This window comes from Citromicrobium bathyomarinum (assembly GCF_038594485.1).
Lineage (GTDB): Bacteria > Pseudomonadota > Alphaproteobacteria > Sphingomonadales > Sphingomonadaceae > Alteriqipengyuania > Alteriqipengyuania bathyomarina_A.
Genome location: NZ_JBCFZG010000004.1, coordinates 387,727 through 498,585, shown reverse-complemented (window position 1 = coordinate 498,585; position 110,859 = coordinate 387,727). Strand labels below are relative to the sequence as shown.

Below are 110,859 nucleotides of genomic sequence, written 5' to 3'. Positions count from 1 at the left end.
AATATCTCGCTCGATGTCATGCGGCCCTTGCAGGCTTTCGACACCGGCGGGCGGGCGCGTGCCTTCGCTGCGGTGGTTCAAACCCTGGCACTGGCGAAAGAGAATGGCGTGGATGCGGACGCTGCCATGCGGCTGGTCGATTGGAGCGGCACCGGAGATTAGGCTGGTCAGCCTGTGGGTTTCGGCATTGGTTCCCCACAAATGGCCCGGTTAGTCGGTGAGTGCGTAAACCCCGACACGGCACGGCCCCTCTATTCCTTGGGGGCGCGGTGCAGGACCGGCACAGCGGAAACGCTGGGGCCGGTCCAACTAATCGAACTATTGGCGGATGTGCCTATTAGTTTCAGCTACCAGCGCTTAGAAAGTCGTTCACGAAACTCGGTTGATGGACAACTTGGCGACATAGGGCATAGGTTCGCAGAATTTCTTCGCGATTGCTCCCGTCAATAATTGGAATTCCGGCTGTCGACCCCCGACCTTTCGAGTATTCGGTGCCGGTCAGAATGGATACAGTTAGATAATAGGCCACCGCATCCGGGCTTAGCTGACTTGCGTTGCTACTTGCATCACTCATTGACCTAGACTCCTCTCGGTTTCATAATCTGACGCGAGACGACCCGGCGCGCCAACGCCGAGCCGCCTCTGACCACAACACGCTTTCTAGGAGCGCATCATGGCTACTGCATACCTACGGGCGGAATCCGTCCCCGTCATCCTACCTCACAATTTGTCCGCAGCCGCAGCCGTCCTGGCGCACGCCGATCCCGACGCCATAGGCAAGGCGGTCGAGGCGCTGGTCCTGTTGCTCGACGCGATGAGCGGCGACCCTGACCTTGAGGCAACCGACGCCGAAGACGACTTTGTGAAACGCGAGCCGCAACCTTGGCACGGCCCCGGCTGCACAATCTCTGATCCCGACGAGGGGGTCGACGATGGCCGTGAGCTTGAAGACGAGCGCGAGCCTGACGAGACCGACGCACCAATCCCGATACCGGGAGGCGGCAGCGGCGATTGCTGATCCAATGTCCCCGGCGCGCTAACGCCGGGGCTTTGTGGACAAATTGCAATTAGAGCTTGCGCCTATCTGCAAAAGATGCAATTAGGCTGGCATGAAGTCGGCAGAATTCAACCGGGTCATGGCAGAGTCGCTGGGTCTCCCGCTCAAGACCGTGACCACATACACGCGCTTTCTCAAGGAAGCTGGGTTGCTGACGACCGGCGCGCGAGGCGTGAATGCGCCTGACATGACGCCGATGGACGCGGCCCGCACTCTGATTGCCGTGCTCGCTTCCGATGGCCCGAGCCAAGCTGTCGAGCGTGTGCGCCGGTTCGGTCCTATGCCCTTCGATCCCAACTTTGATATTGTTTGGCCCCACTACGCCAACATCGGGCAAGCGCGCTACAGTGCCACCTATGAGGGGGAGACCTTCGAGGAAGCGTTAGCGTTTCTGTTCTCCCGCTATCAGGTGCTCGGCATCGACGGCGCATCCTCTTTCTTCCTGCGCAATGTTGTAAGCGTCAGGATCGAGCCTTTCGATATTCTAGGCGAGCTGGTCCAGTGGGGCATGGAAGACGGACGACCGGTGCGGGAGGAAGTCGCCCCGTTCAAAGGCGACCCCTACGATAGTCAATTCCCGAAGATCACCGGCCATATCCGCACAACGCGAATGGTGACTGGCGACATTTTTTCGCTGGTTGGGATCATGCTCGCGGCGTCTGATGAAGAGGCGAGCGAAGGCTGATGTCCGGTCGACGCGCCCTTATCTCGAAAGACGACCTAGACCGGATGGCATGTGCTGTCGCGGCCCACGGCGTTGTCATGAAAGGGCGTGTCGATCCTGAAGGCGGCTTTTCGTTTACGCTCTGCCCGCGCTCGTACACCAGCACGGGCGGCGTCGATGATATTGATGCAGCGATTGCGAGGGGTGACGGGTTTTGAAGAGCGGATACAAATACGTCTCCGGCACCCGCATCAAGGGCAAGACCTATTGGCGCTTTCGCCGCAAAGGCTACCCAATGCACTATTTCAAAGCCCCGCTCGGCTCTAAAGACTTCGAGCGCGAGTATGCCGAATGTCTGGCGGCTGAGGCACCATCAATCGGTGCGGAACGCATCCGCCCTGGCAGTGTCTCGGATGTCATCGCGCGCTATTACAGCGACCTCGCCTTCAAAGATCTGCGGCCAGCTACTCAAAGTGTCTATCGCGGTGTGCTTGAGCGCTTCCGCACGGCCTATGGCGATGTTGCGATGTCGCGCTTCGATGCGGGACGTATTCAGGCGATCATGAACCAGATGCAGCACAAGCCGCACGCAGCGGCCCGCCTGCGCAAGCTACTGCACCAGCTATTCATCGTGGCAAGACGAGAGCGCATCGTCCCCGGCACATTCGATCCGGTGAAAGACACGCGCCCGCCGAAACCGGACGACAGCGAAGGCTATCATCGGTGGACCGAGGCTGAGTTGGCGCAATTCGAGGCTATTCATCCTCTTGGAACAAAGCCCCGGCTCGCGTTCGCGCTGCTACTCTACGGCGCTCAGCGAAGCCAAGACGTAAGGTATCTGACCCATAGGGCAATCAGTGGTGGTCGCATCCGCCTGAAACAGTCAAAGACTTCGACGGCGGTCGATGTCCCTGTGGTGGACACACTTCGTATTGCGCTCGATGCCGGACCGCTTGGTAAGACTCTATTGCTCGAAAACCGCGACGGCACGGCTTTTACCGCGAAGGGGTTTTACAATCTGGTGAAGCGCGCCTGCATCAAGGCCGACTTGCCTCATTGCTCTGCCCACGGGTTGCGTAAATCGGCGGCGGCTCGGCTGCGGGTCGCGGGTTGCAGCGATCAAGAGGGCATGGCGATCACCGGCCACAAGTCGATTGCGATGTATCGGAAATACGCTGGGGATGCTGGCGATGCGGCTCTTGCCGATAGCGCGATGGCCAAAGCTTACGGCGCGGAAATGTCTAACCCGCTCGAAAAGTTAGACACGACACCATCACAACCCAAGGAAAAGTAGGCATGACGGACCAAAGCTGGATGCCCCGTGAGGATTCGAACCTCAATTGACGGAGTCAGAGTCCGTAGTCTTACCATTAGACGACGGGGCAACAGCTGGTCCGCGTGAATCTCGACCGGCGAGACGCGGAGGGCTTCGCGAAGCGGCGCATCTAGAAAGGTGTGGCCGCAGCGTCAAGCGTCGAAAAGGAGCGCGGCCTTGCTCCGCCGCGCCGCTGCCGTTAGCATGGGTGCCAGGTCCCCGAGGGAACTCTCCCCCCGGGCGGTATGGAATTGGTAATTATGGCGGACTTCGCGCCGCCGGACGACAACAACAGGGCTTGCGAACCGGAGGGCACGACGTCCGGCAAGGTAGCAGACAAGCGCTATCACTCTCCGAAGCCCATGGAGCCGAATCGACGCCCCCGCAAAGCGGATGGCCCGCGGCGCAGCAACGTCTTCGACAAGCGTTCGAACGTGCGCGGACCTGCGCGCCACGGCAAGCACGCGCGACAGGCCTATGCCGCGCTCGACCTGGGCACGAATAACTGCCGCCTGCTGATCGCGCGGCCATCGGGACAGGATTTCACCGTCATCGACGCGTTCAGCCGAGTGGTGCGGCTAGGCGAAGGGCTCGCGCTGTCGGGCCGCCTGTCGGACGAGGCGATGGACCGCGCGCTGGGGGCGCTGCACGTCTGCGCCGAAAAGCTGCGCCGCCGCAACGTCTTCCTCGCCCGGTCGGTTGCGACGGAGGCCTGCCGCAGGGCCACCAATGGTGCCGCGTTCATCGATCGCGTGCGCGAGGAAACGGGGATCGTGCTCGATATCATCTCCGCGCAGGAAGAGGCGCGGCTGGCGGTGTTGGGCTGCCACGTCCTGCTCGAACAGGGCGAAGGGCCCGCGCTGATCTTCGACATCGGCGGCGGTTCGACCGAGCTGATCCTGGTCGGCCCCGGCGATGGGGCGATCCCGCGCATCCTCGACTGGCAAAGCGTGCCGTGGGGCGTCGTCTCGCTGACCGACACGGTGATCGGCAAGGCGCCGCCCGCGCAAGACAGCGCAGGCCGGCTGGCGCTCTATGCCGAAATGCGCCGCACGGTGGACGAAAGTTTCGCCCCTTTCGCCGAGCGGATTCGCGACGCGTCGCGCGAAGACGATATCCGCCTGCTCGGCACCAGCGGGACCGTCACCACACTCGCCAGCCTGCACCTGGAGCTGCCCCATTACGACCGGCGGGCGGTCGACGGGCTGATCGTGCCTGCGGCGGCGATGCGCGATATCTCCACGCGCCTGTCCGCCCTCAGCCAGGACGAGCGGGGCGAGCTGCCCTGCATCGGGCCCGACCGGGCGGAACTTGTGGTGGCAGGCTGCGCGATCCTCGAATCGATCCTCGACCTGTGGCCCGCCGACCGGTTGGGGGTGGCCGATCGCGGGATTCGCGAAGGCATCCTTCGCAGCCTGATGGCCGCCGATTTCGCGGGCGCCAAGGGCCCCAATCCGGAAAGCAGAAACTGACATGAGCCGTTCGAGACGCGATCCGGACAAACGGGTGAAGACCGCGCGCGGGCGCACCGCATCCTCCAACCGGTGGCTGGAGCGGCAGCTGAACGATCCCTACGTGCGCGAGGCGAAGGCGGCAGGCTATCGCAGCCGCGCCGCGTTCAAGCTGATCGAGCTGGACGAGAAGTTCGGCATCCTGCGGGGCGCGAATCGGATCGTCGATCTGGGTATCGCGCCGGGCGGCTGGTCGCAGATCGCGCAGAAGAAACGCCCGCAGGCGACCATCGTGGGGATCGACCTGCTGCCGACCGAACCGCTGGAAGGCGTCACGATCCTGGAAATGGATTTCATGGCGGACGAGGCGCCCGACACGATCATGGGCCATCTGGGCGGCGCGCCCGACCTCGTGATGTCGGACATGGCGGCCAACACCGTGGGCCACAAGCAGACCGATCACCTGCGCACGATGGGGCTGGTGGAGACCGCTGCCGATTTCGCGATTCAGACGCTGGCGCCCGGCGGGCAATTCCTCGCCAAGGTGCTGGCGGGGGGAACCGACGTCGAGTTGCTCAACCTGCTCAAGCGCAATTTCAAGACGGTCAAGCACGCCAAACCACCGGCGAGCCGCAAGGGCTCGTCCGAATGGTACGTCGTCGCGCAAGGGTTTAAAGGCCGCGAAGGCTGAGGGACCGCTCGGCGCGGCCCCCGATCACATCGCTTATTCGCCGTTATTGGTGGCCGGGGCGTTTTCGGCCACCGGCTGGTCGTCGGCCATCGCGCCTGCCGATTCGGCTTCGCCCGCTTCGGCACCTTCGACCGCGCCGGGGCCTTCGCCCGGATTGTCGGCATCCTCGGCCGCAGTCTCGTCACCACCTTCGGCGACCGGTGCGGGGAGCGGCGGACCGCCACCGTTTTCCATCAGGTACAGGATCACGTTGGCGCGATCTTCCGCACTCGAAAGACCGGCGAAGCTCATCTTCGTGCCGTTGGCGAAAGCGCGCGGGCTCGTGAGCCAGGCGTCGAGATTTTCGTAGGTCCAGTCGCCGCCATGGCCGCTCAGCGCGGCGCTGTAGGCGAATCCCGGCTCGTGCTTGCCGATCGGCTTGCCGATCACGCCATACAGGTTCGGCCCGATCCCGTCGGCACCGCCCTGCGCGATGGTGTGGCAGCTGGAGCACTTGGCGAAGATCGCCTCGCCAGCCGATGCGCTGCCCGCGGCGAGCAGGTTGGCAAGCGGCGGGCCGCTGGCTTCTGCGCCACCGGCTTCTTCGCCTTCGATGAAGAAACCGGGCTTGGCCCCCTCGGGAAGTTCCGAATCGTCCGCGTGGAAGATCATCGAGCTGACGCTCATCGCCCCGAGAGCGATAACGCCCGAAAACAAAATCCACCCGAAAGCGGTGTTACGATCGTCTTTCATCGAAATATGCCTGGCAAAGTGAGCGTGGAATGTGGCGCGCGATCTAGCCAGCATCCCGGTTATGCGCAAGTGCCACGCCCGTTATCGGAAATGCGGTGTGCAAATGCACAACGGCTTGCCGCGCGCATGGCCCCATGCCAAGCCTTGCTCTTGTGACGACAGGGGCAGCGACGAACGGGGGGGCAACGGACGCTTGGCGCGCGGTGCGCAGCGATTCCGACCTGCAGTTCGCACCGATTGCGCCGCCCGATCCGCCGCCACCGCCCGAATGGCTGCGCGTGGTGGGCGAAATTCTCAATTCCATTTTCGGCCCGGTCGCCCACGCCATCGCCGCCGCTTGGCCGGTGCTGCAATGGGTGCTGGTGGCGATCGGCGTCGCGCTGCTGATCATGCTGATCGTCCGGATTGTGGGTCTCGATGTGTTCAAGCCACGCGAACAGGCCGAAGAAACCGAGGTCGACCTCGCGCCCGATCGCGCCGAAGCGCAGGCCTTGCTGAGCGATGCCGATGCGCTCGCCGCGCAGGGGCGTTACGGCGAGGCGGTGCGGCTGCTGCTGGCGCGCAGCATCGGCCAGATTTCCAGCCGCCGGCCCGATCTGGTCCACCCTTCGAGCACGGCGCGCGAACTCGGACGGCTCGACGCCCTTCCCGAAAAGGCGCGGCGCGCGTTCATCGCCATCGCGCGCAGCGTCGAGCGCGCGCTGTTCGCGCTGGAGGACCTGACCGAGAGCGACTGGCACGAAGCGCGTTCGGCCTACGCCGATTTCGCGCTGGAGCGCGGCTGACATGGCGGGCACGGCCAACTCGGGCGCGTTCAGCAAGCGCGGCACCTTCGTGCTGGTGCTGTTCGCCATTCTTGCCTTCGTCACCTTCCTCTACCTGGTCGGTCAGGGCGGGCTTGCGGGCAATACCAATGACGGGCGCGCGCACGCCGCCAGCACCGGACTGAACGGCTTTGCCGGGCTCACCCGCCTGCTGGAGGCCGATGGCTACCCTGTCATCCGTTCGCGGGACACCGCCGCGCTCGACGATCCCGGGCTGCTGGTGCTGACCCCTCCGGCGGAAATGGACCCCGAAGAGCTGACCGAGATTGTCGACCGGCGGCGCACGATCGGCCCGACGATGATCGTCGCGCCTAAATGGCTTGCCCTGCCCGCCAGCCAGCGCGGCGCGAAACCCGGCTGGGTGCATCTGCTTGGTGCGCCCGAGGAATGGTCCGCAACCATCGACGGCAAGGAACTGACCTTCACGCGAACCACTCTCGACGGTCGCACGGCAAGGTGGGCCGGGCTGGGCGCGAAAGGAACCTTGCCGAGCGATCAGGCGATCCTGACAGTGAGCAGCGACACGGCGAAGGATTTTGTCGCGCCGCTGGTCGTCGACGGCAAGGATCGCCCGCTGGTCGCCTACCTCGCCGACGACGGCAGCTATCTCGATGGCGACCTCTATCTCGATCCCGTGCGTACGGATGGGCAGGCGGTGTTCGGGGTCATGCTGGTGGCCGAGCCGGACCTGCTGAACAACTGGGGCCTTGCGGACGAAACGCGCGCGATGCTGGCGCTCGACCTGGTGCGGATTGCGCGGCAGGGGACCGAGGATCCGGTGCGGTTCGACCTGACGCTCAATGGGCTGGGTGCGGCGCGCAACCTGCTGACGCTGGCATTCGAGCCGCCGTTCCTCGCCGCGACCCTGACGCTGCTGATCGCGCTCGCCATCGCGCTGTGGCGTGGCTTTGCCCGTTTCGGCCCGGCCTTGCGCCCCGCCCCCGCGATTGCGCCGGGCAAGAGCCAGCTGATCGCCAACGGCGCGCAGGTGATCGCGCGCAGCCGCCGGTTGCGATTGCTGCGCGATCCCTACGAGGCGCTGATGCGCGCCCGGATCGCGCGCAAGCTGGGCCTGAAGGACAGCGATAGCGACGCGATCGAAGCTGCGCTGGCAGCGCGCGATGCGCCCAGCCTCTTACATCGACTCCAGACCCTGCGCGCGGCGCGGCAACGCGGCGACCTGCTGCGCGCCGCCCGTTCGCTCCGCGATCTCGAAAGGACGCTATGACTACCGAACTCGAAACGCTCCGCACGCTGGCAGCCGACGTGAAGGCAGAGGTCGGCAAGGCCATCGTCGGGCAGGACACGGTGATCGATCACCTGCTGGTCGCGCTGATCGCGCAGGGGCACGTGCTGATGGAAGGCCCGCCGGGTACGGCGAAGACCTTCCTCGCTCAGTGCTTCGCGCGCGCCACGGGGCTCGATTACGGGCGCATCCAGTTCACGCCCGACCTGCTGCCGGGCGACATCCTGGGGTCCAACCTGTTCAACTTCCAGACCAGCCAGTTCACGCTGACGCGCGGTGCGATCTTCACCGAACTGCTGCTGGCGGACGAAATCAACCGGACCCCGCCAAAGACGCAGGCCGCGCTGCTCGAAGCAATGCAGGAACGCCGCGTGACGCTCGACGGGGAAACGCACGTCCTGCCCGACCGCTTCATGGTCATCGCGACGCAGAACCCGATCGAAAGCCAGGGCGTCTACCCGCTGCCCGAGGCGCAGCTCGACCGGTTCCTGTTCAAGCTGATCGCCGCATATCCCAGCGAGGAAGAGGAAGCGCGCATCGTCGCCCGCTTCGGGGTCGAGCAGGGGCCCGCGCGGCCCGAGAATTTCGGGATCGAGGCAGTGACCGGCCGCGATGCCCTGCAGGCCGGCATCGACGCGGTGAAGGCGGTCACGCTGGCGCCCGAGAATGTCGATTACGTGGTCCGGCTGGTGCGCGCGACGCGCAGCCACTCCGACCTTGCGACCGGAGCCTCCCCGCGCGCTGCGGTGCTGCTGGGCAATGCCGCCCGCGTGCGCGCCGCGCTCGACGGGCGCGACTACGTGGTGCCGGACGATATCAAGGCATTGGCCACCGCCGTGCTGCGCCACCGCCTGATCCTGTCCGCCGCTGCGGAGATCGAGGGGCGCGAAGTCGAAACCATCGTCGGCGAACTGATCGAAAGCACCGAGGCGCCGCGGTGAATCTGGACCACCAGATCCTCCCCGCTTTGCCGCAGGCCAAATGGGGAGGGGGACCGCGACACCGCAGGTGTCGTGGTGGAGGGGCCGTGCGTGCATGCTCCCCTCCGACCCGAGGCCTGACGGCATCGGCCCACCTCCCCATTTGTGCTCCGCAAAAACGGGGAGGAATTCGGGTTTGACCGCCCTGCTCCCCACCATCCGCACCGCGCGGATCGTCGCGCTTGCCGCGCCGCTCGCGCTGGTGATCGCGCTGGTCGCACCCGGCGCGTGGCTGGTGGTGCCGGTCGCGGCGGCCGTGCTGCTGGTGCTCACGCTGATCGACGCGGCGCGCGCGGGCCATCTCGCCGAATGGAAGATCGATCACGACGCCGATGTCGAGATCGGCCAGCCGACCCCGCTGCGCGTCTCCGCCGACCTGACCGGCACTGCGGGATCGGTGCGTGCCGCCGTCTCGCTCGACCCGCGCATCGCGCGCGGCGGGCGGGCGGACATAGCCCTCGCCAAGGCGCAGGGGGTCTGGCGCGGCGAGACCGATCTCGTCGCCAGCCGCCGCGGCACTGCCGAGGTGGGCGCGCTGTGGCTGGCATGGGACGGGCCATGGGGGCTCGGCAGTCGGCAGAAGCGGGTCGAGCTGAGCCGCGAAATCCGCGTCTGGCCCGACCTCTCACCGATCCGCTCGCGCCCCCTGCAGGCGCTGCTGCGCGATGCCGAGCTGGGCCTCATCACCCGCAGGCGGCGCGGCGAAGGCACCCAGTTCGAAGCGCTCACCGAATACCAGCCCGGGATGGACCGGCGGCGGATCGACTGGAATGCGAGCGCGCGCCACGCCGCGCTCTACGCGCGCGAGAACGAGACCGAGCGCAACAACCAGATCGTCTTCGCGTTCGATTGCGGACAAGCGATGTGCGAGCCGATCGACGGGCTCCCGCGGCTCGACCGGTCGGTCAGCGCGGGGCTGACGGCAGCCTACGTCGCGCTCCGGGGTGGCGATCGGGTGATGATGTTCGGCTTTGCCCGGCGCCCCGTACTCGCCAGCCCCTTCATCGCCGAGACGCGGGCCTTTGCCCGGCTGCAACGCGCCGCTGCGGGGCTCGACTACCATACGGGCGAGGAAGCGAATTACACGCTGGCGCTCGCCACCCTGTCCGCACGGCTGAAGCGCCGGTCGCTGGTGGTGCTGTTCTCCGATTTCAGCGACACCACCGCCGCCGAACTGATGATCGAGAGCCTCGGCCGACTGACGCAGCGCCACGCGGTGGTGTTCGTCACGCTGGAGGATCGCGAGCTGGCGGGCTTCACCTCCGCCGAACCCGAAACCGTCGACGCGGTCGCCCGCGCGGTCACCGCCGATTCGCTCGCGCGGCAACGCCAGCTGGTGCTTACCCGTCTGCGCCGGATGGGCGTCGAGGTGATCGAGGCGCCGCACGACAAGCTCGGCTTCGCGGTGATCGACCGCTACCTCGCCCTGCGCGCGCAGGAGGCGATTGCCGGATGAAAGCGCCCACAATCCGCAACCCCTTTGCGGCGAAACCGCTGCCCGAACAGCCCGATATCGAGGCTGCGGCGCTCAGGTCCGACCGCTTCCGGATCGAGCGCGAGGGCGACTGGCGGCGGCTGGAACAGATCGTCCGCCGTCTCGAACGCGGGGCCTTCGGGCGATTGTCGGACGAGGATATCGCCGACTTGCCCGTGCTCTACCGGCAGGCGGCATCGAGCCTCGCGGTGGCGCGCGAGACCTCGCTCGACGCGGCGACGCTGCGCTTCCTCGAAGATCTCGTGCAGCGCGCCTGGTATCAGGTCTATGGTCCCAGGAGCGGCATGTTCCGCTGGCTCGCGCGTTTCCTGCGCGGCGGGTGGAGCCGCGCGGTGCGCGCGATCTGGCTCGATATCGTGATCGCCTTCGCAGCCATGGCCGCAGGGATCGCGGCGGGCTGGCTGCTCGTCGCGCGCAATGTCGACTGGTATTACGCGCTCGTCCCCGGCGCGATGGCCAGCGGCCGGGTGCCCGGGGCAAGCCGTGCCGAGCTCGCCCAGACGCTGGCGATAGAGAGCAGTTCGAACGGGCTTTCGGGCTTCGCCGCCTACCTGTTCTACAACAACGCGACCGTGTGCATCCTCGTGTTCGCGCTGGGCTTTGCCTTCGGCGTACCGACGGTGCTGATGCTGATCTACAACATGGCGATGCTGGGCGCGATGGCGTGGCTGTTCAACTCGGTCGGCCTGCTGCCCGAATTCATGGCGTGGCTGTGCGTCCACGGCACGACCGAGTTCACCGCGATCCTGCTGTCGGGCGCGGCGGGCGTGCACGTGGGGCGCAACATGGCCTTCCCCGGCGCTTCGAGCATCCTCGGCGCAACCGCGCAGGCCGGGCGACGCGCGGCGCTGGTGATGCTCGGCTGCGTCATCATGCTGGTCTTCGCCGCCGTGCTCGAAGCCTTCCCGCGCCAGCTCGCCGGGTTCGAGGCGCGGCTGATCATCGGCGTGTTCATGGGCCTCGTCTGGCTTTCGCTATTCGTCCTGGTCGGGCGCAAATCGCCAGACGGAGACACGGCATGAACGCGGCCGCGGGTGCCTATAATGCCAGGCGCAAGCGCCAGCTCGTCACACCGGAGGGCGTCCCGCTCGACATAGTGCTAGCTACGCGCGGGGCGCGGCTGATGGCGCTGGTGCTCGATTACACGATCATCTTCTTCAGCATGCTCCTCGTGCTCATCGCGCTGCTGGTCACCGGCATCAATCTGGATGCGATCGAGGCCAACGGCGTCGGCGAATTCCTGTTCGTGCTGTTCATCGTGCTGATGTTCCTGCTCTTCAACGGCTATTTCATCGCGTTCGAGATGGGGCCGCGCGGGGCCACGCTGGGCAAACGGATGGTCGGCATCCGTGTCGCCGCGCGCCCGCAGGGCCAGTCGGGCGAGCGGCTGACTGCCGAGGCGATCATCGCGCGCAACCTGCTGCGCCAGATCGAGATTTTCCTGCCGCTGACATTCTTCCAGAGCATCGGCGAAGGTGGCTCTGCATGGATCGCCGGATCGCTGTGGTTCGCCGTGTTCATGCTGTTTCCCTTCTTCAACAAGGATGCGCTGCGCGCGGGCGACGTGATCGCGGGCACCTGGGTGGTCGAGGCCCCGCGCCGCAAGCTGGCCCAGGCGCTGTCGCTGGGCCAGGCGCAGGCGGTGAGCGCCGAACCTGCCTATCGTTTCGGCGACGAGGAGCTGTCGGTCTACGGCGAGTACGAGCTGCAATCGCTCGAACGCGTGCTGCGCGACGGCGACGACAAGACGCTGGAGGCAGTGCATCAGGCGATCGTGCGCAAGATCGGCTGGCAGGCCGGATCGGGCGACGAGCGCGAGTTCCTCGAATCGTTCTACACCGCGCTGCGCGCGCGGCTGGAAGGCGGCATGCGGTTCGGCCAGCGCAAGGCGGACAAGTTCTCCGAGGTCGACCGGTCGGGTACGCGCCTGCGCTGATCGGGCGCGCCGATTGCACGCATTGTCAGCGGCAGGTATAGTCTTTCGCCGGAGAGACTTATGCGACACGCCCCCGCCATCGGCGATTACATCACCCGCGACGAAGTGGCCGCGCTCAGCGCGAAGTCGGATGCGCGCGCCGCCGCGACCGTGCTGTTCCAGGCCGGGCTGGCAGTCGCGGCTTTCACTGTCGCGATTCTCTGGCCCAACCCGCTGACGATCCTCGCCGCGATCATCGTTCTGGGCGGGCGCATCCAGGCCTTCGGGATCATCACCCACGATTGCGCGCACGGCGCATTCTTCCGCACGCCGAAGCTCAACGTCTTCGTCGGCAAGTGGGTCAGCGGAGCGATCGCGCACGTCCCGCTCGATCTCTATCGCCGCTATCACCTCGACCATCACAAGTTCGCAGGCACGCCCGACGACCCCGACAAGTGGATGGTCAAATCCTACCCGGTCACGCGCGCATCGCTGAAGCGCAAGCTGATCCGCGACATTACCGGGCAGACCGGGTTTCGCGATCTTGTGGGCGAGGTAAAGCGCTTCAAGTGGGCCGAGACCGGGCCGTCGGTGCTGTTCCACGCGCTGCTGTTCGCCGCGCTGCTGATCGCGGGCGCGCCGTGGGCGTACCTGATGTGGTGGGCGGCGCGGATCTTCGTCTATCCGCTGACCATGCGGCTGCGGCAGATTTCGGAGCATGGCGTCGCGAAGGACCGCGATGCGATGGATGCGCGGATCAACACCGGCACCACGATCCCGCGCTGGTGGGAGGCGCTGCTGCTTTCCCCCTGCAACGTCAATTATCACCTCGAACATCACATCTTCGCAGGGATGCCGCCCTACCGGCTGGCGAAGCTGCACGCGCTGCTTAAAGAGCGCGGATACTACCGCGATCACGACTGCATCGCCTACGGCTTCGGCGACGTCCTGCGTAGGGCGACCAGGGCCGCCTGAAATTCCCCCCTCCCCATGGGGAGGGGTTGGGGGTGGGGGTTCTCCGCTTGCGGCTTACGCACCACCCCCTCCCAACCTCCCCCTTCAAAGGGGGAGGAGCGGGTTGCGCTTCACACCAGCGGTCATTTTCCTACTTCGGGTGATCGCGCTAGCGTGGCGACGGCTCTTTCCCATCGTTGCCTGCTTGCTGCGCACGCGGCACAGCGCATAAAAAATGAGCGAAAAATCGCAAAAGCGTCACCCTGACCGCATCAAGCATTTGAGATGTATAGCTTTTCGCAGGGTGACACATGGGTGACACGTGTCACCCTCGTCAACCGATGCACCACGCACGCGCCGGCACTTCCCCTGCGCGCGCCCCGGCGCTACCTGCCCGGCCATGATCCTGCGCCCTGCCACGCTCGAAGACGGCCCTGCGCTCGCCACCCTGGGGCGCGAAAGTTTCCGTGCCGCCTTCGAACATCTCTACCGCCCCCAAGACCTGGAGGCGTTCCTGACGCAGACCTATGCGCCCGACGCGGTGACCTCAGAAATCGCCGACGACCATCACATCCACTGCCTCGCAGAGGCCGATGACGGGGGCAGGCTGCTCGGCTTCGTGAAGATGCGCGTGCCCAGCCCCTATGGCGAACATTCGGACGCCGCCAATCCCATCGCGCTTGGCCAGCTTTACACCCAGCCCGACCTGACCGGACAGGGCATCGGCGCGGCGTTAATGGACTGGGCGATCGGCGAAGCGGTTGCGCGCGGCCACGATGCCATCCAGCTGTCGGTGTGGAGCGAGAATTTCGGCGCCCAGCGGTTCTACCGGCGGCGCGGCTTCGCCAAGATCGCGGACATCGACTTCTGGGTCGGCCAGCACCGCGACGACGAGTTCCTGTTCGAAAGACGGCTTTAGGCCGCTCCCCAAAGCCGTCGGTCGAGTACGGCCTTGCCATCGGCCAGCCGCTGGCGCACCCCATCGCCCAATATCTCAAGGGGGATGCCTTCGATGAAAACCTTCGCCGCCGCCATTGCGCTCGTCGCCCTCATGCCCGCCGCGCCTGCTTTCGCGCAAGACGAGCCGACGCAGGATGCCGCCGCTGCCGCCGAACCGGCATGGGTCGAGACGAGCAATGCCTACACGCAGAAGCTGATCGATTTCGAGGCGCAGTTCTATCCAGAAGGCGCCTCTTCCTCCGGGTACGAGCAATACGACGGCCTGACCTTCGACTTCTCGCTCGACGCGGACGAACGCTATATCGCCGGTGCGCAGGCGCTCAGGGCAGAGTTCGCCGCCGCCATGGCGATGGAGCCCGATCCGCGCGTGAAGCAGGACCTCGCGATCCTGATCGACAGCCTCGATCGCAGCATCGAATCGAGCAAGCTGAGCGACACGTACATGCTCGAATGGCACGAGCTGCCGCAGTCCATCTTCTACTCCGTCGGCGAAATGCTGTCGGACCAGACTGCCGAGAACCGCCGCGCCTCCGCTCTGCAGCTCCTGCGCAAATATACCGGGATCGAGGAAGGGTACGAACCCTATACCGAACAGGCGAAGGCCCATTTCGAGGCCAGCAAGGGTGAGGGCAAGATCGGGCCGTACGATGTCGAAGTGCGCGAATCGATCGACAAGATCCCGACCTTCATCGCCGGTATCCGCGACCTGTTCGAAAAGTACGAGATCGACGGGGCGGAGGAATCGCTCGACGCGATGGAGGCGCAGTTTACCGATTACGGCGAATGGACCCGCGAGACTGTGTTGCCCGAAGCGCGCGACACGGCCCGCCTGCCCGAGGAACTCTACGCGCTCAGCCTGCGCAATGTCGGGATCGACATGGACCCGCGCGAGGCGATGAGCCAGGCGCGCCGCGGCTTCTACGAGATTCGCGCGCAGATGGAGGCGCTCGCGCCGCAGATCGCCGAGAAGAACGGCTGGCCCGAAACCGACATGGCCGGGGTGATGAAGCGCCTGAAAGCGCAGACGATCGCCAACGACCGGATCGAGGAATTCTATCGCGGCATCAATCGCCAGCTGGAGGATATGGCGCGCACGAACGACATCGTCAGCATTCCCGATACCGAATTGCAGATGCGTGTCGCGAGCGAGGCGGAAAGCGCCGCGCAGCCCGCGCCGCACATGCGCCCGCCCCGCCTGATCGGGAACACCGGCGAACAGGGCACCTTCGTGCTCACCGTGGGCAATCCCACGGCAGGCGAAGGCGATGCCTACGACGATTTCAACTTCCCCGCCGCCGCCTGGACGCTCAGCGCGCACGAAGCCCGGCCGGGTCACGAACTGCAGTTCGCCGCGCTGGTCGAAAACGGCGTGTCGCTCGCCCGGATGCTCTACGCCTTCAACAGCGTGAACGTGGAAGGCTGGGCGCTGTATGCCGAGGCGGAAATGATGCCGCACGAGCCCATCGAAGGCCAGTTCATCGCCCAGCAGTTCCGCCTGCTGCGCGCGGCCCGCGCCTTCCTCGACCCCGCGCTCAACCTCGGCCTGATGACCCGCGACGAGGCGGAATACGTCCTGCGCGACGAAGCGCTGTTCTCGCCTGGCATGACCAAGCAGGAGCTCGACCGCTACGAATACCGAATGCCGGGGCAGGCCGGCTCGTACTACTACGGCTACCGCAAGCTGATCGACCTGCGCGTCGAGACCGAACTGGCGCTGGGCGCGGATTTCGACGAGAAGGAATTCAATGATTTCCTGCTCGCCCAGGGGATTATCCCGCTCGAACTGATCGCCAAGGCGGTGCGCGAGGAATTCATCCCCGCGCACAAGCGGGCGTCTTGAAGCTGAGGGGCGATCTTCAGAGCCATTCCAGCCGCTTGAAGATCGCCATCAGCCCAACGATGATCGCCAGGCATAGGCCGGCCACCCACCAGAACGCGTGGCCGTCGTTCACGCCGGGCATGCCGCCGACATTGATGCCGAGCAGCCCGGTCAGGAAGCCGAGCGGCAGGAAGATGCCTGCGACGATGGTGAGCATGTAGGTCGCGCGTTCATTGCTGGCGAGCGCGCGGGTGCGCAGTTCGTCCATCAGCACCACCGCGCTTTCCTTGCTCACGTCGATATCGTCGAGATAGCGGCGCAGCCGGTCGATCGTCTCGGCGATCTCGCGCCGGTCGTGTTCCTCGAACCACGGCGGCGCGTCGCGGCTGATCGCTTCCAGCGCGACATGCTGCGGGCCCATGTGCCGTTTGAGGCCAAGGCAATTGCGCCGGATGGTCGCGATCTTGGTGAGCATCGCCTCCGGATCGTCGTCCATGTCCATGTCGTCGAGCAGGTCGATATGCTCGTTCATGTCGACGATCGACTGGCTCATGCGCGCCACCATCGCCTCGGTCAGCGCGGTCACGATCGCGCCTGCATCGCCCGGTCCCGTACCGCAGTCGATCTGCGCGAGGATCTGCCGGGGGGTCTGCAGGGGATGGCGGCGCAGCGTGATCACGCGCACGCCGTCGCTCCACACCTGCATCGAGACCATGTCTTCGGGCTCGGCACCCGGATTGAAGTTGATGCCCCGCAATGTGGCGACCAGCGCGTTGTCTTCGCGAAAAGCGCGCGGACGCGTCTGGTCGCTGGTGAGCAGCTCCGCCGTCGGTTCGGGAATGCCGACATGGCTTTGCAACCATTCGTAGACGCCCGGCTGGTTGCGGCACAGGTGCATCCACAGCACCTGCCCGCCCGGCCCCGGCTGCCACTGCTGGATGTCGGCCCAGTCTACCGCTCGCCCGCCGCCTGCCCCGTCGAGTACGCGGGCAAACAGCAGCGGTGTGTCGCCCTGGGTGTCGTTCAGAATCGTCATCCGCCCGTTCATGCCCCAGACGCACGCGATTTCCTACTGCGCCATGCCGTGTTAAAGCCTACACCATGCCACGGGTCGCAAAATCGCAGCATCGCCATCATATGAAGGCCATGACCGCCCCTGCGCAATGCGCCCCGATTTCCTCCCCTGAACACTGTGTCAGGTGTGTCAGCAGTCCGGCAACAGAGACCCGATGATGAATGCAATTCGCCCCTGGCGCACGATCGAGCGCCGCCAGTCCCGCCAGATCATGGTCGGCAACGTGCCCGTTGGCGGCGATGCGCCCATCACTGTGCAGACCATGACCAACACGCCGACCGAAGATGTCGGCGCCACGCTCGACCAGATTCGCCGGTGCGAGGATGCGGGCGCGGATATCATCCGCGTGTCCTGCCCCACCGAAGAGGCGACCCGGCATTTCGACAAGATCACCCGCGCCGCCAACGTACCGATCGTCGCGGACATCCACTTCCACTACAAACGCGCGCTCGAGGCCGCCGACAAGGGCGCGGCCTGCCTGCGGATCAACCCCGGCAATATCGGATCGAGCGAGCGTGTGGCCGAGGTCGTCCGTGCGGCGAAGGCCAATGGCTGTGCGATCCGCATCGGTGTGAACGCGGGCAGCCTCGAAAAGGACCTGCTGGAAAAATACGGCGAGCCCTGCCCCGAGGCGCTGATCGAAAGCGCACTCGACCATATCAAGCTGCTGCAGGATCACGATTTCCACGAATACAAGGTGGCGGTTAAAGCCTCCGACGTGTTCCTCGCGGTGGCAGCCTATCACGGGCTCGCCGAAGCGGTGGACTGTCCGCTGCACCTCGGGATTACCGAGGCGGGCGGGCTCATTGGCGGCACGGTGAAGTCCTCGATCGGCCTCGGTAGCCTGCTGTGGGCAGGGATCGGCGACACGATCCGCGTCTCTCTGTCTGCCGAACCCGAACAGGAAGTGCGCGTCGGGTATGAAATCCTCAAATCGCTTGGCCTGCGCACGCGCGGAGTGCGCGTGGTTTCGTGCCCCAGCTGCTCGCGGCAGGGTTTCGATGTGATCCGCACGGTCGAAGCGCTGGAAAAGCGGCTTGAGCACATCAAGACCCCGATGAGCCTCTCGGTCCTCGGCTGCGTGGTCAACGGGCCGGGCGAAGCGCGCGAAACCGACATCGGCATTACCGGCGGCGGCAAGGGCAAGCACATGGTGTACCTCAGCGGCGTGACCGATCACCATGTCGAAGACGAGTCGATGCTAGACCACATCGTGCGGCTGGTGGAAGAAAAGGCCGCGAAGATCGAAGCAGGCGAAGCCGTGGCCTTCGATCCGCACGCAGCACCGGCGGTGGAAGCGGCGGAGTGATCCGGCTCGCCGCACTGGCCTTGGTGCTCGCGGCGCCCGCGCTTGCCAGCAATGCGCCCGAGGATGTCGCTACCGTGCATCCGGAGGCGCAGCCTTACGACCAGAGCGTCAGCTACGAGCTGTACGCCCAGGAACTCGACCGGACGATCGCACAGCTGGAGCCCGGACGCCGGGTGCTCGCAGTGTTCGGGGCGAACTGGTGCCACGACAGCCGGGCGCTTGCAGGCTGGCTCGCCAGTGAGGATTTCGAGCCGCTTCTGAACGCGCATTTCGAAGTGGTGTTCATCGATGTCGGCAGCCCGCAAACCCATGAGGGGCGCAATCTCGACCTTGCAGCCCGCTACGGGGTGAGCGACATCGACGGTACTCCCAATCTGCTGGTGATCGACAGCGATGGCGCGCTGGTAAATACGCCCGAAAGCGCCAAGGGCTGGCGCAACGCCGCCAGCCGCAGCGAAGAGTCGATCTACGCCATCCTTCAAAGCTATGCCGGCGAGGCGGGCGCCTCGGACGCGCCTGCCACAGACGCGGCAGGGTAATTTCCCAAGACCTTGTTCGAAGTTCTTCTCCTCGCCCTTGCGCTCGCCATGGATGCCTTTGCGGTGGCACTCACCCAGGGCGCGCGCTTCCGCCCCGCGATGGCTGGCGGCGCGGCCATCGCGCTGACCTTCGGGGTCTTCCAGGGTGTCATGCCGCTGATCGGCTGGGGCATCGGCGCGCTCGCGATGACCTATGTCGCCGCGATCGACCACTGGATCGCCTTCGGCCTGCTGACCTTCCTCGGCGTGAGGATGCTGCGCGGCGATGTGGGCGAAGAGGAGGCGGCGCGCGCGCTGACCGGGCGGGCGCTGCTGGTCGCCGGGGTGGCGACGAGCATCGATGCACTCGCTGCAGGGGTCACACTGCCCACGCTCGCGGTCGATCCGCTGTGGGCGGCGCTGGCGATCGGCGTCGTGACGCTGCTGCTGAGCGCATTCGGCGTCGCGCTGGGCCGGGTTGCGGGCGACCGCTCCGGCGCGTGGGCCGAACGCGCCGGGGGCGTGATCCTGATCGCGCTGGGGTGCAAGATCGTGATCGAACACATGGGCTGGGCGTGATGCTCCACGTCGTCCATCATGTCGATTACATGGCCCCCGCACCGACCCGCGGAAGCTTCCGTTTCGACAAGTACATGCTGGTGATGGTCGCGCTGCGCGAAAGCGGCATCGCGATGACCGAGCATGCGCCCGATCCCATGCCGCGGACCTGGCTGGAGGCGGTTCACTGCCCGGACTATGTCGAGCAGGTCTTCGCTGCACAGGTCTCGCGCGAAAAGGAACGGCGCATCGGCTTCCCCGTGACCCCGCATATCGCGCAGCGCGTGGCGCACACCAACGGCGGCACCTGGCTCGCCGCGCAGCTCGCCTTCCGGCACGGCTACGCCGCCAACAGCGCGGCGGGCAGCCACCACGCGCTGTACGATACGGGCGCGGGCTATTGCGTGTTCAACGACCTTGCCGTGTGCGCCAATCGCCTGATCGGCGAAAGGAAAGCGCAGCGCGTGCTGATCGTCGATTGCGACGTGCACCAGGGCGACGGCACCGCCGCGCTGACCGCCGGGCGCGAAGACATTTTCACGCTTTCGATCCATGCCGAGAAGAACTTCCCCGTGCGCAAGGCGCGCTCCACGCTCGACATCGCCCTGCCCGACGGGACCGGCGACGACGAGTATCTCGCCACGCTTGAGGCACACCTGCCGCGCGTTCTGGATGCGTTCGGGCCGGATATCGTGCTCTACCAGGCAGGCGTCGATCCGCACGAGAACGACAGGCTTGGCCGCCTCGCGCTGACCGACGAAGGATTGCAGCGCCGCGATTCGTATGTCGTGCGCGAAGCTCGAGGGCGCGGCCTGCCCATCGCCAGCGCGCTGGGCGGCGGTTACGGCACCGATCCGCGCGTCGTGGCAGAGCGGCACGCGCGCTCGATGATCGCGATGGCGCGGGAGAACATGCGCCATCGGGGGTCGAGCGGCACGAACTGTCGCATCCTGGAACCTCCCCAGCGACAGTCACCCGATTCGGCTTCAAGCATTCATTAAGCTCGGTTATAGCACTATTCGAACATGAAGCGTCGCGAACTCCTCAAGACTGGCCTCGGCACAGGCATTGCACTTGGTGCCGGCATGAGCCTGCCTTCGCGCGTCTTCGCACAGCCGATGGCAGGCTCGCCGCGGGACCGCCAACTGTTCGAAATCGCCAAGCGCGAACTGGACAAGGCGGGCGATGTCATCTGGCGCAAGGACATCGTGGGAATCGCCGATTTCGGGCTGCATTCGGCCCATCGCCGGTTCCACTTCGTCAATCTCGACCGGCAGGAAGTGAAGAGCTTTCATGTCGCGCATGGGACCGGCTCCGATCCGGAACACGATGGCTGGCTGAACACCTTCTCCAACATGGAAGGTTCGAATTCGACCAGCCGCGGTGCCTATGTGACGTGGGAGTGGTACACCGGGAAATTCGGCACTTCAGTGCGGCTTGGCGGGCTAGACCCGACCAATAATCACGCTCTCGAACGCTATATCGTCATGCACCGCGCGAGCTATGCCGAGCCCGAGCATATCGAGCGCTGGGGGCGGCTGGGCCGCTCGAACGGCTGCTTCGCAATGGGAGAAGAGCAGTTCAAGATGGCGCTGCTGAACCTCTCGGGCGGGCGCCTGCTCTACGCCGAGGCGCTGGGCCTGAAGGACGACGGTTCGCAAGCCTACCCGCCGACCGCAATCGTAGGCGAGCCGGAAAACGGCTACCACATCCTGCGCGAGCCCCGCCCCGACGCCACCCTCAGCCAGGTCGGCCAGGGCGTATTCTAAAACCGCGCGAGCAGGCGCTGCCCTCAGGTTCGGCCAGATCTGAATGAAGCGCGGGGGCGGCGGACCACCCCCGCACCGTAATCACACCACGTCGCGCGGATCGTCGACGATCTCGATGATCTCTTCATCGGTCACGCGGCTGCGGTTGGCCTTGCGCGGCGCCTGAAATGCGGCGAGCACGGGCTCGTCGCGCTCGTAGATGTCGTTGAAGGTCGCCAACTTGCCGTCGATGTTCGTCGCCATCGTGAAATAGGTGATGTAGGCGGGCATCTTCTTGTTGAAGGCGACCCGCGTGTATTCGCCGCTCGACAGCATCTCGACGCCTTCATCGGCGGTCAGACCCGCCTGAAGAATCGCCAGCGTGAGGGCCAGTTCGGTCGCTCGCTCGGTCCGCACGCAGCCGTGGCTGAGCGCGCGGTTGGCCTGGCTGAACAGGTTGCGCGAAGGCGTATCGTGGAAGAAGATCGCGTGCCGGTTGGGCATATCCAGCTTCATCCGCCCCAGCGAGTTGCCCGGCCCGGGCCCCTGCACCACGGTGATGTAGCCATTGGCACCCTTGGTCGCCTTGTAGCCCCTCGCCGCAGCCCAGGACGGGTTCGCGAGGACGCGCGCGCCCAGCCCTTCGCCCTTCACGATCGACTGCGGAACGGTCCAAGTCGGGTTGAGGATCACGCCCTCCACGCTTTCGGCAAGCTGCGGGGTTGCGGTGCGGCCCGGCGCGCCGACGATCGTGCGATAGGTGCGCATGATCTTGTCGTTCACGGTCAGGCGCAGCTGGTATTCGGGCACGTTGGTGATCAGGTACTGGCCGCCAAGATCGCGCGGCAGCCAGCGCCAGCGATCCATGTTGGCCTGGATCAGTTTGTAGCGCTTGCTACCCGGCTGTGCCTTGGCGAGTTCGGTGCGCAGCGCCTCGTAATCCGGATGGAGCGGGGCGACGCTCTGCAGCGCGCCCGCAATATCGCCATCGGTCAGCGCCTGCTTGAGCACCGCGCCGCTGCGATAACGGTCCGCATCGGGGTCCATCACGAACCACTGCTTGCGCGCATCCATCGGCGTGCGCCCGTCACGCATGTCTTCCACCAGCCACACGAAGCGGCGGCTGGCTTCCTCGTTCAACTGCGCACCAGGCCCGGCGGCGATCGCGGCGCGCAGGCCGGGCAGATCGTAGTCGGCGGGCATCAGGCCTTCGGAGCCGATACCTTCGATAACCGCTGCCAGCGTCCTGGCATTCGCGAGGGACCATTGCTGCACAACCGGATCGAATTTCTGGACGACCGGCTGGCTGGTCATATCGACCGGCACCGCGCTGGACGTCACCGCATCATCATCACCGGTCTGATCGGTCTCCTGCGGGTCGGGCAGCAGGTTGGTGGGCATTTCCTGGGCATCCAGACCGGCAGGCAGGGCCAACCCGGTACTGGCGAGGAGAAGCAGCGAAAGAGCAGACTTATTCATATCGATCGTTAGACCCTATTGTCGATCACGTCGCAGATATTGCGACCCACCATGGCGTGCAGAACACTCGCCAAATTATGCCAAATCATCAAGCATCAAGGCTTTATCCAACCTGAATTTGCACGCCATATGCGGCAGAAGAGTGACGCATCGTGGCAGTGTGCGCTAACGCGGTGGCCAAGATGCGCGAAAACCACGCCAATCGGGCGCTTATCGCCCCGTTTCTCGCGGCGCTCGCAGGTGTGGCGATGCTGTCGTTGATGGATGCCTTCATGAAGGGCGCCTCGCTGGCGGTGGGGGCATATTCAGCGGCCTGGCTGCGGGCAGCACTGGCTACGGCGATCGCCCTGCCGCTGTGGCTCGCCCGCCGCCCGGCTTGGCCCGACCGGGAAACCTTGAAGCTGCACCTGCTACGCGGCGTGTGTTCCGCGTTCATGGGGCTGACATTCTTCTTCGCACTGACCAAGCTGCCGATAGCGGAAACCATCGCAATTTCCTTCGTCGCGCCGCTGATCGCGCTCTATTTCGCAGCGATGATGTTAGGCGAGAAAATTACTCGACGCGCGGTCGTCGCCTCGCTCGTCAGCTTTGTCGGCACGCTGGTGATCGTTGGCGCCCGCTTGGGACAAGGCCCGATGGAGGGAGAGGCTGCGATCGGCTTCGCCTCGATCCTCGTTTCGACGATCCTCTATGCGCTCAACTTCATCATCATCCGCCGGCAATCGCAGCGCGCCGGGCCGCTCGAGGTTGCGGCGTTTCACGGCGCTGTTTCGGCCATCGTTTTGGGTCTCGCCGCGCCTTGGTTCCTTGTTGCTCCGCCAACGCAGGTGCAGCCCGGTCTGCTCGCCGCGGCGGCACTGACGGTCGGCGGCGCGATCGCCATCGCATGGGCCTATGCCCGGGCCGAAGCGCAGGCGCTGCTGCCCGTCGAATACTCGGGCTTTTGCTGGGCTGCCTTGTTCGGATGGCTGTTTTTCGGCGAGGGGGTGAGCGCGGGAACTCTTGGCGGCGTCGCGATGATCGTGATCGGCACGTGGATTGCCGCAACACGTGGCCGCGCCCCCGCCCGCGCAGCCGGAGGTGCGGAGACATCCGCACCCTGAAATCCGGCTCCCCTCGCCCTACGAAAGCTTGATTTTCGCGCCGCCAGAGGCCAAGCGCGCGGCACATACAGGCGGCTCGCCCGTTGGACTCTTCACAGAGGTCCGGTGACAGGCCTCCACCAGCAGCAACAGAGAAAGGACCGCCCCCGCTATGACCCAGGTCGGCAAGGACACCCTCGGCACACGCAGCACCCTCACCGTCGAAGGCAAGGATTACGCCTATTATTCGCTGACCAAGGCGGCGGAGCAATTGGGCGATGTCTCGCGGCTCCCGTTCAGCCTCAAGGTGCTGCTCGAAAACATGCTGCGGTTCGAGGATGGCGGCCACACGGTCTCGGTCGACAACGCGAAGGAAATTGCGGACCGGGTCAACAACCCCGTCACCGGCGGTGAGATCCAGTACCGCCCTGCGCGCGTGCTGTTGCAAGACTTCACCGGCGTGCCCTGTGTGGTCGACCTCGCTGCGATGCGCGATGCGATCAAGGCGCTGGGCGGCGATACGCAGAAGATCAACCCGCAGGTCCCCGTGAACCTCGTCATCGACCACTCGGTGATGGTCGACGAGTTCGGCCATCCCAAGGCGATGGAAGCGAACATGGAGCTTGAATACGCCCGCAATGCGGAGCGTTACGACTTCCTCAAGTGGGGCTCCAAGAGCTTCGAGAACTTCTCCGCAGTGCCCCCGGGCACCGGCATCTGCCACCAGGTCAACCTCGAATATATCGCGCGCTGCACCTGGGCGAGCGAAGGGCCCGACGGCCAGATGGTCGCCTATCCCGACACATGCGTCGGCACCGACAGCCACACCACCATGGTCAATGGCCTTGGCGTGCTCGGCTGGGGTGTCGGCGGGATCGAGGCCGAAGCCGCGATGCTCGGCCAGCCGATCTCGATGCTGATCCCCGAAGTCGTCGGCTTCAAGTTCACCGGCAAGCTCGCCGAAGGCGTCACCGCGACCGACCTCGTGCTGACCGCCACGCAGATGCTGCGCGCGCACGGCGTGGTCGGCAAGTTCGTGGAATATTACGGCCCGGGCCTTGAATCGCTGACGCTGGCTGACCGCGCCACGCTGTCCAACATGGCGCCCGAATATGGCGCGACCTGCGGCTTCTTCGGCATCGACGACAAGACGCTCGAATACCTGCGCCTCACCGGCCGGGACGAGCATGAAGTCGCGCTCGCCGAAGCATACGCCAAGGAACAGGGCCTGTGGGTCCACCCGGACGTGGAGCCGGTTTTCTCCAGCACGATCGAGCTCGACCTGTCGAAGGTCGTGCCCAGCCTTGCAGGCCCGAAGCGCCCGCAGGACAAGGTCGCGCTTCCCGAAGTGGACGAGCTGTTCAACCGCGATCTCAAGGACATCTACGGCAAGTCTGAACCGCATCGCGTCGATGTCGAGAACACGCACCACGATGTCGGCGACGGCGACGTGGTCATTGCCGCGATCACCAGCTGCACCAACACTTCCAACCCCGATGTGCTGATCGCCGCCGGTCTGGTCGCCAAGAAGGCGCGCGAAAAGGGCCTGAAGCCCAAGCCGTGGGTTAAGACGTCGCTCGCCCCCGGATCGCAGGTCGTGACCGATTATCTCGAAAAATCGGGCCTTCAGGACGATCTGGATGCGATGGGCTTCGATCTGGTCGGCTACGGCTGCACAACCTGTATCGGCAACTCCGGACCGCTCGCCCCCGCGATCAGCAAGGCGATCAATTCGAACGACATCGTCGCCGCGTCGGTCCTGTCGGGTAACCGCAACTTCGAAGGCCGCGTCTCGCCCGACGTACGCGCCAATTTCCTCGCCTCGCCGCCGCTCGTGGTCGCCTACGCGATCAAGGGTACGGTAACGCAGGACATTATCGACACTCCGCTGGGCGAAGATCAGCACGGCAAGCCGGTGATGCTGGCAGACATCTGGCCGACGAACCAGGAGGTCGCCGATCTGCGCGCAGCGAACGTCAACCGCGAGATGTTCGTCGAGCGTTATGCCAACGTCTACGAAGGCGACGAACACTGGCGCGCGATCACCGTGGAACCGAGCGATACCTATCGCTGGAACCCGAGCAGCACGTACGTCGCCAGCCCGCCGTTCTTCGACGGGATGGAGATGACCCCGGCCCCGGTCGCGGACATCAACAACGCCAAGCCGCTGGCCATTCTGGGCGACTCGGTTACCACCGACCACATCAGCCCGGCCGGTTCGATCAAGGAAGACAGCCCCGCTGGCGAATACCTGAAGAGCCACCAGGTCGCGAAGGCGGACTTCAACTCCTACGGCAGCCGCCGCGGCAACCACGACGTGATGATGCGCGGCACTTTCGCCAATATCCGGATCAAGAACGAAATGGTTCCGGGTGTCGAGGGTGGCTACACCACCTACAAAGGCGAACAGATGGCGATCTACGACGCAGCGATGCGTCACAAGGAAGATGGCACGCCGCTGGTCGTGATCGCGGGCAAGGAATACGGCACCGGCTCCAGCCGCGACTGGGCTGCCAAGGGCACCATCCTGCTCGGCGTGCGCGCCGTGATCGTCGAGAGCTACGAGCGCATCCACCGCTCCAACCTCGTCGGGATGGGCGTGCTGCCGCTGCAGTTCAAGGATGGCGACACGCGTGAGACGCTGGGCCTTGCGGCCACCGACAGCTTCACCATTCGCGGTCTCGCGGATCTGAAGCCTGCGCAGGATGTGACGGTCGACGTGACCCGCGAAGACGGCAGCACCTTCAGTTTCACCGCCAAGTGCCGCATCGATACCGAGAACGAGCTGGACTACTACCGCAACGGCGGCATCCTCCAGTACGTGATCCGCAAGCTCGCCAGCTAACAGGCGGCGCGCACAGCAATCCTATCAAGGGCTCGGCCAGCTATGGCCGGGCCCTTTTTCGTGGGCCGAATCGAAAGGGCGGAAGCCGCTCCTGGCAAGCAGCCCCCGCCCAAGCTACAGCGCAGTGCTGCGCTGACTTGTCCGGTTGATATCGACGCGCGACGTCGATCAGTCTTCGTTCTTGGAGGACCACTTGCGGCGGGTGATGACCGCCAGCGCGGCCGCCCCGAACAGCAGGCCGATCGGCGGTGCCGGCACAGGATGGCCGCTGCTGCCGCCGTGATGGCCCGAACCGCCGGTGCTCGACCAGCCGTTGCTCCCGCCACGACTGGAGCCGCCCCAGCTGGAACCCCCATGGCTGGAACCGCCCCAACTCGATCCGCCTCTGCTCGACGAACCCTTGCTCGAGGAATTGCCCGAGCTGGTGCTGACATCGCCCGACGTCGACGAGCTGCTGCTCACGTCGCCCGAGGTGGAGGAGCTGGAGCTGACATCGCCCGAAGTGGACGAACTGCTCGAAACGTCGCCCGAGGTGGACGAGCTGCTGCTGACATCCCCCGAAGTCGAAGAGCTGCTCGACACGTCGCCCGAGGACGAACTCGAAACATCGCCCGACGACGAGCTGGAAACATTACCCGAGCTGCTGCTCGACACGTTGCCAGAAGAACTCGAACTGGTCGAACTCGACGGATTGCCCGAGGTGGAGGACGACGTCGAAGACGACGTGCTGACGCCGCCTGTAGAAGTGCTCACCCCGCCTGTGGAGGTGCTGACTCCGCCGGTCGAGGTCGAAACACCGCCGGTAGAGGTCGACACACCGCCGGTGGTCGAGGAACTGCTGCTGGTCGAAGTGACACCGCCGGTGGAGGTCGATGTCGACCCGCCCGAAGTCGAGGTGGATCCACCCGAAGTGGAGGTAGACGTCGACGCGCCGACATCGATATCGATATCGATCCCGCCCGAGCTTGAAATATCGCCGGTCGAGCCGACGCCGCTGGTCGTGGTGGTGCTGATCGCAACCGTACCGCTGCTGCCGCCGCCGCCGAAGAAACCACCGAAGAAGCCGCCGCCGAAACCGCCGCCGCTGCTCCCGCCGATCACCGTGGTGCCGCCGCCCTGGCCGCCGCCACCGCCCGAGAAGCCGCCGCCGTAACCGACGCGCGTGGTCGTCGGCGCGACCGCGACGACCGTGCGCGAGGCGCCGTCACCGAACTGTGCGCAGGCTTCCGCCGCAGCCACCAGATCGGCATCGTCGCGTGCGACGCGGGCAGTCCGGCTGCGCGCGTCGTAAATGACCTGCTCGCCCGCGCCCACACCGGTGCCGCCGATATAGCCGTCCCTCGCAAGGCTTTCGGGCACGCATTCGACCGTACGCTTCACCACGCGCCGCTTGCGCAGCGTGGTGCGCGGCACCTGCCGTTCGACCACCCGGTCTTCCTTGACGTAGCGCATCGCGGGCTGCGGTGCGTCCTTGACCGACTTGTAGTCGGACGCAGCGACCTGTTCTTCGGCCACGTGGAGCGCGCCGCCTGCAAGCAGTGCGGTGCCCGCCGCGGTGGCGGAGAGTTTGGCGAGGGCTATCTTCATCGACATAGGCCGGGCTCATTTACTGTTGCGGCGCTTTACAAACCGTTTCCACCGGCGGCTCCGATGGATCGGGCAAAGTGCGCCTATGTGCCTTAGGCCTTGTTTGGGGCAGGGTTCGCAACGCGATTAACCATGAAAAAGCATTGGCTTGCGAAGATTCTGCGTGCCGGGGGCGGCACCCGCGCCAACCTGTCCCACGCTGGCACCCCGCCGTGGGAAGTGGTTACGCGAAACTCAGCCCTGGCTTCCGAAGAGGTCGTTCGACGAATCGCGCGGCCCCTCCAGCCCCAGGTGCTGCCACCCGCCCGCATTGAGGCAGCGCCCGCGCGCGGTGCGCGCCACCAGCCCCAGCTGGATCAGGAACGGTTCGACCACATCCTCCAGCGTATCGCGTGGCTCCGCGAGCCCCGCCGCCAGCGTCTCGATCCCCACCGGGCCGCCACCATAGGTCTCCGCGATCATGGTGAGGTAGCGGCGATCCATCGCGTCGAGCCCCAGCGAATCGACCTCCAGCCGCGTCAGCGCGTCGTCCGCCACCTTCGCCGAGATGGTCGGGGCATCGGCCACACTGGCGAAGTCGCGCACACGGCGGAGCAGGCGACCTGCGACACGCGGTGTCCCGCGAGAGCGGCGAGCGATCTCGCGCGCGCCATCGGGCTCGATTGCAAGGCCGAGCTTGTTCGCGCCGCGCGTCACGACCCGCTCCAGCTCCTCGTGCGTGTAGAAGTTGAGCCGCACCGGAATGCCGAAGCGATCGCGCAAGGGTGTGGTCAGCAGGCCCTGCCGCGTGGTCGCGCCGATCAGCGTGAAGGGCGGCAGGTCGATCCGCACGCTGCGCGCCGAGGGCCCCTCCCCGATCATGATGTCGAGCGCGCGGTCCTCCATCGCGGGGTAGAGCACTTCCTCGACCACCGGATTGAGGCGGTGGATCTCGTCGATGAACAGCACGTCGTGCGGTTCGAGATTGGTCAGCAGCGCGGCCAGATCGCCCGCCTTGGCGATCACCGGCCCGCTGGTGGAGCGGAACCCCGCCCCCAGCTCGCGCGCGACGATCTGCGCCAGCGTGGTCTTGCCCAGCCCCGGCGGCCCGAAGAACAGCGTATGATCCATCGCCTCGCCGCGGCGTTTGGCGGCGGCGATGAACACGCCAAGGTTCTCGCGCGCAGCCTCCTGCCCGATGAACTCGCCGAGCGTCTTGGGCCGCAGCGCCGCGTCGGGATCGTCCGGCAGGCGTTCGGGGGTGTGGAGGGGGACGGGGTTGGTCATAATACTAGGTTGTCACCCTGAACTTGTTTCAGGGTGACGGAATGAGGATGGCCTAATTGGCAGAATGATCTCATCGTTTTTGCCACTCTCGGACCATCTGGAGAATATGGTCGCGGGTTAGCGGCGCAAGCTCAAGCCCTATCGGATCGCCCGGATCGACCCAAGCGGCTTCGGCAATCTCAGCACCGATCGAGATCGGGCCGCATTGCGCAACCGCGAAAACCTCCGCTCGGACGAGCGTGTCGGGCTCGTTCGCAGCAGGCGCTTCGGCTGCCCCGAGATGGCGCAAAGCGCTGGGCGACACATTCAGGCAGAGCTCCTCCTCCAGTTCACGGCGCAGAGCGGTTTCGGGGCGCTCACTAGCTTCGATCTTGCCACCAGGCTGCATGAAGGCGCGCGTGCCCGCCTTGCGCAGCAACAACACACGACCCGCCTCGTCTCGGATGATCGCCACCGCGATCCGCAGGATGGTCTGCGCCTCGCCCATCACCCCGCCGCCTTCTTGAGCGCGACGCGGATCAACTCGCCCTCGCTTGCGCCCTCGCCCAGTTCGCCCACCGCCTCGGCCACCGCCTTGGCGGCGATCGCGGGCTTGAAGCCCAGGTTCTCCAGCGCGGAGACCGCATCGGCGCTCGCCCCGTCCTTGGGAGCAGCCACCGCTACCCCGCCCGGGGCCACGGGCAGCGCGCCTGCCTTGTCCTGCAATTCGTTGACGATCCGGCTCGCCAGTTTGGGCCCCACGCCGTTCGCCCGCGCCACCATCGCCGCGTCGCCATTCGCACACGCCGCCTGCACCTCGCCCGCCGACAGCACGGAGAGGATCGCCAGCGCGACCTTGCTGCCCACGCCCTGCACGCTGGTGAGCAGGCGGAACCAGTCGCGCTCCGCCGCTTCGGCGAAGCCGAGCAGGCGCATGTCGTTCTCGCTCACCTGCAAATCGGTGAACACGCGCGCCTGCCCGCCTTCCGATCCCAGCGCGTCCAGTGTGCGGGTCGAGCAATGAACGAGATAACCGACGCCGCCCACGTCGATCACTGCCCAGTCGGGGCCGGTCGCGTCGAGCGTGCCTGTCAGCTTTGCAATCATGGTTTATTCTTGCCCGAGTCGAAGGCGCAATGCCAGCGCAGTGCGCAGGTTTTGCAGATCCGGGTCCGGTTTGGGCTGGGGCCTGACACACCTGACACAGTGTTCAGGCGTTGAATTCCACTCGATCAGTGAGTGAGCATTTATCGAGTGATTCGATTGAACCGCCAGAGCCGGGTGCCGACGATGGGAAAGAGCGGCCCGCATGTTACCGGGCCTGCGTGGAGTAGGAAAATTCACGCGCCGTGCTGAGACGTGGACAGCACACGGCTGTTGAGGCAACGCTTTACGCCATGAGCTGGAACACATTCGGGCGGGTCTTCCGCTTCACCACCTGGGGGGAAAGCCACGGGCCGGCGATCGGCGCGGTGGTCGACGGGTGCCCGCCGGGCATCGCGCTGACCGAAGACGACATTCAGCCGTGGCTCGACAGGCGAAAGCCGGGGCAGAGCAAGTTCACCACCCAGCGGCGCGAGCCCGATCAGGTGCGGATTCTCTCGGGCGTGTTCGAAGGCCAGGACGGAAAACAGCGCACCACGGGCACGCCGATTTCGCTGATGATCAAGAATGTCGATCAGCGCTCGAAAGACTATTCCAACGTCGCGCAGGCCTATCGCCCCGGCCACGCCGACTACACTTACGACGCCAAGTACGGGTTCCGCGACTTTCGCGGCGGCGGGCGGTCGAGCGCGCGCGAAACCGCGATGCGCGTGGCGGCAGGCGCGGTGGCGCGGCTGGTCGTGCCGCAGGTGAGCATCCTTGCCTACGTGGCGGAGATCGGTGGCGACCGGATCGACCCGGCCAAATTCGACGCCGGTCAGATCGGCCAAAACCCCTTCTGGTGCCCCGACGCAGACGCGGCGCAGCGCTGGGAAAAGCTGGTCGACGACGCGCGCAAGGCAGGCTCCTCGCTCGGCGCGGTGGTCGAATGTGTGGCGCGCGGAGTGCCAGCAGGCTGGGGCGCCCCGCTCTACGCCAAGCTCGACAGCGAGCTGGCGGCGGCGATGATGAGCATCAATGCGGTCAAGGGCGTGGAGATCGGCGACGGCTTCGACGCCGCGCGCCTCTCGGGCGAAGCGAACGCCGACCCGATGCGGCCTTCATCGGGCGGCGACGCGCCCGAGTTCGCCGCGAACCACGCGGGCGGGATCGCGGGCGGGATCGCCACCGGCCAGCCGGTCACCTGCCGCGTGGCGTTCAAGCCGACCAGCTCGATCCTCACCCCGGTCGACACGATCACCCGCGATGGCCAGGCGACCCAGATCAGCACTAGGGGCCGCCACGACCCCTGCGTCGGCATCCGCGGCGTGCCCGTGGTCGAGGCGATGATGGCCTGCGTGCTGGCGGATCAGGCGCTGCTGCACCGGGCGCAGTGCGGAACGTAATCGTCTGCGGGCGCGCTTGCCCGACCTGATAGCAGTTTGGCCCACAACTCCTGCAACCCGCCGCTACGGGCTTCCGAACTCCCTACGCAAGAATAAGCCGGTTGGGATTGCGGAGGGGGATGCAAATGAGACGTTTCGGAACACGCATCGTGCGACTGACTGGCCTCCTATCGGCCGCTTGCGCGCTGGCCCTGTCCGCGCAATCTGCAGGCGCTGCAGAGCCGGGGGATGGCTTCCAGGTCGAACGATACGAGGTCGCACTTCGGCCGGACCTTGCCACCACGGCGATCTCCGGCTCGCAGGCGATCGAGCTGGTCGCGACCGATCCCGATCTTCGCCAGATTGTCTTCTCGCCCAATGCGCTGGAGATCGGCGATGCGACGCTCGGTGGATCTCCGATCCCGGTCGTCTCCAACGAAAGCGGCATCGCCTTCACGCTGCCTCGGCCATTGGCTGTCGGTGAGGCGGTCCGGCTGGAGTTCACGATGCGCGGCTTTCCCGCGCGCGGCGTCACCGCCGTTCCGAATGGAATATATACCGGCTATTTCGGGTGTGACTGGATGGTGTGTCTCCAGAACTCGCCCGGCGACAAGGCGGACCTGCAGCTCGACCTGTTCCTGCCGGATGGCGCGACTTCGCTTGGCGTGGGCAAGCAGGTCGAGACCGTGGAGCTGCCCGGCGACCTGACGCTGCATCGCTGGGGGAGCGATTGGCCGACATCCCCCTATCTGTTCGGCTTCGCTGCGGGGCAGTTCCCGCAGCTGGACGTCGAGACGCCGCAAGGGACGCTGTCCTACCTGAACGCAACGGGCGACCCTGCCGAGCTCGCCGATCTGTTTGCGCAGACGCCGGAAATGGTCGCATTCTTCTCCTCGCGCGCGGGGCTCGACCTGCCCGCCGGGGCCTATGCTCAGCTGCTCGTCCCGGGTCGGGCCGCGCAGGAAACGATGAGCTTTTCGCTCATCGGTCTCGGCGAACTGGAGCGCGAGCGCGAGGATCCGTCATCCGCCTGGATCATCGCGCATGAGCTGGCGCATCAGTGGTGGGGCAATCTCGTCACGACGCAGACATGGCGCGATTTCTGGCTCAACGAAGGCTTCGCCACGTACATGGTTGCTGCATGGGAACAGCATCGCTTCGGCGAGGCGGCGTACCAGCAGGAACTTGATGTCTTTCGCAAGCGGCGCAAACAGTTGCAGGAGCTGGGCTGGGACAAGCCGCTGACATGGGATGGCGCCTATCCCTCGCTCGGCCATCGGCGCGCGGTGCAATACAGCAAGGGCGCGCTGTTTCTCGCACAGCTGCGCGAGGACATCGGCGATGCGGCGTTCTGGGAAGGCGTGCGCGCCTATACGCGGGCGCACGCCGGCGGAACCGTGACGAGCCGCGATCTTCAATCGGCGATGGAGCAGGTGAGCGGACGCGATCTCGAGCCATTGTTCGCCGAATGGGTCTATGGCTTCGCCGAAGATGAGAGCGATTGAAGCTCCGCCACGACCCTTGCCTTGGCATTCGCAGCGTGCCGGTCGTGGAGGCGATGATAGTCCGCGTGCTGGCGGATCAGGCGCTGCTGCAGCGGACGCGGTGCGGGTAGTGCTTATTGCTCAGTGGACGCTTACGATTGTACGGATTCTCAGACCTCAGTCGTCGCAAGCTACACAAAGCGGAAACTCGGAAAGTAGCTCACTCGCCGGAGCTGGCGCTCCGCAATGAGCGCAAGTAACGCGCGCGTCTCGGCTATCGAGATTAGGATCCCTTCCGAGATTACGATCCCTTCGTCTCGCTGCGTGCCATTCTCGCTTCTCTTTTTCTGTGAATGCCATTGGAATCTCCGACTGAGAACAGTCTTGGAGGCGAATTCCTAATGGCCGCTTTCCGCCCCTGATATTGGGACGGAACAGCCAGCTTTTGAGGAGGCGCCCATGCGCAGGTTGACTATGAAACGCCTGTCTCCTGCCTTCAAAAAAGGTTCCATGAGTTTCATCGATAATTCCGATTGCGGCCATCGTCACAAATCGCTTTTGTGCGTTGCAGCAGGCCCTATCTAGGCGGCGAGTTTCAACCCCTAGAGGAGACATTCATGGGTATCATCGGAAGCCAGATCAAACCGTTCAAAGCCACCGCATTCCAGGCCGGCAAGGACTTCTTCGAAGTCACCGACGAGGACGTGAAGGGCAAGTGGGCGATCTTCTTCTTCTACCCGGCGGACTTCACGTTCGTGTGCCCCACTGAGCTGGAAAACCTCGGCGAGCAGTACGACATGCTCCAGAAGATGGGCGTGGAAGTCTATGCCGTCAGCACCGACACGCATTTCAGCCACAAGGCATGGCACGACACCTCCGACAAGATCGGCAAGCTGAAGTTCCCGTTCCTCGGCGACCAGCTGCACACGCTGAGCAAGAACTTCGACGTGCTGCGTGAGGAAATGGGCCTTGCCGACCGTGCGACCTTCGTGGTCGATCCTGACGGTGTGATCCAGATCATGGAACAGACCTGCGAAGGCGTGGGCCGCAATGCCAACGAACTCGCCCGCAAGATCAAGGCGGCGCAGTACGTGCGCGAGAACCCCGGTCAGGTCTGCCCGGCGGCGTGGGAAGAAGGCAGCGAAACGCTCGCTCCCTCGCTCGACCTCGTCGGCAAGATCTAAGCGATAACGATCCTCCCCGCACCGGGGAGGTGGCAGCCGCATAGCGGCTGACGGAGGGGCAGGCGGCCGGGCACCGTGCCGGACGCGGCCCCTCCACCATCCTGCGGATGGTCCCCTTCCCCGTAGCGGGGAGGAATTTTCAAAAAGGATTTTCCCATGCTCGATGCCCAGATGACCGATCAGCTGAAGCAGTACCTCCAGAACCTGCGCGAGCCGGTGGAGCTTGTCGCATCGCTGGGTGACGACGAGACATCGGCCAAGACCCGCGAGCTGCTCGAAGAGATCGCCGCGCTGCACGACCTCGTCAGCGTCGATTTCGACGGCGACCATGAGCGCAAGCCCAGCTTCATCATCCGCCGCGGCAACGACGCGCAGAAGTGGGTCCGCTTTGCCGGGCTGCCGATGGGCCACGAGTTCACCTCGCTGGTGCTCGCGCTGCTGTGGGCGGGCGGTCATCCGCCCAAGGTCGATGCCGATGTGCTCGAGGATATCCGCCGGATCGAGACCGATCTGGAGTTCGAGATGTTTTTCTCGCTCTCGTGCCACAACTGCCCCGACGTGGTGCAGGCGCTCACGCTGATGGCGCTCGAGAACAGCCGCATCACCGCCACGCTGATCGAAGGCGGCGCGTACAAGGACGAGGTGGAGCGCCGTGACATCATGGCCGTGCCCGCGACCTTCCTGAATGGCGATAGCTTCTACAACGGCAAGATCGAACTGCCGCAGATTCTCGAACGACTCGATACCGGCGCGGGCGCGAAGGCTGCGGCCAAGCTGAACGAGCGCGAGCCCTACGAAGTGCTGGTGATCGGCGGCGGGCCTGCCGGGGTCGCGACCTCGGTCTACACCGCGCGCAAGGGCTTCCGCACCGGCATCGCCGCCGAACGATTCGGCGGGCAGCTGCAGGACACGCTCGGGATCGAGAACCTGCCCGGCACCGCCTATACCGAAGGCCCCAAGCTTTCCGCCGACCTCGACGAACAGGTCAAAGAAAACGCGATCGACAAGATCGACCTGGTGCAGGCCGAAGAGCTGATCCCGGCCAAGAGCGAAGGCGGCATGCACAAGGTCCGCTTCGCCAATGGCGGCGAGCTGACCGCGCGGGCGATCGTGCTCGCCACCGGTGCGCGCTGGCGCAATCTGGGTGTCCCGGGCGAGCAGGACTATCGCAACAAGGGCGTGGCCTATTGTCCGCACTGCGACGGGCCGCTGTTCAAGGGCAAGCGGATCGCGGTGATCGGCGGTGGCAACTCGGGCGTCGAAGCCGCGATCGACCTCGCCAAGATCGTCGATCACGTCACGCTGATCGAATTCGACACACAGCTGCGCGCCGACGCGGTGCTGGTGAAGAAGCTCGAAAGCCTCGACAATGTCGAGATCGTCACCAACGGCCAGACGACCGAGATCACCGGCGACGGTGCCCGCGTGAACGGCCTGATCGTGAAGGACCGCGACAGCGGCGAGGACCGGACCATCGAACTCGCGGGCGTGTTCGTGCAGATCGGCCTTGTCCCCAATACCGAATGGCTCAAGGATTCCGGCCTCGAACTCTCGAAGCACGGCGAGATCGTGACCGACGGGCGCGGAGCGACCAACCTCCCCGGCATCTTCGCCGCAGGCGATGCGACGACCGTGCCGTACAAGCAGATCGTGGTCGCGATGGGCCAGGGCGCGAAGGCGGGCCTGACCGCCTTCGACTACCTCATCCGCACCGAACCTGCGGACGAGATCGCGCAGGCGGCGTAAGTCACTCCCCCAACAGCATCTGCTTGTAGGATTCTTCCGGCAGATGTATTTTCGAATCCGTCTCGCTTCGGCGTGGACGGGTTCGTTTAGGGGGAACAATCGAAATGACGTTCAAGCAGTGCGCGCTCGCGGGCGCGCTGGTGGCACTCGCCGTGCCCGCATCGGCTCATGCCGAAAGCAAGTCGCTGCAACTGGCCAAGGTCGTGCTCGACACGGAAACCGCACCGATCGAGGCGCGCGTGAAAGGCGGGACGCTGTGTGTCTTCCCGAGCAACATCGAACTGCCGAAGGAAAAGAAGACTCAGGATTTCGAGCGGTACGACCGGCTGGTTTCCGAAAAGCTCGGTAAGAGCGAAGTCGCAGTCGTCTCGGATTCGGGCGACCTCTTCGCCGCGGAATCGGACGACAAGGGCGACATCCTGCTTGGCGCGGTGATGGCGCCGACCGCGATCAACATCTGCTCGTCAGTAAAGGGCTTCAAGGGCACGATCGACGTGAAGGTCGAATGGCAGTTCTACGACCGCGCGAGCTCCAAGGTTGTCGAAACCGTCGTGACCGAAGGTTCGGGCACGCTGGCGAAGTTCTCTGCCGGCGGCTTCGAGGAAATGTGGGATGCGGCCTTCCTCGACGCGCTCGGCAAGGTCCAGGCGGCTGGTGTGATCGACAGGGTTCTGGATGCCGGGCCGGTGGAGCCGGTGCAGGCGAGCGAAGACCCTGCCGAAGGAACCGGCGAAGATGCCGCACCGACGGTAGAGACTGGAGCGACGGTCGACACCGCGATCGGCTGAGCCCGTCACACTGCACACGCACACGCGCCGCCATTCGCAAGCCGGATGGCGGCGCTTTGCATTTGGAGCTTGCGCGATTCGCACCATCGCCCAGGTTGATAAGTCAAAGCCAATTAATCGATTGGACCAATCACCAAGTCAGGCGCATTCTCCTTCCATCACGCGACACGAGTCGCATGCGAGAAGGAGTGGATGATGGACGCGAAGACTGGTTCGATCGGGGGCGGTTGCCCCGTACACGGCGATGGCGGCGTGCGCGCCCTGCTGGGGCGCACCAACAAGGACTGGTGGCCCGATGCACTCGACCTCCACATCCTGACGCAAGGCGGGCAGTCGCCCGATCCGATGGGCGAGGACTTCGATTATTGCGAGGCCTTCAACGCGCTCGACTACGCCGCCCTCAAGGCAGACCTGCACGCGCTGATGACCGACAGCCAGCCCTGGTGGCCCGCGGATTACGGCCACTACGGCCCGTTCTTCATCCGCATGGCGTGGCACGCCGCGGGCACCTATCGCACCGGAGACGGTCGCGGCGGCGCGTCGAGCGGCCAGCAGCGGTTCGCCCCGCTCAATTCCTGGCCCGACAATGGCAATCTCGACAAGGCGCGCCGCCTGCTGTGGCCGATCAAGCAGAAATACGGGAAGCACATCAGCTGGGCCGACCTGTTCGTGCTGACCGGCAACGTCGCGATCGAGAGCATGGGCGGGCCCGTGTTCGGCTTCGGCGGCGGCCGCAAGGACGTCTACGAGCCGGAAAACGACATCTACTGGGGCTCCGAAGAAGAGTGGGTCGACCAGGGCGTCGAAACGCGCATTATTCCCGATGAGGGCAAGGCGCTCGAAAACCCGCTCGCCGCGATCCAGATGGGCCTGATCTACGTCAATCCCGAAGGCCCCGGTGGCAATCCCGATCCGCTGCAGTCGGCACGCGACATGAAGGAAACCTTCGCGCGCATGGCGATGAACGACGAAGAGACCGTCGCGCTGACCGCCGGCGGCCACGCGTTCGGCAAATGCCACGGCGCGGTGCCCGCCGACCAGCTGAGCGGTTCGCCCGAAAGCGAGGCGCTGCAGCTGATGGGCTTCGGCTGGGCGACCGATGCCGACCAGATCGAGAAGGGCCATATCACCACCTCCGGCCTCGAAGGGGCATGGACCCCCAACCCGACGCAGTGGGGCGGCGACTATTTTCGCCTGCTGTTCAAATACGACTACGAGCTGGTGAAGAGCCCGGCGGGCGCGCAGCAGTGGCAGCCGGTCGACCCGGACCCCGAAGACATGGCGCCAGACGCGCGCGATCCTTCGAAGAAGGTGCCGACCATGATGACCACCGCCGACATGGCGCTGAAGATGGACCCGGACTATCGCAAGATTTCCGAACGCTTCCGCGACGATCAGGCCGCACTGGACGATGCCTTCGCCCGCGCGTGGTTCAAGCTGACCCACCGCGATATGGGCCCCAAGGCGCGCTACCTCGGCCCCGACGTCCCTGCCGAAGATCTGATCTGGCAGGACCCGGTGCCTGCGGGCCGCGAAGTCTCCGATACCGCCGTCACTCTGTTCAAGGACAAGGTGCTGCGCAGCGGGCTCTCAGTCAGCGAACTGGTCAAGGCGGCGTGGGCCTCGGCCAGCACCTACCGCAAGAGCGACCACCGGGGTGGCGCGAACGGCGCGCACATCCGGCTGGAGCCGATGCGCAGCTGGGCGGTCAACGACCCCGAGGAACTCGGGAAGGTCTTGGCCACGCTCGATGAGCTGCGCGACGACATCTCGATGGCCGATGCGATCGTGCTTGCCGGCGCGGCGGCGGTCGAGAAGGCGGCGAAGGATGCCGGGTTCGACATCGCGGTTCCGGTCACCACCGGGCGCGGCGATGCCAGCGAAGAGCATGTCGACGCGGAAAGCTTCGAACCGCTCGAACCCTTCGCCGATGGCTTCCGCAACTACCTCAAGACCAAGGCGAGCGTGAAGACCGAGGACATGCTGATCGACCGGGCGAGCCTGCTCGGCCTCTCGATCCCCGAGATGACGGTGCTGGTCGGCGGGATGCGCGCGCTGGGTGCGGTGAGCACACATGCCAAGCACGGCAACGCCATCGGTGTGCTGACGACCCGTCCCGGCCAGCTGACCAACGACTTCTTCGTCAACCTGCTCGACATGGGCACGAAGTGGGCGACGGTCGACGAGAGCGGCGACGAGGAATTTGTCGGCACCGACCGTGCCTCGGGCGAGGAGAAGTGGCACGCGACGCGCACCGATCTGGTCTTCGGCTCCAACTCGCAGCTGCGCTCGGTCGCGGAGGTCTATGCCGAGAACGGCAACGAAGCGAAGTTCGTGCGCGATTTCGTGGCCGCGTGGACCAGGGTGATGGACGCCGACCGGTTCGACCTGCGCTACGCCCAATATCACTGATGGCGTACCACTGATCGGAGCGCCACCGAAACGAAGCGGGCCGCGACTTCCCATCGCGGCCCGCTTTTCATTTGCCTGAGCGATGGCTCAGGTGGTTGTGTCGGGCAGCGCGTAGGCGACCACCGCGTCGCTGACCTTGGTCTTCATGAAGTGGTGGCCGCCCGCCATCACGACCACGTACTGACGCCCGCCTTCCTCGTAGGTCATCACGTTCGCCTGACCGCCACCGGGGAGCGCTGCGGTCCACAGCGTCCTGCCGGTCTTGAGGTCGATCGCGTGGATCAGGTCGTCGGTGGTCGCGGCAACGAAGATCAGCCCGCCTGCCGTCACCACCGCACCGCCATTATTGGGCGTGCCGATGGTCACCGGCAGGTGCGAGGCGATGCCGAAGGGGCCGTTCTTGCGCGCAGTGCCGAAGGGGCGGTCCCAGATGGTCTTGCCCGTGGTCAGGTCGATCGCGGTGATCCCGCCATAGGGCGGCTGCTTGCACAGCAGGCCGGTGAACGGCACGCGCCACCCCGCGTTGACGTCGATCGCATAGGGCACGCCCGCCTGCGGATCGCCTGCGCCTTCGGCCTTGCCGCCGCCGGTATTGCCCTGCGGCCCGCGTGGCTCCCAACCCTTTTTGTCGGCCACCGCACGCGGCACCAGCTGCACGTAGTTGGGCATGTCGTTGTAGTTCGCCACGATCACGCCGCGCGCCGGATCGACCGCAACCGATCCCCAGTCGGACCCGCCGTTATAGCCCGGATATTCGATCGAGTGGTTTTCGCTCGGCGGAGTATAGTACCCCGCATAGTCGGCTTCCTTGAACTGGATGCGGCAGATCATCTGGTCGATCGGCGACATGCCCCACATGTCCGCTTCGGTCAGGTTGGGTTTCTTGAGCGTGGCGAAGGCCGAGTAAGGCTGCGTCGGGCTGCGCTGCTCAGGCTCTGCCCCCATGACCGGGGCACGCTTTTCGACCACGGGATGGAGCGGCTTGCCCGTCCTGCGGTCGAGCACGTAGATCTCGCCCTGCTTGGACGCGAGTACCAGCGCGGGCGTGCCGTCGGGCAGGTTCACCAGCGTCGGCTGGCTGCCGAGGTCGTAGTCCCACACGTCCTTATGCACCGTCTGGAACGTCCAGGCGGGCTTGCCGCTCGCCACGTCGATCGCGACGAGGGCGGATGAATACTTGTTCTCCTGCGCGCTGCGGTCGCTGCTCCAGTAGTCGCTCGAACTGTTGCCGAGCGGCAGGTAGACCATATTCAGCTCGTCATCGCCTGCCGCGCTGGTCCACATATTGGGCGTGCCGCGGGTGAACTCCTCGCCCTCCGCAGGCCAGCCGGTCTCGCCCGGACGGCCCATGTCCCACGCCCACTTGCGTTCGCCGGTGGTCGCGTCGAACGCCATGATCGCGCCCGAGGGGGCATCGTTGCGCTGCCCGTCCATCACCTGTCGGCCGACCACGATGGTGCCGTTCACGATGGTCGGCGCGACGGTCATCGCCGCCATGCCGGGATAGACATTGCCGAGGCCGACAGTGGTATCGACTTCGCCATTGGTGCCGAAATCGGGGCACGGTTTGCCGGTTTCGGCATCGACTTCGATCAGCCGCGCGTCGAGCGTCGCTTCCAGAATGCGCAGGCCGGTGCATTCCTCCAGCGCGGTGGCGGGCCCGGTGATCGGCAGCGACGCCTCGCGCGACGGAGACGGGCGCGAGGCATTGTCGTCGAGCGCAGTGCTACCCTTCGTCGGATCATAGGCGGTCACTCCGCGGCAGCTGGCGGAATAGGGAATCGCGTCGGTGCTGACGCCCGGATCGTAGCGCCACAGAACCTTGCCGTTGTTCGCGTCGAGCGCGAGCATCTGGTTCATCGCCGTGCACATGTAGAGCCGGTTGCCGATCTTGAGCGGGGTGGTCTCGGCGGCGTATTTCCCCTCGCCTGCGCCCTGCGGCATATCGCCGGTATGCGCGGTCCACGCGACTTTCAGCTTGCCGACGTTATCGGGCGTGATCTGGGCGAGCGTAGAATAACGCTGCGCCCCGTTGGTGCCACCCCAGGCGAGCCAGTCGGCATTGACCGATTGCCCGGCGATGGAACCGCCATGGTTGGGCAAATCCGATTGCACCCAGCCAGGTGCTGTGAGCGCGGTCAGCCAGAAGGCAGCGCCGGTAAAGACGAGCGTGCCCACCGCGCCGAGAATCGCAGGCTTCCATGCCGTGCGGCGAATGAGGAAGGGCGTAATCAGGCAGACGAGGACGAGCAGGATTGCCGGGCCGACCAGTCGCGGCACCAGCCCCCAGACATTGCTGCTTTCCCAGAAGGCCCACACCGCCGTGAGCGCGAAGATGATGGCGTAGAGCACGGCTCCGACCCATTGGCGCAGGAAGATAAGGACGCCCGAGGCGACAAGGCCGATGCCAGCGAGAACGTAGTAGGGAGAGCCGCCGTCGATCACGAGCCACAGCCCGCCAATCGCGAGCACGAGGCCCAATGCAAACAGGAGCGCTCCGATAAAACGCGCAGGCCATGCCGTCCGGACCGAGTTGGCGTCGCCGGAATCTTCGAGCATTTGCTGACCTTTCGTCTACGTCCCCACTGGACTCAATCGGCAGTCAGGGTGCCGGTTCCCACTACGGTCGTGGCTTTTCAAAGAGGCTCCGCCGCAGGCATCTGAAATCTTGTTGTTTTGGCGGGCGCGCAGTGGAACGAAGCGGCCCTGCGACCCGTTCGTGTTTTCGATCTCCAAAGAGGATGAAGACCATGGCGAAGACCGTTCCCCCCACCACCACCGATGCCGGTATCCGCGTCCAGAGCGACGAGCATTCGCTGACGATCAGCCCCGACGGCCCGATCGTGCTCAACGATCACTACCTGATCGAACAGATGGCCAACTTCAATCGCGAGCGTATCCCCGAACGTCAGCCGCATGCCAAGGGTTCGGGCGCATTCGGAACGTGGAAGACGACGGCGGACGTCTCGAAATACACCAAGGCCAAGATCTTCCAGCCAGGGGCCGAGTGCGAGGTCGCGATGCGCTTCTCCACAGTGGCGGGCGAGCGTGGAAGCCCCGATACCTGGCGCGATCCGCGTGGCTTTTCGGTCAAGTTCTACACCGAGGATGGCAATTTCGATATGGTCGGCAACAACACGCCGATCTTCTTCATCCGCGATCCGCTGAAGTTCCAGCACTTCATCCGCAGCCAGAAGCGCCGCGCGGACAACGGCCTGCGCGATCACGACATGATGTGGGATTTCTGGACGCTCAGCCCCGAAAGCGCGCACCAGGTCACCTACCTGATGGGCGACCGCGGCGTGCCGAAAAACTGGCGCGAGATGAACGGCTATTCCAGCCACACCTACATGCTGATCAACGAGGATGGCGAGAAGTTCTGGGTCAAGTTCCACTTCCACACCAATGTCGGTGACGAAAGCGGCAACGCCCACCTGACGCAGGACGAAGCGGTGAAGAAGGCGGGCGAGGACAGCGATTACCACCGCCGCGACCTGTTCGACGCGATTGCCGAGGGCAATTTCCCGAGCTGGACGCTCAAATGGCAGATCATGCCGTTCGAGGATGCCAAGACTTATCGCATCAACCCGTTCGACCTGACCAAGACCTGGCCGCACGCGGATTATCCGCTGATCGAGGTCGGCACGCTGACGCTCAACGAGAACCCGGTCGACTGGGACACGCAGATCGAACAGCTCGCGTTCGAGCCGAACAATATGGTGCCCGGCATCGGGCTGAGCCCCGACAAGATGCTGCTGGCACGCGGCTTTTCCTATTCGGATGCGCACCGCGCGCGCCTCGGCGTCAATTACAAGCAGATCCCGGTCAACGCGCCCAAGAATGCCGATGTGCATTCCTACAGCCGCGCCGGGCACATGCGCACGCAGAACGCGGTCGATCCGGTCTACGCGCCCAATTCCTACGGCGGCCCCGCCGCGCAGCCGCAGGTTGGCGGCGAAGCGACCTGGCACGCCGATGGCGACATGGTGCGGCAGGCATACACGTTGCGCGAGGATGACGACGACTGGAGCCAGCCGCGTGCGCTGGTGAACGATGTGATGGACGATGCCCAGCGCGATCGCTTCGTCTCCAACGTCGCCGGCCATCTGGCAGACGGTGTCAGCGAGAAGGTCCTCGTACGTGCGTTCGAGTACTGGAAGAACGTCGATGAGAAGATCGGCCAGCGGATCGAGGACAAGGTCCGCGAAATGATCGGCGGCAAGTCCACCGCGCCCGGCATGGCTAGCGCTGAATCGATCAAGCAGCGTCAGGGCGCAGAATAGCCCTGACCTTCACTGTCGGTGGGCGAACCCCAAATCGCCCATCGACATGGCTCGCAATATTGCTAATGCGACCCCTTCGCAAAAAGGAAGACATATCATGCGCACACTGAAGTTCCTCGTCCCCGTCGCCGCCTCGGCACTGGCGCTCGCCGCCTGTTCGGAAGCGCCCGACGCCACCACCGATGAAACCGCTGCGACCGATACCGCGACCCCCGACGCCGACGCCGTCGAATCTCCCGACGCCGCATCCAACGTCCTCAACGCCAACGATGCGACCGAAGAAGAGCTGGCGAATGTCGACGGTGTCTCGCCCGAACTCGCTGCCGCGATCGTAGCCGGTCAGCCCTATGCCAGCGTCACCGATCTCGACGCCAAGCTGAAGGAAACGCTGAGCGAGGATGAAGCCAAGGCCGTGCTCGTCAACGTGTTCGTGCCCATCAACCTCAACTCCGCCAGCGAAGAGGAAATCCGCCTCGTCCCCGGCATGACCGACAAGATGGTCCACGAGTTCGAGGAATACCGCCCCTACGCCGACATGGGCGTGTTCGATCGCGAGATCGGCAAGTATGTCGACGAACAGGAAGTCGCGCGCTTCCGCCAGTACGTCACGCTTTGACGCTGGCGCTGGCTGTGCGTTTCTGACGCCATTGCAGCCAGACCCTGACGATCTCGATCGCCGCCAGTATCGCGATGTTGATAATGGCGGTGGTCGGATCGAAGGCGGACAGCGCCCAGTGCACGAACACCAGCACTGCGGCGGGATAGACCAGTCGGTGCAGCGTCTTCCATGAACGCTTGAGCATCCGCATCGACACATCGTTGGACGTGATCGCCAGCGGCAGGAACAACGCCAGCGCGACCCATCCGGCGAGGACGTAGGGCGTCGAAGCCTCGTCCCAGATGATCGCGGGATCGCCCTTGCGCCAGAGATAGATGATCGTGTGCCCGGCGGCATAGGCGAAGCTCGCCACGCCAAGATCGCGCCGCTTGCGCATCAGATATTGCGCGACAGGATTGCGGCGAAACGCCAGCCGTATCGGCGTCACCGCCAGCGTCGCCATCAGCAGCCACGCCGCCCAGTCGCCGCTATCGCCAATGATATGGCCGTAGCCGTAGAGATCGGGCGTAAACCACCAGCGGCACAGCATCCACGCCCCAGGCAGAGCGAGGATCAGCCACAGGAACGGTCGTGAGCGTAGGATGGCCATCAGCGGCTCCGTTTCAAAACGATATAGAGCGCGCCGTCCCCCCCGTGTCGCCGGTGCGCATTCCGCACGGCGGCAATCGCTCCGCCGTGTTCGCTTGCGGCGAGCCAATCGAGGATTTTTGCGCGGATGGCCCCGCGACGCTCGCCCCGGTCGGCCGCTTCGCCGCTACGCGGCTTGCCCGTGACGACCAGCACGCTGCGCGCATCCATCCCTCGGGCCTGTGCCATACCGTCCATCAAGCGGTTATAGGCGGCGTCCAGGCCGTGGCCGTGCAGGTCCAGCGTCAGTTCGGGCGCGATCTCGCCTGCCTTCAGCCTGCGATCCCAATGCGAGTCCAATCCTCCCCCCCCTCGAGGGGGAGGTCGGGTGGGGGCGTTCGGCGCCTGCTTCGGTGGTCGTGCACCCACCCCCTGCCCTTCCCTCAAGGGAGGGGAGGACGTGGGGCGAGATTGGGACGGTGCGGGAGCGCGTTTGGTCGGTTTCGCTGCGGCCGCGGCCTTCTGGTGCAGAGGTTTCACGCTGGCGGCCAGCGCCGCCCACGCGGCAGCCTCCTCCTCCGACAATCCGCGCGGCGCTTGTCTCATCGCCGGGTCAGGCGGGCGACCGTTCCCTTGGGCAGCAGGATCAGCGCGTGGCCGCGCGCGCTCATGCCCCCGGCAACTTCGCGCGAATCGCCCCCATTGCCCCAGAAAGTGTCGAAACGGTTGGCGCCCTTGATCGCGCCCCCGGTATCCTGCGCCACCCACAGGCCATCGGCGATGTCGCGGTCCATATTCAGCACCACCGGTGCCCCATAGGGCACGAAACGCGGATCGACTGCCACGCTGTTCCCGCGTGTCACCGGCACGCCGAGCGAACCGAGCGGCCCGCTGGTGGTCAGTTCGCGGAAGAACACCCAGCTTTCGTTCTCGCGCATCAGCGCGCGGCCTTCCACCGGGTTCTCCCGAATGTACTGCATGATGCCCTGCATCGATCCTGCGTACTGGCCGGGCCCGTCGCCCAGCAGGCCGCGCTCGCGCATCAGCCCGCCTATGCCTGTATAGCCGTGACCGTTCTGGCCCGCATAACCGATCCGCATCACGCTGCCGTCCGGCGCACGCAGCAGGCCCGAGCCCTGGATCTGGAGGAAGAAGAATTCGACCGGATCGGCCGCCCACGCGATTTCCAGCCCGCGCCCGGCGAGCGCACCGTCCTCTATCTCCGCGCGGCTGTAATACTCGACGAAATTGCCCGCATCGTCGTACCGGCCCAGCGGCGGACGCCCTTCGCGCTCACTCTCCGGCATGTCGGCGGGCCAGGCGCGCACCAGGTCGTCGGGCACGCTGTACACGGGCACATCATAGCCGGGCCGCGGAGTGCGGCTGCCGAGAATCTCGGGCTCGAAATAGCCGGTCGCAAACGCGGTGCCGTCGCCGATCTGCGCGCTCTCGAAATAGGTTTCGAAGAAGGTGAGCGCAGTGCCCTCCCACCGATGCGCAGCGGTGCAGGCGCCCAGCCAGTCTTCGGGCCGCGTCAGGCCGCTTGCGTCGGCTTTCTCCGACGGCCAGTCGCAACTGGCCCTGAATGCGGTGAGGGCGGCGGCTGCATCGCCTTCGGTCAGGTTCAGCGCGCGAAACGAAGGTCCAGCGGTAACGCCTGCCGCAGCGGCGTTCTCAAGCACGGGCTCGGGCGGACGGTCTATCGGCGGATAAGGCGGGCGATCCTGGCCCGGGCCGACGCAGCTCGACAACACGACGAGCGCCGCGAGAGGCCAGCTCCACTTGAACATTGCCTCGCCTCCCCTGCGAAAAAATCGGGCCCCGGAAACCGGAGCCCGAAACCATCAGCCCTCGTCGGTCTCGACCAGCAGCCAGTCCGGCGCGCGCGAATCGGTGCGGCGGGCGAAGGTCCAGATATCGCGGCTTTCGATCGCATCGTCGAGCGATCCGGCCACCATCGTACCGTCGCTGTCGCGCGTCACAGCCGCGATGTCGGCGACGAAGCGGACGGTGATGCGCGCTTCCTTGCGCTCCACCTCGGCGTCGCGGATCGATGCGTCCTCGATCCGGATCAGGCGGTTGTCGAGCGTTTCGCCCGCTTCCTCGCGCGCGTCGATCGCCTGCGCGAAACCTTCGTAAACCGATTCGTCGCACAACTCGCGCAGGGTTTCCTTGTCGCCGTTCCAGAAGGCTTCCAGCACCATCCCGTAGGCACCCTTCGCACCTTCGAGGAAGTTGACGATGTCGAAGGTGCGGTCCGATGCAATGATCGACTGCACCCCGCGCTCGACCACAGGGAGGACGTCGGGCTTGGCTTCGTGTTCGGTCACGGCACGCGGAGCGGGCTGCGCGGCCTGCTTGGGCTGCGGGAGATTGGGCGCATCCTGCCCTTCGATGCGGCGCGGCACAGGCTCTTCCTCATGCTCGGCCCGGCGGCCAAGCACGGAATACAGCCGCAGGCCCAGAAAGACCGCGATCATGGCGAGGATGACGATTTCGGGAATCACTTGCAAAGGCACCTGGCTAATCATCGGGCGCGCATCGAACGACAACCGCCGGACGCGCCCTTCACGTTTCGCATTCAATCCCACAGATAGGGGCCGATATCAAATGCACAACGTCGAGCGGAGTGCCCCGGTGCGGCGAAAAGTGTCTCACATCGGTGATTCGTTCCCGTTGCGGGTCGCCCATGCGGCTGCTAGGCGGCAAGCGATCCATCCGGGCCCCCGCACGACGGGCGGTCCGGCCCTACAACCTTGCAGACCAGAGAAACTTTCATGGCCGACGAAGGCGACGTTCTGACCGATCTCGACAACCAGTATACCGGCAATGGTGCGGACAACCGCCCGACTGCGGGTTTCATCGCGCAGTATATCAAGGATCTTTCGGTCGAGAATCCGAACGCGCCGGCCAGCTTCCAGTGGCAGGACGCGCCCAGCATCGATCTGCAGTTCAACATCGGCATGAACCCGGTGAGCGATGAAGTTAGCGAGGTCGAGCTCAAGATCAACGCGAACGCGACCTGCGAAAGCGGCGCGGTCTACATGATCGAGCTGGTCTACGCCGGGCTCGTCGGCATCCGCAACCTACCCGACGACCAGGCGCACATGTTCCTGTTCGCAGAAGCGCCGCGCATCCTGTTCCCCTTCGCGCGCCGCGTGATTGCCGACGCGACCCGCGACCTCGGCTACCAGCCGCTGATGGTCGACCCGATCGACTTCAACGGCCTGTACATGCAGCGCCTCCAGCAGAAGGCGCAGGAAGAGGCCGCAGGCGCCCAGCAGGGCGGCGAAGCCTGATCCGGCATCCCGCAGGGAGCCCCGGGCAATGAGCCTGGTCAAAAACGTAGGGACGATCGGCGGGCTGACTGCGGTCAGCCGCGTGTTCGGCTTCGTCCGCGACATGCTGCTCTCGCGCGCACTGGGCGCGGGGCTGGCGGCGGACGCGTGGCAGCTCGCCTTCACCCTGCCCAATACGTTCCGGCGGCTGTTTGCAGAAGGCGCGTTCAGCGTCGCCTTCGTGCCGATGTACACGCGCAAGCTGGGCGCAACCGGCGACGACGACGTCTCCGCCGACGAATTCGCGACCGATGTCCTGTCGATCTTCGTTTGGGTGCTGCTGGCGTTCTCCGCGCTGTGCATGATCGCCATGCCCGGCATCGTCTGGGCGCTGGCGCGCGAATATCAGGACGTGCCGGGCAAGTTCGATCTGGCGGTAACGCTGTCGCGGATTACCTTCCCCTATCTCGCGCTGGTCAGCCTGGTCGCCATGCTCTCGGGCGTGCTCAATGCGCGGTCGAAGTTCGCGCCGGGGGCATTCGTGCCCGTGCTGCTCAATATCGTGCTGATCGCGGCGATCCTGTCGGGCGCGGCGTGGCGCGACCGGATCGGCGGCGGCGATGTATCGGTCGCCTACGCACTGGCGATCGGGCTGGCGACGGCGGGCGTGTTCCAGCTCGCCTATATGTGGTGGTCGATGCGCCGCGCGGGCGTGAAGCTGAAGGTCACCACCCCGCGCATTACGCCCGAGGTGAAGCGGCTCGGCGTGCTGATCCTGCCCGCCACCTTCGGCGCAGGCATCTACCAGATCAGCCAGCTGGTCGACACGTTCTTCGCAACCAGCCTGCCGCAGGGCTCGCTCACGCTGCTCAAATTCGCCGACCGGCTCAACCAGATGCCGCTTGGTATTTTCGGGATCGCGCTGGGCACCGCGATCCTGCCAATGCTCGCGCGCCATATCCAGAGCGACAACCGCAGCGAAGCGCAGCGGCTGCAGGCGAACGCGGTCGAGATCGGCACGCTGCTGACGCTGCCGTGCGCGGTGGCGCTGTCGATCTGCGCCGAGGCCTTTTCGACCGGGCTGTTCCAGGGCGGCAAGATGACGTTGGCGGACACCACGCTGATGGGCCAGATCGTGATCGCGCTGGTCGCGGGGTTGCCGGCCTACGTGCTGATCAAGGTGTTCCAGCCCGCCTTCTTCAGCCGCGAGGATACCCGCACGCCGGTGTTCGTCGCGGCGGGCGCGCTGGTATTCAACATTGCGCTCAATTTCTATGTCGTGCCGCGTTACGGCATCGTCGGGCTGGCAGCGGCGACCGCGATCAGCGCCTCGCTCAACGTCATTACCCTGTGCATCATCCTGCAACTGCGCGGCTGGTTCCGCATCACCGCCAAGCTGGCGAGCCGGATCGCCCGGCAGATCGTGGCGACCGCGATCATGGGCGCGATGCTCTGGTACCTGACGCCCGCGCTGATGCCGTACTGGACCGGCCACGCCTTCGAACGCGTCTGGTCGCTCTTGGCGATCACGCTTGCCGGGGCGATCGTGTTCTTCGTATCGGCGTTCCTGCTCGGCGCGCTCGACAAGGACCTGATCGGGCAATTGCGCCGCAAGCCCCCCAAGAAGCCGGTCGATCTTTCGGAATAGGCGATCTTGCCGAATAGGCCGGGTGTGATAATGCTCGTGGCGATGAACGGACACCATGCCCCCAGCACTGCGGCCCCGCGCCGCTTCGCGATCGGCGGGCGGGCGGCCTGGCGATGGCTAGCGCACGCCTGACCTGACCTGTCGGGGCGACCCGGCACCACGCCTCATTTCCGTTCGATTTTTAAAAAAGAGCTATAGCCATGCGCATCGTTTCGGGCGTTCAGCCCACCGGCAACCTTCACCTCGGCAACTATCTCGGCGCCATCCGCAACTGGGTGCGGATGCAGGACGATCTGGACCAAGACAGCGAATGCCTGTTCTTCCTCGCCGACATGCACGCGATCTCCATGCCGCACGACCCGGCGGAACTACGCAAGGGGACGCTCGAGATGGCGGCTGCGCTGATCGCCTGCGGGATCGATCCGACGCGCTCCATCCTGTTCAACCAGGCACAGGTGCCCCAGCACGCCGAACTGCAATGGCTGCTCACCGGCACGGCACGGATGGGCTGGTTGAACCGGATGACGCAGTGGAAGGACAAGGCGGGCAAGAACCGCGAAGGTGCCTCTGTCGCGCTGTTTTCCTACCCGGTCCTCCAAGCCGCCGACGTGCTGCTGTACCAGACCACCCACGTTCCGGTGGGCGAGGACCAGAAGCAGCATCTGGAGTTGGCGCGCGACATCGCGCAGAAGTTCAATAACGACTTCTGCACCGAAGACGCGCCGCTGTTCACCCTGCCCGATCCTTACATCCCGCCGCAGGCCGCACGGATCATGTCTCTGCGCGACGGGTCGAAGAAGATGAGCAAGTCCGATCCTTCCGAAATGAGCCGGATCGAACTGGCCGACGATGCCGACACGATCATGAAGAAGGTCAAGAAGGCGAAGTCGGACCCGGACGCCCTCCCCTCCGAAGTCGCGGGTCTGGAAGACCGCCCCGAGGCGCTCAACCTCGTGACGATCTACGCCGCACTTGCGGGCCAGTCTGCCGAAGAGGTGCTCGCCACCTTTGGCGGACAAGGTTTCGGCGCGTTCAAGCCTGCGCTGGGAGAGTTGATGGTCGAGACCCTTGCGCCGATCTCCTCGCGATTTCGCGAACTGGTTGGCGATCGCGAAGCGCTCGACGCCATTCTGGCACGCGGCGCGGCGCTGGCGCGAGAGCGGGCCGTGCCAACGCTTGCCGCGACCTATGATGCGCTGGGTCTGGTGCGCGGGTAATCTGCCTGTGCTGTCAGCGGAAACCGAAAGGACCTCAGTTAGTTAAAGGGTGGTTCAGGCGGATTGTTATAGTAGTTCAGGTCTGATGGATCGGGGAGCACCCCCAACCGGGCGCATCCCCTTCGCAAGGGGCGAAACTATGAAAAAACGCAAATTTCTCGCAGCCTTGGGCGCGCTGGGCTTGCTCGGCGGCGGTGTCGCCGCCTGCACCACCGGCTTCCAGGCCGATGTCTCGCGCTTCCAGGCGCAGCTGCCTGCACCGCAGGGCCAGACCTTCGCCGTCGTGGCGGACGATCCGAATCTGGCGGGCGGAATCGAATTCGGCCACTATGCCGATCTCGTCGCGCAGAAGATGTCCGAAGTCGGCTACGTGCCCGGCAATCCCGACACTGCCGACCTACTGGTCAGCTTCGACTACAATGTCGATAACGGGCGCGAACGCGTGGTCAGCACCGGCTTCCGCGATCCGTTCTACGATCCGTGGTACCGGTATCGCCCGACGCTGTATCGCACGCGCGACGGGCGGGTGATCGCGGTGCGCAACCGCGACTGGGGTTACGGCTTCTACGATCCGTGGTTCAGCGATTCGGACGTCCGCAGCTACACGGTCTATACCAGCGATATCGACCTGAAGATCGACGATCGCCGGACCGGGGAGCGCGTGTTCGAAGGCACGGCGGAAGCCATGTCGCGCAGCAATCACCTGCAATACCTGGTGCCCAACCTGGTCGATGCGATGTTCACCGGCTTCCCCGGCAACTCGGGCGAAACCGTGCGGATTTCGATCAAGCCCGAAGATCGATAATTTGCGTCTAACTTCCAAGCTTCCAGATTTGGACGACCTTTTTACCAACCGTGGTGGCTAGATAAGCCGCCACGGTTAATGCCAGTCCTAGGTGTCCACGTACATTTATCCAGCGAGCGTGCCATTTCCTATGCAACGCGAGCGCGTCGATATATTCGTCGCGCATATCGGCAATGGCTTGTGCAAACACCTCACGGAATGCCTTTTTGGGGAAGACAAAACGCAGAATGCTCTCTGAAATTGAACCCGGCGGCCTCCGAAAGAGTTTAGGCCTCCCCAAAATCCGCAGCATATGAATGGAAGAAATACATAGCCGAAAATAGGCTTTGCATATCCCGCCGACCAACATCCAAAGAGAGTTGCCCAGAAATTGTTCGTCGAACATCTCATCGACGCGTTTTTGGGTTCGGAAGATGACTCTCCGATATCTAACTTCGTCCATGTCACGGAGCTCGCGAACAAAATCGAGACCAGTGTAGGACGTGGAAGACCTCACCGACAAAATTTCTTCGGGGTCCCTGCTTTGCTTCGGATCGTCAGCCATAACTTAGGTTCCCTCGCGTGCCGAATCCGCCGCTTGCGACGAGTTCTAATGCATCGAACGCCCGACTCCCTGCAGCGCTGATCTTATACATCCTTCGTGGAAGGCCCGGCTGTGATGGCCTCTCCTCCTGCCGTGAGTCGACGAGGCCCTTCTCCCCCATCCGTCCCAAGGTCACATATATGGTGCCTCGCTTAATCCTGCCGTCACTTTCGTTGACCATCTCAAGGCCAAAACGCTCTTGCCCATCTCGCAACAGGCCGAGAATAGCGAATTCGGTTTTCGAGATTCTTGGAAAATCCATCATATTACCTGCCAATGTCCATAACCAACTCTTACACTTTGTAAGACTCATTGGCAAGTGGCGTTCACACCCTAAAGCTTTGCGTGTCCGCCGGTCGACCCGAACCCGCCGCTGCCGCGCTCGGTCTCATCCAAATCATCCACCTCGGTGAAGGCCGCGCGGGTGACGGGCGCCAATACCAGCTGCCCGATCCGGTCGCCCCGGTGGACCGGAAAGCTCTCGCTCCCGTGATTGATCAGCAGCACTTTCAGCTCGCCCCGATAATCCGAATCGATCGTGCCGGGGGTATTGGGCACGGTGATCCCATGCTTGAAGGCGAGGCCGGAGCGCGGGCGCACCTGGATTTCGTAGCCATCCGGGATCGCGACCGCGAAACCCGTCGCCACGGCATGGCGCGCACCGGGAGCCAGCTCGACGTCCTCGGCCGCGCACACATCCATCCCGGCCGCGCCATCGGTTGCGTAGACGGGCAGCGGCAAGCCCTCGCCATGTTCCAGCCGCTTGATCGCCACGCCCACCGTATCAGTCATTCCTATCCTCCAGCGCTGCGGCGATCCGTTCGACCAGCCGCGCCGCGACTCGATCCTTCGGCATCTCGGGCCAGTCCTCGACCCCGCTTTCGGTGACGAGATGCACGCGGTTGTCTGCGCCGCCCATCACGCTCTTTCCGACGCCGCCGGAAACGTCGTTGGCAACGATCCAGTCTGCCCGCTTGCGCTCGCGCTTGGCCCTGGCATTCTCGACCACGTTCTCGGTCTCCGCCGCGAAGCCGATCAACAGCGCAGGGCGCTTATCGGAACTGCCGAGCGATACGAGAATATCGGGGTTCTCCTCCAGCCGCAGCGCCGGGGGTGCCGACGAACGCTTCTTGAGCTTCTGGTCCATGACATCGCTCGCCCGCCAATCGGCGACCGCAGCGGTCATCACGGCGACATCGGCAGGCAGCGCATCGCGCACTGCATTTGCCATGTCGCGCGCGGTCTGCACGTCGATCCGTGTAACGCCCGGAGGCGTTTCTAGCTGGACCGGGCCCGCGACCAGCGTGACCCGCGCACCGGCAGCAGCAGCGGCGGCGGCAATCGCAAAGCCCTGCTTCCCGCTCGACCGGTTGGCGATGTAGCGCACCGGATCGATCGGCTCATGGGTCGGCCCTGCGGTGACGAGCACGTGGCGTCCCTCTAACGGGCCCGACCGGTCACCGTCCTGCATCGCCGATGCGAGCCGAGGGGCCATACCTGCACCGCCGCCCGCCCACCGGGTTATCGCATCCCAGATCGCGTCGGGTTCCGGCAGGCGGCCCGCGCCGTATTCGCCGCAAGCCATCGGGCCTTCGTCGGGCTGGAGCACCATCACGCCCGCATCGCGCAGCGTGGCGACGTTGGCCTGCGTCGCGGCGTGGCTCCACATGCGCACGTTCATCGCGGGCACCGCCATCACCGGTGTGTCGGTGGCGAGCAGCAGGGTAGTCGCCAGGTCGTCCGCAATGCCCGCCGCCATCTTGGCGAGCATGTTGGCGGTCGCCGGGCAGACCACGATCAGGTCCGCCTCGCGGCTGAGCTGGATATGCCCCATCTCGACCTCGTTCCTGAGGTCCCACAGGGTCTGGTGGACGGGGTTCTCGCTGAGTGCGGCGAGCGTCATCGGGGTCACGAAATGCGATCCCCCCTCGGTCAGCACGCAGGTGACATCGCCACCGTTCTTGCGGATCAGGCGGACCAGCTCGCACGATTTGTACGCCGCAATCCCGCCACCGATAATCAGCAGGATCTTGAGGCCTGCCGCGCTTTCCATCAGCCGATCACTCCGAATGCGAACAGCGCCGCCATTGCGCCCGCCCCGGCGAGCAGCAGCGCGAGCTGCGCGAAGCGATCGGGGCCGGGTTTACGCTCCCTGCGCTCCCACATCAGCTCGATCTCGGGGACCGGGGGTGGGTCGGGCGCACCGCCGCGCGGCGGGTACTGCTCTTCCAGACGCCGGATCAGCGCGGGGATGCGCTGGATCGTGTCGAAATCCTCGCGCAGGCGATTGGCGATCGCGGCTTCGGGCCCCAGCTCGTCGCGAATCCAGCTGCGCACGAAGGGTGCGGAGACATCCCACATGTTGATCTTGGGGTTCAGCTGGGTCGCGATCCCTTCGACCATCACCATCGTCTTTTGCAGCAACAAAAGGTGCGGCTGCGTCTGCATGTCGAAGTCGCGGGTGATTGCGAACAATCCATCGAGCATCTGGCCCACGCTCAGCTCGCTCACCGGCTTGCCGCGCATCGGCTCGCCCACCGCGCGCAGCGCCGTCGCGAACTCGCCGACCGAATGGTAGCTGGGCACGTATTGCGCCTCGAAATGGATTTCCGCGACGCGGCGATAATTGCCGGTCGTGAGCCCGTAGAGGATTTCCGCGAGCCATTGCCGCGCGCGCCGGTCGATCCGGCCCATGATGCCGAAATCGATCGCCGCGATGGTGCCATCGGGCTCCACGAACAGGTTCCCCTGATGCATGTCAGCATGGAAATAGCCGTAGCTGATCGCCTGAGTGAGGAAGGCGAGCACCAGCCGTTCGGCCAGCTGCTCCAGATCGTGCCCCGCCTCGATCAGCCCGTCACGATCGCTCATCTTGATGCCATCAATCCATTCGATCGTCAGCACGCGGCCATTCGTGCGGTCCCAGTCGATCGCCGGGATGCGGTATCCCTGGAAACCCTTCATCGCCTCGGCCAGCTCACTCGCCGCTGCAGCTTCGCGTCGCAGGTCGAGTTCGGAATTGGTCCAGCGCTTGAAGTTGGCGATGGTCAGCGCAGGGCGCAGCCGGGCCGCCTCGCCGCCCATCGCTTCGACATGCGCGGCGGCCCATTCATAGGTCGCGATGTCGTGCGCGAACTGTTCGCGAATGCCGGGGCGCAGCATCTTGACCGCGACCTGCCGCCCGTCGGTCGTCACCGCGCGGTGAACCTGTGCGATCGACGCGGCCCCCACCGGGTTCGGGTCGATATATTCGAACATCGTATCGATCGGCTGGACGAAGGTCGATTCGATCACCGGGCGCAGTCGGTCAAACGGAACCGGCGGCAGGTTGTCCTGCAGGCTCAGCAGGTTCAGCGCCGCCTCGTCACCGACCAGATCGGGGCGGGTGGCGAGAGTCTGGCCCAGTTTGATCGCCGCCGGACCGATCGCACGGAACGCACCCGCGTAGTCCGGCGCAGGCGGCTGGCGGGTACCGAACCGCGCCAGCTTCACCAGCCGTTTGACCGGGCCGGGCGTGTTCGGATCGTTCTCGATCCCGCGCAGCGCGCCGTGCCGTGCAGCAGTCCGCCCCCACTTGAGGAGGCGCCAGATATGCGTTGAGGGGCGTGTCACCGGATCAGATTTTCCAGCCCGAATGGATGTTAACCGCCCCGCCGAGGATCGTTTCGACCCGGGTCTGCGTAAAGCCAGCCGCCTTGATCATCGCCTCGAACTCCGCCGGACGCGGAAAGCGACGGATCGATTCGGCGAGGTAGCGATAGCTCTCCTCGTCGTTGGCGATCAGCTTGCCCATCAGCGGCATCAACCTGTGCGAGTAGAGGTCGTAGACTTCCTTGAAACCGGGCCAGTCGGTGCTGGAGAACTCCATGCAGTAGAACCGCCCGCCATGTTTGAGCACCCGATGCGCCTCGGCCAGCGCCTTGTCGATGTGGGTCACGTTCCGGATGCCGAACACGATGGTGTAGGCATCGAACTGCCTGTCGGTGAAGGTCAGCTCCTCGGCGTTCTGGCACGACCAGACGAGGCCGTCGATCCCGCGCTCCATCGCCCGCTCGACACCCACGTCGAGCATATCCTGGTTGATGTCGGACACGATCACGTCCGCGCCGCAATCGGCCATCCGGAACGCGATGTCGCCCGTGCCGCCCGCCATGTCGAGGATCGACTCGCCCGGTTGCGGCTTGACCCGGCGCACGAAGCGATCCTTCCACAGGCGGTGCATCCCGCCCGACATCGCATCGTTCATGATGTCGTACTTGCTCGCGACACTGGAGAACACCGCGCCCACGCGGGCGGTCTTCTCGGTCGGATCGACATCTTCGTAGCCGAAGGAAACGGTTTCGCCCGAGGGGCTTCGTGCAGGATCGCTCATGGGTTTGGGCCTTAGGAGGATTTGCCGGAGGCGCAAAGGCTGATAGCCGCACATTCATGCCCGAATTACCCGAGGTCGAGACCACCGTGCGCGGACTCGCCCTGCATCTCGAAAATCGCATCCTCACCGGCATCCGCATCGCGCGGCCCGACATGCGCCGTCCGTTCCCCGAAGGGCTTGGCCAGGCGCTGGTCGGCGCGCGGGTGACCGGGCTTGGCCGACGCGCGAAGTTCGGGCTGATCCACACGGACCGCGACCAGACGCTGATCTTCCATCTGGGCATGAGCGGGCGCTGGCGGATCGATCCCGAATCGCCCGACCGGCACGATCACCTGACGATCGAAACCGAAACGAATCGCTTCGCGCTCAACGACCCGCGCCGGTTCGGCTGGGTCGATCTGGTCGACACCCAAGCGCTCGATTTGTGGCCAAGCTTCGTCAGCATGGGGCCCGAACCGCTAGGGCCCGATCTGACAGCGCGCTATCTCAAGGCCGCGCTGGCCGGGCGAAAGCAGGCGATCAAGCTGCTGCTGCTCGACCCGCGAATCGTTGCAGGGCTTGGCAATATCTACGTGTGCGAGGCCTTGTGGCGCGCGCGGATCAGCCCGCGCCGTGCCGGTGGCCGGATCTCTCTCGCAGCGCTGGAACGGCTGATTGTCGCGATTCGCGAGGTGCTGGAGCAGTCGATCCGCGATGGCGGGTCGAGCTTACGCGACTATGTCCGGCCCGATGGAGAGCTGGGCTATTTCGCAACCCGGTTCGAGGTGTATGGCCGCACGGGCGAAACGTGCAGCCGCGCGGATGGCGGCACAATTGCGCGAATCGAGCAGGGCGGGCGCAGCACCTGGTATTGCCCGGTCTGCCAGAGGTAGGCGTTCCGCCAATTTTCTTGACGAGCCGGGCACCGGGCCCTATGTGCGCGCCCTTCACGGCGAACAATCGCCGCTTTCAGGCATTGATTTTTAGAGCAGTTGGCCGCGCGCTTCGCGGCCCGAGACAAGGACGACCATGGCCAATACGCCGCAAGCCCGCAAACGCATCCGTCGCAACGCGCGCCGCGCCGAAATCAACGGTTCGCGCATGAGCCGCATTCGCACCTTCGTGAAGAAGGTCGAGCAGGCGATCGAAGGCGGCGACAAGGAAACCGCACAGAACGCGCTGCGCGCCGCGCAGCCCGAACTGGCCCGTGGCGTCGCCCGCGGCGTTCTTCACAAGAACACCGCGTCGCGCAAGATGAGCCGCCTTTCCAAGCGGGTCGCCGCTCTCTAATCCTGTTTTTCAGCAGGTAGCTACACCGCATTGCCGGGGCCGTCGCACCATGCGGCGGCCCCTTTTTCGTTGCGCGTTGCAACCCACCGATGCGGCTTGCGATTCGAGCAAGGAAACCCGCCGATTCGAGCGCCGTAGATAGCTAAAATTCAGCGTTTACAGACAGTTAAACGGGGGCCTGCGGGCCCGCGCAGAGTCAACATGGTTTATTTCAGTTCTGCTACGATTTTACGGCTTGCCGACTCTGTCACAGACCTGCTTATTGATCGTCACCGCCGGGGGAAGGGACTCTCCCGGATCTAAATTGCAGACAGCCGATGGGGGCCATGTTCAACTCGCACGCGATGATCGCGTTTGCGGTGACGGGCCGACTGTACTCATCGTTCTTGAAGGGGAAAGTCCGGTCGCGCAGCGGCGCTTCCGGAAGCGGAGGCGTATTAGCAGATCATGGCAAGAATCCCGGACACCACAGGGGCGGCGCGCAAGTCCGCCAAGCGCGAGAACGAAGACGATATGGAGCGCGTGGCGCTGGCCGCCGACTGGGACGATATCAGCGCCGGTCTGCGAAAGGACCTGGGGCACCAGCTTCACAGCCAGTGGATCAAGCCGGTGCAGCTGGGCGATTTCGATGCCGACACGGGCACCCTGGCGCTCTACCTCCCCTCCGAATTTGCCGCCGAATGGGTTCGCAAGCACTTTGCCGATCGTCTCTCGCTCGCGTGGAAGATCATGCGGTCCGAGATCAGGAAAGTCGCGATCGAAGTTCATCCGAGCCGCAAGCGCATGGCCGACATCGCGCTTGGCGATTCGCGCGGCGCTTCCAGCGACGGCCCCGATCTGCGCGTGGTTTCGGATGGCGGGTTCGGCGATCCGGGCTTCAGCTCGGTCGGGCTCGACGCTTCGCTGACCTTTGCCGCCTTCGTCACCGGCGATGCCAACGTGCTCGCCCGCAACGCCGCGCAGCGCATGGCAGCGACCGACAAGCCGCAATTCTCGCCGCTCTACATCAAGGCGGCAACCGGACAGGGTAAGACCCACCTGCTGCACGCGATCGGCCACCAGTTCCTCGGCCAGCACCCGCGTGCGCGCATCTTCTACTGCTCTGCCGAGCGGTTCATGGTCGAGTTCGTCCAGGCGCTGAAGCAGAACCGCATGATCGAATTCAAGACGCGGCTTCGCGGCTTCGACCTGCTGCTGGTCGACGACCTGCAGTTCATCATCGGCAAGGCGAGCGCGCAGGAAGAACTGCTCTACACGATCGATCACCTGCTGTCGGAGGGCAAGCGACTGGTGTTCGCCGCCGACCGCGCCCCGCAGGCGCTCGATTCGGTCGAACCCCGCCTGCTCAGCCGCCTTTCGATGGGTCTGGTCGCGGACATCCAGCCCGCCGATCTGGAGCTGCGCCGCGCGATTCTCGAATCGAAGCTGACCCGTTTTGCACCGCTCAGCGTGCCCGACGACGTGATCGATTTCCTCGCGCGCACGATCACCCGCAATGTGCGCGAGCTGGTCGGCGGTCTCAACAAGCTGATCGCCTATGCCCAGCTGACCGGCCAACCGGTCTCGCTGCAACTGGCCGAAGAACAGCTGACCGATATCCTCTCGGCCAATCGCCGCCGGATCACGATCGACGAGATCCAGCGCACCGTGTGCCAGTTCTATCGCCTCGACCGCAGCGAGATGAGCAGCAAGCGCCGCACCCGCGCGGTAGTCCGCCCGCGGCAGGTCGCGATGTACCTCTCCAAGGTGCTCACTCCGCGCAGCTATCCCGAGATCGGGCGCAAGTTCGGCGGGCGCGACCACTCGACGGTGATCCATGCGGTCAAGCTGATCGAGGACCTGCGCACCCGCGACGCCGATATGGATGGCGACGTGCGTAGCCTGTTGCGCCAGCTCGAAAGCTGATGTCGCCCACAACCGATCGACACTTTGTGCGTCTGCCTGCCGACAATCTTTGAACAGGGCCTACAACAGGGCTGTGAACAGGGTTGTCGACAGGCGGTCCACGCGCTGCCAACAGGCTTGTCGATGGTCGATCCACACCCTCCCGGTCTCCAGCCCGATCTTCCCGCAACGATGGGTGCGGCACTGCTTCGCGGTTTGCGCGGGAAATGCCCGCGATGCGATGGAGCGCGCCTGTTTCGCGCCTGGCTCAAGCCGGTCGATCGCTGCCCGTATTGCGCGCAGGACTGGTCGATCCAGCAGGCCGACGATTTTCCGGCCTATATCGGCATCATCGTCACCGGCCACCTGCTCGCGCCGGTCGTGATCGCCATGATCGGCACCTACGGGATGTCTGCCTGGCTGACGCTAGCGATTATCCTGCCGGTCGCCGTGGCGATGCTGCTGGCGATGCTTCAGCCTGTGAAAGGCGGGGTCGTCGCGTTCCTGTGGTGGAACGGTATCGGGGCATTCCGGCAGGAACGCCAATCTGCCGCACCCGACCGGCAGGACCCCGAGTGACCCTGCCTCCCGAACGCCTCGAACGATTCGCCCGCCACATCGTGCTGCCCGAAGTCGGCGGCGCGGGGCAGGCGGCATTGGCAGACAAGCATGTCGCGCTGGTTGGGCTCGGCGGAATCGGCAGCCCGGTGCTGCAGTATCTCGCGGGCGCGGGTGTGGGCAGTTTCACGCTGATCGATTCGGGCGATGTCGAGCTTTCCAACCTCCAGCGCCAGACGATCTACACCACGCGCGACATAGGCCATGCCAAGGCCGTCGCCGCGCGCCGCTGGCTGGCGAACTTCGACGGCGCGATTTCCGCCGATGTGCGCGACGACCGGATCGATCCGGAGAATGCGGGCGCGCTGATCGCCGGGGCCGATCTGGTGCTCGACGGGACCGACAATTTCGCTACCCGGCTCGCGGTGTCCGATGCCTGCGTGGCGGCGGGGATCCCGCTGCTATCGGCTGCGGTCGGGCGCTTTCAGGGCCAGGTCGGCGCCTTCGCGGGACACTTGCCGGAACACGCCTGCTACCGCTGCTTCGTCGGCGATGCTTTCGACGCGGAAGATTGCGACACCTGTGCCGAAGACGGCGTGCTGGGCGCGATGGTCGGCTGGGTCGGCAGCTTCGCGGCCATGCAGGCGATCCGCGTACTGCTGGCAGGAGTGAGCACCTTGGGCGACCCGCAATGGGGGCAGTTGCACCTGCTCGACGGCCTCACTCCCGAGACGCGCAGCTTCAGGATTGCGAAGGACCCGGAGTGCAAGGGGTGCGGGGCACCCTAAAAGCTCGCGCCGTCGACCAATTTGCGCGGCAGGCCCTCCCACAGGCCAGGGTCGAACATCCGCAGATTCACGCCCATCCGGTCGTAGTCCGGATCGACGGCGGTCCAGTGGGTCGTGCAGGCACATGTGCCGCAATGCCAGGTGGTGATCATGCGGTCGCCCTGCTGGTAGCCGGTCGCCTCGCCTGCGACCGTGACGAGCGTCGGCGACGGGTAATGCCACAGCCCTGCGGTGCGGCGGCAGATCGAGCAATTGCACTCGGCCGCCTCGACCGGATCGTCGCGCAGCGTGAGCCTTATCTTGCCGCAGTGACAGCTTCCGTGGTGTTCGCTCATCCCAGCACCTCCTCCACCCATGCGGGCACCAGCTCGCCCGCCCTGCCCTGCCGCGATTCGTCGAACCAGTGCGAGCCTTCGCTGCGTTCCAGATTGAGTTCGAGCGTGCGCGCGCCGTAGGCCGCAGCCTCCTGCACGAACCCTGCTGCGGGGTAGACCGCACCGCTGGTGCCGATCGAGACGAACAGGTCGGCCTTCGCCAGCGCCTGGTAGATGCGCGGCATCTGGTAGGGCATCTCGCCGAACCAGACCACGTCCGGCCGCAGCGCGGGCGCGCCACACGCCTCGCAGGGCGGCGCATCGGCTAGCGCGCCTTGCCACGGCGTCCGCACGCCGCAGTGCCCGCACAACGCGCTGCGCAGTTCGCCATGCATGTGGAGGACGCGCCGGGCTCCCGCGCGCTCGTGCAGGTCATCGACATTTTGGGTGACGATCAACAGGCTGTGCTTTTCGTCGTCCGGCCATCGGGCATCGAGCCGCGCGAGCGCATCGTGCGCCGCATTGGGCTCGACCGTATCGAGCGCCGCGCGGCGGGCATCGTAGAAGCCCTGCACCAGCGCGGAGTTGCGCGCGAACGCCTCTGGCGTGGCGACATCCTCGATCCGGTGCTTCTCCCACAACCCGCCCGCATCGCGGAACGTGTCGATGCCGCTCTCTGCGGAAATTCCTGCGCCGGTCAGGACAACGATGTTACCTGTCTGCTTCACAATCGCCGATCTAGCCCGCAGCGGACCTGCGTGATACCGCCCGGGTCGAAAAAATGCATCGGAGGAGATCGGGGAGTATGGCCATGACGAAAACCGCGATCGCCGTGGCGCTAGCCGTATTGCTGGGTGGTGGCGCGGCGGCCCAGGCTCCAGAAGATCCTGCTTCCACGCCGGCAGAGTCGCTGGCGGCCTATCTCGATAATTCGGGCCGCGCCGATGCGTGGTCAGGCGGGGAACAGCTGGTCCCGATCACCACCCCCGACGGGCCGCACAATGTGTGGATCAAACGGATCGGGAATAATCCAGGGATGAAGCTCCTGCTGCTTCACGGCGGGCCCGGTGCGACAAGCGACTATTTCGCCGCCTTCGACAGCTACATCCCGGCGACCGGCATCGAGTACTACCACTACGACCAGCTCGGCGCAGGCCGAAGCGACCGCCCGGATAATGACGCACTGTGGACCATCCCACGCTTCGTCGACGAGGTCGATCAGGTACGCCAGGCAATCGGCGGCGACGCATCGAACTTCTGCATCCTCGGCCATAGCTGGGGAGGCATCCTCGCCATCGAATACGCGCTCGCCCACCCGGACAAGGTGAAGTGCGTGGTCATCTCGAACATGATGGCCTCGATCCCGGCGTATAACACCTATGCTGACGCTGTGTTGAAGCCGCAGATGGACCCGGCGAAACTCGCCCGCGTGGAAGCGCTGGAGGCGAGCGGGCACACCGACGACCCCGATTACATGGGCATTCTCGTCCCGGAATTTTACGAACAGCACATCCTGCGCCGACCGGCCAGCGAGTGGCCGGCCCCGGTCAACCGTGCGTTCGCCGACATGAACGAACACGTCTACGTCCTGATGCAGGGGCCGAGCGAGATGGGCGCGAGCGGTCGACTGGAAGACTGGGACCGGTTCGACGACCTTGCCGGAATAAACGCGCCGACGCTGGTGATCTCGGGTAAATACGACACGATGGACCCCGCCTATATGGCAAAGATGGCAGAGCAGCTTCCCAACGGCCAGCTGCTGGCGACCAATGGCAGCCACATGTCGATGTACGACGATCAGCAGGCGTATTTCGACGGGCTCACCGCATTCCTCCTCGACCAGGCGAAGAAGGACTGAGGATGGCGGCCATCGGGATCATCGGGCGCGACGGGCGCATGGGGCGGGCGATCGCTGCCGCAATCGAAGCCGCCGACCACACCTTGGCAGGCGGAGCGGACAAGGGCGAAGACGTCGCCGGGCTGGCCGACCGCAGCGATGTGCTGATCGACTTTTCCGCACCCGGCGCGCTGCACACCAATTTGCACGCCGCAGTCGGGGCCGGAGTCCCGATCCTGATCGGCACCACGGGTCTGGAAGGGCAGCATCACACCGCGATCGACAACGCCGCGCGCGCGGTCCCGGTGCTCCAGACGGGCAACACCTCGCTCGGCGTGACCATGCTCGCCAAGCTGGTACGCGAGGCGGCGGACAAGCTGGACGCGGGCTGGGATATCGAGATCGTCGAGATGCACCACCGCAGGAAGGTCGATGCTCCATCGGGTACCGCGTTGCTGCTGGGCGAGGCGGCGGCGCAGGGGCGCGGGATCGACTTGGCAGAAAACAGCGAGCGTGGCCGCGACGGGCGCACCGGGGAACGCGGCGATGGCACCATCGGGTTTGCATCCTTGCGCGGCGGCACGGTTGCGGGGGAGCATTCGGTGATCCTCGCAGGCGAGAACGAACGGATCGTCCTGAGCCATGTCGCCGAGGATCGCGCCCTCTTCGCACGGGGCGCACTGACCGCTGCGGCATGGCTGATCGGGCGCGGGCCGGGGCGCTATTCGATGGACGATGTGCTCGGCCTATGAGCGGGCGGGCGAGCACCGGCGTGACCGCCGAAAAGTGCCTGTGGCGCGAGGAAGGCGGCGGTGCGGAGGCGGCCGCACGTTGCCTCGCTTTCCTCCAGGAGGTCGGGATAGAGGTCGACTGGATCGGCGCGGGCGACGAGCCGCAGCTGCTCGACGGGCTCGCCATCATCGATGGACGCCTGCTGGTCGATCCCGAAACCCCGATCTGGCCGAGCGACCTGCTGCACGAAGGCGGCCATATCGCCGCCGCCGCGCCCGCGGATCGCCCCACGCTGGGCCCGATCGAGGCCGACCCGACCGACGAGATGATGGCGATCGCCTGGTCCTTCGCCGCCTCGCGCCAGGTCGGCATGCCGCTCAAACACCTGTTCCACTCGGGCGGCTATCGCGACGACAGCGCCAAGCTGATCCAGTCCTTCGCCATGGGACACTACATCGGCGCACCGATGCTCGGCTATTACGGTATGTGCGCCGATATGCAGACGGCGATTGCCCAGGGCACGGCCTCGTTCCCCAACATGATCCGTTGGCTGCGGTGAGCGCGATCCGATGACCAACGACCAGATCTTCGAATTCTTCCGCCGGCTGGCAGAGGGCAATCCCGCGCCCGAGACCGAGCTGGAATACGGCAATCCCTACCAGCTGCTCGTCGCGGTGACGCTGAGTGCGCAGGCGACCGACGTCGGCGTCAACAAGGCAACACGCGCGCTGTTTGCCAAGGTCGAGACGCCGCGGCAGATGCTCGATCTGGGCGAGGATGGCTTGAAGCAGCACATCAAGACGATCGGCCTGTTCAACGCCAAGGCCAAGAACGTGATCGCGATGGCCCGCCTGCTGGTGGACGAGCATGGCGGCGAAGTACCGCAGACGCGCGAAGAGCTCGTCACGCTGCCCGGTGTCGGCCGCAAGACCGCCAATGTCGTGCTCAACTGCGCTTTCGGGCAGGAGACATTTGCGGTCGACACGCATATCTTTCGCGTCGGCAACCGCACCGGCCTCGCCAAGGGCAAGACGCCCGAGGCGGTCGAGGCGAAGCTGGAAAAGCGCGTTCCCGGCCCCTTTCGCCTCCACGCCCACCACTGGCTGATCCTGCACGGCCGCTATGTGTGCAAGGCGCGCACGCCCGAATGCTGGCGGTGCGAGCTCGTCGATTTGTGCAGTTTTCGCAAAAAGGTGCTAGAACCGCCCAAATCGCAACGCGTTAAGGCCAGCCCAAAGGAGAGTGGATCATGAAAAAGGCAGCAGCATTCGCAAGTGCCATCGTCCTTGTCTCGTGCGCCCCGGTCGACGAACCGAGCAAATCCGTCGCCGCCGTCGAACCGGCCGTGAAGGTTATCGGAGAAGCCAAGGGGTGCCTCTCTGCTGGGAGCATCCAGAACACTCAGGTGCGCGGCGATGGCGTAATCGATTTCACCGTTACCGGCGGCAAGGTGTACCGCAACTACCTCGCCAACGGCTGTCCGGTACTGCGCAACGGCGATGCCATCACCTACGAGGTCAAGGGTGGCACGCTGTGCAGCGGGGAAATCGTCTACGAGCTGGATAATTACAGCGGCGGTTTCGACCGCGGACCTGCGTGCGGGCTCGGCGACTTCGTGCCGGTCGAATATGCCAATAAGGTGAGCGACGCGCCGATGATCATGGGCGAGTAACGGCTAGAGGCCCCCGCCGCAGCAATAGCAGCCAAGGCGAGCAAGAAGCCGACGGCAATCCGCCGTGCTTTCTCGCCCGCGCAGTCGCTGAGTTCTTCGCTAGACGTCGTCCGCGCTGATCAGTTCTTCGCGATCGAGTTCGCCAGTCATGTTGGCCACGGTCACCGCCACAGCAGCGTCTCCGCTGACATTGGTGGTGGTCCGCATCATGTCCATGATCCGGTCCACGCCCGCGACAAAGGCGATCGTTTCCAGCGGCACGCCGACCGCGCCGAATACCAGCGCCATCATGATCAGCCCCGCACCGGGAATGCCCGCCGCGCCCACCGCGCCCAGGGTCGCGAGGATCGAGATCAGGAAGTACTGGCCCCAGCTCAGGTCCACCCCGAACACCTGCGCCCCGAACAGCGTCGCGAGGCCCAGATACATCGCGGTGCCGTTCATGTTGATCGTGGCGCCCAGCGCGATCACGAAGCTGGCGACCGAGTTCGAGACGCCAAGGTTGCGCTCCGCACAGCGCAGCGTCACCGGCAGCGTCGCGTTGGAGCTGGCGGTGGAATAGCTCACCGCCATCGCGTCCACGATCCCGCGGAAGAAGCCGATCACGGGCAACCGCGCGATCAGCTTTATCATCGCCGAATACATGACGAAGATGATCAGCAGGCAGCCGAGGTAGTTGAGGCCGACCAGCTTCCCGAGCGCGATCAACGCATCGAAGCCCAGCGTGCCCGCGACCCACGCCATCAGTGCGAAGACGCCGAACGGGGTCAGCTCCATCACCACCATGGTGACGTTCTGCATCACCACCGCGCCCGAATCGAAGATCTTCTGGACCGGCGATCCCTCTTCCTTCGCCATCAGGATGCCGATGCCGATCAGCAGCGAGAAGACGATCAGCGGCAGCACGTTGACATCCGCCATCACCTGCACGGGGCTTTGCGGGACGATGCCGAGGATCATCTCGCGCCAGGTCGTCTCGTTGGGTGCTGGCGTCGGCCCCAGATCGAGCCCGGCGGTGTCGACCCCGATGCCCGGCTGGATCACCGTACCGAGCAGCAGGCCCAGCCACACCGCGATCTGGCCGGTGACCACGAACAGCAGCATGGCGCGGCCGCCCACGGCGCCGAGCTTGCGCAGATCGCCGATCGCCGCGACGCCGGAGACAAGACTGAAGAAGATCAGCGGAACGACCAGCATCTTGATAAAGGCGATGAAGACGTCGCCGATGATCTTGATGCTCTCCGCGTCCGGGCCCCACAGGCGACCGGTGATGATGCCGAGCACCAGCGCGGCAATCACCCGCTGCCACAACGGAATGGCGAACCAGGCCTTGAACATGAACTTCCCCTAGAATTCCTCGCCCACCCTAGTGCCGTGACGCGAAGGGGACGGCAAGCCTTGCCCGTTCAGCTCTCCAGAGCGGCGCGCGCGATTCGGGCATAGATGCGCGCGAGCACGGCGAGGTCCGCGACCGCCACCGCTTCGTCGCGCTTGTGCATCGTAGCGTTGAGCAGGCCGAATTCGATCACCGGGCAAACGCTACGCAGGAAACGCGCATCCGAGGTGCCGCCGCTGGTCGAGGGTTCGGGGGCAATGCCCGTCTCGGCCTCCACCGCCGCGCTGACCATCGCGGAAAAGTCGCCCGGCGGGGTCAGGAAGGGCTCGCCCGAGATCACGGGCCGCACGTCGACCTGATTGCGGGCGCAGATCGCGGTAACCTTTTCGCTCAGCGAGACACCCGAATGCAGATCGTTGAACCGGATCGACAGCCGCGCGCGCGCTTCGCTCGGGATGACATTATGCGCGGGATTGCCAACCTCGACATCGGTGATCTCCAGATTACTAGGCTGGAACCAGTCGGTTCCTTCGTCGAGGACCAGTGCATCCAGCTCGGCCATTGCGGCGACGAGGCGCGGGATCGGGTTGTCGGCGAGGTGCGGATAGGCGACATGGCCCTGCGTGCCCTTGGCGGTGAGCCACATGTTCACAGAGCCGCGCCGCCCGATCTTCATCATGTCGCCCAGTCGGTTGACGCTGGTCGGCTCGCCGACAAGGCACAGGTCTGGCGCGTGGTCGTTGGCGCGCATGAAATCGATCAGCGCGCGGGTGCCGTGCAGCGCAGGCCCTTCCTCGTCGCCGGTGATGATGAAGCTGATCGTCCCTGCATCGGCGGGCACATCGGCCACGGCGGCGACCATGCAGGCGATCGCCCCCTTCATGTCGACCGCGCCGCGCCCGTAGAGCAGGTCGCCCCCAGGACTCGGGCGTATTTCAGGTTCGAACGCGCCGCTTGCCCAGCCCTCGCCCGGCGGGACAACGTCGAGATGCCCGGCAAAGGCGATGTGTCTCGGGCCGGTGCCCGTGCGGATGGCGAAGAGGTTCTCGACCGGGGCCTCGTCCGACCCGGCAGGCCCGCTGCCGCGCACGAAGCGGTGCACGGTGAAGCCCAGCGGCTCCAGCATCGCCTGCAACGCGTCGAATACCGCGCCTGTCGCCGGGGTGACGCTGGGTGCGGCGATAAGCCGCTTGGCGAGGTCGAGAACATCAGTCATGCCTTGCGCGCTAGCAGGAGTGCTCAACCATGCCAAAGCTCGATCTCGACGCTATCCCGCAGACCAACGCGACCGGCTACCCCCCGCCGTTCGATGCGGAGGTGCAAGGTCGCTGGTATCGCCGCCTCGCGCCCGTTGCCGGGCTGACGCGCATGGGCGCAAGCCATGTCACGCTGAAGCCGGGCGCATGGTCGAGCCAGCGGCACTGGCACCGCGAGGAGGACGAGCTGCTGGTAATGCTCTCGGGCGAAGCGGTGCTGGTGGAGGAAACGGGCGAGACCACCGTGCGCCCCGGCGATGTCGTCGCATGGGCGGCAGGGGTTGCGAACGGGCACCACCTCCAGAACCGCAGCGATGCCGATTGCGTGTTCGTGGCGATCAGCGCCGGGCCGAAGGATCGCGACTCGGGCGAATACCCCGATATCGACATGATGTTCGACGCCGAAGGTTACGCACGCAAGGACGGTACGCGCTACGCGGCGAAACGCACGCCCTGAAGCGGCTCACCCGATCAGAGGGTCGGGACGTTCTCGTACTGCGCGATCACCCATTGCTCGTCCTCGGCGGCGGCGATCCACTGTTGCAGCCAGTCGTGAGTCCAGACCGCCTGCATGTAGCTTTCCGCAAAACCCGGCACGCCGAAACCATAGGTGATGAAACGGCTGACGACGGGCGCGTAGAAGATGTCCGCCGCGCCGAAAGTGCCGAACAGGAATGGCCCGCCGCTGCCGAAGCGCGCGCGCGCCTCCGCCCACAGGCCGAGGATGCGGACCACATCCTGGCGGGTGGTTTCGGAGATCTTCACGTTCTGGTGGCGCGTGCGGATATTCATCGGGCACTCGCGGCGCAGCGACAGGTACGAACTGTGCATCTCTGCAACCATCGCCCGCGCCATCGCCCGCGCGCTGTCATCCTTCGGCCAGAAACGGTCGCGCCCAACCTTGTCGGCCAGATATTCGAGGATCGCGAGACTGTCCCACACGACCGCCTCGTCGTCCCACAGGATCGGCACTTTGCCCGATGACGGCGTCAGATCGCCCTCGCCGCGCTTGATCGCTTCCCAGTCCTCTCCGAACAAAGGCACCAGGATTTCCTCGAAAGAGAGGCCCGCCTGCTTGCACGCCAGCCAGCCGCGCAGGCTCCAGCTCGAATAGTTCTTGTTACCGATGATCAGTTTCATGTCGTGTCCGGCCGCGTAATACTGGATCGGGCAAGCGGGTAGAGCGCCGCCTCCGCGCTGTCGAGCGAAGCCGAGCCTACGGCGTCAGCGCGTCCGCGACCACGGCGGCGCGCAAGGCAGCGATGCCCTGTCCCTTTTCGGCACTGGTAAGGTGGATTTCCGGGTAGGCCGCGGGATGCTTCTTCGCTTCGGCGGCGACCTTCTCGTGCATCGCCTGCAGCGCGCTCGCCTTGATCTTGTCGCTCTTGGTCAGGACGATGCGATAGCCCACCGCCGCTTCGTCGAGCATCTTCATCATCGCCCGGTCGCTGTCTTTGAGCCCATGGCGGCTGTCGACCAGCACCAGCGTGCGCGCCAGCACGGGCCGCCCACGCAGGTAGGTACGCACGAGGCCCTGCCACTTCTCGACCACGCTCTTGGGGGCCTTGGCGAAACCGTAACCGGGCATGTCGACCAGCCGGAACTGTGTCGGCGCGCCGACTTCGAAGATGTTCAGTTCCTGCGTGCGCCCGGGCGTCACTGAAGCGCGCGCGATACCACGGCGCATGGTCAGCGCGTTCAGCAGCGAGCTCTTGCCGACGTTGGAGCGCCCGGCGAGTGCGATTTCGGGCACCGTCGGCTCGGGCAGGAATTTCAGCTGCGGGGCCGAGAGAAGGAACTCGACCCGGCCCGAAACCATTCGCGCGGCGGCGATTTCGTCGGGCGTTTGCGGGCCCGGGCCGGGAGCGCTCACGCCTTGCTTTCCGACTGGGCCTTGGCCGCCTTTTCCGCCCGTTCCCGATCCGCCGCCTCACGCAGCTGCGGATGCTTGGAATAGAGGTATTTCTGCTGCGCCAGCGTCAGCAGGTTGGACGTGTTCCAGTACAGAAGCAGCCCGGCTGCAAACGGCGACATCACGAACATCAGCACCCACGGCATGATCGAGAAGACCTGCTGCTGGACCGGGTCCATCGCCGCCGGATTGAGCTTGAAGGTCAGCCACATCGTACAGCCGAGCAGCAAGGCGAGCGGGCCCAGAGCAAGCATCCCAGGCACCTCGAACGGCAGCAGGCCGAACAGGTTGAGGATGTGCGCGGGATCGGGCGCCGACAGGTCCTTGATCCAGAAAACGAACGGCTGGTGACGCATCTCGATCGCAAGGATCAGCACCTTGTACAGCGCGAAGAACACCGGAATCTGCAGCAGCATCGGCAGGCATCCGGCGACCGGATTGACGCCCCGCTCCTTGAACAGCTTCTGCATTTCCTGCTGCTGCTGGACCTTGTCGTCCTTGTACTTCTCCTGCAGCTTTTTCATTTCCGGCTGGATCGCCTTCATGCTCGCCATGCTGGCGAAGCCCTTCTGCGCGACGGGGAACATCAGTCCGCGCACGATGCAGGTCAGCAGGATGATCGCGACGCCGAAATTGCCGACGACAGAGAAGATTTGCCGCAGCAGCCACAGGATCGGCTTTTCGAACCAGCGGAACCAGCCCCAGTCGATCGCAAGGCCGAACTGCGAAATGCCCTGATCCTGATAGAGATCGAGCACACCGCTTTCCTTGGCACCCGCGAACACGCGCGAGGTGCGGGTGATCTGGCGCCCCGGGCGCAGCGTCGTGGGGTTGTAGATCATGTCCGCGCGGAACAGATCATTGCCGAGCGAGCGGAAACCGGTGCTAAGCCCAGCGCCGCTCTGCGGAATCATCGCGCCGAGCCAGTAGACGTCGGTAAAGCCGATCCAGGCCGGATCGGCAGCGCCCGAAATCGCCGTCTCCTCGACGACATCCTTGTAATCCGGGCCGTAATCGACCGAGCCCCCGAACGAGCCGATCGGGCCGGAATGCGAAATCCACGTGCTCTTGCTCGACGTCGTGCTGGTGCGCGTGATGGTCGCGAAGGGGGAAATCACGACCGGCCCGTCGCCCATATTGGCCACGGTCTGATCAGCAGTGATCATGTAGTTGTCGTCGATCGACAGGCGGATGCGGAAGCGCTGGCCTTGCGCATTGTCCCATTGCAGTTCGACCGGACTATCGGGCGCAAGCACATCGCCGCTCGCCTTCCAGACGGTCTTCGCGTCGGGCAGCTGGGTGCCGTCGCCGACGAAGCCGAATTGCGCGAAATACTGGATCGGCGTGCCCGCGGGCGCGAACAGCTGCACCGGGCCGCTATCCTTGTCGACCGTCGCGCGGTGATCCTTCAGCTCGATATCGTCGATCCGTGCGCCGACGAGGTTGATCGACCCTTCGACCCGCGGCGCGTCGATCCGCACGCGGTTGCCCGAAGCCAGCGCCTCGTCGAGGTCGACGGCGGTCGCAATCTGGTCGGCTTCGACAGCGGCCCGCGTGGCACTCGGCCCGGCATCGCTGTTTTCCTGGATGTCGGCGGAGCGCCGTTGCTCGGGCGTGGTCGCCCGATTGACCTGCTCGGTATCGGGCGGGGTCGGGTAGAAATAGCTGATGCCGGCATCGTAACCGAGGATCAGGATGCCGCACAGCACCACGGCGAGGATGAGATTACGCTGGTTGTCCAAGGAAATGCGGTCCTGCTTAGTCTTCAGGCGAAAGGAAACGATGATCGGGGCGTGGGTTCAGGGTACGGGATCATGGCCGTGCCCACCCCACGGATGGCAGCGCATTATACGCTTGAAGCCCAGCCATCCACCCTTGATTGGCCCGTATTTCTCGATCGCCTCGATGGCGTATTGCGAGCAGCTGGGCTGAAAGCGGCAACTGGGTGGCAAAATCGCGCTCGGGCCGAGCTGCCAGCCACGGATCATGATGACCATCAGGCGCTTGACCGGGTTCATCGCGTGCGCCGCTTTCTGGGGGGCCGTCCGCGCTGGCCTTCGCCGCGCGCCGCGCGGCCCAGGGCCTTGGCGAGTTCTTCGGAAAGGCGCGCAAAATCGCGCTCCACCCCGCCCTCGCGCCCGATCAGCACATGATCGTGGTCGGGCAGACCCTCGGCAGGCAGGTGCGCCCAGAGCAATTCGCGAAAGCGGCGCTTCATCCGGTTGCGGACGACGGCATTGCCGATCTTCTTGGTCACAGTGATGCCGTAGCGCGTGCCGCGGCCATCATTGGGGTGCACCAGCAGCACGAAACCCGGCATCGGGACACGCAGCCCCCGATTCGCAGCGAGGAAATCGCTGCGCGCGGTGATTGCGTTGCTGGCGCCGACGGACTGGGTCATGACCGGTAGATAGGCAAACGGGCCCCCGAATGGGAGCCCGCAAGCTTGAGCGTCAGGCACATGGGCCCTCGCTCTCATCTCAGCCGGAGTGGCTTAGGCGCAGAGCTTCTTGCGGCCACGCTTGCGGCGCGCGGCGAGAACCTTGCGGCCACCGGTGGTCGCCTTGCGTGCGAAGAAACCGTGGCGGCGCGCACGAACGAGATTGCTGGGCTGGAAAGTCCGCTTCATGTCATCCTCGAAAAACTGGATCGACCAACCGCGCGCGGCGCGAATCGGTCTGAGGTTTCTCCGACCCGCCGGGCCGGCACTTCAAGCGCGCGCCATTACGGGTTCGTTCCGTTGGCGTCAAGGCCTGCGGCGAGAGACGTAACGTCGAGATAGGCGATGCGCGGCGCGGCCTGCGGATCGTTGTCGTTCGCCACCTGCGGCAATGTTCGGGCAAGCCACCTGCGCATTTCGCTGGCGTCCAGCCAGCGCGCGCGGGCGTTGGGCACCGCATTGGTCATCGCGTAGAAGCTGCGCGCACCACCCTCGCTCATGCCCATCTCGCGGTAATAATCCAGATAGGTGCGGTTCTCCGGCGCGTCGGCTGCAAAGTCGCTCGGCTCGTGGCCATGGTTGTCGCGCCACGAATGGACCGCGAACTGCGCACCATCCTCGACCTCGCGCCGCACGCCGGCAAGGAACAGCTCGACCGCACCCGAGCGGACCGAGCCGCCGCGCGGCACACGCGTGGTCAGCCCCGCCTCGCGGATCATCCGCCCGACGGCAAGGTTTGCACGATCGTTCTCGGTCCCCGGGGCCTCGACCAGATCGAGCGTCCGCAATTGCGGGTAGGTTTGCAGGAGCGCGGCAAACTGCGCCGGACTTGCCGCATCGGTCGTGCCGACCAGAACCGCCCGGGTCGGTTCGACGACGCGAAAGGGGCCGAAGGCGGCAAGGGCATTGGGCGTGTTGGCCCGGAATGATGTGATCGCGCGCCCTGCGCTCTGGGCATCTTGCGTCGCCGCGTAGTCGAGTGTCTCGGCATAGAAGTAATCTTCCGCCGGATCGTCCTCGTAAAAGCGCGGGTCGCTTTCGTCGATCCACTCTTCGGTCTCGGTGATCTGGACAACCCAGTCCTCGGCCTGGGCGGGGGAAGGCGCCAGACCGAGGACCGCGATCAGTGCGGGGAGAAGGGGGGTTGGCCATCGCACCGGCAATCTTTTGCCGCACAGGGCTTACCATTCGGAGAGCGAGGATGGTTGCCACAAAGCTAACTTTTGGGCGCAGTCGCGCTGGCCATGCGGGATTGTGCGGGCTCGACAAGCCGTGGGCAAGGCGGCAAACCCTTGCCAGAGGGCGCACGGGGGAGGGCCCGCACTTGGTCGCAACGATCCGCACGGTCGCCTATCTCGGGCTGGAGGCACGCAGTGTCGAGGTGCAGTGCCAGCTTGCCGCCGGGCTGCCGCGGTTCAGCGTCGTCGGCCTGCCCGACAAAGCTGTCGCCGAAAGCCGCGAGCGGGTGCAGGCCGCGCTCGCCTCTATGGGCCTCGCGCTGCCGCCGAAGCGGATCACGGTGAACCTCTCGCCCGCCGATCTGCCCAAGGAAGGATCGCATTACGACCTGCCGATCGCGCTGGCGCTGCTCGCCGCAATGGGCGTGGCCGACCGCGAGCAGCTGGCCGATTTCGTCGCGGTGGGCGAACTTGCGCTGGATGGCCGGATCGTCGGCTCACCCGGCGTCCTGCTCGCCGCGATGCATGCGAGCGAGGCGGAGTGCGGGCTGATCTGCCCCGCCGCGCAGGGGGCGGAGGCGCGCTGGGCAAGCGGCATCGCGGTGCTCGCCGCGCCCGACCTCGTCGCGCTGCTCGGCCATCTGAAAGGCACGCAGCAACTCGCCCCTCCGGAGCCCGGCAGCGTCGAGGAAACCGCCCCGGGGCCCGACCTCAAGCAGGTGAAGGGGCAGGAGACCGCCAAGCGCGCGCTCGAAATCGCCGCCGCAGGAGGCCACAACCTGCTGATGAGCGGCCCTCCGGGTGCGGGCAAGAGCCTGCTCGCCGCGTGCCTTCCCGGGATCCTCCCGCCGCTCACCCCGGCCGAAGCGCTGGAGGTGAGCATGGTCCAGTCGATCGCCGGACTGCTCGAAGGCGGGCGGATCAGTCGGGCGCGGCCCTTTCGTGCGCCGCACCACTCGGCAAGCATGGCGGCGCTGACCGGCGGCGGGCTGAAGGTGCGGCCCGGAGAGGTCAGCCTCGCGCATCTTGGCGTACTTTTCCTCGACGAACTGCCCGAATTCCAGCGCCCGGTGCTCGACTCACTCAGGCAACCGCTGGAGACCGGCAAGGTCGATGTCGCGCGCGCCAATGCGCATGTGACATTCCCCGCACGGGTCCAGCTGATCGCGGCGATGAACCCGTGCCGCTGCGGACACTTGGGCGATCCCTCACTCGCGTGTAGCCGCGCACCCAGGTGTGCAGCCGACTACCAGAGCAAGGTTTCGGGGCCGATGCTCGACCGCATCGATCTGCATGTGGAGGTGGAGCCGGTCAGCGCGAGCGACCTTGCACTGCCCCCGCCCGCCGAGGGAAGCGCCGAAGTCGCCGCGAGGGTTGCGCGCGCTCGCGCGGTGCAGGTCGAACGCGGCGCGCAGAGCGGCACCCGGACCAACGCCGAGCTCGACGGCGACATGCTCGAACGCTTCGCCACGCCCGATGAGGCTGGGCGCACGCTGCTGTTGCAGGCGGCGGAGGCTATGCGACTCTCCGCGCGCGGTTATGTGCGCATGCTGCGCGTTGCGCGCACGATCGCCGATCTTTCAGGCGCCGAGCAGGTCGGCCGGGTGCATGTGGCGGAGGCGCTCAGCTACCGGCGACAGGCACCGCGCGCGTAATCCGCAGGGGGATTGTGTTTGCAAAGTCCCGCCCCGCCCCATAGCCAAGTCCGCATAAGATAACGGAAGAGGGTTGAATATGCGGACGATCGGATGGGCGGCGCTTGCCGCTGCGGCTTTTGCGGGAACAGCAGCGCAGGCGAGGGGCGATCTCGACGCGACCATCGTGCGCACCACCTACGGCATCCCGCATGTCTCCGCCGATAGCTGGGACGGGATCGGCTACGGCGTCGCCTATGCCTACGCGCAGGACAACTTCTGCCTGCTGGCCGAGGAGTTCGCGACCGTCCGAGGCGAACGCTCGATGTATTTCGGGCCCGAAGGCAGGGTGCTGCACGGATCGCAGGAGGTCGACAACCTCAGCTCCGACGTCTTCATGCGCTCGGTGATCGATCTGCCGCGGCTGCGCGCCGGGGCGAGTGCGCAAGGGCCCGAGGCCAACCAGCTCGCGGCGGGCTACGTCGCCGGATACAACCGCTTCCTGCGCGATGCGGGCACCGATGGCATCCCCGTCGAATGCCGGGGCAAGCCGTGGGTCAAGCCGATCACCACCGACGACATGCTGCGCCTGACCGAGAAGCAGATGCTGCTGGCGAGCGGCATGCCCTTCCTCCCCGCGATCGCCAACGCCGCGCCTCCGGGAATGCCGTCGCAGGCCTCCGCGATGGACCTGCCAGAGCGCGAGGACATGGGCGTCGGCTCCAACGGCTGGGCCTTCGGCGGCGAGGCGACCGAAGATGGGCGCGGGATGGTCATCGGCAATCCGCACTTCCCGTGGCAGGGGCCCAACCGCTTCTGGCAGGTGCACACCACCATCCCCGGCACGCTCGACGTGATGGGCAGCACGCTGGCGGGCGGTCCGATTCCGACGCTGGGCTTCAACCGCGACATCGCGTGGACCCACACGGTCACCGCCGCGCGGCATTTCACGCTCTACCAGCTCACCCTCGATGCCGAGCACCCGACCCGGTACATCGTCGACGGCAAGCCGATGGAGATGACGCAGCGCACCATCAGCGTGCCGATGCCCGATGGCGTCGCCCCGGTGGAGCGCACGCTCTATTCGACCACCTACGGCCCCCTCGTGGCGATGCCGCAGGTGGGGCTCGCGTGGACCAAGGACACCGCCTTCGCAATGCGCGACGCGAACGCCGCCAACCAGCGCGCGCTGGGCACCTGGGTGCGGATCGCGCGGGCGCGCAATGTCGACGACGTGCGCAAGGCGGTGACCGAGACGCTGGGCATCCCCTGGGTCAACACGATCGTCGCCGATCGCTACGGCCACGCGATGCACGCCGATGTCACCTCGGTCCCGAACGTTTCGGCGGAGAAGGTCGCGGAATGCTCCACGCCGTTCTCCGCCTTCGTCGCCTCGCGCCTGACGCTGCTCGACGGGTCGCGGTCGGCATGCAACTGGACCATCGCCAAGGGCACGCCCGTGCCCGGCCTGATGCCTGCGAGCGATCAGGCGATCCAGCAGCGCAGCGACTCGGTGACCAACAGCAACGACAGCTACTGGCTGAGCAATGCGAGCGCGCCGCACGCGCAGCTTTCGCCCATCCTCGGCGCGTGGGGCACGCCGGTATCGCTGCGCACGCGGGCCAATTTCCAGGAGACCGGCGCGATGCTGGCGATCGGCCCGATGACCCGCGAACGCGCGAAGGCGCTGGCCTTCTCCAACCGCAGCCTCGCGGCCGAGATGACGGTCGATCCGCTGCTCTCCATCTGCGACAGCGACCCGGCGGCAGCCCCCGCCTGCGGCGTGCTGGCCGGATGGGACCGGCGTTTCGAGACGGACAGCCGGGGCGCGTATCTGTTCGACACATTCTGGGAGAAGGTCGCCGACCGGCCCGACCTGTGGGCCACGCCGTTCGACGCAGCCGACCCGGTCAACACCCCGCGCGACCTGAATACCCAAGGCAAGGCGGGCACCGAACTGCTGGCCGCGCTGGTCGCCTCCGCCAAGGAGATCGAGGAACGCGGCATCGCGCTCGACGCGCCGTGGGGCGAGGTACAGGTCGCCCCGCGCAATGGAGAGCGGATCGCGATCCACGGCGGGCCGGGCACGGCGGGCGTGCTCAACGTGCAGATCGCGCAGCCCATTCCGGGCGGCGTCACCCCGGTTCACGGGACCAGCTACATCCAGATCGTCGGCTTCGACGAGGACGGGCCGGTGGCGGATGCGATCCTGAGCTATTCGGAATCGACCAACCCCGCCTCGCCGCACTACGCCGACCAGACCGAGGCCTATTCGGTCAAGGCCTGGAACCGCCTGCCCTTCTCGCCCGAGGAAATCGCGGCGGCGCAGGAAGGCGAAGCGCTGCATATCGAGGAATAGGAAGGTCCGTCGAGGCGGCTTCGCGGTCGCCCCTGACACACCTGACACAGTGTCCAGGGGCAGAAAAACTCTCCCCATTGGAGCAGGCTCGCGAGCGCGCTGTCCGGGCAGGACTCACGCGGCAGATCTACGGTTTGAAAGAGCTGACGGGGTTAGCGAGGAGGGTGCGAGTAGGACAGCGCTCGACTTGCAATGACGGCACAAACCAGACGCTCTGCCTGCGGCGGCGGAGAGCGGCGACCCCTCAACGCGCAGCGCCCCCTTGACCTCGGCGAGCGCAAGCGGGACCACGCCTCGCATGAACCAGCCCATTACACTGTGGGGCCTACCCCATTCGCTTTATACCGGCCGTGCGCGCGCCTATCTGCGCAAACAGCGGATCGCCTATGTCGAGCGTCCACCGACCGATCCCGATTTTGCGACGCGGATCATGCCCGGAATAGGCCGCGCGATCATCCCCGTCGTCGAGCTGGCCGACGGAACGGTAATCCAGGACACGGTCGACATCATCGATCATTTCGAGGGTGCAGATGCGCCCCCGGTGCCCCTCCCCGCCTACCCCGGCGATGCGCGCCTGCTGGCTCTGGCGCACCTGTTCGAGATCTACGCAGTGGTCGGGCTGACGCGCCACGCGATGCATTACCGCTGGAGCTATCTGGCCGAGCAGGAGCATTTCCTGCGCGATGCCTTCGCCACCGGCGGCGATGCGAAGAGGGCCGAGGCGACGATGGGGCGGATGCACTCCTACCTGCCGATGCTCGGCGTCGATGCCGCGAGTATCCCTGCAATCGAGGGGAGCTATCACGAGCTGCTCGCCAACCTCGATGCGCATTTCGCGGTGTACCCGTTCCTGCTGGGTGCAACGCCAACCATCGCCGACTACGCGATGTTCGGTCCGCTGTTTGCGCATCTGGGGCGCGATCCTGTGCCGCTTGCCATCATGCAGCGCGAAGCCCCACGCGTGTTCCGCTGGGTCGAGCGGATGCATGCGCCCGATCTCGACAGCGTCGACTACGCCGTGCCCGCACCCGGCTTTCCCGATGGCGAGCTGCCCGCAACGATGGCGACTCTGGTCGCCCAGTTGGCGCACGAACTGGTGCCCGACCTGACCGACCGGCTCGCCTTCCTGCGCGATTACGTGGCAGAACATGGCCCCAAGGCCGGGGAGTCCGTCACCGACAAGCCGCACCGCCGCTTGATCGGGACGGTCGAAACCTCTTTCCGCGGGGTCGGCTATACCGGCGGCGTGCAGCCCTACACCTTCTTCCTGTGGGAGAGGCTGATCGCGGCGGGTCGCCACCCGGCAGCCAGGGCTCTCCTCGCCGAGCACGATCTCTCGCCGCTGGTCGAGGTGGAGTTGCCGATCCGGGTCGAACGCTGCGACAATATCGAGGTGTGGGCCTGAGGGGCTGGTCACGTGTTGCAAGCCCCCACCCAAACCTGACAGCGTTTGTAACTGGCGGTCGCGCCGGTGCTCGCTAGGCTGGCGGCTCCACGATTACCGGGAGTTCCGCGTATGAGCATCGCCCTGGCCCTCGGCCTCGCCCTTTCGCCCGTCCTTGCGCTGCAGAGCGTGACGCTGGTCGATGGGCCCAAACCCGACGCGAACGGGCTGGCCGCCGAATATGGCAGCGGTGTGTGCCGCATCAGCGTGTTCGGCAAGGATGCCGATGGCGAGAAGATACGCGCCGAATTCGCGCGGCGGCTGCGCGACGGCAACCTCAGCGTCTCGCTCTACGGCCCGTTCATCCAGCAATTCCAGGATGCCGATCCGGAAGAGAATTTCCCCGTGACGGTCGCATTCGATACCGGCAGCAGCGCGCCGTCGCGTTCGGGCGGGTACGATGTCGGGGGCTTCCGCGAATCGGTGTGGGGCGGCTGGGGCCCGGGCGAAGCCTCGGATGCGACCTATGCTGCGCTGCGCGGCGCAAGCTCGTTTTCGGTCAGCATGGACGGCAATACCTACGGCCCGTTCACCTGGACCGGCACAGGCGCGGTGTGGGCCGCGCTGGATGACTGCGAGACCGAGAACAGCTGATGCTCGCGCGGCTCGCCCCGCTGCTTCTCACCGTGCTGCTGGCGGCGCTTGCCGGGCCGCTGGCGGCCCAGAATTCCGATGCGCAAGGCGCAAAGGACGAATGGTGGGCCAGCCTCGAGGCGTGCAGTTCGAACAACCGCCCGGCGTGCGACCGCGCGGTGGAGCTTGCCGGGCAGTTGTTCGAACGCACCGACCGCGATGTCGCGACCACCTGGATGAAGGCCTGCATGGCGGGCGACCAGGACCGGTGCGAGATCGGCTATCGCCGGTTCAAGAACACCAGCTTCGAAGGCGACGAGCACCCGATCTCGCATATGTTCGCGCGCGTATCCTGCTATGCCGGGATGTACGACCTGTGCCGCCCGTGGGACGATTTCGGGACCACCGATCCCGCCAAGCGTGCGGTCGTGATGGCGGACATGTGCATGCAGGGCGCCTCGCCCAACACCTGTTACCGCGCGCTGGCCTTCTTCCGGGACGAGAAGGGGTTCTACAACGCGATCACCTACGACCTCGCCGAAACGCTGTGCGAACGCTACCGCTCGGGCAGCGCCTGCCGGGTGTGGGCGCAGGCGCTCGAGGCAAATTGGGATCATCGCCGCGCATACCAGTTCCACAAGAAGGCATGCGACAGCGGCCTGCAGGAAAGCTGCCCCGACGCCGACCGGCTTTGGAAGCGCGTCGACTACGAAAATCGTCAGCAGCAGGCGGCCGAGGAAGCGCGCTGGCGGCGCGAGGCGGCGGCGCGGCAAACGTCGACCTGGCGCACGCAGGCCTATGGCGCGGGCTACACCTCGCCCGGCACATACCGCGAGCCGATCACGCCCTTCGGCAGCTCGCCACGCGATATCTCCAACTGGAAGCGCTACGAATACAACCTGTGCCGGGGCAATCCGGTCAACAAGTCTTGCTGAACCTTTGTGCGAAAGCGCCCATCGCCATGCTCACACGACTAGTTCTTTCGATTGCACTGGGAATGGCCGTGGGGATGGCACTGTGCCCGCCGTCGGCGGCGCAAGCGCGTACCCTGATCCCTTCCGACCCGTACGATGCGCGGATTCTCGCCGCCTATCACTGCAACAAGGCCACGACCGAGGGCGATTTCTCGGCAGAGAGGCTCGCCCGGTGCAAGGCGGTGTACGACGCAACGGTCGCCTTCGAACGCTCAGAGCCGGCGATGAGCCCGGCGCAGCGCAGTACCCTCGCCATTGCGAAAGGCCTGTCGATGATGACCGTATCCGCCGTATCCGCGAAGCTGGACGGCGTGATGAGCGCGCGGGCGTGCAAGGCGATCGAAGCGATCGATCTCGCGCTGGCGGGCTACGACCCCCGGGCACCGAACGGCCTGGAAGGCCTTTACGAACTGTTGGTGAAGACCCGCGACGTCGCCATTCCGAAGTGCAGGACAGGCGGGCACTGGCCGAACTGATCCGAGCGGTTACTCGGCCGCTTCGCGAGATTCTTCGATCGCCACCCCGCCGCCGGGCGGCGTGCCTTCGGGAAGGTCGCGCCCTTCTTCGGGCAAGTCCTTGCGGGCAACCATGTTGAGATCGGCAGGCCCCAGAATGCGCCCGTCGTGCGCCAGCATCGCGACCGGCCCGATGGGCATCCGGTCGCGTTCATCGACGATCACCGGGTCCATCCCGACCCCTTCGGTGCCGTACTTCAGCCCCCAGTGCCGCAGCGAGACCATCGCGGGCAGCAGGTCGAAGCCCTTTTCGGTCAGGGCATATTCCACCCGCCGCCGGTCCTGTTCGTCCTGCACCCGGTCGAGAATGCCGTGTTCGACCAGCCGGCTGAGCCGGTTGGAGAGGATGTTGCGCGCAATGCCGAGCTCGCTGAGGAATTCCTCGAAGTGGTGAACGCCGTTGAAGCTGGCGCGCAGGATCATGAAACTCCACCGCTCGCCCATCACCTCGAGCGCTGCCGGCAGGCCGCAGGCACTCAGTTCCATCAGGGGTTCGCGGACGTCTGTACCCATTTTTCAGCCTCTCCAGCCATCAGGCTTACCGCAATTCCGTACGGTCACAAAATTGAAACTCAGTTTTCAGTTGCAACTTGATACCTAAGTCAATAGGTAGTGATTCGCAACCTAAACCTGAACGGCCGTTTTCCGGTCCGAGGGTTGCCCGATAGACAATCTAGACCCACCCGTTTGCCCAAGGATTCAGAGATGACCCTTTTCCAGAACACCATCCGCCAGGCCACCATTGCCGGTGTCGCCCTGCTCACCACCGCCGTCACGTTCGGCACCGTCGTCACCCCCACCCCGGCGCAGGCGGAGACGGGCGTTTACTACCGCGCAACGCTGGCCCAGCCGGTCGAAAAGCGCACCGAAGTGATCCGCGGCGGGACCTTCATCTGCTCGGGCACCGTGTGCGTCGGCACCAAGGCCCGCTCGCGCCCCGAACTGGTGTGCGAACGTCTTGGCCGCGCCTTCGGGACCGTTTCCAGCTTCTCCTTCAACGGCAAGGAACTCGACGCAGAGGCGCTCGCCAGCTGCAAGGTCGACTGACCCTTTCGACCAACGCGATTCGGGCCCGACCGGGCCCGGTCGACTCTCCACCGCCGCATCGCCACGCCCCTCGGCGATGCGGCAAACAAAAAGCCCTCCGGCCAGCAGGCTCGGAGGGCTTTTTTGTTACGCACGCGAGAAAAGGAGCGCCGGGGCTTCCCCCCTGCGCTCCGTTACATCGAATCAGCGTGCGATGGTCGCAATCACAGGGCGATCAGCCCTGACGCGCCTTCATCCGCTTGTTGGTCTTGTTGATCACATAGGTCCGCCCGCGACGGCGAATCACGCGGTTGTCGCGGTGGCGGTTCTTGAGCGACTTGAGGCTGTTGCGAATCTTCATGGCACTACCCTGCGGTACAATAAATCATGTCGGAAAAACAAAGCGGCACCGGTGGACCAGCCATCCGATGCCGTCATCATTGACGCCCATGTATTGCGCACGCGCGGAAAGTCAAGCTTGAGCGCCTCTTCGCCGAGAGCGCCCGGCACGGATTGCATCACTCGTGCGTTGCCCGCAAGAGAAGCCCCCGTCCAGCCACCGAAAGGCCCACCCATGAAGGCCCGCACACGAATCGCCCTGCTGTCGCTCCCGCTCGCGCTCGCCGCCTGCGCCACCGGCCGATCGGCCGAACCGATCGAGGTGACGCGCTTTGTCGCACCCGAGGCGCGCGCGCAGCTCGGCGATGCACGGCTGATGGTCGAAACCGCACCCGGCTCGCCCGAACAGGGCCTCGCGCTGGAGCCCTACAAGGAAGCCGTCGCGCGCGAGCTGGCCACCTTCGGCTATATCGAAAATGCACGACCCTCGGCCGAGCAGATCGCCAGCGTCAGCGTCGAACGCACCGAGCTGGATCGAAACGGCCGCCGTAGCCCCGTCAGCGGCAGCATCGGTGGATCGACCAGCACTTACGGCAGCAGCGTTGGCGTTGGGGTCGGGATCAACCTTGGCGGCGGTTCGGGCAGGACCGTGGTGACCCGCATGTCTGTCTTCCTGCGCGACAAGACCAGCGGCGAGGTTCTGTGGGAAGGCCGCGCACGCTTGGTGGCGCCGGCCAAATCACCGCTCGCGCAAAGCGGCCCCGCCGCCTACGCGCTGGCCAATGCGCTGTTCACCGGCTTTCCCGGCAACAGCGGCGAAACAATCGAAGTGGAGGTCAATCCTTGAGCAACATCATCATCGACAGCCGATTCGACAGCGGCAGCATCGACGTGATGACCGTCCATCAGGCGAGCGCGATGCTGCGCCTGAAGCACGACAAAGACAGCGAATTCAAACAGTGGTTCCATTTCCGGGTCGCCAATTGCGGCGGGCGCGAGCTGGTGCTGAAGATCGTCGGCCTGAACGACAGTGCCTATCCCGCCGGGTGGCCCGATTATAACGCCTGCGTTTCCGAAGACCGCGACTTCTGGGGCCGCGCGACCTCCACCTTCGACAAGGACGAGGAAGGCGGCACGCTGACGATTCGCTACACGCCAACGGGCGATCTGGTGTGGTTCGCCTATTTCGCACCCTTCTCGACCGAACGGCACCACGACCTGATCGCCGAATGCGCGAGTGCCGAAGGCGTGTCGCACCGCAAGCTGGGCGAGACGTTCGACGGGCAGTCGATCGATTGCCTCGGCCTAGGCGAAGGCGAAACGCAGGTGTGGCTCTATGGCCGCCAGCATCCGGGCGAAAGCATGGCCGAATGGTGGATGGAAGGCGCGCTGCAAGTGCTGTGCGATCCGTCCGACACGCTGGGCCGCGCGCTGCGCCAGAAGTGCCGCTTCAACATCGTGCCCAACTGCAACCCCGATGGCAGCGCGCGCGGCCACCTGCGGACCAATGCCAAGGGCGTCAATCTCAACCGCGAATGGGCCGATCCGAGCGCCGAGCGTTCGCCCGAAGTGCTCGCGATCCGCAACGCTATGGACGAGACCGGCGTGCATTTCGCGATGGATGTGCACGGCGACGAGGCGATCGATGCGGTGTTCCTCGCCGGGTACGAAGGCATCCCGAGCTGGAGCGACGAGCATGGCGAGCGCTTCTATCGCTACCAGCGCATCCTCGAACGCCGCTGCCCTGACTTCCAGAGCGCAAAGGGCTATCCCAAGTCGGGCGCGGGGCAGGCCAACCTGACGATCAGCACCAACCAGGTCGCCGAACGCTACGCCGCGACCGCGATGACGCTGGAAATGCCGTTCAAGGACAATGCCGACTACCCGGACGAATTGCAGGGCTGGAGCCCCGACCGCTGCAAGATGCTCGCCCGCGAATGCCTCGGCGCGCTCCTCGAATGGCTGGAGAGCGACGAGGGGTAGGACGGCCCCTGCTCCTCCCCCTCAAGGGGGAGGTTGGGTGGGGGTGTACCCCGGGCTGATGGCTGGGAACCCCCACCCCCGGCCCCTCCCCATGGGGAGGGGAGATAGCTGGTGGCACAGGGTGACATGTGTCACCCAGGTGTCACCCCGAGAACTTCCCTGTCTCTCAAGCACTTAGCGCAAGAAGAGTGACACTTTGCGCTTTTTCGCCCCGCGAGAGCCTGTGACGCAGCAGGCGCGAGCAGGGAGAACGACGATAGGAAAGAGCCGCCGCCACGCTAGCTCGTCCGCTTGAAGTAGGAAAATACCCGCCGACGGCTGGCACAACCTTCCCCTCTCCTCGGGGAGGGGAGTGATCCGAACTAATCCAGGTGCGCCGGGCCGAAGCCGTGCGGCAGCAGGTCCGACAGGCGCAATTCCATCACTTCGTTCGCGCCGACGCACAGGACTGCCGGGTCGGTGCCGCCGAGCTGGGCGATCTCGTTGAGCACCTGGCGGCAGCGCCCGCACGGCGTGATCGGTGCATCGCCGCCCTTGCCCGCCGGGCCGGTCACCGCGACCGCTTCCAGCCCGCCGCGACGCCCCTCGGCCAGCGCTTTCGCCACCGCCAGCGTTTCCGCGCATAGCGACAGGCCGTAGCTCGCGTTCTCGATATTGGTGCCGGTCACGATCGCCCCGTCGGCGAAGCGTAGCGCCGCACCGACCGGGTAATCCGAATAGGGCGCGTAAGCGTTTGCGGCAGCTTCGCGCGCCGCTGCAATCAGTTCTTCGTCTTTCATGGTCTTACCACCACCCATCCCAACGGAGCCTCGCTGCCCGGCCCGTGATAGCTTTCGTTTGCGGTCCACAGCAGCCAAGGGCGGCCGCCGTAATCGGGTTCGAACCGCGTGCGCACCAGCCACAGGTTGCGCTCGATCCGCCCGGCGACGCCATGCGCAGCTTCGAAATCGCGCGTCACCTTCAGGATCGCGGGCTTGCCCGCATGCGCCTCGATCTGGTTGGCGAGGATCGTCAGTTCGCTGCGCACCTGCCCGCTGGTGATCGGCTCGAGGCAGTTCTCTCCCGTATCGCTCAGCTCGATCGCGGGCGGCAGCAGGTTGGCATCGCGCGGCACGATGGTGACGAAGTTCGCGGATTGCCCGTCGGCAGGCACGCAGGGGTCGAAGCGATGCACCGCGCCCACCTTCAGCCCCGCCTTGCGCGCAGCGGCGAGGTTGCGGGTGAAATCGCCCGACTGCTCACCCTCGCCCGAGGTCGCGGGCAAATAGACGAAATCCGCCCCGTTGCCCTTGAGCACTTCGAAATTGATCGTCCCGTCGACGCCCGAAAGATCGACGCCCTGTTCCGGAAACGCGCGTTCCTCCGGTCGCCACTCGCGCATGTCGAGATAGAGCCAGGCCGCCACGCCCAGCGGCGCGACGATCAGCACGGCAAGCAACAGCTTGAGCCACAGCGGGCGTCTGGTCCGGCGTGCCATGATGTCAGCCCCGGATGTGCAAGACGCAGATCAGCGTAAACAGCCGCCGCGCGGTCGCGAAATCGGTTTCGACCTTGCCTTCCAGCCGCTCGACCAGCAGCTCCGCCGCGCCGTTGTGGACGCCTCGCCGTGCCATATCGATCGTTTCGATTTCCTGCGGGGTCGCCTTGCGAATCGCCTGGTAATAGCTGTCGCAGATCGCGAAATAGTCGCGGATGGGGCGGCGGAAACGGGCAAGGCCCAGCAGGATCGTCTCCAACTCGGTGCCCTGTTCGTCGAATATATCGAGCGCCAGGCGATCGTCGCGCACCGACAGCGAGAGGTGATAGGGGCCGTCGGCACCCTTCTCCACCGCGCGCAGCGGCTTGAAGGTGTTTTCCTCGATCAGGTCGAAGATCGCGACCCGGCGCTCCTGCTCGACATCGGCGTTGCGCCAGAGGATCGTCGAATCGTCGAGATCGATGTGCGAGATGCGATGGTCGGCCATGGGTTCGCGATTGCCTTCGCAGAAGCGGGGGGGCTCGGGCAAGACCTCGCGTGCATCGATCGCGCGCCTGCTTGTCTGCCTTTTGCACAGGGGGCTGAAAAATTGGCCGCGAAGGATGGCTTGATGCGACGCGCCGCATCGCACACTGTCCCCCGAATGTCCGACGCCACTTTGATGCTCCATCCGTCCACCGGCGATACCTCTTCCGGCAGCACGACCGAAGAGGGCCGCACGCTGCCTTCCAACGTGGAGGCGGAGGCCGCCTTCCTGGGCGCGATCCTGATCGACAATTCGGTCTACGAGGAACTGCCCAACCCACTGCGCCCAAAGCATTTCTTCGTCCCCGCGCACCGCCTGATCATGGAGCGGGTGCTGACCATGATGGAGCGCGGGGCCACCGCCAGCCCGGTGACGCTCAAGCCCTATTTCGAAGGCAGCGAGCATCTGGAGCAGCTGGGCGGAACGACCTATCTCGCGCGGCTGACGGCGGATGGCCACGGCCTGCTCGCGACGCGCCAGCTGGCCGAACAGATATACGACCTCGCGCTGCTGCGCGAACTGGTGACGGTGGGCCGCACGCTGGTGAACGATGCGCTCGACACGTCGGAAAGGGTCGAACCGCTCCGCCAGATCGAGACGGCGGAAGCCGCGCTGTACGAGATTGCCGAGGGCACCAACATCGGCAGCGACGCGAGCACCTTCAAGGATGCCTCGATCGCCGCGCTGAAGCTGGCGCAGAAGGCGATGAATTCGGATCGCGGCCTGTCGGGCCGCACGACAGGCCTTTCGACGATCGACGACAAGACCGCCGGCCTGCACAATTCCGACCTCGTGATCCTCGCCGGGCGCCCGGGCATGGGCAAGACCTCGCTCGCGACAAATATCGCGTTCAACACCGCCTACGAATATCTGAAGCAGATGCGCGATGGCGGGCCCGACAGCGGCGGCGCACCGGTCGCCTTCTTCAGCCTGGAAATGAGCGCCGACCAGCTCGCCACGCGTATCCTTGCCGAACAGGCCGAGATCAGTTCGGAAAAGCTGCGTTCGGGCGATATCGGCCGCGACGAGTTCACCCGGCTTTCCGAAGCGAGCCAGCGCCTCGCCGACCTGCCGCTCTATATCGACGACACGCCCGCGCTCACCATCGATGCGCTGCGGATGCGCGCGCGGCGGCTCAAGCGGAAGAACAAGATCGGCCTTGTCGTGGTCGACTACCTGCAGCTGCTGCAAGGCTCGGGCCGCGCCAGCGACAACCGCGTGAACGAGATTTCGGAGATCAGCCGTGGCCTCAAGACCATGGCCAAGGAGCTGGAGCTGCCGGTGATCGCGCTGTCTCAGCTGAGCCGTGCGGTGGAACAGCGCGAGGACAAGAAACCGCAGCTGGCCGACCTTCGCGAATCGGGCTCGATCGAGCAGGACGCCGACATGGTGTGGTTCATCTACCGCGCCGAATATTACCACAAGGCGCAGATGCCCAACGTGCCCGACGGCTCCGAATCGCCTGAAGACGCGCAGAAATATCAGGACTGGATGGAGGAGCATCAGAAGCTGGTGAACAAGGCGCTGCTGATCGTCGCCAAGCAGCGTCACGGCTCGACCGGCAACGTGCCGCTGATCTTCCAAAGCGAATACACCAAGTTCAGCTCGCCCTCGTACCGCGACTATTCGGACTTCGGGGAAGAGTAGGCGCGGGGCTGCCCACCGGATTCACGTTGAAAATTCCGGCGCACACCCCTATAGGTCCTGTCGATCCCGAAATTTAAGTGCATGGAGTGCCTCCGCTTATGGCGCGCGTTACCGTTGAAGATTGCGTCGACAAGATCCCCAACCGCTTCGATCTCGTGCTGCTCGCGGCAGAACGCGCGCGCGAAATCTCCGGCGGGGCGGAAATCACGCTTGAGCGCGACCGCGACAAGAACCCGGTCGTCGCGCTGCGCGAAATCGCCGAGCAGACCGTGAAGCCCAAGGACCTGCAGGAAAGCATGGTCACCAACCTGCAGAAGATCCTGCCCGACGACGATGACGAGGTCGATGAAATCGGCTCGCTCAGCCAGTCGGCCGAGGCGCTGCGCGTGACTGCGGCGACCCCGACCCGCTCGACCTCGGTAGGCGGCGACTACGAGGGCTGACGCTCTTCATTCAACAGCACACCGGAACGCGGGGCGGAGCTCATCGGAGCTGCCGCCCCGTCTCTGTTTGGGGCGATCGATGTTCTAAAATGAGGGATTTCCCGCAGCGAGTTTTTGCGATGTAACAATCGGGCCAGATGGCACGCGCAGTTTTTCGCGAGGAGAAGGGAAGGCATGGCGGTCGTTGCGGTCTACAGCGTCAAGGGCGGGGTCGGGAAGACGACCCTTGCCGCCAATCTTGCGTGGTGTGCGGCCACCCAGTCCAGCCGCCGCACGCTGCTGTGGGATCTTGACGCTGCGGGCGGTGCGGGCTTCCTGCTGGGGGTCGATCCGCGCAAGAAACGCCGCGCGCAAAGCGTGATCGCCAAGGAGATCGATGCGGCCAGGCTTATCCGGCACACCCAATACCCCCGGCTCGACCTGCTGCCCGCCGACGAATCGATCCGCGCGCTGGACGTGACGCTGGCCGAAATCGGCAAGAAGAACCGCATCGCGAAGCTGACCTCCGCTCTGGTGAAGGACTACGACCGGCTGATTCTGGATTGCCCGCCGGTCCTGAACGAACTCTCCAGCCAGATCGTCCGCGCCGCCGACCTGATCCTGGTGCCCATCCCGCCCTCGCCCCTGTCCGCCCGCGCGCTCGAAACCGTGCGCGAGGAGGTACAGGCGGAAGGCAGGAAGGCCCCGCCGATCATGCCCGTGTTCTCGATGGTCGACCGGCGACGCGCGCTGCACCGCGATGCGGTCGCGAGCGAAAAGGGCTGGCCCGTGGTCCCTGCGTCGAGCGCGATCGAGCAATGCGCCACGCACCTTGCGCCGGTCGGCGCTTTCGCTCCGCGCAGCGATGCCGCGCGATCTTTCAAGACGCTGTGGACGCAGATCGAGCGCAAGCTGGCCAAGGGCTAGCCCGGTGGCGCGTCACCCATCGACGCCGCGCCCGGTCTTCTCCTGCAAGGCATCGATCCGCAGCGATGCTTCGGCCTTCGTCAGTGACGGGTCGAATTGCTCGAGGTCGCCCGCTTCCTCAGCCAGCGTCTTGAGGTAGCTCGCCTGCGCGCCGGTCATCGCCTCGTCGCCGGTGGTCCAGTTCTCCGGCGACTTTTCGGCATTGGATGAAGGGTTGGCCTTCGGGTGTTCGAGATTGGTAGCCATGATATTCTCCTTTCTGTGCCAACGCGCCATGTTCTTGGTTCGTTCCGAAGAGAAGAGGTAGCCAAGCCATGCGTCTGCGGTATGAATCGCACCATGTCCGACCCCGCCCCCATCGCCCCTCTGTCCGATATCGCCAGCCCTTCGGGGGGAATGATGAGCGATCCGGTCATGCGGGCACTCGCCATCTTCGTTGCAGGGATGGCACTGTTGCTGGCGATCGACCTTGGGAGCGAGCCGCGTGGGCGGATCGGCCAGGATCGGGCGATCGACAGCGCACTTTCGCAGGGAAACACAGCGCTGACCGATGTGGCCCGCGCGCCTGACGGGGAAGAGACGCCCGAAGCGGCCGAACGGCGCGAGCGCGCGCAGTCGGCGACCTTTTTCCTCGAACAGGCCAGCCTTGCGTGGCGTCGCGGCGATGAGTCTCCACCCGATCGGCTGGTGGCTGCGCGGGGCGGCACAAGTGCGCTCGCTTTCCTGGGCAAGCTGTGGGCGCTGGGCTGGCTGCTGCTGCCGCTCGGCATGTTCGCTGCGCGCCTCTCCTGCCCGCGGATCGAGGGACGCCACCCGAACTGGGCGCTACTCTACGGCGCGAGTGCGCTTGGCGGATCGGGCGGTATCATCGCGCTGACCATCGCCATCCATGCGCTCGGCGCGCCGTCGCAACTGGTCCTCGCACCGCTGGTAAGCGCGATCGTGGTGCTCAATGCGTGGTTGCTGAGCAGATACGCGCGGACCGACAGGGCGGCGACGCTGCTGCGGCTGGCGCCGATCCTGGTGATCCTGACGGTTGCGCTGATGCTGGGTCGCGAAGTGTTGCTCAGCCTCGCAATCCTGCCCTAGAGGCTCGACCGCAGATTTGCGGCTGCTAGAAGGGCGCAAGGGGGACCGGCGACATGAGCGAGTTTGGCGACGCACTGGGCACGGCCAGCGAAGGCAGCCTGTTCGCACGCGCGGTTTCGCGCGCCACCGGCCGGGGTAAGGCGGACGAGAGCGGACCCGTCGTCGAAGGAAATTGCCTCAATTGCGGCACAGAGCTGGTCGGCAGCCATTGCCACATCTGCGGCCAGAAGGCGCACCTGCACCGCACGCTGTCGGCCGTGGGGCACGATCTGGTCCATGGCGTGCTGCATCTGGATGGCAAGCTGTGGCGTACTCTGCCGTTGCTGGCGTGGCGCCCGGGGGACCTGACGCGCCGCTATATCGCGGGTGAGCGGGCCGATTTCGTGTCGCCGATGGCGATGTTCCTGTTCACCGTGTTCCTGATGTTTGCGGTGTTCCAGGCGGTCGGCTTCACCACCCCCACCGATATCTCAGCCCCCGACATGAAGCAGTTCGGCAGCGTCCTTGAAAAGGAGCAGGCGCAGCTGAAGGACAAACGCAAGGATCTGGTGGCCAGCCTGGAGGAGACCACCGACCAGGCCGAGGCCAGCCGCATCCGCAGTGCCATCGACGAAGTCGATCAGGACATCGCGTCGATCGAAACCGGTCGATCCGTGATCGAGGGTGATAAAAAGGGCGGAAAGTCGAACCTGAACATCACGATCGGAAACCCCACCGGCAGCGAGTTCATGAAGCACCTCAACGAAAAGTGGCGCAAGAACCCCGGCCTGATGCTCTACAAGCTGCAATCCAACAGCTACAAATTCTCGTGGCTGCTGATCCCGCTATCGCTGCCCTTCGTCTGGCTGCTGTTCGCGTGGAGACGCGAGTTCAAGGCGTATGATCACGCGGTCTTCGTCACCTATTCGCTCGCCTTCATGTCGCTGGTGTTCATCGTGCTGTCGCTGATGGGCAAGATCGGTGTCGGCCTGCCGTGGCTGTTCACGATCTTTTCGACCATCGCGCCGCTGCATATCTACCGCCAGCTGAAACAGGCCTACGGCCTCTCCCGATGGTCGACCATCTGGCGGTTGATCGTGCTGCTGTTCGCGATCTTCGTGGTGATCGCGCTTTTCCTGCAGATCCTGCTGTTTCTGGGCGCGTTCTAGCGGGCGCTGCCCCGACCCGCGACCGGATCGGGGCAGGCGCTATAAATTCAGGTCAGTCGGTTCCGTCGAGCTTGCCGTCGGTGGGTTCGGCCTTTTCGCGCTTCTCGGCCACGTCATCGCGTACGTCGGCGGCACCCTCGCTCACCTTGTCGGCGGCAACCACGGTCGCCTGCTCGATCTTCTCGCCAACCACTTCCGCGTTGGCGGCGGTGTCGGCGGCGGCGCCTTCGGCAAATGCCTTGCCGTCTTCCTTGGTCTGTTCGGAACAGGCGGCCACGCCGAGCGAAGCGGCCGCCAGAGCGACGACCATGGCGACATTCGAACGTTTCATTGCAGGTACTCCCTCGGTGATTCGATCCGGTTAACCATCAGGAGCCAAGCGAGGTTCCCCGTCAAGCCCCCTGCGGGCTGGTACCGCCTTCACCGCCGAAACGCTTGCCCGCCTTGGGCACGGCCGAACCGCTGACGCTGCGCGGCTTGCTCGGCCCACGCGGCTCGTCGGGCCGGTCGAGCTTGCCGTCCTTCAGGAGCTGGTCGATCTCGTCGCCGGTCAGCGTCTCGAACTCGAGCATCGTCTGCGCGAGCAGGTGCAGCTGGTCTTCCTTGGTGGTCAGGATTTCGGTCGCACGCTTGTGCGCGCCTTCCACCAGCGAGCGGATTTCGGCGTCGATCAGCTTGTTGGTCTCGCCCGAACCCATCGTGCGCGCCGACTGGCCCATGCCGAGGTAGCCTTCCTGCTGTTCCTCGTACTGCAGCGGGCCAAGCTTGTCGGACATGCCCCACTTGGTGACCATGTTGCGCGCCAGCGAGGTGGCGTACTGGATATCGGAGCTGGCCCCGCTCGACACCTTGTCGTGCCCGAAGATGATTTCCTCGGCGACGCGGCCGCCCATGGCGACGGCGAGGTCGGCATGCATCTTGTCGCGGTGGTACGAGTAATTATCCCGCTCGGGCAGGCGCATCACCATGCCCAGCGCGCGGCCGCGCGGGATGATCGTCGCCTTGTGGATCGGGTCCGATGCCGGTTCGTTCAGCGAGACGAGCGCGTGGCCCGCCTCGTGATAGGCAGTCATCTTCTTCTCGTCGTCGGTCATCACCATGGAGCGGCGTTCGCTGCCCATCATGACCTTGTCCTTCGCATCCTCGAATTCCTGCATCGCGACCAGCCGCTTGTTGCGGCGCGCGGCGAGCAGGGCAGCTTCGTTGACGAGGTTGGCGAGATCCGCGCCAGAGAAACCGGGCGTGCCGCGCGCGATGGTGCGCGGGTTCACATCGGGCGCCAGCGGCACCTTCTTCATATGCACGTCGAGAATCTTCTCGCGCCCTTCGATGTCGGGCACGGGCACCACGACCTGACGGTCGAAACGGCCCGGACGCAGCAGCGCGGGGTCGAGCACGTCGGGGCGGTTGGTCGCCGCGATGATGATGATGCCTTCGTTCGCTTCGAACCCGTCCATTTCGACCAGCAGCTGGTTCAGCGTCTGCTCGCGTTCATCGTTCGAATTGCCCAGGCCATGGCCGCGCGAACGGCCGACGGCGTCGATTTCGTCGATGAACAGGATACACGGCGCGTTCTTCTTCGCCTGTTCGAACATGTCGCGCACGCGGCTCGCGCCCACGCCCACGAACATCTCGACGAAGTCGGAGCCCGAAATGGTGAAGAACGGAACGCCCGCCTCGCCCGCGATCGCGCGTGCGAGCAGCGTCTTACCCGTACCCGGCGAGCCGACCAGCAACGCGCCCTTGGGGATCGTGCCGCCGAGCTTGGAGAAGCGCTGCGGGTCTTTCAGAAATTCGACGATTTCCTCCAGCTCCTCGCGCGCTTCGTCGATCCCGGCGACATCGTTGAACGTCACCCGGCCCTGCTTTTCGGTCAGCATCTTGGCCTTGGATTTGCCGAAGCCCATCGCGCCGCCCGCGCCGCCGTTCTTCTGCATCTGCCGCAACGCGAAGAACGCGATGCCGAGCAGCAGCAGGAAGGGCAGCGACTGCAGCAGGATGTACAGCAGCAGGTTGGGCTCGTCCTTGGGGGTGCCCGAATAGGTCACGCCGTTTTCGTCGAGCAGCCTGGTCAGGCTCGAATCGCTGCCCACGGGGACGGTCGTGAAGGTCTTGTCGTTCTTGAGCGTGCCGGTGATCCGGTCATCGGAAATCGTCACTTCCTTGACCGTGCCGGTCGCCACGCGCTCGCGGAAATCCGAATAGCTGATCGTGTCGCCCGCATTCTGCGTGGACCCACCGAACATCGACACGGCCAGCAGCAGGGCGAGGAAAATCCCCCCCCAGATCATCAGGCTGCGTACCCAGGGGTTGGGTCCGCCGGGGCCGCCGTTGGTACCGTTCGGCCCCTGCCCGTCGGGCGTGTTCTGGTCGCTCATGAAAAATTCGTCCTTTCCCGCAGGAATGTAGGCGCGGGAGGATGAATGACAAGTTGCCTCGTGCGCGCGCTAGAAGCTGAAGGCCCGGCGGGCGAGCCCATCGCGCGCAGGTGAGGGCGCACGCGCCGGGGCCGAAGGCACGGACTGCCGCGCCGAAGCAGCATTGCGGATCGGCACGACACGCGATTCCTCGTGCGCGCGGAGTTCGGCAGGATTATGCTCCGGGCGCGGGAGAGCGCGCGGGCCACCGCCCTGCGGCGGCCCGGCAAGGCCCAGCTGGGCCAGCTTCGATTCGAGCGCGGCGTGCAGCTGCTCGAACCCCTTCGAGGCGGGGGACCAGTTGGCGAAGGCGGCGATCGGCTCGCGCCGCACCGCGACCTGTTCGACATGCGAGCTTTGCGGGATGACCGGCCAGTTTGCCGCCGCGTTCTCGCGCACCCAGCGGTGCAGCTTGCGCCGCTGGTCGTACATCGAAAGCACCGGCAGAACGGGCGGGTGGCCCGGACGCTTGGCCAGTTCGTTGCGGATGAAGCCGAACGCGCGGGCGGCAAGCGGCGAAGCGGGCAGCGGCACGACGATCAGGTCCGCCGCCTCCATGATCTGCTCGCTCACCTCGTTGATCATCGGCGGGCAGTCGAGCACGATACGCGGATAGTCGCCCTTCATGAAAGACAGCATCTGCGCCAGCCGCTTTTTCGCGCCGATGCGGGCCAGTTGCACCGGCAGATCGCGCAGGCTCTGGTCCGCGCCGATCAGCGAAAGCCGGTCGAATTTCGTGGATTCGATCAGGTCGCGCGGGGCGCGGGCATGGTGGAAGGCGGAGATCGCGCGCTGCACCTTGCGTTCTTCGTGGCCGAGCAGGAAGCCCGCCCCGCCCTGCGGATCGAGATCGTAGAGCAGGGTTTCGTGCCCGCCGACCTGCGAGAAGCGCCACGCCAGATCGACCGCCATGGTCGTTTTCCCGACCCCACCCTTCATGCTGTAAACGGCGATGACGGCCATGTGCGCTTTCCCCCTGCTGTGCGGTCCGAATCGGTTCTTCGGAAATGCCTGACTATCGTTAATCAAACACTGTCCAGCCGCCCGTTCAACCGCACAATGCCGCCAAACCCGGGGTGGGACACGCCTTCGCGAACAGGTTAACGCAAGGGTCTGTTGGGCGCTCTACCAGCCCACACCTCAGCCAGGCCAACCCACTGGTATTATCCAATTGGTTTGCCCGGGCGGTGTGCGGGCCGGTGCCGAGGCTACGAGTCCATGCGTCACATGCTGCGCGCGATCACCATCTTCATGATTTCGTTCGATCCGCCGAAGATGCGCGTCACCCGGCTGTCGCGGAACATCCGCGCGATGGGGTAGTCGTTGATGTAGCCCGATCCGCCATGCAGCTGCAGGCACTTGTCGACCACTTCGCCCTGCAGCTCGGTCAGCCACAGCTTGGCCATGCACGCTGTCGGCACGTCCAGTTTGCCTTCCAGGTGTTGCGCGATGCAGTGGTTGACGAAGACCTTGGCGGCGGTCGCCCGCGCTTTCAGCTCGGCCAGCGTGAACTGGGTGTTCTGGAAATCCCAGATCGTCTTGCCGAAGGCCTTGCGCTCCTTGGTGAAGGCAAGCGTTTCCTCCAGCGCGCGTTCGATCGTGGTCATCGCCCCCATCGCGATGATCAGGCGTTCCTGCGGCAGCTCGCCCATCAGCTGGTAGAAGCCCTTGCCTTCCTCCCCGCCGAGCACATTCTCCGCCGGAACGAATACATCGTCGAAGAACAGTTCGCTGGTGTCCTGTGCCTCGAGCCCGATCTTGTCGAGCTTCTTGCCCCGCTGGAACCCTTCGGCCCCTTCGGTCTCCAGCAGCATCAGCGAAATGCCCTTGGCCCGCTCGTTGGGGTCTGTCTTGGCGACCACGATGATGAAATCGGCGATCTGGCCGTTCGAGATATAGGTCTTTGCGCCGTTGATCTTGTAGCCGTTGCCGTCCTTCAGCGCAGTGGTGGTGATCGATTGCAGGTCCGATCCCACGCCCGGCTCGGTCATCGCGATCGCGCTGACGAGGTCGCCCGAAACGAGCCGTGGCAGGTATTTCTTTTTCTGCTCTTCGGTGCCGTGGCGCACGAGGTAGGGCAGGATGATCGTATTGTGCAGGCTGGCGGCAAAACCTTCGACGCCGTGCTGCCCCTGCTGGTCGATCACCACCATCTCGTGCCGGAAATCGCCGCCGTGGCCGCCATATTCCTCGGGCACCGACGCGCCGAGCAGGCCCGCCTCGCCCGCCTCGCGCCAGAACTCGCGGTCGACCTGGCCTTCTTCGCGCCACTTCAGGACGCGGGCTTCGGGGGCGTGCTTTTCGTAGAACTTGCCGACCGCGTCGGCGAACACCGCGATCTCTTCATCGTCCATGAATTCGGGCTGCGGCACGTCGATTGCGGGCATTGTCGGTCCTCTCCAAAGGTTTTCGTTTTGCGGGCGAGCCTATCAAATCGGTTGCGAACTGCAATCGATTTGCTCGCGCCGGCAGGCGTGCACAATCCGGCTAGGCACGGTTCATATTGTCGGCTCTAGATCGGGCGGATCAAATGCAGCGGGATGGGAGTTTCGGGCGATGTTTTTCGGGACGGCAATGGTGATCGCGGCAGCCGCGAGTGCGACGGCAATCCCCTCTTCCTGGCAGCCGGTCAGCGTCGGCGACTGGCAGGTCAGGCCATCACACGGGACCTGCGGGATGATCGCTCCGCTGGGGCGGACGGGATCGGATGCCATTCTTGGCGCGATGACGCTGGCCCCGCGCCCCGACGGTTTCATCATCCTTACGCTCGCCCGCGCAGGCTGGCGCCTTCCGGAACAGGAGGGCACGATCAAGATCTGGTTCGACGACGGCTATGGAATGTTCCGCCCGATCTACGACCAGCCCGCCGACCTCCTTCCGGAGGGAGGCAACGGAATGGTCCTGACGCTCGTCGACCCGGACTTCATAGCCATTGCGAGCCGCAAGTCCTCGATCGATGTCGTGGTGGAAGGCCCTGCGCTGGGCGAGCCGCAGCGCATGACGATCCCGCTCGGCGATCTCGAAACTGCAGCGGACGAATTGGAAGCCTGTCTCGCGGGGGGCTGACGCCCGGCCTTCAGGAGATGACCCCCGCCTCGCGTAGCTGAGCCACCTGGCTCTCCTGCACGCCGATCCCGGCGAGGATGCCATCCGTATCGTCGCCCGGCATCGGCGCAGGCGCGGGCCTGGCGGTCGCCGTGCCCGAATAGCGCGGTGCGGGCGCTGGCTGCGGGCTGTCCGCCACGTCGACGAAGGTCTCGCGCGCCACGTTGTGCGGATGCTCGCGCGCCTCGCTCATGGTCAGCACGGGGGCGTAGCAGACGTCGCTATGCTCCAGCAGTGCATCCCACTCGGCGCGGGTCTTGGACTTGAAGATCGCGGCGAGCTTGTCCTTGAGCGCGGGCCACTGCGCCGGGTTCATCTGCGCGTCGAAGTCCGGATCTTCGGCGAGGCCGAGCCGCGCGCGCAGCTCGGCATAGAACTGCGGTTCGATGCTGCCGATGCTGATGAACTTGCCGTCGGCGGTCTCGTAGGTGTCGTAGAAATGCGCGCCCGTGTCGAGCAGGTTGGCACCCAGATCCTCGCGCCAGACACCCTGGTTCGCCATGCCGTGAATCATCGCCATAAGCACCGCCGTGCCATCCGTCATCGCAGCGTCGATCACCTGGCCCTCGCCGCCCCGCGCGACGCTGAGCAGCGCCGAGACCATCCCGAAGGCGAGCATCATCCCGCCGCCCCCGAAATCGCCGATCATGTTGATCGGCGGCGTCGGCTTGCCCCCTGCGCGCCCGAAATGGGCGAGCGCGCCGGCGAGAGCGATGTAGTTGATATCGTGGCCGGCGTGCGGAGCATAAGGCCCGGTCTGCCCCCACCCGGTCATCCGTCCGTAGACGAGCTTCGGATTGTCGCCGAGCAGCACCTCGGGCCCCAGCCCGAGCCGCTCCATCACGCCGGGACGGAAGCCCTCGATCAGCCCGTCGGCACTGGCGCACAGCTTGCGCGCGAGTGCGATGCCCTCCTCGCTTTTGAGGTTGAGCGCGATCGACTTGCGCCCGCGCGCCAGCACATCCTTGTTCGAGATCGGCTGCGAACCGCCGCGCCCGCCACTCGCACGGTCGATGCGGATGACTTCCGCGCCGTGGTCGGCCAGCATCATCCCGCAGAACGGGCCCGGCCCGATCCCGGCGAATTCGACGATGCGCAGGCCCGCCAGCGGGCCCGCCATTACTTGCCCTTCCAGTTCGGTGCGCGCTTCTCGGCAAAGGCGGCCGCACCTTCGCGCGCGTCGTCGCTCATGAAAATCGGGGGCATCAGCTTGCCCTGCTGTTCCCACCTGGTGTCGAGGCTCCAGCCGCGCGATTCCTCGATGATCTGCTTGGAGACCTTCACCGCCAGCGGTCCGTTGGCGGAAATGCTCTTCGCCAGCTCCATCGCGCCGTCCATCGCGGAACCATCGGTCACCCGATTGATCAGGCCGAGGTCGTAGGCACGCTTCGCGTCGATGAAATCGCCGGTCAGCGCCAGCTCCATCGCGACCTTGTGCGGGATCTGGTCGGGCAGGCGCAGCAAGCCGCCACCCGCCGCGACGAGCCCGCGCTTCGCCTCGGGAATGCCGAATTTCGCATCCTTGTTGGCGACGACCAGATCGCACGCGATCATCACTTCGAGCCCGCCGGCCAGCGCGTAGCCTTCGACCGCGGCGATGATCGGCTTGGCGGGGCTCTTCTGCGTCAGCCCGCCGAACCCGCGCCCTTCGACCACCGGGCTCTCGCCGCGCAGGAAGCCTTTCAGATCCATGCCCGAACAGAAGGTGCCGCCCGCCCCGGTCAGCACGGCGACGCGCAGGTCGTCCTCGGCGTCGAGCCGGTCGAGCGCGGCGGCGATGCCTTCCGCCGCCGCCTTGTTCATCGCGTTCTTCGCTTCGGGGCGGTTGATGGTGATGACGAGCACGCCGTCCTTCACCTCGGTCAGAAGGTCTTCGCTCACATTCTCTCTCCCATAGGTATCGCTTTGAAACCGATGCTGGAGAAGCGCGCCCGAACGGTCAAGCTGCTATGCAGCGATCTGCCAGTGCTAGAGCGAAAGCTTGCCGGCCACCTGCTCGGCAATCGAACGGTAGGCATCGGCAGCACTGCTGTCGGGCGCGGCGATCACGATCGGCACGCCTTCTTCCGCCTGCCGCATGATCGCCGGGTCGAGCGGGATCTGGCCGAGCACGTCGAGCCCCCGCTCGCGCGCCGCATCGACCGCACCGCCATGGCCGAAGATGTCATGTGCGCTGCCGCAGTCGGGGCAGATGAACTGGCTCATGTTCTCGATCATGCCGAGTACCGGCACCTCGATCTGGTCGAACAGGTCCTGCGCCTTGCGCGCATCGATCAGCGCGATGTCCTGCGGGGTGGAGACGAGCACTGCGCCGTCCACCGGCACGCCCTGCATCAGGCTGAGCTGGACGTCGCCCGTGCCCGGCGGCAGGTCGACCACCAGCACGTCGACCGGGCCGCCATCGTCCCATGCGACGCCGTGAAGCAGCTGCTTCATCGCCCCCATCACCTTCGGCCCGCGCCACACGGTCGCGCGTTCTTCGGGCACCAGATGCCCCATCGAGATCGTCTTGATCCCGTGGCGGAGCACCGGGCGGATGCGATCGTCCTCGGCAAACTTCGGCCCCTCGCCCGCGCCGAGCATGCGCGGGATGCTCGGCCCGAAGATGTCGGCATCGAGCAGCGCGACCTTCAGCCCGCGCGCGGCGAGCGCGAGGGCAAGGTTGGTCGAGGTGGTCGATTTGCCCACCCCGCCCTTGCCGCTGGCCACCGCGACGATCTTTGCGACCCCCGGCAGCGCCACGGGCGAAGGCGGCTTGGGTGTCGGAGCAGCGCGGCGGGCATGGGCGGGTTCGCTCGGCGGGCCATCGCGCTGGGCTGTCAGCGCGACTCGCACCGACTTTACGCCGGAAAGCTTGCCAATAGCCTGTTCGCACTCCTTGGCGACCGTCTCCATCGCCTCGCGCGCGGACGCATCGATGGCGAGGATCACGGTGACTGCGCCATCCCTGATCGCAATCCCCTCGACATTGCCGGAAGAAACCAGGTCAGTGCCCGTCTGGGGGTTGATTATCGCGCCGAGGGCCCGGCGCACGCGCTTTTCGGAGAGGGGGCGAAGCATGGTGTGCCTCCTAGAGGGCGCTTGCGCACGAGTACAGCGCAACGCAGAGGTGCGGCGTCGCACATGCGTGTGTTGATGCAATCCTGCGAACAATCGGGTACGAAGCACCATGGATTTGCCCACCGAGGTCCTTGCGGAGAACGCCCGGCAGGCCACCGAACTGCTGAAGTCGATGGCGAACGAACATCGGCTGATGATCCTGTGCCTGCTGGCAGAGCGCGAGATGCACGTCGCCGAACTGGGCGAACGGGTGCCCCTGTCTCAGTCGGCGCTGTCGCAGCACCTCGGCGTGCTTCGGCGGAGCGGTCTGGTCCGCACGCGGCGCGATTCGCGGCTTATCTGGTATGCGCTCGAAGGCAAGGAAGCGCAGGCGGTCATGGCTTCGCTCTACCAGCTTTATTGCGGTGTACCCTCGACAGAGCAGGCCTAAGGCTGCTGCTGCCCGCTCACAATTGCGGGCGCAGCATCTCCAGATCGTAACCGGCTTCCTGCGCACGGCGGAGGCGCTCGTCCGCGTCGAGTTGATCCGGATTGGAGAGCAGCCACAGTGCGGTGCTGCGGCGACCCGATGCGCAATAGGCGAACACGGGCGCATCGGCGCTGCGCAGGATTTCGCCCTGCTTCTCGACGATCTCGCCCGGTAGCGTTCCGCCGACCATCGGGTTGGCGTGGAAGGCAATCCCCGCCGCCTCTGCCGCCGCCGCAACCTCAGCTATCGTCGACTGTCCCGGAGCCTCTCCATCCGGACGGTTGCAGATGATCGCGGTGAAGCCCGCCGCCTTGATCGCCTCGACATCGGAGGGTTCGATCTGGCCGCTTACGGAGTGCTTTTCGGTGAGCCGGTTGGCCTGCATGGTGAACCTAGTCCTTCCTGTTCGACGGGAGCGCCGCGTAAAGCGCCATACCGGCAATCATCGCGACCACAAAGGTGGCGGCAGGCACCGGCGAGGTGCTGAGCGAGGCGATGCCCGGGCCGGGGCACAGGCCTGCCAGCCCCCAGCCCGCACCGAACAGCGCCGATCCGCCGATCAGGCGCGCGTCGAGTTTCGTCGTGCCGGGCAGCGAGAATGTCTCGTCGAGTGCGGGCCCCTTCATCTGCCGCTGGATCGCCCAGGCACCGGCCATCACAATCACCGCGCCGCCCATCACGAAGGCGAGCGTCGGGTCCCACGCACCGAAGATATCGAGGAAACCGCGCACCCGAGCCGGGTCCATCATGCCCGACAGCGCGAGCCCGGCGCCGAACAGCGTGCCCGAGAGAAGTGCGACGAACCAGCGCATCACCAGCCACCTCCCAGAGCGTTCACGATCGCGACCGTAACCATGCCCGACGCGATGAAGGTGGCGACCGCTGCGAGCGAGCGCGGCGAGAGCCGCGACATGCCGCACACGCCGTGGCCACTGGTGCAGCCCGAGCCGAGCCGCGTGCCGAAACCGACCAGCAGGCCGCCTGCGATCAGCCAGCCAAAGCCCGGTGGATAGTGTGCCTCCATCGGCCCTGCGATCCCGGCAAACAGCGCACCGCCAAGGACCAGCCCGGCAACGAATAGCGCCGCGATCGCCCATGGTGTGCCGGTGGCTTCGATCCGGATGGCGCGGACGAAAAGGCCGGAGACACCCGCGATTCGACCGAGGCCAAGCAGCATGATCGCGGCAGAAGCGCCGATCATGAGGCCACCGACCAGTCCCTCGACCGGTTGTGCATCGGGAAATCCAGGCAAAATCATAGCACCGACGATCCCGGAGCAGTGAAAGGAGAAAGGGCAAGCGTCTTCATATGAGTGATATCTAATATATAACGCGCGCGCGTCAAGGCCTGGTCAGTTCGCGCGTTTCCAACAAAGCGAAAGGAACACCGTCCCGGCGATCCGTCTGAAATCGAGCGGAACGTTCCTGTTGGAGAAGTCGTCGCGCCAGACGGTTGACACCGGTATCAAACCTACTTAACCCGTCGCGTTGTTGACACCGGTATCATCGTCGCATCAGAACGACGTGAGCTGTGGGAAATGGGAGAGAGGAATGCTAAAAAGTCGGATGAGCTTGGTTTCGCGTACGCTTTCGTCGTCGGCGATGGGTGTGGTCATGCTGGCGGGCTTTGCGCTCCCCGGCACCGCAGCTCACGCGCAAACCAGTCAGGATGATCCCGCGGCCCAGGCCGAGCCCGAGAGCGCGCAGGAAGATAACGTCATCGTCGTCAGCGGCTTCCGCGGGTCCCTGAAAGAAGCGCAGGACATCAAGCGCGATGCAGTGAACGTCGTCGACAGCATCGTCGCCGAAGACATCGCCAAGATGCCGGACCTCAACATCGCCGAATCGATCCAGCGTATCCCGGGCGTCGCGGTCTCACGCGAAGGCGGCGAAGGTCGCAACATCACCCTTCGCGGTTTCGCCCCCGATTTCACCCGCACGACCCTTAACGGCATGGAAGTGCCCGCCAGCTCGGACGGTCTCGATTCGGGCGGCTTCACGATCAACTCCGGTCGCTCGTTCGACTTCCACATCTTCGCATCCGAGCTGTTCAACCGGATCGATGTGCAGAAGTCGCAGCGCGCCTCGATCGAGGAAGGCGGCATCGCCGGCACGGTCGATCTCTACACCGCGCACCCCTTCGATTATCCCGGCCTGACCGTGGTTGGGTCGGCGCAGGCGGGCTACAACTCGCTGAGCCAGAAGGTCGATCCCCGGCTGACCGCGCTCGTCAGCGATACCTTCGCAGATGGCATGATCGGGGTGCTGTTCTCCGCCGCCTATTCGGAACGTACGGTGCAGCAGGAAGGCTTCGGCACTGTCCGCTATACCTCGCCCTACGAAACCGGCGACAGCTGGGCGGATACCAATCCGACCGTCATCGGAACCGTCGATGGCAGCTGCGGCGCAGCCGACCCGCTCGACTGCCTGTGGGCGCCCCGCCTGCCGCGTGCGGACTATTTTGGTAACGACCAGAAGCGGCTGGGCCTGACCGGCTCCATCCAGCTTGCGCCGACCGATGGCCTGGAGCTGTCGTTCGACTGGCTGCATTCGGAACTCGAGAACGACCGCCGCAACTACAACTCCATGGAGTGGATTCTCACCCATGGGCAACCGGGCAATTTCACCGGCCAGACGCCGCTCGAATTCGTGGTCGGGCCGGACGGCCGGCAGCTGATCGCGGCATCCTTCGACGACGTGACGAGCTGGTTCGAAAGCCGCTACCAGTACTCGAAATCGACCTTCAACCAGTACATGTTCAACGCCGACTATGACGTCAGCGACAACATCAAGTTCTCGGGCCTGGTCGGATACGCCGAGGACAAGGCCGACCGCACCGAACTGCGGTTCTACACCCGTTCCGATCCGCACCCCTACAGCTACGATCTCCGCGACAATCCCTTCGTCGCCGAGGTCGATTATGGCGGATGGAACCCGAACGATCCCAACAACTTCGTCGACGCGCAGACCTCCGGCAACCGGATCAACAACGTCGACAAGGAAAATTTCACCACCAAGGGCGACTTCGTTTACGAGGGCGACCGGTTCAGCGTGCTGCTGGGCGCGGCGTATAACGACCGCTCGGTCCGCTACGAAGAGGGCTATGGCGACGCCGTCACAAAGTCCGTGCTGGACTATATCGTCCCCTTCCCGATCGACAATTTCGGCCGCGGCCTCGACGGCACGCTGGTTCCCTTCGCCGTGGTCGACTTCGAAGGCTTCCGGTCCGCAGGCGGCTTCCCCGCAGGCTACACCATCGACGAAGGCAAGGGCTGGAAGGTTTCCGAAGAAACGATTGGCGGATATGTCGAGGTCAATTCCGATTTCGATATCGGCTCGATGGTCCTGCGGACCAATGCCGGTCTTCGTTACGTGAAAACGAAAGTGACGTCGGAAGCCGTCCTCAACGGCACCAATGTCGAGCAGGGCAACAGTTACGACAATTACCTGCCGTCGGTGAACCTGGCGCTGGAAGTGACGCCGGAATTCATCGCCCGGTTTGCCTACGGACGCAGCATGACCCGCCCGGGCCTCGGCTCGCTCAACATCGCGGGGCCCAGCTTCGGTTACACGACGCGCACCGTCAGCAATCTCGGCAACCCGTCATTGAAACCGTACGAGTCGAACGATCTCGATCTGTCGCTCGAATACTACACGCCCAATGGCGGGCTGGTGGCCGTTGCGCTGTTCAACAAGGACATCGTGACCTCGCTGAAGACCGACGTGGTCGAACAAATGATCGACCCGGTGTTCTGGCCGGGCATCTACGCGGACCCGATCTACGATCCTTCGTATAACGCAGACCCCGCGCAGGTGCCGTACACGTTCTACATCCCGGTCAACAGCGACGATGGGAACCACGTCCGCGGCGTGGAAGTGACCGTGAACCAGCCCTTCACGTTCCTGCCGGGCATGCTCCAGTATTTCGGCATCGCCGCAAACTACACGCACGTGTCGGCCGAAGACTCGACCGGGCTTTCGCCCAACTCGTACAACGCGACGCTGTACTACGATCACGAGGATTACGGCGCGCGCCTGTCGGTCAACAAGCGCGACGACTACCTGCTGAGCGAACCGGGCGGCAACGGCCACGTGCAGGAGCGCAAGTTCGGCCCGACCCATGTGGACTTCTCCGCATACTACAACGTGACGGACAAGTTCACGGTCACCCTCGAAGGGATCAACATTACCGACGAGAAGGAATTGATCTATGGCACCGGCTATGGCGATCAGTACCTGCCTCGCGAATACAGCCACACCGGCGCGCAGTGGTTCCTGGGTGTTCGGTACACCTACTAAGGCCCGCACGTGCTGACTGGGTTTCTCACCAAAAAGGCGGCGGCAATCTCCATGGTTGCCGCCGTCTCGCTTATGCCGCTTGCAGGATGCGCAGCGCCGGCATCTGCCGACCCGCCCATTGCGTCGGTGCCGCAGAACCGCACCGACGATCACACCCGCCTCCTGGACGATAGCTACACCGTGTCGCAGCGCTGGGAAGCCAACAGCCCTGCGCATCCGGAATTCGCCATCCCGACGCTTGAGGTTGGGGATGGGCGCCGGATCATGTTCGACCGCCTCTACGCCAAACGCGGATCGCGCGAGCTTCATGCGGACATCTTCCTGCCCGCGCCTTCGGACACGCCTTCGCAGGTTCTCGTGCTGGTGCACGGCGGGGCCTGGCGATCGGGCAACAAGTCGAACTTCTATGCAATGGCCAACCTGCTCGCGCAGCGCGGTTATGCAGTCATCCTTCCCGAATACCGGCTGGCGGTCGAAAGCCCCTATCCCGCTGGCCTGATCGATGTGAACGCCGCCATCGACTGGACCATCCGCAATGCCGGGATGCTCGGCATCGACCCCGCCCGCGTTGCGATCGGCGGCGAGTCCTCGGGCGGCCAGCTGGCAGCACTGATCGCATACACAGGCGGCACCCCGCTGTTTGCGGACGGCACAGCGAAGGCGCCGCGCGTGAATGCGCTGATCGATCTGGACGGCGTGCTCGACTTCACCACCCCGCTCGCCCTGCGCTACGAAAATGCCGCAGGCGAAGATTCCGTCGCCGCGCGCTGGCTGGGCGGCTCGATGGAAACCGCGCCGCAGACGTGGAAGGAAGCAAGCGCGACCACTCACCTGAGCGCCACTTCGCCGCCGACCCTGATCGTCAGCGGAGAAGACGACCGTTTCACCGCCGGGCGCGACGAAGTCATCGCGACACTGAAGACAAACGGCACTCCGGTCCGGCACGTCCATTTCGCGGGTCTGCCGCATACGTTCTGGCTGTTCGATCCCTACCTCGGCCAGGTGGTCGATGCGATCGATGGCTTCCTGCAAGACGCCTCTGCCAGCCGCCCTCAGCAATCCAAGGAATGATCCGTTGAAGACCCCTCTCCGCCTCGCCACGCTGACGGCAGCCCTGCTCTCGTCCAGCGCCTGCATGACCGTGCCTCCACAAGCCGGAGCGCAGCAGATCGAAGTCAGCAAAGAATGCGGCGCAAGGCCGGCCTGCTTCGCCACGCTCAACGGCGCGATCCAGTCCCTCGATCCGGCAGGCAACTCGCCGGTGCATATCGAAATGGGCCCCGGCCGATACGAAGAACGCGTCGTCATCGCGCGGTCCAACGTCACCATCGACGGCGCGGGCCGTAGCGAGACCATCCTCCACCACGATCTCGTCGCCGAGAATGCCGGCAGCTATCACCGCGACGGCTGGGGCACCGCCGGATCGGCCACCCTCACGCTCGCCGGGCAGGACATTCGTATCACCGGCATGACGATTGAGAACGATTTCGATTATCTCGCCAATGACGCCTTGCCCGACGGCGATCCTCGAAAAATCGGCAAATCGCAGGCGCTTGCCGTGCTGCTCGACGAAACCAGCGACAGGGTGATGCTGCGCGATGTTGCGCTGCTCGGCTATCAGGACACGCTGTTCGCCCACGGCGGGCGGGCGGTGGTCCGCGACAGCCTGATTGCGGGGAATGTCGATTTCATCTTCGGCGATGGCCAGCTGCTGATCGAGGATAGCGAAATCCGCTCCCGCCCCCGCAGCGGTGTCGACGACGATGGCTACCAGTCGTACATCGCCGCCCCTTCCACCCAGCTTTCGCAGCCGGTCGGTATCCTGTTCCGCAACTGCCACCTGACGCGCGAAGCGGGCGTGCCCGATGGCAGCGTCGCGCTCGCCCGGCCGTGGCATCCGACCACCAGGTTCCCCGACGGTCGATACGCCGACCCGCAGGCCGTGGGCATGGCGGTGTTCGCCGATTGCGAGATGGACGCGCACATCGCGCCCGCGCACTGGACCACCATGGCAGGGACCGCGCGCGACGGCACCAAGACCGACATCTTCCGCCCGCAGGATTCGCGTTTCTGGGAAACCGGCTCGACCGGGCCGGGCGCACGCTACCAGGACATCGGCATAACCTGGCACCCGGAACTGAGCGTGGATGAGATGAGCCGCATCATCACCCGCGGCTGGGCCGAGGACTGATGACCGCCCTTCGCTGAGCCACCGTCCGTCATAACATCGTTGCAGCCCGGGGGAGGCCCGCCCCCGGCACTACACCTACTTGGCAAACACCGAAGGCAGCCAGAGCGACAGGAACGGCACGTAGGTCACCAGCGCCAGCGCGGCGATCAGCGTCAGGTAGAACGGCCAGATCGTCCTCACCAGCTTGGTCACCGGGATCTTGCCCACCGCAGAGCCGACGAACAGGACCGACCCGACCGGCGGCGTGACCAGGCCGATGCCGAGGTTCAGCATCATGATGATCCCGAAGTGGACCGGATCGACGCCGACACCCATCGCCACGGGCAGGAAGATCGGCGTCGTGATCACGATCAGCGGCGCCATGTCCATGAACGTCCCCAGCACCAGCAGCATGATGTTGATGATCAGCAGCGTCAGCAGCGGGTTGTCGGTGATGACCGCGATGAGGCTGGCGAGCGCTGCGGGGACTTCCAGCAAGGCGAGCGCGAAGCCGAAGGCGGTGGCGGTCGCGATGATGAACAGCACCATCGCCGTGGTCCGGGCGGATTTGCGCGCCGCGCCCCAGAATTCCTTCCACCCGAGGCTGCGATAGACCAGCGTCCCGACCAGGACGGTATAGATCACCGCGATTGCGGAGCTTTCCGTCGGCGTAAAGATCCCGCTCAGAATGCCGCCCATGATGATGATCGCGGTCATCAGGCCGGGCAACGCCACGGCCACCGCGCGGGCAAGGGCCCGCCAGCCGGGAAAATAGCCTTTGGGCAGGTTGCGGCGGCGCGCGACGAGCCATGCGGTCATCATCAGCATCGCCCCCGTCAGCAATCCGGGGAGCACGCCCGCCATGAACAGGTCGCCGATCGAAACGCCGATACCCGAAGCGGCGGAGTAGATGATCATATTGTGCGATGGCGGGATGAGCAGGCCGACGATGGCGGCGGTCACCGTCACATTGACCGAATAATCGAGCGGATACCCCTTGTCCTTCATCAGGGGCACCATCGTCGAACCGATTGCGGAGGCGCTGGCGATGGCCGAGCCCGACACCGCGCCGAACATCATCGACGCGCCGACATCGACCAGGCCGAGCCCTCCGCGGACCCGCCCCACGGCGGCATCGGCAACGCGCACGAGCCGCTCGGCAATGCCAGCGCGGTACATCAGATCGCCCGCGAAAATGAAGAACGGGATCGCCATCAGGGTGAAGACGCTGATCCCCGCAGCCGTCCGCTGGACGGCCACGATCAGCGGGATGTCCATCACGGCGAAACAGGCGATGGCGGACCCGAGCAGGGCAAAGCCGACCGGCACGCCAAGGATCAGCAGCGCGAAGAGCACCGCGAAAAGAACCAGCAATTCCATCAGTCGTCTTCTTCGTCAGGTTCGAATGGGAGCCCGGTGAAGACCCGAGGCAAGGCGAACAGCGCCATGAGAAGGCCGGATACCGGCATCGGGAAATACGCCACCGAACGGCTGATCCCGAGCGATGCGATCACGTTACCGCGCACCGCCCAGCACAGCTGCGCGCCGAAGATGCACAGCACGATACCCAGCAGGAAAATGACCAGCGCGACCATCCGCCGCACCGCGACAGCCCGTTCGCCCAGTCGCTCCTCCAGCAAGGTTATGCGGATATGGAACTCTTCGTAAACGCCTGCAGCGGTGACGAACATCACATACCAGATCATCAGCACCAGCGATGCCTGTTCGGTCCACGATGGGCTCGATTGCAGGACGAACCGCCCGAACACCTGCCAGCCGACGATGATGGCCATCAGGACCAGGCCGATCGATCCCAGTCGGACCAGCCAGGCGGACACCGTGCGCGCCATGTCAGCCCTCCCCCATCGCGACGATGCGATCCGTCAGGGATTTCTGGGCAGGCGTAACGATGAACTGATCCCACACGGGCCGCATCAGGTCGGCAAAGGGGGCTTTGTCGACCGGGTTCACCTTCACGTTCGAAGACGCGATGATCTGCTTCGCCTCTGCCACGCGCATATCCCACAGACGCCGCATTTCGACGACCGACCGCTTGGCGGCGCGCCGCACCAGCACGCGATCGTTTTCATTCAGCCTGTCCCAGCTCGCCTTGCTCATCACCAGCGCTTCGGGCGTGAGGAGGTGTTCGGTGAGGCTGAAATAGCTGATCGCCTCGTAATGACGTTCCCCGACCAGCGTCGGCCAGTTGTTTTCGGCACCGTCGATCACGCCCTGCGTCAGGGCCTGGTAAATCTCGCCGAACGGTATCGGCACCGCGTGTGCGCCGAGCGCGTTGATCATCGCGACATAGAGATCAGACGGCGGCACCCGGAGCTTGAGACCCGCCATGTCCCTGGGATGAAAGATCGGGTTGCGCTTGTTGTAGAAACTGCGCGCGCCTGAATCGTAATAGCACAGGCCGATCAACCCATGCGGTTCGAGCGAGGCGAGGATTTCTTCGCCGACGTCGCTGTCGACCACCCGTCGCATGTGCGCCACCGACTTGAAGATGAAAGGCAGACAGACCGGCAAGGTCAGCGGCTCGATGGAATTGAGCGGCGCGAAATTGACACGCGTCAGATCGAGACCGCCGAAACTGGTGATTTCCAGCGTGTCGGTTTCGCTGCCGAGCTGGCCGCCGGCAAATATCTTTATGCCCAGGCGGCCTCCGGTCCATTCGGACAGCAGATCGCCCATGTATTGGACCGCCTGCACGGTCGGATAGTTTTGCGGATGCGCATCGGCTGCGGTCAACACGCCGCCCAGTTTCGGCGCGCAGCCTGCGAGGAGGCCGGACGCGCCGAGGCCGACGACACCCTTCAGGAAAATGCGGCGATCGGAGGTTAGCCTGCCGGTCATGCGACGCCGTGCTCCTTCATCCACGCCAGCAACATCTGCGGCCATAGCGACAGCGTGCCGCGATCGATCCTGCGCATCCCGAAACCGTGGCCGCCTTCGGCGAACAGGTGAGTTTCGACCCCGATCCGCTTCGCCATCAGGGCGTCGCGCATTGCCAGAGTGTTCTGTACCGAGACCGCACTATCGTCTTCGGCATGCGCGAGGAAGAAGGGCGGCGCT

At 65.2% G+C, this 110,859-nt stretch carries 113 protein-coding genes and 1 tRNA gene (2 of these 114 cut by a window edge); 64 read left to right on the top strand and 50 right to left on the bottom strand.

Going from position 1 to position 110,859, the window contains the following annotated elements:
* The 4 genes from AAG591_RS08120 to AAG591_RS08105 form a co-directional block, all read left to right on the top strand.
* Positions 1 to 162 carry the 3' portion of a hypothetical protein gene (locus AAG591_RS08120; protein WP_342530613.1) on the top strand. Its footprint begins 900 nt before the window's first position, so the window shows 162 of its 1,062 coding nt (coding positions 901-1,062); the start codon falls outside the window, past its left edge; the stop codon is at positions 160 to 162.
* 511 nt (positions 163 to 673) lie between these two features.
* The gene (locus AAG591_RS08115; RefSeq protein ID WP_342530612.1) at positions 674 to 1,018 is read left to right on the top strand and encodes a hypothetical protein; all 345 of its coding nucleotides are present in this window, start codon (positions 674 to 676) and stop codon (positions 1,016 to 1,018) included.
* 91 nt (positions 1,019 to 1,109) lie between these two features.
* A complete protein-coding gene (locus AAG591_RS08110; RefSeq protein WP_342530610.1) occupies positions 1,110 to 1,742 on the top strand; it encodes a hypothetical protein in 633 nt (210 codons plus the stop codon).
* Between the two features lie 193 nt (positions 1,743 to 1,935).
* The gene (locus tag AAG591_RS08105; protein WP_342530609.1) at positions 1,936 to 3,015 is read left to right on the top strand and encodes a tyrosine-type recombinase/integrase; all 1,080 of its coding nucleotides are present in this window, start codon (positions 1,936 to 1,938) and stop codon (positions 3,013 to 3,015) included.
* A gap of 17 nt (positions 3,016 to 3,032) precedes the next feature.
* On the opposite strand, the gene AAG591_RS08100 is transcribed toward AAG591_RS08105, so the two are convergent.
* Positions 3,033 to 3,106 (bottom strand) — tRNA-Gln (locus tag AAG591_RS08100).
* Positions 3,107 to 3,296: 190 nt separating this feature from the next.
* Here AAG591_RS08100 and AAG591_RS08095 point away from each other — a divergent pair.
* Together AAG591_RS08095 and AAG591_RS08090 are read left to right on the top strand one after the other, a co-directional pair.
* Positions 3,297 to 4,508, top strand: a complete 1,212-nt coding sequence (locus tag AAG591_RS08095; RefSeq protein WP_342531244.1) for a Ppx/GppA phosphatase family protein — start codon at positions 3,297 to 3,299, stop codon at positions 4,506 to 4,508.
* Between the two features lies 1 nt (position 4,509).
* A complete protein-coding gene (locus AAG591_RS08090; RefSeq protein WP_342530608.1) occupies positions 4,510 to 5,178 on the top strand; it encodes an RlmE family RNA methyltransferase in 669 nt (222 codons plus the stop codon).
* Positions 5,179 to 5,211: 33 nt separating this feature from the next.
* Here AAG591_RS08090 and AAG591_RS08085 read toward each other — a convergent pair whose 3' ends face one another.
* The gene (locus AAG591_RS08085) at positions 5,212 to 5,910 is read right to left on the bottom strand and encodes a c-type cytochrome (RefSeq protein WP_342530606.1); all 699 of its coding nucleotides are present in this window, start codon (positions 5,908 to 5,910) and stop codon (positions 5,212 to 5,214) included.
* A gap of 152 nt (positions 5,911 to 6,062) precedes the next feature.
* Here AAG591_RS08085 and AAG591_RS08080 point away from each other — a divergent pair, with 152 nt between their 5' ends.
* The 9 genes from AAG591_RS08080 to AAG591_RS08040 all read left to right on the top strand — a co-directional run bounded on the left by AAG591_RS08080 (position 6,063) and on the right by AAG591_RS08040 (position 16,124).
* Positions 6,063 to 6,695, top strand: coding sequence for a hypothetical protein (locus AAG591_RS08080; RefSeq protein WP_342530605.1), 633 nt, complete (start codon positions 6,063 to 6,065; stop codon positions 6,693 to 6,695).
* A 1-nt stretch (position 6,696) separates the two neighbouring features.
* The gene (locus AAG591_RS08075; protein ID WP_342530604.1) at positions 6,697 to 7,962 is read left to right on the top strand and encodes a DUF4350 domain-containing protein; all 1,266 of its coding nucleotides are present in this window, start codon (positions 6,697 to 6,699) and stop codon (positions 7,960 to 7,962) included.
* Positions 7,959 to 8,921, top strand: a complete 963-nt coding sequence (locus tag AAG591_RS08070; protein ID WP_342530603.1) for an AAA family ATPase — start codon at positions 7,959 to 7,961, stop codon at positions 8,919 to 8,921. Before AAG591_RS08075 ends, AAG591_RS08070 begins: the two co-directional genes overlap by 4 nt.
* A gap of 175 nt (positions 8,922 to 9,096) precedes the next feature.
* Entirely contained in the window at positions 9,097 to 10,416 is a 1,320-nt protein-coding gene (locus AAG591_RS08065) for a DUF58 domain-containing protein (protein ID WP_342530602.1), read from the top strand.
* Complete coding sequence (locus AAG591_RS08060) at positions 10,413 to 11,477, top strand: stage II sporulation protein M (RefSeq protein ID WP_342530601.1); 1,065 nt, start codon at positions 10,413 to 10,415, stop codon at positions 11,475 to 11,477. Before AAG591_RS08065 ends, AAG591_RS08060 begins: the two co-directional genes overlap by 4 nt.
* Positions 11,474 to 12,391, top strand: a complete 918-nt coding sequence (locus AAG591_RS08055; protein ID WP_342530600.1) for an RDD family protein — start codon at positions 11,474 to 11,476, stop codon at positions 12,389 to 12,391. Before AAG591_RS08060 ends, AAG591_RS08055 begins: the two co-directional genes overlap by 4 nt.
* Positions 12,392 to 12,451: 60 nt before the next feature.
* Positions 12,452 to 13,345, top strand: a complete 894-nt coding sequence (locus tag AAG591_RS08050) for a fatty acid desaturase family protein (protein WP_342530599.1) — start codon at positions 12,452 to 12,454, stop codon at positions 13,343 to 13,345.
* A 379-nt stretch (positions 13,346 to 13,724) separates the two neighbouring features.
* The gene (locus AAG591_RS08045) at positions 13,725 to 14,243 is read left to right on the top strand and encodes a GNAT family N-acetyltransferase (protein WP_342530598.1); all 519 of its coding nucleotides are present in this window, start codon (positions 13,725 to 13,727) and stop codon (positions 14,241 to 14,243) included.
* Positions 14,244 to 14,336: 93 nt separating this feature from the next.
* A complete protein-coding gene (locus tag AAG591_RS08040) occupies positions 14,337 to 16,124 on the top strand; it encodes a DUF885 domain-containing protein (protein ID WP_342530597.1) in 1,788 nt (595 codons plus the stop codon).
* A 16-nt stretch (positions 16,125 to 16,140) separates the two neighbouring features.
* Here the strand turns inward: AAG591_RS08040 and AAG591_RS08035 are convergent, their stop codons facing one another.
* Positions 16,141 to 17,139: a zinc transporter ZntB gene (locus AAG591_RS08035; protein ID WP_342530596.1), complete on the bottom strand. Its 999-nt coding sequence runs from the start codon at positions 17,137 to 17,139 to the stop codon at positions 16,141 to 16,143.
* A gap of 196 nt (positions 17,140 to 17,335) precedes the next feature.
* On the opposite strand from AAG591_RS08035, the gene ispG reads away from it, so the two are divergent.
* From ispG to AAG591_RS08010, 5 genes are read left to right on the top strand one after another with little or no spacing between them, the layout of a single operon-like run.
* Entirely contained in the window at positions 17,336 to 18,487 is a 1,152-nt protein-coding gene (gene ispG / locus AAG591_RS08030; RefSeq protein ID WP_342531243.1) for a flavodoxin-dependent (E)-4-hydroxy-3-methylbut-2-enyl-diphosphate synthase, read from the top strand.
* Complete coding sequence (locus AAG591_RS08025) at positions 18,484 to 19,026, top strand: thioredoxin family protein (RefSeq protein WP_342530595.1); 543 nt, start codon at positions 18,484 to 18,486, stop codon at positions 19,024 to 19,026. The genes ispG and AAG591_RS08025 overlap by 4 nt, the downstream gene beginning before the upstream one ends.
* A gap of 12 nt (positions 19,027 to 19,038) precedes the next feature.
* On the top strand, positions 19,039 to 19,584 hold the full coding sequence (locus tag AAG591_RS08020) for a manganese efflux pump MntP (protein ID WP_342530594.1): 546 nt from the start codon (positions 19,039 to 19,041) through the stop codon (positions 19,582 to 19,584).
* Positions 19,584 to 20,564: a histone deacetylase family protein gene (locus AAG591_RS08015; protein WP_342531241.1), complete on the top strand. Its 981-nt coding sequence runs from the start codon at positions 19,584 to 19,586 to the stop codon at positions 20,562 to 20,564. The genes AAG591_RS08020 and AAG591_RS08015 overlap by 1 nt, the downstream gene beginning before the upstream one ends.
* A 24-nt stretch (positions 20,565 to 20,588) precedes the next feature.
* Positions 20,589 to 21,332, top strand: coding sequence for a murein L,D-transpeptidase catalytic domain-containing protein (locus tag AAG591_RS08010; protein ID WP_342530593.1), 744 nt, complete (start codon positions 20,589 to 20,591; stop codon positions 21,330 to 21,332).
* An 81-nt stretch (positions 21,333 to 21,413) separates the two neighbouring features.
* On the opposite strand, the gene AAG591_RS08005 is transcribed toward AAG591_RS08010, so the two are convergent.
* Entirely contained in the window at positions 21,414 to 22,790 is a 1,377-nt protein-coding gene (locus AAG591_RS08005) for a L,D-transpeptidase family protein (RefSeq protein ID WP_342530592.1), read from the bottom strand.
* A 152-nt stretch (positions 22,791 to 22,942) separates the two neighbouring features.
* Here AAG591_RS08005 and AAG591_RS08000 point away from each other — a divergent pair, with 152 nt between their 5' ends.
* Positions 22,943 to 23,893 carry a DMT family transporter gene (locus tag AAG591_RS08000; protein WP_342530591.1) on the top strand — a complete coding sequence of 317 codons (951 nt, stop codon included), beginning with the start codon at positions 22,943 to 22,945 and terminating at the stop codon, positions 23,891 to 23,893.
* 151 nt (positions 23,894 to 24,044) lie between these two features.
* Complete coding sequence (acnA, locus tag AAG591_RS07995) at positions 24,045 to 26,717, top strand: aconitate hydratase AcnA (RefSeq protein ID WP_342530590.1); 2,673 nt, start codon at positions 24,045 to 24,047, stop codon at positions 26,715 to 26,717.
* A 168-nt stretch (positions 26,718 to 26,885) separates the two neighbouring features.
* Here the strand turns inward: acnA and AAG591_RS07990 are convergent, their stop codons facing one another.
* From AAG591_RS07990 to ruvA, 4 genes are all read right to left on the bottom strand, one after another.
* A complete protein-coding gene (locus AAG591_RS07990) occupies positions 26,886 to 28,304 on the bottom strand; it encodes a hypothetical protein (RefSeq protein WP_342530589.1) in 1,419 nt (472 codons plus the stop codon).
* Between the two features lie 234 nt (positions 28,305 to 28,538).
* The gene (gene ruvB / locus AAG591_RS07985; protein ID WP_342530588.1) at positions 28,539 to 29,570 is read right to left on the bottom strand and encodes a Holliday junction branch migration DNA helicase RuvB; all 1,032 of its coding nucleotides are present in this window, start codon (positions 29,568 to 29,570) and stop codon (positions 28,539 to 28,541) included.
* 70 nt (positions 29,571 to 29,640) lie between these two features.
* Complete coding sequence (locus tag AAG591_RS07980) at positions 29,641 to 30,057, bottom strand: NUDIX hydrolase (protein ID WP_342530587.1); 417 nt, start codon at positions 30,055 to 30,057, stop codon at positions 29,641 to 29,643.
* Positions 30,057 to 30,656 (bottom strand): Holliday junction branch migration protein RuvA, encoded by a 600-nt coding sequence (gene ruvA, locus AAG591_RS07975; protein ID WP_342530586.1) that lies wholly within the window; start codon positions 30,654 to 30,656, stop codon positions 30,057 to 30,059. The genes AAG591_RS07980 and ruvA overlap by 1 nt, the downstream gene beginning before the upstream one ends.
* Before the next feature lie 290 nt (positions 30,657 to 30,946).
* Between ruvA and aroC the strand changes: the two genes are divergently transcribed.
* The 6 genes from aroC to katG all read left to right on the top strand — a co-directional run bounded on the left by aroC (position 30,947) and on the right by katG (position 39,631).
* On the top strand, positions 30,947 to 32,038 hold the full coding sequence (gene aroC / locus AAG591_RS07970; protein ID WP_342530585.1) for a chorismate synthase: 1,092 nt from the start codon (positions 30,947 to 30,949) through the stop codon (positions 32,036 to 32,038).
* 125 nt (positions 32,039 to 32,163) lie between these two features.
* The gene (locus AAG591_RS07965; protein ID WP_342530584.1) at positions 32,164 to 33,522 is read left to right on the top strand and encodes a M1 family aminopeptidase; all 1,359 of its coding nucleotides are present in this window, start codon (positions 32,164 to 32,166) and stop codon (positions 33,520 to 33,522) included.
* A 596-nt stretch (positions 33,523 to 34,118) separates the two neighbouring features.
* Complete coding sequence (gene ahpC, locus AAG591_RS07955; RefSeq protein WP_010235851.1) at positions 34,119 to 34,685, top strand: alkyl hydroperoxide reductase subunit C; 567 nt, start codon at positions 34,119 to 34,121, stop codon at positions 34,683 to 34,685.
* Between the two features lie 156 nt (positions 34,686 to 34,841).
* Positions 34,842 to 36,431, top strand: a complete 1,590-nt coding sequence (gene ahpF, locus AAG591_RS07950; protein ID WP_342530583.1) for an alkyl hydroperoxide reductase subunit F — start codon at positions 34,842 to 34,844, stop codon at positions 36,429 to 36,431.
* A gap of 104 nt (positions 36,432 to 36,535) precedes the next feature.
* Positions 36,536 to 37,219: a hypothetical protein gene (locus AAG591_RS07945; RefSeq protein WP_342530582.1), complete on the top strand. Its 684-nt coding sequence runs from the start codon at positions 36,536 to 36,538 to the stop codon at positions 37,217 to 37,219.
* 195 nt (positions 37,220 to 37,414) lie between these two features.
* Positions 37,415 to 39,631, top strand: a complete 2,217-nt coding sequence (gene katG / locus AAG591_RS07940) for a catalase/peroxidase HPI (RefSeq protein ID WP_342530580.1) — start codon at positions 37,415 to 37,417, stop codon at positions 39,629 to 39,631.
* 87 nt (positions 39,632 to 39,718) lie between these two features.
* Here katG and AAG591_RS07935 read toward each other — a convergent pair whose 3' ends face one another.
* Positions 39,719 to 42,190 carry a membrane-bound PQQ-dependent dehydrogenase, glucose/quinate/shikimate family gene (locus AAG591_RS07935; RefSeq protein WP_342530578.1) on the bottom strand — a complete coding sequence of 824 codons (2,472 nt, stop codon included), beginning with the start codon at positions 42,188 to 42,190 and terminating at the stop codon, positions 39,719 to 39,721.
* Between the two features lie 191 nt (positions 42,191 to 42,381).
* Here AAG591_RS07935 and AAG591_RS07930 point away from each other — a divergent pair, with 191 nt between their 5' ends.
* Positions 42,382 to 43,914, top strand: a complete 1,533-nt coding sequence (locus tag AAG591_RS07930) for a catalase (protein WP_342530577.1) — start codon at positions 42,382 to 42,384, stop codon at positions 43,912 to 43,914.
* Positions 43,915 to 44,011: 97 nt separating this feature from the next.
* The gene (locus AAG591_RS07925; protein WP_342530576.1) at positions 44,012 to 44,530 is read left to right on the top strand and encodes a hypothetical protein; all 519 of its coding nucleotides are present in this window, start codon (positions 44,012 to 44,014) and stop codon (positions 44,528 to 44,530) included.
* Here the strand turns inward: AAG591_RS07925 and AAG591_RS07920 are convergent.
* The 4 genes from AAG591_RS07920 to AAG591_RS07905 all read right to left on the bottom strand — a co-directional run bounded on the left by AAG591_RS07920 (position 44,520) and on the right by AAG591_RS07905 (position 47,607).
* Positions 44,520 to 45,122 carry a protein-methionine-sulfoxide reductase heme-binding subunit MsrQ gene (locus AAG591_RS07920; RefSeq protein WP_342530575.1) on the bottom strand — a complete coding sequence of 201 codons (603 nt, stop codon included), beginning with the start codon at positions 45,120 to 45,122 and terminating at the stop codon, positions 44,520 to 44,522. The genes AAG591_RS07925 and AAG591_RS07920 overlap by 11 nt on opposite strands.
* Positions 45,122 to 45,460 carry a Smr/MutS family protein gene (locus tag AAG591_RS07915; RefSeq protein WP_342530574.1) on the bottom strand — a complete coding sequence of 113 codons (339 nt, stop codon included), beginning with the start codon at positions 45,458 to 45,460 and terminating at the stop codon, positions 45,122 to 45,124. The genes AAG591_RS07920 and AAG591_RS07915 overlap by 1 nt, the downstream gene beginning before the upstream one ends.
* Before the next feature lie 242 nt (positions 45,461 to 45,702).
* The gene (gene mltA, locus AAG591_RS07910; RefSeq protein ID WP_342530573.1) at positions 45,703 to 46,890 is read right to left on the bottom strand and encodes a murein transglycosylase A; all 1,188 of its coding nucleotides are present in this window, start codon (positions 46,888 to 46,890) and stop codon (positions 45,703 to 45,705) included.
* A 54-nt stretch (positions 46,891 to 46,944) separates the two neighbouring features.
* Complete coding sequence (locus AAG591_RS07905) at positions 46,945 to 47,607, bottom strand: Tim44/TimA family putative adaptor protein (RefSeq protein ID WP_342530572.1); 663 nt, start codon at positions 47,605 to 47,607, stop codon at positions 46,945 to 46,947.
* 270 nt (positions 47,608 to 47,877) lie between these two features.
* On the opposite strand from AAG591_RS07905, the gene secB reads away from it, so the two are divergent.
* The 4 genes from secB to AAG591_RS07885 all read left to right on the top strand — a co-directional run bounded on the left by secB (position 47,878) and on the right by AAG591_RS07885 (position 52,048).
* Complete coding sequence (secB, locus tag AAG591_RS07900; protein WP_342530571.1) at positions 47,878 to 48,399, top strand: protein-export chaperone SecB; 522 nt, start codon at positions 47,878 to 47,880, stop codon at positions 48,397 to 48,399.
* Positions 48,400 to 48,427: 28 nt separating this feature from the next.
* Positions 48,428 to 50,026, top strand: a complete 1,599-nt coding sequence (gene murJ / locus AAG591_RS07895) for a murein biosynthesis integral membrane protein MurJ (RefSeq protein ID WP_342530570.1) — start codon at positions 48,428 to 48,430, stop codon at positions 50,024 to 50,026.
* A gap of 200 nt (positions 50,027 to 50,226) precedes the next feature.
* Positions 50,227 to 51,243, top strand: coding sequence for a tryptophan--tRNA ligase (trpS, locus tag AAG591_RS07890; protein ID WP_342530569.1), 1,017 nt, complete (start codon positions 50,227 to 50,229; stop codon positions 51,241 to 51,243).
* Positions 51,244 to 51,382: 139 nt separating this feature from the next.
* The gene (locus AAG591_RS07885) at positions 51,383 to 52,048 is read left to right on the top strand and encodes a DUF4136 domain-containing protein (protein ID WP_342530568.1); all 666 of its coding nucleotides are present in this window, start codon (positions 51,383 to 51,385) and stop codon (positions 52,046 to 52,048) included.
* Positions 52,049 to 52,055: 7 nt separating this feature from the next.
* On the opposite strand, the gene AAG591_RS07880 is transcribed toward AAG591_RS07885, so the two are convergent.
* From AAG591_RS07880 to AAG591_RS07860, 6 genes are all read right to left on the bottom strand, one after another.
* A complete protein-coding gene (locus AAG591_RS07880; RefSeq protein ID WP_342530567.1) occupies positions 52,056 to 52,592 on the bottom strand; it encodes a hypothetical protein in 537 nt (178 codons plus the stop codon).
* Positions 52,585 to 52,893 (bottom strand): PadR family transcriptional regulator, encoded by a 309-nt coding sequence (locus AAG591_RS15195; protein ID WP_425341652.1) that lies wholly within the window; start codon positions 52,891 to 52,893, stop codon positions 52,585 to 52,587. Before AAG591_RS15195 ends, AAG591_RS07880 begins: the two co-directional genes overlap by 8 nt.
* Before the next feature lie 71 nt (positions 52,894 to 52,964).
* Complete coding sequence (gene dut / locus AAG591_RS07875) at positions 52,965 to 53,423, bottom strand: dUTP diphosphatase (RefSeq protein WP_342530566.1); 459 nt, start codon at positions 53,421 to 53,423, stop codon at positions 52,965 to 52,967.
* Positions 53,416 to 54,684 carry a bifunctional phosphopantothenoylcysteine decarboxylase/phosphopantothenate--cysteine ligase CoaBC gene (coaBC, locus tag AAG591_RS07870; RefSeq protein ID WP_342530565.1) on the bottom strand — a complete coding sequence of 423 codons (1,269 nt, stop codon included), beginning with the start codon at positions 54,682 to 54,684 and terminating at the stop codon, positions 53,416 to 53,418. The genes dut and coaBC overlap by 8 nt, the downstream gene beginning before the upstream one ends.
* A complete protein-coding gene (ubiB, locus tag AAG591_RS07865) occupies positions 54,684 to 56,243 on the bottom strand; it encodes a 2-polyprenylphenol 6-hydroxylase (RefSeq protein WP_342530564.1) in 1,560 nt (519 codons plus the stop codon). Before ubiB ends, coaBC begins: the two co-directional genes overlap by 1 nt.
* 4 nt (positions 56,244 to 56,247) lie before the next feature.
* On the bottom strand, positions 56,248 to 57,003 hold the full coding sequence (locus tag AAG591_RS07860) for a class I SAM-dependent methyltransferase (RefSeq protein WP_342530563.1): 756 nt from the start codon (positions 57,001 to 57,003) through the stop codon (positions 56,248 to 56,250).
* A 56-nt stretch (positions 57,004 to 57,059) separates the two neighbouring features.
* Here AAG591_RS07860 and mutM point away from each other — a divergent pair, with 56 nt between their 5' ends.
* The 5 genes from mutM (at position 57,060) to AAG591_RS07835 (ending at position 61,502) form a co-directional block, all read left to right on the top strand.
* The gene (gene mutM, locus AAG591_RS07855; RefSeq protein WP_342530562.1) at positions 57,060 to 57,875 is read left to right on the top strand and encodes a bifunctional DNA-formamidopyrimidine glycosylase/DNA-(apurinic or apyrimidinic site) lyase; all 816 of its coding nucleotides are present in this window, start codon (positions 57,060 to 57,062) and stop codon (positions 57,873 to 57,875) included.
* A gap of 136 nt (positions 57,876 to 58,011) precedes the next feature.
* The gene (gene rpsT, locus AAG591_RS07850) at positions 58,012 to 58,272 is read left to right on the top strand and encodes a 30S ribosomal protein S20 (protein WP_342530561.1); all 261 of its coding nucleotides are present in this window, start codon (positions 58,012 to 58,014) and stop codon (positions 58,270 to 58,272) included.
* 447 nt (positions 58,273 to 58,719) lie between these two features.
* Entirely contained in the window at positions 58,720 to 60,177 is a 1,458-nt protein-coding gene (gene dnaA / locus AAG591_RS07845; protein WP_342530560.1) for a chromosomal replication initiator protein DnaA, read from the top strand.
* A 123-nt stretch (positions 60,178 to 60,300) separates the two neighbouring features.
* Positions 60,301 to 60,735 (top strand): DUF983 domain-containing protein, encoded by a 435-nt coding sequence (locus tag AAG591_RS07840; RefSeq protein WP_342530559.1) that lies wholly within the window; start codon positions 60,301 to 60,303, stop codon positions 60,733 to 60,735.
* Positions 60,732 to 61,502 (top strand): HesA/MoeB/ThiF family protein, encoded by a 771-nt coding sequence (locus AAG591_RS07835; RefSeq protein WP_342530558.1) that lies wholly within the window; start codon positions 60,732 to 60,734, stop codon positions 61,500 to 61,502. Before AAG591_RS07840 ends, AAG591_RS07835 begins: the two co-directional genes overlap by 4 nt.
* Here AAG591_RS07835 and AAG591_RS07830 read toward each other — a convergent pair.
* Both AAG591_RS07830 and AAG591_RS07825 read right to left on the bottom strand, forming a co-directional pair.
* On the bottom strand, positions 61,499 to 61,837 hold the full coding sequence (locus AAG591_RS07830; RefSeq protein ID WP_342530557.1) for a GFA family protein: 339 nt from the start codon (positions 61,835 to 61,837) through the stop codon (positions 61,499 to 61,501). The two genes, AAG591_RS07835 and AAG591_RS07830, sit on opposite strands and share 4 nt — an antisense overlap.
* The gene (locus tag AAG591_RS07825) at positions 61,834 to 62,544 is read right to left on the bottom strand and encodes an NAD-dependent deacylase (protein WP_342530555.1); all 711 of its coding nucleotides are present in this window, start codon (positions 62,542 to 62,544) and stop codon (positions 61,834 to 61,836) included. The genes AAG591_RS07830 and AAG591_RS07825 overlap by 4 nt, the downstream gene beginning before the upstream one ends.
* A gap of 83 nt (positions 62,545 to 62,627) precedes the next feature.
* On the opposite strand from AAG591_RS07825, the gene AAG591_RS07820 reads away from it, so the two are divergent.
* Genes AAG591_RS07820 through AAG591_RS07800 form a run of 5 tightly spaced genes read left to right on the top strand, consistent with a single transcriptional unit; the run spans position 62,628 to position 66,057 of the window.
* Positions 62,628 to 63,674: a proline iminopeptidase-family hydrolase gene (locus tag AAG591_RS07820; protein WP_342530554.1), complete on the top strand. Its 1,047-nt coding sequence runs from the start codon at positions 62,628 to 62,630 to the stop codon at positions 63,672 to 63,674.
* Positions 63,675 to 63,676: 2 nt separating this feature from the next.
* Positions 63,677 to 64,405: a 4-hydroxy-tetrahydrodipicolinate reductase gene (gene dapB, locus AAG591_RS07815; protein ID WP_342530552.1), complete on the top strand. Its 729-nt coding sequence runs from the start codon at positions 63,677 to 63,679 to the stop codon at positions 64,403 to 64,405.
* The gene (locus tag AAG591_RS07810; RefSeq protein ID WP_342530551.1) at positions 64,402 to 64,944 is read left to right on the top strand and encodes a hypothetical protein; all 543 of its coding nucleotides are present in this window, start codon (positions 64,402 to 64,404) and stop codon (positions 64,942 to 64,944) included. The genes dapB and AAG591_RS07810 overlap by 4 nt, the downstream gene beginning before the upstream one ends.
* A 10-nt stretch (positions 64,945 to 64,954) precedes the next feature.
* On the top strand, positions 64,955 to 65,638 hold the full coding sequence (gene nth / locus AAG591_RS07805) for an endonuclease III (RefSeq protein ID WP_342530550.1): 684 nt from the start codon (positions 64,955 to 64,957) through the stop codon (positions 65,636 to 65,638).
* Positions 65,635 to 66,057, top strand: coding sequence for a hypothetical protein (locus AAG591_RS07800; protein ID WP_342530549.1), 423 nt, complete (start codon positions 65,635 to 65,637; stop codon positions 66,055 to 66,057). The genes nth and AAG591_RS07800 overlap by 4 nt, the downstream gene beginning before the upstream one ends.
* 99 nt (positions 66,058 to 66,156) lie before the next feature.
* Here AAG591_RS07800 and AAG591_RS07795 read toward each other — a convergent pair whose 3' ends face one another.
* Complete coding sequence (locus AAG591_RS07795; protein WP_342530548.1) at positions 66,157 to 67,395, bottom strand: dicarboxylate/amino acid:cation symporter; 1,239 nt, start codon at positions 67,393 to 67,395, stop codon at positions 66,157 to 66,159.
* A 68-nt stretch (positions 67,396 to 67,463) separates the two neighbouring features.
* A complete protein-coding gene (dapE, locus tag AAG591_RS07790) occupies positions 67,464 to 68,609 on the bottom strand; it encodes a succinyl-diaminopimelate desuccinylase (RefSeq protein ID WP_342530545.1) in 1,146 nt (381 codons plus the stop codon).
* 29 nt (positions 68,610 to 68,638) lie between these two features.
* Between dapE and AAG591_RS07785 the strand changes: the two genes are divergently transcribed.
* Positions 68,639 to 69,106, top strand: coding sequence for a cupin domain-containing protein (locus tag AAG591_RS07785; RefSeq protein ID WP_342530544.1), 468 nt, complete (start codon positions 68,639 to 68,641; stop codon positions 69,104 to 69,106).
* Between the two features lie 14 nt (positions 69,107 to 69,120).
* On the opposite strand, the gene AAG591_RS07780 is transcribed toward AAG591_RS07785, so the two are convergent.
* The 7 genes from AAG591_RS07780 to AAG591_RS07750 all read right to left on the bottom strand — a co-directional run bounded on the left by AAG591_RS07780 (position 69,121) and on the right by AAG591_RS07750 (position 74,158).
* Entirely contained in the window at positions 69,121 to 69,789 is a 669-nt protein-coding gene (locus AAG591_RS07780; RefSeq protein WP_342530543.1) for a glutathione S-transferase family protein, read from the bottom strand.
* Positions 69,790 to 69,865: 76 nt separating this feature from the next.
* The gene (yihA, locus tag AAG591_RS07775; RefSeq protein ID WP_342531239.1) at positions 69,866 to 70,468 is read right to left on the bottom strand and encodes a ribosome biogenesis GTP-binding protein YihA/YsxC; all 603 of its coding nucleotides are present in this window, start codon (positions 70,466 to 70,468) and stop codon (positions 69,866 to 69,868) included.
* A 50-nt stretch (positions 70,469 to 70,518) separates the two neighbouring features.
* Entirely contained in the window at positions 70,519 to 72,303 is a 1,785-nt protein-coding gene (yidC, locus tag AAG591_RS07770; protein ID WP_342530542.1) for a membrane protein insertase YidC, read from the bottom strand.
* A 57-nt stretch (positions 72,304 to 72,360) separates the two neighbouring features.
* Entirely contained in the window at positions 72,361 to 72,579 is a 219-nt protein-coding gene (gene yidD, locus AAG591_RS07765) for a membrane protein insertion efficiency factor YidD (RefSeq protein WP_342530541.1), read from the bottom strand.
* Positions 72,576 to 72,962, bottom strand: coding sequence for a ribonuclease P protein component (gene rnpA / locus AAG591_RS07760; RefSeq protein ID WP_342530540.1), 387 nt, complete (start codon positions 72,960 to 72,962; stop codon positions 72,576 to 72,578). The genes yidD and rnpA overlap by 4 nt, the downstream gene beginning before the upstream one ends.
* 93 nt (positions 72,963 to 73,055) lie before the next feature.
* Positions 73,056 to 73,190, bottom strand: coding sequence for a 50S ribosomal protein L34 (gene rpmH / locus AAG591_RS07755; protein ID WP_010235936.1), 135 nt, complete (start codon positions 73,188 to 73,190; stop codon positions 73,056 to 73,058).
* Positions 73,191 to 73,285: 95 nt separating this feature from the next.
* On the bottom strand, positions 73,286 to 74,158 hold the full coding sequence (locus AAG591_RS07750; RefSeq protein ID WP_342530539.1) for an alpha/beta hydrolase: 873 nt from the start codon (positions 74,156 to 74,158) through the stop codon (positions 73,286 to 73,288).
* A gap of 167 nt (positions 74,159 to 74,325) precedes the next feature.
* Between AAG591_RS07750 and AAG591_RS07745 the strand changes: the two genes are divergently transcribed.
* The 6 genes from AAG591_RS07745 (at position 74,326) to AAG591_RS07720 (ending at position 81,639) form a co-directional block, all read left to right on the top strand.
* The gene (locus tag AAG591_RS07745) at positions 74,326 to 75,834 is read left to right on the top strand and encodes a YifB family Mg chelatase-like AAA ATPase (RefSeq protein ID WP_342530537.1); all 1,509 of its coding nucleotides are present in this window, start codon (positions 74,326 to 74,328) and stop codon (positions 75,832 to 75,834) included.
* Positions 75,835 to 75,913: 79 nt separating this feature from the next.
* Positions 75,914 to 78,172, top strand: coding sequence for a penicillin acylase family protein (locus AAG591_RS07740; protein WP_342530536.1), 2,259 nt, complete (start codon positions 75,914 to 75,916; stop codon positions 78,170 to 78,172).
* A gap of 298 nt (positions 78,173 to 78,470) precedes the next feature.
* Positions 78,471 to 79,577 (top strand): glutathione S-transferase family protein, encoded by a 1,107-nt coding sequence (locus tag AAG591_RS07735; protein WP_342530535.1) that lies wholly within the window; start codon positions 78,471 to 78,473, stop codon positions 79,575 to 79,577.
* Between the two features lie 111 nt (positions 79,578 to 79,688).
* Positions 79,689 to 80,210 (top strand): hypothetical protein, encoded by a 522-nt coding sequence (locus tag AAG591_RS07730; RefSeq protein ID WP_342530534.1) that lies wholly within the window; start codon positions 79,689 to 79,691, stop codon positions 80,208 to 80,210.
* Complete coding sequence (locus AAG591_RS07725) at positions 80,210 to 81,124, top strand: hypothetical protein (RefSeq protein ID WP_342530533.1); 915 nt, start codon at positions 80,210 to 80,212, stop codon at positions 81,122 to 81,124. Before AAG591_RS07730 ends, AAG591_RS07725 begins: the two co-directional genes overlap by 1 nt.
* Positions 81,125 to 81,150: 26 nt before the next feature.
* Positions 81,151 to 81,639, top strand: coding sequence for a hypothetical protein (locus AAG591_RS07720; protein WP_342530532.1), 489 nt, complete (start codon positions 81,151 to 81,153; stop codon positions 81,637 to 81,639).
* Positions 81,640 to 81,648: 9 nt separating this feature from the next.
* Here the strand turns inward: AAG591_RS07720 and AAG591_RS07715 are convergent, their stop codons facing one another.
* On the bottom strand, positions 81,649 to 82,191 hold the full coding sequence (locus AAG591_RS07715; protein WP_342530531.1) for a winged helix-turn-helix transcriptional regulator: 543 nt from the start codon (positions 82,189 to 82,191) through the stop codon (positions 81,649 to 81,651).
* A gap of 192 nt (positions 82,192 to 82,383) precedes the next feature.
* Between AAG591_RS07715 and AAG591_RS07710 the strand changes: the two genes are divergently transcribed.
* Entirely contained in the window at positions 82,384 to 82,725 is a 342-nt protein-coding gene (locus AAG591_RS07710; protein ID WP_342530530.1) for a CC_3452 family protein, read from the top strand.
* Positions 82,726 to 82,939: 214 nt separating this feature from the next.
* Here AAG591_RS07710 and ykgO read toward each other — a convergent pair whose 3' ends face one another.
* Positions 82,940 to 83,065, bottom strand: coding sequence for a type B 50S ribosomal protein L36 (ykgO, locus tag AAG591_RS07705; RefSeq protein WP_010235965.1), 126 nt, complete (start codon positions 83,063 to 83,065; stop codon positions 82,940 to 82,942).
* A gap of 213 nt (positions 83,066 to 83,278) precedes the next feature.
* On the opposite strand from ykgO, the gene AAG591_RS07700 reads away from it, so the two are divergent.
* Positions 83,279 to 83,890, top strand: a complete 612-nt coding sequence (locus AAG591_RS07700; RefSeq protein ID WP_342530529.1) for a DUF4136 domain-containing protein — start codon at positions 83,279 to 83,281, stop codon at positions 83,888 to 83,890.
* Entirely contained in the window at positions 83,887 to 85,026 is a 1,140-nt protein-coding gene (locus AAG591_RS07695) for a M14 family metallopeptidase (RefSeq protein WP_342530528.1), read from the top strand. The genes AAG591_RS07700 and AAG591_RS07695 overlap by 4 nt, the downstream gene beginning before the upstream one ends.
* Positions 85,027 to 85,388: 362 nt before the next feature.
* On the opposite strand, the gene AAG591_RS07690 is transcribed toward AAG591_RS07695, so the two are convergent.
* The 3 genes from AAG591_RS07690 to AAG591_RS07680 are packed head-to-tail and all read right to left on the bottom strand — an operon-like array spanning position 85,389 to position 86,990.
* Complete coding sequence (locus AAG591_RS07690; RefSeq protein WP_342530527.1) at positions 85,389 to 85,805, bottom strand: cytidine deaminase; 417 nt, start codon at positions 85,803 to 85,805, stop codon at positions 85,389 to 85,391.
* The gene (locus AAG591_RS07685) at positions 85,802 to 86,503 is read right to left on the bottom strand and encodes a glycoside hydrolase family 25 protein (RefSeq protein ID WP_342530526.1); all 702 of its coding nucleotides are present in this window, start codon (positions 86,501 to 86,503) and stop codon (positions 85,802 to 85,804) included. Before AAG591_RS07685 ends, AAG591_RS07690 begins: the two co-directional genes overlap by 4 nt.
* Before the next feature lie 4 nt (positions 86,504 to 86,507).
* Positions 86,508 to 86,990, bottom strand: a complete 483-nt coding sequence (locus AAG591_RS07680) for a UPF0262 family protein (RefSeq protein ID WP_342530524.1) — start codon at positions 86,988 to 86,990, stop codon at positions 86,508 to 86,510.
* Positions 86,991 to 87,164: 174 nt separating this feature from the next.
* Between AAG591_RS07680 and AAG591_RS07675 the strand changes: the two genes are divergently transcribed.
* The 3 genes from AAG591_RS07675 to AAG591_RS07665 all read left to right on the top strand — a co-directional run bounded on the left by AAG591_RS07675 (position 87,165) and on the right by AAG591_RS07665 (position 90,025).
* The gene (locus AAG591_RS07675) at positions 87,165 to 88,676 is read left to right on the top strand and encodes a replicative DNA helicase (RefSeq protein WP_342531236.1); all 1,512 of its coding nucleotides are present in this window, start codon (positions 87,165 to 87,167) and stop codon (positions 88,674 to 88,676) included.
* Positions 88,677 to 88,774: 98 nt separating this feature from the next.
* A complete protein-coding gene (rpoZ, locus tag AAG591_RS07670) occupies positions 88,775 to 89,119 on the top strand; it encodes a DNA-directed RNA polymerase subunit omega (RefSeq protein ID WP_342530523.1) in 345 nt (114 codons plus the stop codon).
* Between the two features lie 174 nt (positions 89,120 to 89,293).
* On the top strand, positions 89,294 to 90,025 hold the full coding sequence (locus tag AAG591_RS07665; protein ID WP_342530521.1) for a ParA family protein: 732 nt from the start codon (positions 89,294 to 89,296) through the stop codon (positions 90,023 to 90,025).
* A gap of 12 nt (positions 90,026 to 90,037) precedes the next feature.
* On the opposite strand, the gene AAG591_RS07660 is transcribed toward AAG591_RS07665, so the two are convergent.
* On the bottom strand, positions 90,038 to 90,271 hold the full coding sequence (locus AAG591_RS07660; protein ID WP_342530520.1) for a DUF3072 domain-containing protein: 234 nt from the start codon (positions 90,269 to 90,271) through the stop codon (positions 90,038 to 90,040).
* 93 nt (positions 90,272 to 90,364) lie between these two features.
* Here AAG591_RS07660 and AAG591_RS07655 point away from each other — a divergent pair, with 93 nt between their 5' ends.
* Positions 90,365 to 91,114, top strand: coding sequence for a hypothetical protein (locus tag AAG591_RS07655; protein WP_342530519.1), 750 nt, complete (start codon positions 90,365 to 90,367; stop codon positions 91,112 to 91,114).
* Between the two features lie 53 nt (positions 91,115 to 91,167).
* Complete coding sequence (locus AAG591_RS07650) at positions 91,168 to 92,262, top strand: DUF3667 domain-containing protein (protein ID WP_342530518.1); 1,095 nt, start codon at positions 91,168 to 91,170, stop codon at positions 92,260 to 92,262.
* Between the two features lie 52 nt (positions 92,263 to 92,314).
* Here AAG591_RS07650 and AAG591_RS07645 read toward each other — a convergent pair whose 3' ends face one another.
* The 4 genes from AAG591_RS07645 to AAG591_RS07630 form a co-directional block, all read right to left on the bottom strand.
* On the bottom strand, positions 92,315 to 92,593 hold the full coding sequence (locus tag AAG591_RS07645) for a hypothetical protein (protein WP_342530517.1): 279 nt from the start codon (positions 92,591 to 92,593) through the stop codon (positions 92,315 to 92,317).
* Positions 92,594 to 92,654: 61 nt separating this feature from the next.
* Complete coding sequence (gene ftsH / locus AAG591_RS07640) at positions 92,655 to 94,640, bottom strand: ATP-dependent zinc metalloprotease FtsH (RefSeq protein ID WP_425341643.1); 1,986 nt, start codon at positions 94,638 to 94,640, stop codon at positions 92,655 to 92,657.
* Positions 94,641 to 94,709: 69 nt separating this feature from the next.
* On the bottom strand, positions 94,710 to 95,642 hold the full coding sequence (locus AAG591_RS07635; RefSeq protein ID WP_342530516.1) for a ParA family protein: 933 nt from the start codon (positions 95,640 to 95,642) through the stop codon (positions 94,710 to 94,712).
* A gap of 260 nt (positions 95,643 to 95,902) precedes the next feature.
* A complete protein-coding gene (locus AAG591_RS07630) occupies positions 95,903 to 97,066 on the bottom strand; it encodes an acyl-CoA dehydrogenase family protein (RefSeq protein ID WP_342530515.1) in 1,164 nt (387 codons plus the stop codon).
* Between the two features lie 169 nt (positions 97,067 to 97,235).
* Between AAG591_RS07630 and AAG591_RS07625 the strand changes: the two genes are divergently transcribed.
* Positions 97,236 to 97,745: a hypothetical protein gene (locus AAG591_RS07625; protein ID WP_342530514.1), complete on the top strand. Its 510-nt coding sequence runs from the start codon at positions 97,236 to 97,238 to the stop codon at positions 97,743 to 97,745.
* 10 nt (positions 97,746 to 97,755) lie between these two features.
* Here the strand turns inward: AAG591_RS07625 and AAG591_RS07620 are convergent, their stop codons facing one another.
* The 3 genes from AAG591_RS07620 to AAG591_RS07610 form a co-directional block, all read right to left on the bottom strand.
* The gene (locus tag AAG591_RS07620) at positions 97,756 to 98,904 is read right to left on the bottom strand and encodes a CaiB/BaiF CoA transferase family protein (protein WP_342530513.1); all 1,149 of its coding nucleotides are present in this window, start codon (positions 98,902 to 98,904) and stop codon (positions 97,756 to 97,758) included.
* Positions 98,904 to 99,665: a crotonase/enoyl-CoA hydratase family protein gene (locus AAG591_RS07615; RefSeq protein WP_342530512.1), complete on the bottom strand. Its 762-nt coding sequence runs from the start codon at positions 99,663 to 99,665 to the stop codon at positions 98,904 to 98,906. The genes AAG591_RS07620 and AAG591_RS07615 overlap by 1 nt, the downstream gene beginning before the upstream one ends.
* Positions 99,666 to 99,752: 87 nt before the next feature.
* A complete protein-coding gene (locus AAG591_RS07610) occupies positions 99,753 to 100,844 on the bottom strand; it encodes an Mrp/NBP35 family ATP-binding protein (protein WP_342530511.1) in 1,092 nt (363 codons plus the stop codon).
* A 109-nt stretch (positions 100,845 to 100,953) separates the two neighbouring features.
* On the opposite strand from AAG591_RS07610, the gene AAG591_RS07605 reads away from it, so the two are divergent.
* Entirely contained in the window at positions 100,954 to 101,274 is a 321-nt protein-coding gene (locus AAG591_RS07605) for an ArsR/SmtB family transcription factor (RefSeq protein WP_342530509.1), read from the top strand.
* Between the two features lie 16 nt (positions 101,275 to 101,290).
* On the opposite strand, the gene AAG591_RS07600 is transcribed toward AAG591_RS07605, so the two are convergent.
* Genes AAG591_RS07600 through AAG591_RS07590 form a run of 3 tightly spaced genes read right to left on the bottom strand, consistent with a single transcriptional unit; the run spans position 101,291 to position 102,571 of the window.
* On the bottom strand, positions 101,291 to 101,698 hold the full coding sequence (locus tag AAG591_RS07600) for a protein tyrosine phosphatase family protein (protein WP_342530507.1): 408 nt from the start codon (positions 101,696 to 101,698) through the stop codon (positions 101,291 to 101,293).
* A gap of 7 nt (positions 101,699 to 101,705) precedes the next feature.
* Entirely contained in the window at positions 101,706 to 102,125 is a 420-nt protein-coding gene (locus AAG591_RS07595) for a DUF6691 family protein (RefSeq protein ID WP_342531234.1), read from the bottom strand.
* Positions 102,125 to 102,571: a YeeE/YedE family protein gene (locus AAG591_RS07590; RefSeq protein WP_342530506.1), complete on the bottom strand. Its 447-nt coding sequence runs from the start codon at positions 102,569 to 102,571 to the stop codon at positions 102,125 to 102,127. The genes AAG591_RS07595 and AAG591_RS07590 overlap by 1 nt, the downstream gene beginning before the upstream one ends.
* A 307-nt stretch (positions 102,572 to 102,878) precedes the next feature.
* Between AAG591_RS07590 and AAG591_RS07585 the strand changes: the two genes are divergently transcribed.
* From AAG591_RS07585 to AAG591_RS07575, 3 genes are read left to right on the top strand one after another with little or no spacing between them, the layout of a single operon-like run.
* Positions 102,879 to 105,611, top strand: a complete 2,733-nt coding sequence (locus tag AAG591_RS07585; protein WP_342530505.1) for a TonB-dependent receptor — start codon at positions 102,879 to 102,881, stop codon at positions 105,609 to 105,611.
* Positions 105,612 to 105,620: 9 nt separating this feature from the next.
* On the top strand, positions 105,621 to 106,682 hold the full coding sequence (locus AAG591_RS07580; RefSeq protein ID WP_342530504.1) for an alpha/beta hydrolase fold domain-containing protein: 1,062 nt from the start codon (positions 105,621 to 105,623) through the stop codon (positions 106,680 to 106,682).
* Between the two features lie 4 nt (positions 106,683 to 106,686).
* The gene (locus AAG591_RS07575; RefSeq protein ID WP_342530503.1) at positions 106,687 to 107,802 is read left to right on the top strand and encodes a pectinesterase family protein; all 1,116 of its coding nucleotides are present in this window, start codon (positions 106,687 to 106,689) and stop codon (positions 107,800 to 107,802) included.
* A gap of 75 nt (positions 107,803 to 107,877) precedes the next feature.
* Here AAG591_RS07575 and AAG591_RS07570 read toward each other — a convergent pair whose 3' ends face one another.
* The 4 genes in view from AAG591_RS07570 to AAG591_RS07555 are tightly spaced (at most 1 nt apart) and all read right to left on the bottom strand, a layout consistent with a single transcriptional unit that may run on beyond the window.
* Positions 107,878 to 109,161 carry a TRAP transporter large permease gene (locus AAG591_RS07570; protein WP_342530502.1) on the bottom strand — a complete coding sequence of 428 codons (1,284 nt, stop codon included), beginning with the start codon at positions 109,159 to 109,161 and terminating at the stop codon, positions 107,878 to 107,880.
* Positions 109,161 to 109,631, bottom strand: coding sequence for a TRAP transporter small permease (locus tag AAG591_RS07565; protein ID WP_342530500.1), 471 nt, complete (start codon positions 109,629 to 109,631; stop codon positions 109,161 to 109,163). Before AAG591_RS07565 ends, AAG591_RS07570 begins: the two co-directional genes overlap by 1 nt.
* 1 nt (position 109,632) lies before the next feature.
* A complete protein-coding gene (locus AAG591_RS07560) occupies positions 109,633 to 110,640 on the bottom strand; it encodes a TRAP transporter substrate-binding protein (RefSeq protein ID WP_342530499.1) in 1,008 nt (335 codons plus the stop codon).
* A protein-coding gene (locus tag AAG591_RS07555) for an alpha/beta hydrolase (protein ID WP_342530498.1) crosses the window boundary here: on the bottom strand, positions 110,637 to 110,859 show its 3' portion. 674 nt of this gene lie beyond the right edge of the window; only the last 223 of its 897 coding nucleotides appear in the window; the start codon falls outside the window, past its right edge; it ends in the stop codon at positions 110,637 to 110,639. Before AAG591_RS07555 ends, AAG591_RS07560 begins: the two co-directional genes overlap by 4 nt.

What these genes read in the sequence shown, in the direction of transcription:
- AAG591_RS08115 (WP_342530612.1), top strand. Translation starts at nt 674, where the DNA reads ATGGCTACTGCATACCTACGGGCGGAATCCGTCCCCGTCATCCTACCT.
- AAG591_RS08110 (WP_342530610.1), top strand. Translation starts at nt 1,110, where the DNA reads ATGAAGTCGGCAGAATTCAACCGGGTCATGGCAGAGTCGCTGGGTCTC.
- AAG591_RS08095 (WP_342531244.1), top strand. Translation starts at nt 3,297, where the DNA reads ATGGCGGACTTCGCGCCGCCGGACGACAACAACAGGGCTTGCGAACCG.
- AAG591_RS08090 (WP_342530608.1), top strand. Translation starts at nt 4,510, where the DNA reads ATGAGCCGTTCGAGACGCGATCCGGACAAACGGGTGAAGACCGCGCGC.
- AAG591_RS08085 (WP_342530606.1), bottom strand. Translation starts at nt 5,910, where the DNA reads ATGAAAGACGATCGTAACACCGCTTTCGGGTGGATTTTGTTTTCGGGC.
- AAG591_RS08075 (WP_342530604.1), top strand. Translation starts at nt 6,697, where the DNA reads ATGGCGGGCACGGCCAACTCGGGCGCGTTCAGCAAGCGCGGCACCTTC.
- AAG591_RS08070 (WP_342530603.1), top strand. Translation starts at nt 7,959, where the DNA reads ATGACTACCGAACTCGAAACGCTCCGCACGCTGGCAGCCGACGTGAAG.
- AAG591_RS08060 (WP_342530601.1), top strand. Translation starts at nt 10,413, where the DNA reads ATGAAAGCGCCCACAATCCGCAACCCCTTTGCGGCGAAACCGCTGCCC.
- AAG591_RS08055 (WP_342530600.1), top strand. Translation starts at nt 11,474, where the DNA reads ATGAACGCGGCCGCGGGTGCCTATAATGCCAGGCGCAAGCGCCAGCTC.
- AAG591_RS08050 (WP_342530599.1), top strand. Translation starts at nt 12,452, where the DNA reads ATGCGACACGCCCCCGCCATCGGCGATTACATCACCCGCGACGAAGTG.
- AAG591_RS08045 (WP_342530598.1), top strand. Translation starts at nt 13,725, where the DNA reads ATGATCCTGCGCCCTGCCACGCTCGAAGACGGCCCTGCGCTCGCCACC.
- AAG591_RS08040 (WP_342530597.1), top strand. Translation starts at nt 14,337, where the DNA reads ATGAAAACCTTCGCCGCCGCCATTGCGCTCGTCGCCCTCATGCCCGCC.
- AAG591_RS08035 (WP_342530596.1), bottom strand. Translation starts at nt 17,139, where the DNA reads ATGACGATTCTGAACGACACCCAGGGCGACACACCGCTGCTGTTTGCC.
- ispG (WP_342531243.1), top strand. Translation starts at nt 17,336, where the DNA reads ATGAATGCAATTCGCCCCTGGCGCACGATCGAGCGCCGCCAGTCCCGC.
- AAG591_RS08015 (WP_342531241.1), top strand. Translation starts at nt 19,584, where the DNA reads ATGCTCCACGTCGTCCATCATGTCGATTACATGGCCCCCGCACCGACC.
- AAG591_RS08010 (WP_342530593.1), top strand. Translation starts at nt 20,589, where the DNA reads ATGAAGCGTCGCGAACTCCTCAAGACTGGCCTCGGCACAGGCATTGCA.
- AAG591_RS08005 (WP_342530592.1), bottom strand. Translation starts at nt 22,790, where the DNA reads ATGAATAAGTCTGCTCTTTCGCTGCTTCTCCTCGCCAGTACCGGGTTG.
- acnA (WP_342530590.1), top strand. Translation starts at nt 24,045, where the DNA reads ATGACCCAGGTCGGCAAGGACACCCTCGGCACACGCAGCACCCTCACC.
- AAG591_RS07990 (WP_342530589.1), bottom strand. Translation starts at nt 28,304, where the DNA reads ATGAAGATAGCCCTCGCCAAACTCTCCGCCACCGCGGCGGGCACCGCA.
- ruvB (WP_342530588.1), bottom strand. Translation starts at nt 29,570, where the DNA reads ATGACCAACCCCGTCCCCCTCCACACCCCCGAACGCCTGCCGGACGAT.
- AAG591_RS07980 (WP_342530587.1), bottom strand. Translation starts at nt 30,057, where the DNA reads ATGGGCGAGGCGCAGACCATCCTGCGGATCGCGGTGGCGATCATCCGA.
- ruvA (WP_342530586.1), bottom strand. Translation starts at nt 30,656, where the DNA reads ATGATTGCAAAGCTGACAGGCACGCTCGACGCGACCGGCCCCGACTGG.
- aroC (WP_342530585.1), top strand. Translation starts at nt 30,947, where the DNA reads ATGAGCTGGAACACATTCGGGCGGGTCTTCCGCTTCACCACCTGGGGG.
- AAG591_RS07965 (WP_342530584.1), top strand. Translation starts at nt 32,164, where the DNA reads ATGAGACGTTTCGGAACACGCATCGTGCGACTGACTGGCCTCCTATCG.
- ahpC (WP_010235851.1), top strand. Translation starts at nt 34,119, where the DNA reads ATGGGTATCATCGGAAGCCAGATCAAACCGTTCAAAGCCACCGCATTC.
- ahpF (WP_342530583.1), top strand. Translation starts at nt 34,842, where the DNA reads ATGCTCGATGCCCAGATGACCGATCAGCTGAAGCAGTACCTCCAGAAC.
- AAG591_RS07945 (WP_342530582.1), top strand. Translation starts at nt 36,536, where the DNA reads ATGACGTTCAAGCAGTGCGCGCTCGCGGGCGCGCTGGTGGCACTCGCC.
- katG (WP_342530580.1), top strand. Translation starts at nt 37,415, where the DNA reads ATGGACGCGAAGACTGGTTCGATCGGGGGCGGTTGCCCCGTACACGGC.
- AAG591_RS07935 (WP_342530578.1), bottom strand. Translation starts at nt 42,190, where the DNA reads ATGCTCGAAGATTCCGGCGACGCCAACTCGGTCCGGACGGCATGGCCT.
- AAG591_RS07930 (WP_342530577.1), top strand. Translation starts at nt 42,382, where the DNA reads ATGGCGAAGACCGTTCCCCCCACCACCACCGATGCCGGTATCCGCGTC.
- AAG591_RS07925 (WP_342530576.1), top strand. Translation starts at nt 44,012, where the DNA reads ATGCGCACACTGAAGTTCCTCGTCCCCGTCGCCGCCTCGGCACTGGCG.
- AAG591_RS07920 (WP_342530575.1), bottom strand. Translation starts at nt 45,122, where the DNA reads ATGGCCATCCTACGCTCACGACCGTTCCTGTGGCTGATCCTCGCTCTG.
- mltA (WP_342530573.1), bottom strand. Translation starts at nt 46,890, where the DNA reads ATGTTCAAGTGGAGCTGGCCTCTCGCGGCGCTCGTCGTGTTGTCGAGC.
- secB (WP_342530571.1), top strand. Translation starts at nt 47,878, where the DNA reads ATGGCCGACGAAGGCGACGTTCTGACCGATCTCGACAACCAGTATACC.
- murJ (WP_342530570.1), top strand. Translation starts at nt 48,428, where the DNA reads ATGAGCCTGGTCAAAAACGTAGGGACGATCGGCGGGCTGACTGCGGTC.
- trpS (WP_342530569.1), top strand. Translation starts at nt 50,227, where the DNA reads ATGCGCATCGTTTCGGGCGTTCAGCCCACCGGCAACCTTCACCTCGGC.
- AAG591_RS07885 (WP_342530568.1), top strand. Translation starts at nt 51,383, where the DNA reads ATGAAAAAACGCAAATTTCTCGCAGCCTTGGGCGCGCTGGGCTTGCTC.
- AAG591_RS07880 (WP_342530567.1), bottom strand. Translation starts at nt 52,592, where the DNA reads ATGGCTGACGATCCGAAGCAAAGCAGGGACCCCGAAGAAATTTTGTCG.
- AAG591_RS15195 (WP_425341652.1), bottom strand. Translation starts at nt 52,893, where the DNA reads ATGGATTTTCCAAGAATCTCGAAAACCGAATTCGCTATTCTCGGCCTG.
- dut (WP_342530566.1), bottom strand. Translation starts at nt 53,423, where the DNA reads ATGACTGATACGGTGGGCGTGGCGATCAAGCGGCTGGAACATGGCGAG.
- coaBC (WP_342530565.1), bottom strand. Translation starts at nt 54,684, where the DNA reads ATGGAAAGCGCGGCAGGCCTCAAGATCCTGCTGATTATCGGTGGCGGG.
- AAG591_RS07860 (WP_342530563.1), bottom strand. Translation starts at nt 57,003, where the DNA reads ATGAGCGATCCTGCACGAAGCCCCTCGGGCGAAACCGTTTCCTTCGGC.
- mutM (WP_342530562.1), top strand. Translation starts at nt 57,060, where the DNA reads ATGCCCGAATTACCCGAGGTCGAGACCACCGTGCGCGGACTCGCCCTG.
- rpsT (WP_342530561.1), top strand. Translation starts at nt 58,012, where the DNA reads ATGGCCAATACGCCGCAAGCCCGCAAACGCATCCGTCGCAACGCGCGC.
- dnaA (WP_342530560.1), top strand. Translation starts at nt 58,720, where the DNA reads ATGGCAAGAATCCCGGACACCACAGGGGCGGCGCGCAAGTCCGCCAAG.
- AAG591_RS07840 (WP_342530559.1), top strand. Translation starts at nt 60,301, where the DNA reads ATGGTCGATCCACACCCTCCCGGTCTCCAGCCCGATCTTCCCGCAACG.
- AAG591_RS07830 (WP_342530557.1), bottom strand. Translation starts at nt 61,837, where the DNA reads ATGAGCGAACACCACGGAAGCTGTCACTGCGGCAAGATAAGGCTCACG.
- AAG591_RS07820 (WP_342530554.1), top strand. Translation starts at nt 62,628, where the DNA reads ATGACGAAAACCGCGATCGCCGTGGCGCTAGCCGTATTGCTGGGTGGT.
- dapB (WP_342530552.1), top strand. Translation starts at nt 63,677, where the DNA reads ATGGCGGCCATCGGGATCATCGGGCGCGACGGGCGCATGGGGCGGGCG.
- AAG591_RS07810 (WP_342530551.1), top strand. Translation starts at nt 64,402, where the DNA reads ATGAGCGGGCGGGCGAGCACCGGCGTGACCGCCGAAAAGTGCCTGTGG.
- nth (WP_342530550.1), top strand. Translation starts at nt 64,955, where the DNA reads ATGACCAACGACCAGATCTTCGAATTCTTCCGCCGGCTGGCAGAGGGC.
- AAG591_RS07800 (WP_342530549.1), top strand. Translation starts at nt 65,635, where the DNA reads ATGAAAAAGGCAGCAGCATTCGCAAGTGCCATCGTCCTTGTCTCGTGC.
- AAG591_RS07795 (WP_342530548.1), bottom strand. Translation starts at nt 67,395, where the DNA reads ATGTTCAAGGCCTGGTTCGCCATTCCGTTGTGGCAGCGGGTGATTGCC.
- dapE (WP_342530545.1), bottom strand. Translation starts at nt 68,609, where the DNA reads ATGACTGATGTTCTCGACCTCGCCAAGCGGCTTATCGCCGCACCCAGC.
- AAG591_RS07785 (WP_342530544.1), top strand. Translation starts at nt 68,639, where the DNA reads ATGCCAAAGCTCGATCTCGACGCTATCCCGCAGACCAACGCGACCGGC.
- AAG591_RS07780 (WP_342530543.1), bottom strand. Translation starts at nt 69,789, where the DNA reads ATGAAACTGATCATCGGTAACAAGAACTATTCGAGCTGGAGCCTGCGC.
- yihA (WP_342531239.1), bottom strand. Translation starts at nt 70,468, where the DNA reads ATGGTTTCGGGCCGGGTCGAGTTCCTTCTCTCGGCCCCGCAGCTGAAA.
- yidD (WP_342530541.1), bottom strand. Translation starts at nt 72,579, where the DNA reads ATGAACCCGGTCAAGCGCCTGATGGTCATCATGATCCGTGGCTGGCAG.
- rnpA (WP_342530540.1), bottom strand. Translation starts at nt 72,962, where the DNA reads ATGACCCAGTCCGTCGGCGCCAGCAACGCAATCACCGCGCGCAGCGAT.
- rpmH (WP_010235936.1), bottom strand. Translation starts at nt 73,190, where the DNA reads ATGAAGCGGACTTTCCAGCCCAGCAATCTCGTTCGTGCGCGCCGCCAC.
- AAG591_RS07740 (WP_342530536.1), top strand. Translation starts at nt 75,914, where the DNA reads ATGCGGACGATCGGATGGGCGGCGCTTGCCGCTGCGGCTTTTGCGGGA.
- AAG591_RS07735 (WP_342530535.1), top strand. Translation starts at nt 78,471, where the DNA reads ATGAACCAGCCCATTACACTGTGGGGCCTACCCCATTCGCTTTATACC.
- AAG591_RS07730 (WP_342530534.1), top strand. Translation starts at nt 79,689, where the DNA reads ATGAGCATCGCCCTGGCCCTCGGCCTCGCCCTTTCGCCCGTCCTTGCG.
- AAG591_RS07725 (WP_342530533.1), top strand. Translation starts at nt 80,210, where the DNA reads ATGCTCGCGCGGCTCGCCCCGCTGCTTCTCACCGTGCTGCTGGCGGCG.
- AAG591_RS07720 (WP_342530532.1), top strand. Translation starts at nt 81,151, where the DNA reads ATGCTCACACGACTAGTTCTTTCGATTGCACTGGGAATGGCCGTGGGG.
- AAG591_RS07715 (WP_342530531.1), bottom strand. Translation starts at nt 82,191, where the DNA reads ATGGGTACAGACGTCCGCGAACCCCTGATGGAACTGAGTGCCTGCGGC.
- AAG591_RS07710 (WP_342530530.1), top strand. Translation starts at nt 82,384, where the DNA reads ATGACCCTTTTCCAGAACACCATCCGCCAGGCCACCATTGCCGGTGTC.
- ykgO (WP_010235965.1), bottom strand. Translation starts at nt 83,065, where the DNA reads ATGAAGATTCGCAACAGCCTCAAGTCGCTCAAGAACCGCCACCGCGAC.
- AAG591_RS07700 (WP_342530529.1), top strand. Translation starts at nt 83,279, where the DNA reads ATGAAGGCCCGCACACGAATCGCCCTGCTGTCGCTCCCGCTCGCGCTC.
- AAG591_RS07690 (WP_342530527.1), bottom strand. Translation starts at nt 85,805, where the DNA reads ATGAAAGACGAAGAACTGATTGCAGCGGCGCGCGAAGCTGCCGCAAAC.
- AAG591_RS07685 (WP_342530526.1), bottom strand. Translation starts at nt 86,503, where the DNA reads ATGGCACGCCGGACCAGACGCCCGCTGTGGCTCAAGCTGTTGCTTGCC.
- AAG591_RS07680 (WP_342530524.1), bottom strand. Translation starts at nt 86,990, where the DNA reads ATGGCCGACCATCGCATCTCGCACATCGATCTCGACGATTCGACGATC.
- AAG591_RS07675 (WP_342531236.1), top strand. Translation starts at nt 87,165, where the DNA reads ATGCTCCATCCGTCCACCGGCGATACCTCTTCCGGCAGCACGACCGAA.
- rpoZ (WP_342530523.1), top strand. Translation starts at nt 88,775, where the DNA reads ATGGCGCGCGTTACCGTTGAAGATTGCGTCGACAAGATCCCCAACCGC.
- AAG591_RS07665 (WP_342530521.1), top strand. Translation starts at nt 89,294, where the DNA reads ATGGCGGTCGTTGCGGTCTACAGCGTCAAGGGCGGGGTCGGGAAGACG.
- AAG591_RS07660 (WP_342530520.1), bottom strand. Translation starts at nt 90,271, where the DNA reads ATGGCTACCAATCTCGAACACCCGAAGGCCAACCCTTCATCCAATGCC.
- AAG591_RS07655 (WP_342530519.1), top strand. Translation starts at nt 90,365, where the DNA reads ATGTCCGACCCCGCCCCCATCGCCCCTCTGTCCGATATCGCCAGCCCT.
- AAG591_RS07650 (WP_342530518.1), top strand. Translation starts at nt 91,168, where the DNA reads ATGAGCGAGTTTGGCGACGCACTGGGCACGGCCAGCGAAGGCAGCCTG.
- AAG591_RS07645 (WP_342530517.1), bottom strand. Translation starts at nt 92,593, where the DNA reads ATGAAACGTTCGAATGTCGCCATGGTCGTCGCTCTGGCGGCCGCTTCG.
- ftsH (WP_425341643.1), bottom strand. Translation starts at nt 94,640, where the DNA reads ATGAGCGACCAGAACACGCCCGACGGGCAGGGGCCGAACGGTACCAAC.
- AAG591_RS07635 (WP_342530516.1), bottom strand. Translation starts at nt 95,642, where the DNA reads ATGGCCGTCATCGCCGTTTACAGCATGAAGGGTGGGGTCGGGAAAACG.
- AAG591_RS07630 (WP_342530515.1), bottom strand. Translation starts at nt 97,066, where the DNA reads ATGCCCGCAATCGACGTGCCGCAGCCCGAATTCATGGACGATGAAGAG.
- AAG591_RS07625 (WP_342530514.1), top strand. Translation starts at nt 97,236, where the DNA reads ATGTTTTTCGGGACGGCAATGGTGATCGCGGCAGCCGCGAGTGCGACG.
- AAG591_RS07620 (WP_342530513.1), bottom strand. Translation starts at nt 98,904, where the DNA reads ATGGCGGGCCCGCTGGCGGGCCTGCGCATCGTCGAATTCGCCGGGATC.
- AAG591_RS07610 (WP_342530511.1), bottom strand. Translation starts at nt 100,844, where the DNA reads ATGCTTCGCCCCCTCTCCGAAAAGCGCGTGCGCCGGGCCCTCGGCGCG.
- AAG591_RS07605 (WP_342530509.1), top strand. Translation starts at nt 100,954, where the DNA reads ATGGATTTGCCCACCGAGGTCCTTGCGGAGAACGCCCGGCAGGCCACC.
- AAG591_RS07600 (WP_342530507.1), bottom strand. Translation starts at nt 101,698, where the DNA reads ATGCAGGCCAACCGGCTCACCGAAAAGCACTCCGTAAGCGGCCAGATC.
- AAG591_RS07595 (WP_342531234.1), bottom strand. Translation starts at nt 102,125, where the DNA reads ATGCGCTGGTTCGTCGCACTTCTCTCGGGCACGCTGTTCGGCGCCGGG.
- AAG591_RS07590 (WP_342530506.1), bottom strand. Translation starts at nt 102,571, where the DNA reads ATGATTTTGCCTGGATTTCCCGATGCACAACCGGTCGAGGGACTGGTC.
- AAG591_RS07585 (WP_342530505.1), top strand. Translation starts at nt 102,879, where the DNA reads ATGAGCTTGGTTTCGCGTACGCTTTCGTCGTCGGCGATGGGTGTGGTC.
- AAG591_RS07570 (WP_342530502.1), bottom strand. Translation starts at nt 109,161, where the DNA reads ATGGAATTGCTGGTTCTTTTCGCGGTGCTCTTCGCGCTGCTGATCCTT.
- AAG591_RS07565 (WP_342530500.1), bottom strand. Translation starts at nt 109,631, where the DNA reads ATGGCGCGCACGGTGTCCGCCTGGCTGGTCCGACTGGGATCGATCGGC.
- AAG591_RS07560 (WP_342530499.1), bottom strand. Translation starts at nt 110,640, where the DNA reads ATGACCGGCAGGCTAACCTCCGATCGCCGCATTTTCCTGAAGGGTGTC.